This is a genomic window from Mycobacterium conspicuum, from assembly GCF_010730195.1.
Classification (GTDB): domain Bacteria; phylum Actinomycetota; class Actinomycetes; order Mycobacteriales; family Mycobacteriaceae; genus Mycobacterium; species Mycobacterium conspicuum.
In genome coordinates this window covers 3367619-3481302 of record NZ_AP022613.1, presented here as the reverse complement: position 1 = coordinate 3481302, position 113684 = coordinate 3367619, and the positions used below count along the sequence as shown (strand labels likewise).

Here is a 113684-nt window from a genome sequence, read left to right as displayed (position 1 = left end):
CTTCAGGAAATTCGCCGACTACGCGCACAACTATGACGCCTATCGCGGCCGCACGGATCGCGAGATACGGGTCTTTGAGCTGACGACGCGCTAGTGCCGCTAAAGATCGAAGATTGTCGTGCCGAGGTTCGGGGCGAATGCCCCCGGGATTCCGGGGCTACCGGCGTTGGGGCCGTTCGCGATGTAGATCGGTTGATCCATGAACGGGACGAACCCGGTATTGAAAAGATTGCTGGCCGAAGGTGTTCCGGGCGTGACCACCGGGCTTTGGGTAGCGGTCGTGGTGAATTGATAGAGCAGAGTCTGGCCGTTGCTGGTGTAAACCGAAATCTCGGTGCCGGGCGGCAACGCTTCGCCGAAGGACACCGGTAGGCCGGGCGAGGTTACCGGGACTGTGCTCGGAACCAGTGACGACGGGATGGAGCCGTACTGTCCGCCGGCGTCGATGGCCGCCGTCACGGTGGTCAGTGGCCCATCGTTAATTTGCACGTCCAGTGTGGTGATCGGCGATCCGGGAACCGAGACACCTGGGGTCAGTGGGTTGGGGCCAAACTCCAGGTAACCACCGGGCGCGTTGATGAGCACGCCCTGACTGAGTTGGCCGGGCAACGCGGTGGTGACGGGGCTACTTGGTTCTAGGCCGCTGGCGCCGACACCCAAAATTCCCTGCGCACCGGAGTCGCCCAACGGGAACGTCTTAGTAAAGGGCGGTAGATCGGGATAGGCAAGTGTCACAGGGATTTTGCTGATTTCGATGGGCGAGAGTCCGCCCGGGAGTGAAATGGTGATGGGATCAATCAGACTCACGTTCAGGTGTTCGATCGAGAAGATCGGCACATTCACTTCGGTCGGCGCGGTGACGATGCCGTTACCGAAGTTGATCGTCGTGTTGAAGCTGACCGCGAATTCGGTCAGGTTCTGCTGGGACGTGCCATAGGTGAACATGTGGAACCCGGTGGGAAAACCAAGGTGCTGTAGGCCGATGTCGTTGATGGGAATGACAAGGCCCGCGGACCGGTATCCACCGTCATCGGGACGGTCTTTCCACCGTTGACCGAGACGCTCACATGGCCCGCGATGCTTCCAAGGTTGCCGGTGCTGGTGGTCACCTGTGTCAGCGGGACGGTGGCGTTCACCGCTGACCCGACGCCGGCGGCCCCGTCTTTGCCGGCCAGCCAGCCGCCCAGGCCGCCGGCGCCACCCACTGCGCCGGCTCCGCCGGCCCCGCCGGCGCCGCCATTGCCAATCAGGCCCGCCGAACCACCGGCGCCGCCAGCTACCCCCGACGTCGTTTGGGAGAAACCGTTACCGCCGTTGCCGAACAACAGTCCACCGTCCCCGCCGTTGGGATTCGCGGCAGTGCCGTTGACCCCATTGCCGATCAGCGGACGCCCCAGCAACGCCTCGGTCGGTGCATTGATCGCACCCAGGACATCTTGTTCGAGCGTCCGCAAGGAGGAAACGTTGGCTGCCTCGGTGGCCGCATACGCGCCCGCCCCCGAGCTCAGCGCTTGCACAAACTGCTGATGAAACGCGCTGGCCTGCGTACCGAGCTTTTGGAACTCTTTGCCGTATTCAGCAAAGAGCGCCGTGACCGCGGTCGATACCTCGTCTGCACCCGCCGGAACAAGTCCCGTGGTGCTAGCGGTAACCGACGCGTGCGCCGCATCCAGCTCCGCACTCATGCTTTTCAGCTCCGCCGCCGCTGACTCGATCCACTCCGGTGCTGTGACTACATACGACATATCCGTTACCTCCGCCGGAGCTGGCCGCGAAATCCTCCGAGCCGCAATTGAATTGACTTACGAGCCGACGGCCGTCGACTCATATATGGGATGACAGTGATGTGGATATCGATGGCGATGATGTCCGCACCTTCTTTGTTCAATCGCACTGTGTGAAAACAAATTTCGCCGCAGGCTGCCCTCAGCGATACGCACCCCTCGACCCCCGTGACCGAACTCTAGGTCGATGTAACGCGCACCGCCAATCGTCTTGTGTTATGGGTTAATTGAGGCTCTTTATCGATCAGCGCCTATGAAAGCGGAGAACGTCACGGCTGCGAGCCTTATTCCCCGGGCACGGTGATCGAGTCGCTCAACGGGGGGTGGCGCATGCCCGGTTGCGCGCTGGCGGCACTATGAACGGGTGAAGCCGTTTCGTATCGATGTTGCTGATGATGTTCTCGATGATTTGCGCTCGCGGTTGGCGCGCACCCGATGGCCGGAGGCCGAATGTGTCGACGACTGGAGCCAGGGCATCCCGCTGAGCTACACGCGCGAGCTGGCCGCCTATTGGGCCAACGACTACGACTGGCGCTCGCGTGAGGCCGCGCTGAACCGGTTCGACCAGTTCACCGCCGAGATCGACGGGCTGGACATTCACTTCATCCACCAGCGGTCACCGCACGAGGACGCCTTTCCGTTGGTGCTAACGCACGGCTGGCCGGGCTCAATTGTGGAGTTCCACAAGGTGATCGAGCCGCTGACCAACCCTGTATCGGGACGCGCCGAGGACGCCTTCCACGTCGTGTGCCCGTCGCTGCCGGGATACGGCTTTTCGGGCAAGCCCACCAGCACCGGATGGGGTGTGGAAAAAATCGCCAAGGCCTGGGACACGCTCATGCTGCGCCTTGGCTACGAGCGCTACGGCGCCCAGGGCGGGGACTGGGGCTCGGCGGTCACCACACAGATCGGGCGCAACGGCGGGCACTGCGCCGCCATCCACCTGAACATGGCGATCGGCAGGCCGACGAAGGAATCGCTGGCCAACCCGACCGAGGAAGAAAAGCGGGCGTTGGCCGCGCTGGCCGAACACCGCAACACCGGCACCGGCTATTCCAAGCAGCAATCCACCCGGCCGCAGACCTTGGGATACGGCCTGGCCGATTCACCGGTGGGTCAAATGGCGTGGATCGTGGAGAAGTTCTGGGCGTGGTCGGACTGCGACGGCCACCCCGAGAAGTCGTTCAGCCGCGACGAGCTGCTGGACAACGTGATGGTCTATTGGGTGACCAACACCGGCGCGTCCTCGGCCCGCCTCTATTGGCAGAGCTTCCGGTCCTGGGGGAACATGGACCGCGTCGAATTGCCCACCGGCATAGCCAATTTCCCCGCCGAGGTGCTCAGCGCACCGCGGTCGTGGTGTGAGCCGGTCTACAACATCACGCATTGGACCGACATGCCGCGCGGCGGGCACTTCGCGGCGTTCGAGCAACCGGAATTGTTCGTCGACGACGTGCGCGCGTTCTTCGCGACGGTGCGCTGACCCGGCGCTATCCGGGCAGCGCGAAAAATTCCAGGGCGATGCCGTCGGGGTCACGGAAGCTCAGGCCCGACCCGTAAGGCGCATCGACGATGCCGCCGTGCTCGATGCCGAGCTCGTTCAGCCGGGTGACCCACGTTTCCAGCTCGGCTCGGTTCGCGCAGCCGAAGGCGATGTGGTCGAGCCCGACGCGGTGCTCGCTGAACTTCTCGTCGGGCGCAGCGCGGTCGTGCTGATGGATGCCGAATAGCGTCCCGCCGCTCAGGAGCCACACCTGGTACCGGTAGCCGGCGTCGTCGTGGTCGTCGGTAAGAGGCTCGGCGCCCAGAAGTTCGCAGTACCAGGGCCCGCTGATCTCGATGTCACGGACCGTGACGGCGACGTGGTTGAGTGCCGGGAAAGTCATGTATTCCACGTTAACCCGGTTTGCGGGACCGGCTGAGCAGGGGGCCGCTCGCAGAGTAGCCGCCGTCGACGGCCAACGCGGCGCCGGTGACGAATGAGGCTTCGTCGCTCGCGAGAAACAAAGCGGCCGCGGCCAATTCGGCGGGTTCGCCCCAGCGCGCCATCGGCGTCGGCAGGTAATCACCGGCGGGCGCCTCGTCGCCGGGTTTGCCTCCGGCCATGCCGGTGTAGGTCATGCCGGGACAAATCGCATTGATCCGCACGTTGGTTTGGGCGTAGTCCAGCGCCGCGGATTTCGTCATCTGCACCACCGCGGCTTTGGCCGCGGCGTAGCACGACAAGCCCTTCCACCCCACCAGTCCCGACGCGGAGGCGGTGTTGACGATGGCGCCGCCGCCGGCTTCCAGCATGGCCGGGATCGCGTACTTCATGCCGAGAAAGACACCCTTGAGGTTGATCGCCAGGATGGTGTCGAACACCGCCTCGTCGATGTCGGCCAAGGCGGCGTGTGGGCCGCCGAATCCGGCGTTGTTGAGCAGGATGTCGATTCGGCCGAAGCTGTCGACGGCGGTGCAGATCATGCGTTGGACGTCGGCGGCCGTGGTGACGTCGACGCGCACCGGCACGGCGGCATCGCCGAGCAGCTCGGCGGTGTCGCGTTCCTGCCCGCTGATGTCGGCGCAGACGACGCGGGCGCCTTCCTCGGCGAATCGTTTGGCGGCCGCCCACCCGATACCCGAGCCCGCGCCGGTGATGACCGCGACCTTGCCCGCGAGACGGCTCATTTAGACGATCCGCATGCCTCGTCGCGCCCGCGCCCGCATGTCCCACAGGTACAGCTGATAGCCGAAGAGCCAGGCGCGATGCGGGATCAGACGGTCGGCAAGCCGCAGGGCGGTCAGCAGCCATTCGAAGCGGCGCTGCTGGCCCTCCGACCAGTCCAGCCGCATCAGCGCGCGAAATTCCGGGGCCAAGAACCCGGTCGTCGCGAACAGGTTGAACGGGCCCGCCAGCGCCCGCAACGGCCACGGCAGAAAGACCACCGACGCCACCCCGCGCAGATGCTCGCGCACCGGCGGGTCGATGCGCAGCTCGTCGAGCGTGCGCTTCCAGTACTCGTCGAACGCCACCCGGTCCGGCGGCCACATCCGCTCGGGCACCTGCAGCGTGGTTCCCAGCCGTTTGGCGTCGTGATAGACCGCGTCGGCCTCGTCGTCACCGAGTGGGCCGTGCAGGAACTCATGTTGCTCGACGAAGTAGCGGTACAGGCACGCGGCCACCCACAGTTGCAGCTTGGGGTCAAATGCGTTGTAGGACACCGGGCTCGACGACGTGGATCGCACCTGCCGATGTGCACCGTCCACCGCGGCGCGGATCAGCAAGCGGTCGGTTTCGGTGCCGATGGTCGCGACCGCCAGGTAGGTGCCGGTGGTGCGGGCCCGCTTGAACGGATGCTTGTAGACGTTGCCGCTGTCCACCGGGCTTTCCAGCACGCCGTAGCCGACGCCCGGCAACGACAGCTGCATGATCACGTTCGCGGCCGGTAACAACGTCGCGGCCGGGTTCAATAGGTCGGCGACCCGGGTGGCGGGCCGCTTCATCGCGGATCGTGCCCCATAGGTCCGAGTGAACCACGTGTGAGACGCTGCCGAGGTGTTTGGGTCGAGAACCGTTGGCGTGCTGGCCGGCTACCTGGCCGATTTGGTGCTCGGCGACCCGCAACGGGGGCATCCCGTCGCCGTGTTCGGCCGGGCGGCGACGGGCGTGGAGCGGTTCACCTACCGCGACGGCCGCATGGCTGGGGTGTGGCACGTCTGCCTGCTGGTCGGCGCGGTCGGCTTGCTGGGTGCGGCCGTGCGGCGGTCGGCGGCGGCCACCGCGTTGGCGACCTGGATAGCGCTGGGCGGAACGACCCTGGCGCGCACGGGCGTGTCGATGGCCGAGCTGTTGGAGCGCGACGACATCGAAGCTGCCCGACGGCTACTGCCCTCGCTGTGTGGACGCGACCCCGCCCGGCTGGATAGTGCGGGCCTGGCGCGCGCGGCGCTGGAATCGATCGCGGAGAATACCTCCGACGCTCACGTGGCGCCGCTGCTGTGGGCGTCGGTTGGGGGTGTGCCCGCGGTGCTGGGCTACCGCGCCATCAACACGTTGGACGCGATGATCGGGCACCGCTCGCCGCGGTATCTCCGATTCGGCTGGGCCGCAGCGCGATTGGATGATGCGGCCAACTTTGTCCCGGCACGTGCAACGGCGGCGCTGGTGGTGCTGTGCGCGGGCGTGGTCGGCGGATCCCCGTCGGGGGCGGTGCGGGCCTGGCGCCGCGACGCGGCGGCGCATCCCAGCCCCAACGCGGGCGTCGTCGAGGCGGCCTTCGCCGGGGCGCTCGGGGTGCGACTCGGCGGGCCCACCCACTACCACCACGAGCTGCAGATCCGGCCCACGCTGGGCGACGGTCGCGAGCCCACGGTAGCCGATCTGCGGCGGGCGGTGCTGTTGTCGCGGGTGGTGCAGGCGGCGGCCGCGCTCGTGGTGATCATTGTGAACGTAGGGCTTTCAGTGTGAGGCTATGGCGGCTGGATCGGGGGAAATCGCGCCCTGGCTTCACATTGAATGCCGCGGGCCGCGCTCACGGTGATCGTTGTGAATGTAGGGCTTTCAGTGTGAGCCTATGGCGGTCAGATCGGGGAAATCGCGCCCTGGCTTCACATTGAATGCCGCGGGCCGCGCTCGCGGCGATGGTTGTGAATGTAGGGCTTTCAGTGTGAGCCTATGGCGGTCAGATCGGGGAAATCGCGCCCTGGTTTCACATTGAATGCCGCGGGCCGCGCTCGCGGCGATGGTTGTGGACGTAGGGCTTTCAGTGTGAGCCTATGGCGGTCAGATCGGGGAAAATGTCGCCCTGGCTTCACACCGAAAGCCATGGGATCACACTCAACTGCTCAGCTACTCGACCGCCCGAGCGGATTGTCGCGCGAAGGTGGACAAAAAGGTGTATGTGTCGGCGCAGAGACTGGTGTGACAGCCGTGATTAATGCGACTATCGTCGGCGCCCATAGCGGTCGGCGAGCTTCTCCTCGACGCTCATCGGGGCTTCGGTAGCAGGCGCCGGCTTCTGCTGGCGGCGCACCCGGAACTCCGAGTAGACGAAATAGCCCAACCCGATCGGGGCCAGGATGCCGAAGGTAATCCACTGGATGCCGTAAGACAGAAACGGCCCGGCGTCCAGATGCGGGATGCCGATCACACCGAGACCGCCCGGCTGATTTTCCACCAATTGCAGGTAGGACCCGGCCAGCGGAACTTTCATCAACACCGAAAGCTGTTCGGTGTTAATCGAATTCACCTGTTGAAAGCCGTCTCGGGTGATCGGATCCTTACCCATCGGCTCGGAGTCACGCAGGCGTGCGGTGATGGTGACGGCGCCGTCGGGCGGTCGGGGGATGGGCGGCACATGAGCGCCCGGCTCGGGTCGCACGTAGCCGCGGTCGACGAGGACGGTCGGCCCGTCGTCGACGACGAAGGGCGCCAGCACCTCCAACGCCTGCTCGCCCTCGACCACCCGCAGCCGGGCGAGCACCTGCACGTCGGCCAAAAAATGCCCAGTTGCCGTCACCCTGCGCCACTGCGCGCCTGGTGCGGACGAATCCTGCTGCGGCAGCAGAGTTTTCACCGGCACCGGGTCGGTGTTCAGGGAACGCTCGATTTGGTGGTTCTCCCGCGACGTCCGGCTGTTCTTCCCCAGCTGCCACGGCGCGAGCACCATGAAGCACAGGTAGGTAAACGCGATCACCACCAGCGCCAGCGCGATCCAGCCCGGCCGCAACAGGAACGACAGACGGCGCATCAGCCCCGGCCATTCTCCGCGAGCTGTTCGTCGACCCAGTCGTGCAGGCCGGGCAACGCGGCCTCGATGACGGTGAAAACTTCTTCGAAGTCATCGTGGTCACCGTAGTAGGGGTCCTCGACGTCGAGGGCATAAGCGCCCGAGCGGGGATCGAACGACCGCAACATCCGAATGCGGTCGTCATCGACCCCCAGCTGGCGCAGCAGCCGAACGTGGTTGCGCCCCAAGGCCACCAGCAGATCAGCGGACAGGTGATCGTCGTCGACCTGTCGGGCGCGGTGCTCGGTCGGGTAGCCGTGGGCATGCAGCACCCGGGCGGCGCGGACGTCGGCGCCGCTGCCCACGTGCCAGTCGCCGGTGCCCGCACTAGTCACCCGCACCGCGTCGCCGAGGCCGCGGCGCCGGATCTGGTCGGCGAACATCTTCTCGGCCATCGGCGAGCGGCAGATGTTGCCGGTGCAGACGAACGTCACGTGCAGCGGTTCAGACACCCTCAGACACCCTCAGACACCCAAAGCCTTTCGCAGCTCGTCGACGGTCGCGGCGTGCGTCACGCCGGTCATGGAAAACCCCTCGGGGAAATCGGCCCGTCCATAACCCCAACCGACCACCACGGTGTCGATGCCATGGTGGGCGGCACCGTCGACGTCGTGGCTGCGGTCACCGACCATCAGCACCCGCTCGGGCAATGGCTGCAGCTGGTCCAGCGCGTGCGCCAGCACCTCGATCTTGGTTTTGCGCGAACCGTCCGGGCTGGCGCCGGCGATGACCTCGAAATGCTGCTCGAGCCCGAAATGGGCCAGGATGCGCTGCGCCGTCGGTTCCAATTTGGAGGTGGCCACGGCCAGCCGGACCCCGGCCGCGCGCAGATCGGCCAGCAGCGGCGCGATCCCGTCGAACAAGGTGTTCATCGCCCAGCCGCGGGTGCCGTACTCGGCCCGGAATGCCGCGATCGCCGCGTCGGCGTGCTCGCCGAGCTCCATCGCGCGAAAAGTGTCATCCATCGGCGGGCCGACGATCTGGGCGGCCAGGTCGCCGGCGGGTACCGGGGCGCCGACGTGGCTGAGCGCGTGCAGGAAGCTGGCGACGATCCCCTCTGCGGAGTCGGTCAGGGTGCCGTCGAGGTCGAAGATCACCAGCTGGGGCGCTGTCACGCTCCCATTGTCGGTGATGCGGCGGCATGCTCCCGATACCGGGGCCGCGCCGCGGCGCACTAATGTTTCTCGGATGGCGAGCTTGGGCTATCACGGCGATCAGGCCGTCATGCCCGGCATGCTCGACTTCGCGGTCAACGTCCGACACCGCCAGCCGCCGGACTGGCTGGTGCAGCGGCTGAGCGCGCGGCTGCCGGATCTGGCGTCCTACCCGAGCCTCGACGACGTGCACCGGGCCCAGGACGCGGTCGCCGCACGGCACGGCCGGGCCCGCCACGAGGTGCTGGCGCTGGCCGGGGCGGCGGAAGGGTTCGCGCTGCTGCCCAACCTGCGTCCGAAGCTCGCCGCGGTCATCGCGCCGTCGTTCACCGAGCCCGTTGCCGCGCTCACCGCCGCCGGTCTGCCGGTGCGCCACGTCGTGCTCGCGCCGCCGTTCAAACTGGACGGCGCGGCGGTGCCCGACGAGGCGGACCTCGTCGTGGTGGGCAACCCCACCAACCCGACCTCCGTGCTGCACACCCGCGAGGAGCTGCTCGCGTTGCGCCGGCCGGGCCGGATTCTGGTGATCGACGAGGCCTTCGCCGATTCGGTACCCGGAGAGTCCGAGTCGCTGGCCGGGGTATCACCGCCCGACGTGCTGGTGTTGCGCAGCCTCACCAAAACCTGGTCGTTGGCCGGACTGCGGGTGGGCTACGCCCTGGGTTCGCCGGAGTTACTGGCGCGGTTGACCACTCGCCGGGCGCACTGGCCGCTGGGCACGTTGCAATTGACGGCCATCGCGGCCTGCTGCGCGCCGGCAGCCGTAGCCGACGCGGCCGCCGACGCGACGCGGCTGGTCGCGTTGCGCGCCCAGATGACGGCCGGTCTGCAAACCGTGGGCGCCGCCGTGGTCGACGGCCGGGCGCCGTTCGTGTTGTTCAGCCTGCCCGGTGCCGACACCATACGAAAGAGCTTGCAGGACAAGGGGATCGCGGTTCGTCGCTGCGACACGTTCGTCGGGCTGGACGAGCGGTATCTGCGGGCCGCGGTGCGCCCGGAGTGGCCGTTGCTGGTCGAAGCCATTGGAAGGGAGCGCCGGTGAGTGTGCGGTTGGCCGACGTCATCGAGGTGCTGGATGAGGCCTATCCGCCGCGGTTGGCCCAGTCGTGGGATTCGGTCGGCCTGGTGTGCGGGGACCCCGCCGATGCGCTCGAATCGGTGACCGTCGCGGTCGACGCGACGGCGGCGGTCGTCGACGAAGTTCCCGACAATGGCCTGCTGCTGGCGCACCATCCGTTGTTGCTGCGCGGCGTCGACACCGTCGCGGCCAGCACACCGAAAGGCGCGTTGGTGCACCGCCTGATCCGGACCGGGCGGTCACTGTTCACCGCGCACACCAACGCCGACTCCGCCGCGCCCGGGGTTTCCGACGCGTTGGCCGACGCGCTCGGCCTCACCGTCGACGCCGTGCTCGAGCCGCTGGCGGGCGGGAAGGACCTGGACAAGTGGGTCGTCTACGTCCCACCCGAGAACGCGGAAGCGGTGCGGGCGGCGATGTTTGAGGCCGGCGCGGGTCACATCGGCGACTACTCGCACTGCAGCTGGAGCGTCACCGGGATCGGACAGTTCCTGCCGCACGACGGCGCATCGCCGACGATCGGCCGTGTCGGAACCGTCGAGCGGGTGCCCGAAGACCGGGTCGAGGTCATCGCGCCCGCGCGAGCACGGGCTGCGGTGCTGGCCGCGATGCGCGCCGCCCACCCGTATGAGGAGCCGGCATTCGACATCTTCGCGCTCGTGTCACCGCCCAGCGACGCCGGGCTGGGCCGCATCGGCACGCTGGGTCACCCCGAACCGCTGTCCGCCTTCGTGTCCCGGGTCACGGCCGCGCTGCCACCGACGTCGTGGGGAGTGCGCGCGGCCGGGGATCCCGACCTGCCGGTGTCGAGGGTGGCGGTGTGCGGCGGCGCCGGGGACTCGCTGCTGGGCGTCGCCGCCGCCGCCGATGTGCAGGCCTACGTCACCGCCGATCTGCGCCACCACCCCGCCGACGAACACTGCCGGGCATCGAAGGTGGCCCTGGTCGACGTCGCGCACTGGGCCAGCGAATTCCCTTGGTGCGAGCAAGCGGCCGGCGTGCTGCGGGGACGTTTCGGGACGGAGCTGCCAGTGCGTGTGAGTACGTTGCGCACCGACCCTTGGACGATGGGGAGAAATCAGTAGTGAAAGCCGAAGTGGCACAGCAACGTTCGTTGCTTGAGCTGTCGAAGTTGGATGCCGAGCTGTCGCGGATCGCGCACCGGTCCACCCATCTGCCGCAGCGGGAGGCCTTCGAGCGGATCAAGGGCGAACACGGCGCCGCCAGTGACCGGGTGGCCACGGTTCGAATCGCGTTGGAGGACTTGGACGCCCAGGTGTCGCGCTTCGAGTCCGAGATCGAGGCGGTGCGCCAGCGCGAGGATCGCGACCGCTCGTTGCTCCGGTCGGGTGCGACGGACGCCAAGCAACTGTCGGATCTGCAGCACGAGCTGGACACGTTGGTGCGCCGCCAAACCAGCCTGGAGGACTCCCTGCTGGAGGTGATGGAACGCCGCGAGGAGCTGGAGGCGCAGCTGGCCATCGAGTCCGGGGCGATCGAGGCGCTGCAGGACGAGCTCACCGCTGCGCAGCAGGCGCTCGACGAAGCGCTTGCCGAAATCGAGCACAGCCGCGAGCTGCATTCGTCGCAGCGTGAAGTGCTCTGCGCGACAATCGATCCCGCCCTGGCGGCCCTCTACGAGCGGCAGCGTGCCGGGGGCGGGCCGGGTGCCGGGCCGTTGGAAGGGCATCGGTGCGGCGCCTGCCGGATCGAGATCGGTCGCGGCGAACTGGCCCGCATCTCGGCCGCCGCCGACGACGAGGTGGTGCGCTGTCCGGAGTGCGGCGCGATCCTGTTGCGGGTTAAGGCTTTCGAACAGTGAAGGTGATCATCGAGGCCGACGGCGGTTCCCGCGGCAACCCCGGACCCGCCGGCTACGGCGCGGTGGTGTGGGACGCGGATCGCGCCACCGTGTTGGCGGAGTCCAAGCAGGCCATCGGGCATGCGACCAACAACGTCGCCGAATACCGCGCGCTGATAGCCGGTTTGGACGACGCGGCGAAACTGGGCGCCACCGAGGCCGCGGTGTATATGGATTCCAAACTGGTGGTCGAGCAGATGACGGGTCGGTGGAAGGTCAAGCACCCCGATCTGGCGCAGCTACACACCCAGGCCCGGACGCTGGCGTCGCAATTCGCGCGAATCAACTACACCTGGGTGCCGCGGGAGCGCAACAAGCACGCCGACCGATTGGCCAACGAGGCGATGGACGCCGCGGCCGGCGTCAATGGCGAGGCCGAAAAGCCCGAAAAGCCCAAGCCCGAAACCGTTAAGCCGCAATCTGCGCCCGGTTGGACCGGTGCGCGCGGCACAGCGACCAGGCTGCTGTTGCTGCGGCACGGTCAGACCGAGTTGTCGGTGCAACGCCGCTATTCGGGGCGCGGCAACCCGGCGCTCACCGAACTCGGGCAGCGGCAGGCGGAGGCCGCGGCGCGGTATCTGGGGGAGCGCGGCGGGATCGCCGCCGTGTTTTCGTCGCCGCTGCAGCGCGCCCGAGACACGGCGGCCGCGGCGGCCGCGGCGCTCGGCCTGGATGTGACCGTCGATGACGATTTGATCGAGACCGACTTCGGCGCCTGGGAAGGGTTGACGTTCGCCGAGGCCGCCGAGCGTGATCCCGAACTGCATCGCCGTTGGCTGCGCGACACTTCCGTCGAACCGCCGGGCGGGGAAAGCTTCGATAGCGTGATGGCGCGGGTCTGCCGGGCACGCGAGCGGATCGTCGATCGATGCCAGGGCGCAACGGTCTTGGTGGTGTCACATGTCACGCCGATCAAGACCTTGCTGCGGCTGGCGCTGGACGCCGGGCCGGGCATTCTCTATCGCCTGCACCTGGATCTCGCGTCGTTGAGCATCGCCGAATTCTATTCGGATGGCGCAAGTTCGGTGCGGCTGGTGAACCAAACCGGCTATCTTTAGGCGGTTAGGGGAAACACCGATGCCGCCGTCTCAATCGCCCGATCAATCCGTGGAGGCCGCTCCCGCGGATATTCGCGCGCGGGTGATGACGGCGGTGCTGGACGAACTGTCGCTCTGGGGGGTCGAGCGGTTCAGCATCGAGGCCATGGCGGAACGCCACCACCTGGATGCCGCGACGATCTACCGGTACTGGGGCGACCGTCAGCGGCTGATCGTCGACGCGGCCCTTGCCGACATCGAAGGCTTCGGCGCCGCGACGGACACCGGCTCGCTGCGGACGGACCTGGAGGCCTTCGCTCGCTCGGTGGCCGATCGGATCAACACCGAGGTCGGGCGCACCTACCTGCGGGCGCTGGCCATCACCCGGCGTGGGCCGCACGACGAGGACACCCGAATGAAGTTCTGGGCGGCGCGCTTCGCCGTGGTGCGCACGATCATCGATCGGGCGCGGGAGCGCGGCGAATTGCGCGAGGGCGTGAACACCATGGCCGCCGTTCAGATTGTGATGGCGCCGTTGAACATTCGCGCGCTTTACTCCGACGGTGTCGTCGACGACGACTACTGCGCGGCCGTTGTCGACCTGGCGTGGCATGCGCTCAGGCGGCAGCCGGAGTGAATACGACCGGCAGCGAAGCCGGTGAACGGAAGGCCATCCCCACCACGCGCGGAGGCGGCGCGGTCGGGTCCAGCCGCAGATCCGGCAGCCGGTCCAGCAGCGCGTTGATCGCCACTACCGCCTCCATGCGCGCCAGGTGCATGCCCAGGCACAGGTGCGGGCCGCCGCCGAATGTCAGGTGCGCGATGTGCTTGCGGGTGGGGTCGAAGCGGTCCGGGTCGGGATAACGGCTGGGGTCGCGGTTGGCGGCCGCGACGCTGACGCTGACGTTGGTGCCCGCCGGGATCGCCACGCCGCCGAGCTCGCAGTCGCGCACCGCCCGGCGCACCACCGTGGTGATCGGCGGCTCCCAGCGCAACGCCTCCTCGAAGGCCCCGGGCAGCAGGCCCCGGTCGGCGCGCAGGGCGTCACATAGCGCGGGCTCGGTAAGCATCGCAACCAGCAGGTTGCCCGACGCGCGGTAGGTCGTCTCGACGCCGGCGGGCAGGATCAGCAGCAGGAACGCGAAGATCTCGTCGTCGGTCAACCGGGCGCCGTCGAGTTCGGATTCCGCCAGCATGCTGATCAGGTCGTCCTGCGGATTGCGCCGCCGCTCGGCGAGGACCTCGGTGAAATAGGTCTTCAGCGCGGCCGACGCGGCGAGCCCACGCTCCCAGTCGTAGACCACGTTGAGCAACTCGATCGACAGCCGCTGGAACCGCGGGTAGTCCCGCCGCGGCAGGCCCATGATCCGGGCGATGACCTGCACCGGAAACGCGAAGGTGAACTCGCGGTCCAACTCGGCGCGTCCCCGCGGCGCGAACCCGTCGATGAGCTCGTGGACCACCACCTCCACCAGTTGATCGCGCCAGCGCTCCAACAGGGCGGACCGGAACGACGGCGACACCAACGCCCGGCTGGCCCGGTGCTCGGCGCCCTCCAGCTCGAGCAGGGTGCGGCCCATGACCGGGCCCATGATCTGGTCGTAGATCGACGACGAAAACGTGTCCGGGTGCGTCAGCACCCGCTGGCACTCGTCGTAGCCGAGCACCGTCACCCCGAGCTCGCCGATCTGCCCGGAGCGGACCTCGTCGAACGGATTACCCCGCATCACCCGGTGCGTCTCGCGGGCCTCACGCAGCCGCTCGTGCACGTTTTCGACCTGCATGAGCAGGCCGTCCTGCGGGTCAGCCATGCGCCGACACGGTCTGGGTGTCGCGCCCGGACCGCAACACGGTGCCGGGTAGGGCACCGGTGGCGGCGCCGTCGCGGCACACCTCGACCCCGCCGACCAGCACCGAGCAGATGCCCTGGGCGTCGGCCACCAACCGCGGCGCCCCGGCGGGCAGGTCATAGCGGGTGCGCTCGGGCCCGTGGCCGATGGTCGCCGGATCGAACAACACCAGGTCGGCGTGCCAGCCGGGCGTGATCCGGCCCCGCTCGGTCAACCCGTAGAACCGGGCGGGCACGTCGGTCACCAGCCGCACGGCCTCTTCCAGCGTCACCACCTGGTGCTCGCGAACGCCGTTGCCGAGCAGCGACGTGGTGTAGATCGCGCCGCACATCATGTCGAGGTGGGCGCCGGCGTCCGAGCCGCCGATCACGGCGCCGGGGTGGCGCCACACGTCGGCGCGCAGCCGCCAGTCGGCCGCATCGTCTCCGGCCAGCGGCGGGGTGAGCCCGGTGCGCAGCTCGTCGGCGATCACGATGTCGCACAGCGTGTCGAACGGCTCACCGCCGCGGGCGGCCGCGACCTCGCCGACGGAACGGCCTGTCGCGTCGGCGTTTTCGGCGGCGAAGGTCTCGGCGATGATCAGCCGGTCCCACTGCGCCAGGCCGCGCAGCATGCCCGCCTCCTTCGAGGCGGCGCCCTCGGCGAGGCGGCGACGCACCTGCGGGTCGGCGAGGGCGGCCAGCCGCTGCGGCACCGGCAGGTGCATGGTGTCCCGCCAACCGGGCAGGCCGTCGAGCACGAAGCCGGACAAAAACGACAGCCGGATCTTCATCGGTTGCGGCAGGGTCAACGCCACCACCCGCCCGCCGCGCTGGGCGGAGGCGTCGTAGGCGCGCAGTTGCCGTTGGTGCCCATCGGGATTCGCGGCCGAAACCCCCAGCAGGTTCCAGTTCAGCGGGCGGTCGGCGGCGGCCGACATGTCGGTGAGCAGCGCGATGTCGTCGTCGGTGAAGCCCGACAGGCAGCCGGCGATGATCGCCTCGAGCGTGGTGCCGGGGTGATCGCGCACGGCGCCCGCGAGCGCGACCAGCTCGGACCGCGACGCGCTGCGCGACGGCACCGGCTGCCCCGCGGCGTCGTTGTGGGTCGGCGACTGGGACGTCGACAACCCCAGCGCGCCGGAGTCCAAGGCGTCATGAAGCAGCCCCACCATCTGCTCGATCTGCTCGGGGGTGGCCTCGGTGCCGACCGCGTCGGCGCCCATCGCGGCCAGCCGCAGCGCCGAATGACCAACCAGGAAACCGGCATTGACGGCGGTGCGACCGTCCAGGCGGGCCAGCCAGTCGCCGAAAGACGACCATTCCCAGTCCAATCCGGCTTGCAGCGCGTCGAGCGGCATCCCTTCGACCCGCGCGAGCATCTGGGTGAGGTAGTCGTGTTGGTCGGGTTTCGCCGGTGCCAGCGTGAAGCCGCAGTTGCCGCCGAAGACCGTGGTGACGCCGTGCTGCACCGACGGGCTGGCGGTGGGATCCCAGAACAACTGCGCGTCGTAGTGGGTGTGCAGGTCGACGAATCCCGGAGCCAGCGTAAGCCCTTCGGCATCAACGGTTTTCGCGGCCTGGTCGTCGATTTCACCGACCGCGACGATCCGCCCGTCGGCGACGCCGACGGCGCCGTGGCGGGCGGGCGCGCCGGTGCCGTCGACGATCTGGGAGTCGCGGATCAACAGGTCGAGCACGTGAGCCTCCTACACTGGGGCCGCCAGCCACCCGTCATCCGGCAGCGGGTGGCGAAACAGCTCTGCGGCGTTGCGGTGGGTGATGCGGGCGGCATCATCCGCCGACAGGCCAGCGACGTTGCGCGCCACCACCTCTTGCGTGTCGGGCCACGTCGAGTCGGCATGCGGGTAGTCGCTTTCGACCAGGATCCGCTCGGCCCCAATCGCATCCAACGCACCGAACGCCGACGGGTCATCGATGGAGCAGAACCAAAAGTTGCGCTTGAGCACCTCGCTGGGCAGCAGGTCGCCCTTCCACGACCCACCCTCACGGCCGCACGCGGAGTGAGCCAGGACGTAGTCGGCCCGGTCGCCGAGCATGGCCGCCCACCCGAGTCCGCCCTCGGCCAGCGTGATGTTCAGCCGCGGGAAGCGCAGCGGGATGCCCGACCACAGCATGTCCGCGCAGGCGACCAGCCCGTTGACCGGGAAGAGCGTCGTGATCGTCTCAAAAGGCGTGTCCGGGGCGGGGATTGGCGCCCACTGTGCCGAACCGGTGTGCAGGCACACCACGGTGTCGGTCTCCTCGCAGGCGGCGAAGAACGGATCCCACACCCCGCTGTGCAGGCTGCCGATGCCGCATTGCGCGGGCAATTCGGGGAAGCTGACCGCCTTGAAGCCGCGCTCGGCGTTGCGGCGGATCTCCTCGGGCGCCAGCTGCGGATCGGCGAGCCACGGCAGCTGCAACGGGATGATCCGCTCGGGGTGGCTGCCCGCCCACACGTCGAGGTGCCAGTCGTTCCAGGCGCGCAGCGTGGCCAGCCCTAGCTCGAGGTCGTCGCTCTTCCAGAACACCGTGCCCGCGAAGCCGGCGATCAGCGAGGGGAAGTTCAGCGAGGCCCAGATGCCGGCCAGGTCCATGTCGGCGATCCGGGCGTCGATATCCCAACAGCCGCGGCGCATCTCGTCGAACCGGGCGGCCTCCATGCTCCATTCCTCGTGTGGCCGTCCGATCACGGCGTTGAGCCCGATATTCGGATACTCCCGGCCCTCGTAGCGCCACACCTGGCGTCCGTCGTCGGTCTCGACGATTGCGGGCGCGCGGTCCGCCAGCGCGGCGGGAAGCCGGCCGACGAACATGTCGGGCGGCTCGATGACGTGATCGTCGACCGAGATGAGGACGTGCGCTCGCGGCCGGGGATCAGGGTCCGGCAGCAGCGCCATACCTGACGACTATCGTCGGTTTCCGGCCGGTGTCAATCATTTACTCCGCGCCAGCGGGCGCGGTTACCGATGCCCGGGTGCCGGCGCCCGCCATCGAGGTGAGCTTGATCGATCCGCCCATCGCATCGATGCGGGCCGCCAGCGATGCCAGCCCGATGTGCCCGCGGGCAACGCATCGATCCAAGATGGCCGGATCGAACCCGATTCCGTCGTCGACGACGCTCAGCTTGATGGCGTCGCCGGCGCGGGCGAGGTGGACCTGCACGGTGCTCGCCCGCGCGTGCTTGTTCACGTTGGCGAGCAATTCGCGGGCCGCGCGGTACAGCAGCGATTGGGACCGTGGCCGATCGACCTCTTCCAGATCGGCCTCGATCGCGAAGTTCCCGCGGTGTTCGTAGCCGCGGATCAGCTCACCCAGCGCGGCGGTGAGGCCCACTTCGGTCAGCACCTGCGGGTGCAGCGCGGTGACGGTGCTGCGCAGGTAAGTGGCCGTGTCCTGCACCGCCTGGTAGGCGGCGTCCAATTCCGGGTCGTCATACCGCCCGCGCAGTTCGTCCAGCTCGAGTCGCGCCGCCAACAGATCCTGCAGCGGCCCGTCGTGCAGATGTTCGGCCAGTGCTCGGGCGTTGCGCTCGTCGGCGCGCATCGCCTCGGCCACCAGCGTGCGGCGCATGTCGAGCAAAGCCGCCACGCGCGTCGCGGCGCGCGTCAGGAAGTAACACAGGGCGGTCATCGCGCCGGCCAGCCAGAGCAGCAACCCGAAATGGGTGTACACCACGGTCGGCAGCTCGACGGTGTCGTGGCGCTTGGAATAGACGATCCACACACCCAGATAGCCGATGGCGGTGCAGATTCCCACGGTGGCGGCCAGTGCCGGACGGTCCTGGAATGCCACCGAGATCGGCAGCAGGAAAAAGACGGGCAGCAAGGCCACGGTGGCGCCGCCGGACACCACGCACAGCGCCACCACCGTCACCACGTCGATTCCGGTCGAGGTCCACGCGGCCCATGCCGGCACCGGGCCGCGCAGCACGACAAACACCCACACCAGCGCCGCAATGCTGTAGGTGACGAGGATGGTCGCGTAGGCCATCGGCAGCCAGTGCTCGACCTCCCAGACCGAAACCAGCAACACGATCAAACCGATCAGCGGCAGGCGCAGAAACGCCGACAGGCGCACGGGTTCGGCCGCGACGAAGTCGATGATCCGCGCCACGGTGCGGCCCATGTCAGTCGATCAGCCCACGCCGCATCGCGGCCGCGACAGCGGCGGCGCGATCACCGACACCGAGTTTTTCGTACAGCCGCTGCACGTGGGTCTTCACCGTCGACGGCGCCAGGAAAAGTTCCGCCGCGATTTCGGGGATGCTGTGGCCCTGGGCGATGAAATTCAGCACCTGGCCCTCGCGGGGGGTGAGCACCGGCGCCTGGGCCTCGCTGCGGCGGCGGATCTCGGCCGCGAGACCGGCGGCGAGGCTGGGCGCCACCACGTCTTGGCCGTTGGCACAGTCGAGCACGCCCTGCACGATCTCGGTCTTCGTCGATTCCTTGGGCAGGAACCCGGCGGCGCCCTCGGCCAGCGCCTGGAAGACGATCGCCGATTCGTCGTACGCCGACAGCAGCAAAACCCTGGTCGGAAGGTCGTCTGCGCGTACCGCGGCGGCGACCGTCGCGCCGTCCATCCCGGGCATTCGGTAATCCAGCAACGCGACGTGGGGTAGATGCGCTTTAATCAGAGCCAAGGCAGTGACGCCGTCGTCGGCTTCAGCGACCACCTCCACTGAGCCACTCGACGTCAGCGCGCGCACCAGCCCCTCGCGGAACAGTGGGTGATCCTCGCCCACGACCACGCGGACTTTTTCGGTGGCCGCGTCGATCACGCCGAATAGTGTCGCATAGCTCCTCGGTCGTTTCCCCCAATCGGGGGACGCGCATTTCATCCCGTGCACCACCTGGTCGGTCGACTGACACCGCCGAAGCGCGCCGGAATAGTCGTCGGCAGGGGGGACCAGCCGCACAGGAGGGTCCGAGAGTTGTCCAACACGGATGCGAACATGCCCGAGATCAGCACAATCTCCGACGCGCGCACCGCGTGGGTGTTGCAGGGGTTATGCCTGACCACCGATCCCGACAAACTCTTCGTTCGCGGCGCGGCGCAGCGGAAAGCCGCCGCGATGTGCCGAAATTGCCCTGTCAAAGCCGAATGCCTGGCCGACGCGCTCGACAACGAGGTCGAGTTCGGCGTGTGGGGCGGCATGACCGAACGCCAACGGCGCGCGCTGCTCAAGCAGCACCCCGAGGTGGTGTCTTGGTCCGACTTCTTTGCCGCCCGGCGCCGGGCCGCCAGCGGAGCGAGGGGTGCCGCTAGCGGGGCGCGGGGTGCCGGACGAAAGTCCGCGGCTGGGTGAAGGCCCGGATCCCCTCGATGCCGAGTTCGCGGCCGATGCCGGACTGGCCGCAGCCGCCGAACGGCAGCCGGGGGTCCTGGGCGGCCAAGCCGTGGCAATTGACGCTGACGGTACCGGCCACCAGCTGACCGGCGACGCGGTCCGCGAGCGCGTCGTCACCGGTCCACACCGACGCGGTGAGACCGAAATCTGTTGCGTTCGCCGCGGTTACGGCGTCGTCGATGCTGTCGTAGCCGAAGATCGGCAGCACCGGGCCGAACTGCTCTTCGGTGGCCAGCGCCGAGTCGGGCGCCAGGTCGGTGACGACGGTCGGCAGCGCGAAGTATCCCCCCGCGTCGGCATCCGCGTCCCGGATCTTGCCGGCGGTCCGCACCGACGCGCCGCGCGCTTCGGCGTCGGCGACTAGCCTGGCCACCCGGTCGCGCCCGGCCTCGTTGTGCAGCGCCCCCAGCGTCGTCTCGTCGGCGAGGCCGTCGCCGATGACCTCGCGCTGACACCGCGCGAGCACCGCCTCGGCCAGCTCGCCGACCCGCTGGGCGGGCGCGTAGAGCCGTTTGATCGCCATGCAGACCTGGCCGCCCGTGGTGTAGGTCGCGGTCACCAGCCGCTCGACCAGTTCGTCGCTGACCTCGATGTCGGAGGCGATGATCGCGGCGTCGTTGCCGCCGAGCTCGAGCAACACCGGGGTGAGCCGCGGCGCGGCCGCCGCCATCACGGCGCGCCCGGTGGCCACGCCGCCGGTCAGCGAGATGAGGTCGATGCCGGGATGGGTGACCAGGGCCTGGGCCAGCTCGCTGCCCGGCCCGGCCAGCACGTTGACCACGCCGGGCGGCAGCGCGGCGGCCAGCGCCCCGGCCAGCTGCAGCGCCGCCAGCGGGCAAGTCGGCGGCACCTTGACGACGGCGGTGTTGCCCGCGGTCAGCGCCGACGTCAGCTTCGTCATCGTCAGCGCGAGCGGCCAGTTGAACGGCAGCACCAGCGCGGCAACACCGAACGGCTCGCGGTGCAGCCGTGGGTAGGCCGACTGCGGGTCGACCTGCTCGGGCGCCAGCGCCGCCTCGGCCATGGACCCCAGCAGCGCGGCCAGGCTCGGCCCGGTGCTGATCTCGAAGCTCGCCTCGCTGAGCACCTTGCCGTGCTCGCGGGTGTACAGCCGCGCGCCGTCGTGCGCGGCGAGCTGTTCGGCGGCGGTGGTGGCCGCCGCCGCTACGGCGGCGACCCGCTCGGCGACGCCCAGCGCCCGCCACGCCGGCGCGGCCCGACGCGCGGCCGCGACGGCCGCGTCGAGCTGCGCGTGGTCGGCGGTGGGCGCGTGGCCGACGATCTCGGCCGGCCGGGCCGGATTGTGCACCGGGTAGCTGCCGGCGGCGCCTGCCTGCGGCTCGCCGCCGATCGTCAGAATCGGTCGCGCCAGCGTTGTCGATTGCGTCATTACGGTCTCCCTTGACCCGGTGCGTGCGTCCCGTCATCGTAAATCGCTAGGAGGCGGAGATGAGAGCTCCATGAAAGCAGTTGTTTTGCGCGAGGTCGGGCAGCCGACGGCGGTGGAGGAGCTCGCGCTGCGGCCACTGGCCGGCCACGAGGTGCGGGTGCAACTTCGGGCCAGCGGCGTGTGCCACAGCGACCTGTCGATCCGCGACGGGGCCATACCGGTATTGCTGCCGAGCGCGCTGGGTCACGAGGGCGCCGGGATTGTCACCGAAGTGGGCGATGACGTCAGCACGGTCAAGCCGGGCCAGCACGTCGTGCTGACGTGGATCGTGTCGTGCCGCAGCTGTCCGCATTGCCTGCGCGGCGAGACCCACCTGTGCCAGCACGCCTATGACCACGCCTACGGCGCTCCGTACGCCGAGAGCGCGGCCGGCCCGGTGTGGCCCGGAATGGGTGTCGGGTCGATGGCCGAAGAGACGCTGCTCCCGGCCGCCGCGGTGGTGCCGATCGACGAGTCGCTGCCGCTGGATCACGCCGCGCTGCTGGGCTGCGGCGTCACCACCGGGGTCGGCGCGGTGATCCGCACCGCGGGCGTCCGGGCGGGGGAGACCGTGCTGGTAATCGGTTGCGGCGGTGTGGGTTTGGCCGCGATCCAAGCGGCCCGGCTGTCGGGCGCGGTGCGGATCATTGCCGCCGACCGGGTGGCGGCGCAGCTTCCCACCGCGGTGGCCAACGGCGCGACCGACACCGTCGACGCGAGCGAGGTCGACCTTGCCGCCGCCGTGCGCGACCTTACCGGCGGCGCCGGCGTCGACCACGGAATAGAGGTGGTCGGCAAGCCCGCCACCATCCGGGCGGCGTATGACGCCACCCGCAGCGGCGGCAAGGTCACCCTGGTCGGCGCCGCCGGCATCACCGACGAGGCGACGTTTCCCGCGCTGTCGCTGATGACCGACGGCAAGACCATCCAGGGCAGCGTCTACGGCGCGACCGATCCGGCGCGCGACATTCCGGTGCTGGCCGAGTTCGCCCAGCGTGGTCTGCTCGACCTCGAGGCGTTGGTGACCCGGCGCATCGGCCTCGACGGTGTCGAAGCGGCGTTCGCCGACATGGCCGCCGGGCGCGGGGCGCGCAGCGTGGTCTGCTTCGGCTAGTTAAATGTGAACCATGCTCGGGCATCTCGGCGTCAACGTCCCCGACCTGGCCGCCGCAAAAAGCTACTACGACCAGTTGATGCCGCTGGTGGGCTTCGAGCCGTTCGTCGCGGCCGAGGACGAGTTCGCGTTCCGCCCGGCCGGGGGCAAACCGGGGACATACATCTTCTTTTATCCCGCCGTCGAGGACGGCACGTATTCGCGGCATCGCGTCGGGCTGCAACACCTCGCCTTCATGTTGAAGACCCGATCGGCCGTGCGGGATGTTCATCAGTTCGTGCGGCGGCTGGGCGGCGAAGTGCTGCATGAGCCGCAACCATTCCCGCAATATCCGCCGCCGTATTACGCGACGTTCTGGCTGGATCCGTTCGGGTTGATGTTGGAAGCCGTCTGCCATTACGACCGGGATTGAACAGGCATTACCTAGCGAGTACCGTAGGTCGGCGCGGACGAGTTGGCCGGGCGGCCGCGGCTGATTCAGTCGAGGAAAGTCCGGACTTCACAGAGCAGGGTGATTGCTAACAGCAATCCGAGGTGACTCGCGGGAAAGTGCCACAGAAAACAGACCGCCACCCTCGCGGTGGTAAGGGTGAAACGGTGCGGTAAGAGCGCACCAGCATTCCGGGTGACCGGGATGGCTCGGCAAACCCCACCCGAAGCAAGGCCAAGAAGGCCGCACCACGCGTGCGGCTGCGCAGGCGTTCGAGGGCTGCTCGCCCGAGCCTGCGGGTAGGCCGCTCGAGGCACCCGGTGACGGTGTGTCCAGATGGATGGTCGCCGCCGCGCCGCCGTTGCTTACGCCGCGGCGGCGGGGAACAGAATCCGGCTTACAGGCCAGCTCGTCCGCCTTACGTGCTTGACCCACATATTCAGGCACATGGGAGCGGCAGTCGGGCGAGGTTAGCGCGACACACCGATGCGGGGCGAATAACGACGCTGGGCCGATGGACGCAGTGCTGCACCAGGCCATCTGCCAGTCAGATCGTTCCTCGCCAGGTCCTCCATGCGCAGTCGATGTACACGTTGGCCATCGGGCGGTCGAAGCCCCAGAGGTTCACCAGGTTGTAAATGAGCTGCTGGCGGGGCACCCCGTTCCGCTCGTCATTCTGGATGGCCACCCCGACGTGAACGGCTGCGGCGGCGTCGTATACGTAATAGCCGTGCTCGGTCAGGCACCCAAGGTAGCGCGCGTTGGGGTCGGCGTTCGCCTGGGGGGCCAGACCGACGGCCGCAGCCGCGGCCACCAGGGCCGCGCCAATGAAGAGGCGCTTCATCAGTAGTACTCCGGGCAGAAGTGCCACTCGGAGGAGTACACCGCGATGTGGGCAACGGCGGGCGGCAAACCCACCTCCTCGGCGTCGGCGATGACTGCGGTCTCTCCCTTACCCTGGTGCAGCCACCGGCAGATTTCGGCAGGGATCTCGTCGGGCATGGCCTGCTCCCAGGCCGCGTCGACCTGGGCTAAGTCGTAGCGGACCTCCGCGACACTGTGGTCGCCCTTGGCGCCGCTGGGGTAGAAGGTGGTGGCGTTCGCCTGCGGGGCCAGTGCCACGACTGAGGTGGCAACGGCCGCACCAATAACGATGAGTTTCATGTTGGTGTCGTCTTTTCTCGTAAGCGGGTTTACTTGCCGTCGCAGGGCGCGAGGAGGTCTAGAAGGTTCTGCGGGTAGCACCGGTTAGGCGGCCAGGCCCGTTTGCCCTGCAGCATCGCTAGGTATGCGGGCAGAAACGGTTGCCCCCCGGTTGAGACGTCCGTCGATGACGTGCCAGGGCCGGATCGGCCAGCGAAAAACGAGTGCTGCTCAGGCTGGCCGCCTGCGTCGTGGGCCAGCGGCGCCAAGGCGGCGGAGGCACCAAGCGCGGCGGCCGTGAGCGCGGCGCCCAAGTAGATCGTCCGGCGGCTCACCAGAACACCACTTCGGCGTCGTTGCCGCCGACGCACAGCGCCGCGTACTTGGTCTCACCGGTGTTGAGGTGCACCGTGCCGTTGGGGTTGCAGTGCATTAAGTAGAACTGCAGGGTGACGGGTGAGAACGCATTGATGAGGCTGCCGTTGCCACCGTTGGCTATGGTGGCGCCCCAGCTGGACCGCACGCTGTCGGCGAACTCGCATGAGGTGACGGTCGTGGCCACGCCGGTGAAGCCCGACGGGCAGCGAATGAACGCCGTGTCGGCGTGGCCCTCGGCGGCCAGGGCGATCGCGGCACTGACGGCGGCCACGCTGCCTATGATCATCTTGTTCATCGATGGTTCCTCTCCGATGTAGAGGCGCCCTTTTGTTACGGACTTCCTGTGCCGCTTGGGATTACCTCAGGTAAATCCCATCAATTGCCGTGCTGCCGAACCAGAAAGCGCGCACCACAGTTGAGGTGGTGCCTACACCACGGGGACCCTGCATGCCTGTACCAAGCGGGCGTCGGCGGACGCACGTCTATAGTCGGACGAGCCAATCAACGTGAGGCTGCGAGAGCGAAATGCGGTGAGGCTGATGGCAGACCGGAGAATTTCGGTCGTGGTCGCCGAGGACTCTTTGCTGGTCCGAGACAGCGTGTGTCGGGCGCTATCGACGGATCCCGATGTCGTCGTCGTCGGTGAGGGCGTTGATTTCGACTCCACGGTAGAACTTCTCGACCAACACAACCCAACGTTGTTGGTGACTGACGTACGCATGCCACCGACATCGACCGATGAGGGAATTCGCCTAGCACGTTGGATGCGCACCGCTTACCCCAAGACCGGGGTGATCGTCTTGTCGCAGTACGTTCAACCCGAGTATGCAGCTGGACTGCTGGGCGGAGGCACTACTGGACGCGGCTACCTGCTGAAAGAACGGATCGCGCATTTCGATCAGCTCAGCGATGCGGTCCGCGAAGTTGCATCGGGCGGGACGGTACTGGATCCGCTCGTGGTCGAGGCGTTGTTGGCAAAGCCTGGTTCGTCGGCGATGGTCAGCAGGCTGACACCTCGGGAACGAGAAGTCCTCGCCGAACTTGCCAGCGGCGGCAGCAATCGTGCGGTGGCACAACGGCTTGTGTTGTCCCAGCGTGCCGTGGAGAAGCACATCAACTCGATATTCGCCAAGCTCGGCCTGACCGGCGACGACACTGTCGATCGGCGCGTCAAGGCAGTACTTATGTTCCTTGGCGGCGACACATCGGTATAGCCAGATCCACCGAAATGGTGGTGTGTACACCCTGGCGGTCAGCGAGTCGTAGACCTGACAATGTTCAGTGTGATAGCTGAACAGGTGCCGGTCTGGGTTGTCGATGACCAGGCCAGTTTTCGGCGTGTGGCGGTTGAAATGCTCTCCGCTGCAGATGGATTCGTATTAGCAGGCGAATGCGAAACTGGTGAGTCGGCGATCGAGACGACCTGGGGTGACGGCAGCGGGATCGTCTTGATGGATGTCAATATGCCGGGGATCGGAGGCATCGAGGCCACGCGGCGGATCCGCGCTGCACGCCCAGATCTGATGATCTTGCTGATGTCAACCTATGACCTCAAAGACCTCCCCTCCGGGGTCGAGGATTGTGGTGCCGCGGGGTACCTCCGCAAGGAGAAGCTGAGTCCGGATCTGCTCATGCGGTTATGGCGGGCGCATGAATGAGTCTGATCAATGCTGTTAGGAAATAGCCGTATTCACCGCTATGCCACAGAGCGGCTTCAGCTGTTGGGTTATGACCTCGTTCACCGTTACGCGACGGAACGGTTCGAGATTTTCCTCGTGACTCTGACGGTCATGTATTTCCTTGCCGGCGTGCTGTTGCCGCTTTGGGGATACGAGTGGGTGCTGCGATCCCTCTGGGTTCTGGCCGTCGTGGCGATCTGCACTGCGCAGTGCGCTGTGTTGGTGATCGCGCTGTACCTGGTGCGACGGGATAGGCATCAGCGGTCGATCACGCTGGTCTGCGTTAGTAACTGGGTCACTGCCGTGCTCATTACGTTCATCATGCCGAGCCTGCTACCTGTGATGGTGTTGTTGGCGTTGGTGCCGGTCGTTTTTGCCGAGCATTACGTCAGACGGCAGCGCGGACTGATTCTCATGCTGATCACCGTCGGCTGCGTCCTAGCCCTAGCTGTGCTAGCTCGGTTCCAGAACATTTCACAAATAGCTGCGCATGCTCCTCCGGCCATCGAGAGCGTGTTCATCAACGTTGCTCTCCCGATCATCGCCGTGCACATACTGCTAATCGTCTGGAACAACGCCGCGGCATTGCGGGTCTCCCAGAAACTGCTTGCCGACCATGCCGCCGAACTCGCCGCATCGCGTACTCGGCTGATCACCGCCGCTGACGAGGAGCGGCGTCGCCTGGAACGCGACCTGCATGACGGGGCCCAACAGCACTTGGTCGCGCTAGCCGTTTTGCTGCAACTCGCTCGTCGAGCCGAGAAAGACCGTGCTGAAAGACTTCTCTTAGAGGCGTCCGAATTGATGGACACCGCGATTGCCGAGATTCGCAGAATTGCGCACGGCATTTACCCACCACTGTTGGTCAGCGGCGGCCTGGCCCAGGCCCTGCCAGCTGCGGCCGCGCACGCTGCGATTCCGGTCGACCTCAACCTGCAGGGCGTTGGCCGCTATCGCAGGGAGGTCGAGGCAGCCCTTTACTACTGCAGCACCGAAGCGCTTCAGAACGCCGCCAAACACGGGGGGCCGGACGCGAAGGTCGCAATCAACGCCTCCGTCGAAGACCACCAGCTCACCCTTGTAATCAGTGATAGCGGCCCCGGATTCAACCGGGCTACCACCGGCGCCGGGCTGACCAACATGAAAGACCGGTTAGCGGCCATCGGTGGGCAGCTCGAAATTGATACGGCACCTGGCCGCGGCACCCGAATAATCGCCACCGTGACTAGCGTGCCGGAGCCTAGCGCTGCCCAGTAACATGGCCGCGGACCGTTCGCGCACTCGCGCCACTCCGCCAGCTGGCGGACTTTGACGGCGCTCATCGAAAATCCCCGGCTGTGCTCGCCGAAATTCCTCACCTGTGAGCAGCGGTCAGTGTAGTTGTTGGCGGGTGCCGGTGGTGGTTCGGCGCAGGGTTTCTGCGGCGGCGTGGTGGTCACGTAGCCGGTAGGACTCTCCGTCGAGGTTGATGACCACGGAGCGGTGCAGCAGGCGGTCGAGCATGGCAGCGGCCACGGTGGTGTCGCCGAGGATCTCTCCCCAGGCTCCCACGCCGCGGTTGGTGGTGATGACGATGCTGGTCTTTAAATACCGTTGGGAGACAACCTGAAACAACGCCGAAGCGGCCTCGGCGGGCAGTGGAAGGTAGCCGAGTTCATCGATCACCAGCAGCGTCGGGCCGGCGAAGAAGCGCATGGTGGTGGCCCAGCGTCCCTCGATGGCGGCGCGGTGGCAGCGGGCGGCCAGATCGGCGGCGGTGGTGAAGTACGTCCGGTAGCCGGCATGTGCTGCGGCCCTGGCCAATCCGACCGACAGGTGTTTTTCCAGTACCCGGTGGGCCGATGAGCAGGATGTTGGTCGCTGATTCCAGATAGCGGCAGGTGCCCAGCTCGTCGATGAGCTTGCGGTCGATCCCGGCGGCAGCATCGACGTCGAAGTCGGCCAGGGTGGCTGGGGTGGGCAAGCAGGCGAACCGAAGCCGTCCGGCCAGTCGGCGGGCGGTGGAGGCTTCGACCTCGACGGCCAGCAGCCGCTCCAAGGCAACGGTCAGCGACAGCCCGTCGGCGGTGGCCTGGTCGAGCACGGCAGGTAGGGCTTCAGCGGCCGCGGCCAGTTTGAGTTCGGCCAGATGCGAGCGTAGCTGCTGATATGGCTCGCCGCCGCCGACAGCGATTCCTCGGTTGTGGTGGTGGTCTTACCGGTGCGCGGTGTGGGGTCATTGGATGGTCCTGTTCTGGGCGGCCCGCTCGTAAGCGGACAGATCGATGACGGTGGAATTGGTTGACGGAGTGGATGTTTCAATTGCGGTGACGGATGGCTGATTGATCGCAAGCAGTTGCGCGGCAGCGGCTTTGGCCGCCGGGCCGGGTGGGATGCGTTCCTTGCGGCGGTGCGCCCGTCCGGTGGTCGCGGTGGCGATCGCCGCGGCATCCAGCGCGATGACGTGGCCGTTGTCGCGCACCATGACGCCGAGCCCGTCGGCGGCCATCCGGTGCCTGGCAACCACGATCCCACTGGCGGTGGCGATGTCGCAGAACTGACCGCCGACCGGATGCGACACCACCACGTTGGCGGCGGCCAGCTCCGGGGGCACCGAGTAGCGGTTACCGCGGTAGGACACCATCGCTTGGCGCGATGCGGTGCGGGCCTCGGAAACGATCACCGGATACGCCTGCGCCGGTATTGGTTGTAGTGGCTCCGTTTCGGCCACCACGGCGACCGAGGAGCGGCCATCAGCGGTGGCCCGCAGCCTCGTGTCACCACGCACCCTGGCGAAGCGATCCAGGTTCGCCTGGGCCGCCTCGACGGTGACGTCGTCGGCCAGGGTGCGCCACCAGCGTTGCGCGGCGGTGTGATTGACCTTCTCCACCACGCCCTTGCGGTTGCCGCGCCGCGGCGGGCAGATCGCCACCGATACGCCGTAGTGCTTGGCCACCCCGGCGAACGAGGCGCTCACCCGGCCGCTACCGGGATCGCAGACCGTGGCCATCCGGTCGAACCGCCACACCCGCGAGACGCCGCCCAGACCGCGGGTGACGCGGTCCAGGCCGGCGACCAGGTGGGGTTGGTCCTCGCTCGGCGACAGATAGCCGCGCCACTTGCCCGAATGGGCCAACGAGCCGACCAGCAGGTGTGCGGTTTTGCCCCAGCCCCACGATTCCGGCGGATCGGGCAATTCCAGCCAGTCCCATTGAGTTTCATCACCCGGTGCATGGGGGATCACCGCGTTCGGGCGCTGCGTGGCCGTCCGGCACGCCTCACAGACGGGCCGCAGCTTCCGGGTCCGGATGTTGCGGGTCAGGCTCTGATACGACAGCCCGAATCCGAGGTCCTCGAGTTCGTCGAACAGGGTGCGGGCCCACAGGTGCGGGTCCTCGGTCAGCCTGGCGGTGACGTAGTCGATGAACGGGTCGAACGGGTCCGGGTCGGGCCGGGCGCGGACCCCGGGCGCGCCGTCACCGGCCAGATACTTCCGGACCGTCTTGCGGTCGAAGCCGGTGTGGCGGGCGATCGCCGAGATCGACCAACCACGTTTGCGTAGGGCATGTACTTCCACATCGTCCTCCCATGTGAGCATGAGAAAGCGGGCCTCCTTCGGTGGAGCTACTGGCGTCAGACACCAGCAGCTTCGAGGGAGGCCCGCCCTTCTCGGCGGAGCCACACGGGTGGGGAATTTCGATGAGCGTCAGTGGGGAATTTCAGTGAGCGCGGTCAACTTCAACCCAGGTGGACGCGCTTCGTTGATCGTGGCGGTCTAGTGGCCTGGCCGGGCACGGGTGAATCACGTTCGGTGTCTAGCACAAGCCATCTCCCCGCCGCAGTAGGGCTGTCGGGACACGCGCAGATAACAGTCCGGCTTACAAACTAGCTCGTCTGCCCTGAGCCGATTGGGCTAACGCGCCTTCTTCACCGCCTTGGCGAGCTTGCGCAGCGCCGCGTCCAGCTGCTGGTGGCATCTTTCGGCCAAGTCGGCCTCTTGCTGGAACAGCAGGCCGTAGGTGAAGGTGTCCTCGCCGGCGACGTGCGCGGCTTCGGTCTGCTGGATCAGATGTTCGCGGCTTACGACGCTGTCCTGGTGGTCACCCAGCAACGACTGGATCGCCTTGGCCTGTTCGGCCACCTTGTCCGCGCCGGTCGCCGATGCGGTGTACCGTAATCGCTTGGCGCGCTTGCGGATTCGGTGCAGCGCCTCGTCGGGGTCGTGGTGCTCGCCGGCCTCTTCGGTCGCGGCACCCGCCGGGTCGGCTGCCTCGGCTTCCTTCGCGGCTTTTGCCGCCTTGCGGACCTTCTTATAGGCCGTGTCGATGGTCACCGGCACCGGTTCCTCCCCGGCGGGCGGAGCGGCGGCGTCGGCCACCCACGAGTCGAGGGCGTCGAGCAGCCGGAAGTATCGCTGCGAGCGCATCGCGATCAGCGAGCGCCGCAGCCCGGTCTGATACCTGCGGTGCGCACCCTTGACCAGACGGTCCCGGATCCGTCCGCGCACCAAATCCGGTTCCAGCAGGTCCAGCTGGCGCTGGTAGCGCTCGGCGAGCACTTCGGCGTCGCGCGCCACCCCCAACACGGCGGCGAGCTCACGCAGTTCGGCCTGCACCCATTCGGTGTCGGTGGAATCGGACGCGCCAGCGGCGTCGCGCAGCAGGCTGCGGATCTTGCGGGTGGTCACCCGCATCTGGTGTACCGCGTCGGGGGCATCGGCGCGCACGGCGCGATCCCAGACCAGCAGCTGCTCGACCTGCTCGGCCACCGCGCGGTGCAGCGGGTCCACGAAATCAGCGGCCAGCTCTGTCCCGTTGGACGCCGAGGTGTCGCCGAGCACCCGCGCGAGCTTGGAACCGTGACCCGCCGGTACCGCGCCGGCGTCGAGGAGCCGGTTGCTCAGCCGGTTCAACAGCTCGGTGTCGGCACTCCCATTCTCGACCAGCTCGAGTTCCCATTCGCGCCACTGTTGTTCGGCCGGCACTGAGTCGGCGTCCCCGGGCGTCGCCGCCGACCACGCGGTGACGTGGTCGTTGCTGAACTCGGCCAGCGCGGCGCCGTCAACGCCGTAGAGCACCTGATTTTCCCGTTGGGTGGTGATCCGTGCGACCGGCTCGAGCGGGCGGTCGCGCACGATCGCGAGCACCACGTCCAGCAACTGGCTGGGCACGGTGGCCTCGTCAGAGGCGTCCAGCGGCGCCCGTACCTCGGTGCGCGCATCGGGTCCGGCCGGCAGCTTCAGGTGCCAGCCGGCGTCGGCGCCGCCGGTGCGGCGTCGCAGGGTGATCTTGTCGCGGGCCAGGTCGTGGGCGGGCGTGTCGAAGTACACCGCGTCCAGCGACTGGACCGGCGACTTCTCGACGCGGGCCACCGCCGCGATGCCCTCGAACGACGGCGACACCGTCGACTCGCCGACGTCGAACTTGCGCTCCACCTCCAGATGACGTGAGGTTTCGGGCGCGTTTCCAGGCATTCTCGCCTCCGGTGAGGGCGCGGTTAGGGGCCCTCGAAGATGGTTGTCGATGGTGGTGGGTAGGGACCCTAGCGTGCCACATCTGAGTTACGTCCGACCCAGGCGTCTGGTCGCCGTGTTCGGTTCATGCGGCGCACCGCGACGGCTTACCTTTGGATACCTGGCCCTTGCCGCCGGTCTGATAAGCGGCGCAATGCTTTTCGGTGCGACTTTCGCGGCCGGTCTAGAAGCAGTGCTCGTCGGCGGGGAAAGCCCCGCCGGCCACCTCCTCCGCGTATTGCGTTGCGGCACGGCGTAATTCGCCCGCGATGTCGGCGTACCGCTTGACGAAACGGGGGGCCTTGCCGGTGTTCAGGCCGGCCATGTCCTGCCAGACCAGGACCTGGCCGTCGCAGTTGGGGCCCGCCCCGATGCCGACGGTCGGGATGGTGAGTTTGCCGGTGATCTGGGTGGCCAATTCGGCCGGCACCATTTCCATCACGACTGCAAACGCCCCGGCCTCGGCGACGGCGATCGCGTCGTGCACGGTCTGCTCCGCGGCGTCGCCGCGACCCTGCACGCGGAAGCCGCCGAGGGTGTTGACGCTTTGCGGGGTGAAGCCGATGTGGGCCATCACCGGGATGCCGGCCGCGGTCAGGCAGGCGATCTGCTCGGCGACCCGCTCACCGCCCTCGAGCTTGACGGCGTGCGCGCCGGCCTCCTTCATGAAGCGGGTGGCGGCCGCCAGTGCGGCGGCCGGGCCGGCCTCGTAGCTGCCGAACGGCAGGTCGGCGACCACCAGGGCGTGCGGAGCACCCCGGACCACGCCGCGGACCAGCGGGATCAGCTCGTCGATGGAGACCGGCACGGTGGTGTCGTAGCCGTACACGACGTTGGCCGCCGAATCGCCGACCAGCAGCACCGGGATGCCGGCCTCGTCGAATACTCGGGCGGTCGAATAGTCGTAGGCCGTGAGCATCGCCCACTTGTGACCTTCGGCCTTCATCGTCTGCAGGTGGTGGGTGCGGATTTTGGTCCGCGGGGCCGACGGCCCAGCTGGCGCAGCTCCATAGACATTCTGCTCAGACATCGCTGTCCCTATGTGTGGTCCGGTCGATCCTCGTGGCCCTTCGGGGTCCCCGGGTTCGCTTGACCCTGCCAGTCTGCCATCCCTGGCGTGCAAAAGCACCGTCCCACCGGTGTGACAATCGCCATCGTCTGGTCTCGCGGTGGTGGTGGCCGTTAATCAGAATCTCAGGTTGGCTCTGGCAGCATAGGTGAGCATGGGCCTGCCTCGCCGCGCCAAGATCGCGCGCACGCTGCTGATCTGGACGGCGATCGGCGCGGTCGCGCTGGTGGCGGCGGGCTGCGTGCGGGTGGTCAACGGGCGCGCGCTCATGGCCGGGCCCAAGCTGGGCCAGCCGGTGCAGTGGACACCGTGCCGGTCCAGCAGCAGCTCGGTGAAAATCCCCGGCGGCGCGTTGTGCGGCAAGCTGGCCGTGCCGATCGACTACAAGCACCCCGGCAACGACGTGGCGGCGCTGGCGATGATTCGCTTTCCCGCCACCGGCGACAAGATCGGTTCGCTGGTGATCAACCCGGGCGGGCCCGGCGAGTCCGGTATCGAGGCGGCCCTGGGCGTGGTGCAGACGATGCCGAAGCGGGTGCGGGAGCGGTTCGATCTGGTCGGATTCGACCCGCGCGGGGTGGGCGCGTCGCGGCCGGCGGTCTGGTGCAACTCCGACGCCGACAACGACCGACTGCGCAAGGAGCCGAACGTCGACTACAGCCCGGCCGGTGTCGCGCACATCGAGGATGAAACCAAGCAGTTCGTCGGCCGCTGCGTCGCCAAGATGGGCAAGAACTTTCTGCGCAACATCGGGACCGTCGCTGTCGCCAGGGATCTGGACGCCATCCGCGCGGCGTTGGGCGACGACAAGTTGACCTACCTCGGCTACTCCTATGGCACGCGCATCGGCTCCGCCTACGCCGAGGCGTTCCCGCAGCACGTGCGGGCGATGATCCTCGACGGCGCCGTCGACCCCAATGCCGATCCCGTCGAGGCGGATTTGCGACAGGCCAAGGGATTTCAGGACGCGTTCAACAACTACGCCGCCGACTGCGCCAAGAAACCGAGCTGCCCGTTGGGCACCGACCCGGACAAGGCCAACACCGTCTACCACAGCCTGGTCGACCCGCTGGTCGACCCGAACAACCCGATGCTCGGTAAGCCGGTGCCCACCAACGACAAACGCGGGCTGGGCTACAGCGACGCGATCGTGGGCACCATCATGGCGCTGTATTCGCCGACGCTGTGGCATCACCTGACCGACGGCCTCACCGAGCTGGTCGGCCATCACGGCGACACGCTTCTCGCGCTGGCCGACATGTACATGCGTCGCGACTCGCACGGGCATTACAGCAACGCCACCGACGCGCGAGTGGCGATCAATTGTGTTGACCAGCCGCCTGTTACGGACCGGGCGAAGGTCATCGACGAAGACCGTCGATCCCGCGAGATCGCGCCGTTCATGAGCTGGGGGCAGTTCACCGGTGACGCGCCGCTGGGCACCTGTGCGTTCTGGCCGGTGCCGCCGACCAGCAAGCCGCACACCGTGTCGGCGCCCGGACTGGCGCCGACCGTGGTGGTGTCGACCACCCACGATCCGGCGACGCCGTACAAGGCCGGCGTCGACCTGGCGAACCAGCTGCGCGGCTCGCTGCTCACCTTCGACGGAACCCAGCACACGGTGGTTTTCCAGGGCGACCGCTGCATCGACGACTATGCGACCGACTACCTGATCGCCGGTACCACACCGCCCAACGGCGCGAAGTGCTGACACTCCGCTAATCGCCAAAGCCGCCGATACGAAACCAAGGCGTGACCTTTTCGCGCTGCCCGCGACCATTCGAAGATGCAACGATGGCAGCCATGTCGCGCCTGAGATCGTTGAGCTCGGCGCTGCTTTCGTTTGGGTTGCTGGCTCCCTTCCCGGTTGCGAGTGCCACACCGGAACCCGGTACCGGTCAGACCCAAGCGCCGCAGCCCGTCGCGGCGTCCCAACAGAACTGGGGCAGCTGCAGTCAATTCATTGACGACACCAGTGACATCCCGACCGCCAAGTGCGCCACGGTGTCGGTGCCGATCGACTACGCCAATCCCGCTGGGGCACAAGCCAAGCTGGCGGTGATCCGCGTTCCGGCGACGGGTCAGCGAATCGGATCGCTATTCGTGAACCCGGGCGGGCCGGGGGCGTCGGCGGTGGAGATGGTCGCCGGGATGGCCGCAGACCTGCAAACCACTGACATCGGACGGCATTTCGATTTAGTCGGCTTCGACCCGAGGGGCGTCGGCCACTCGACACCGGCGCTGCGGTGCCGCACCGACGCCGAGTTCGACGCCTACCGGCGCGAACCGATGGTCGACTACAGCCCGGCCGGGGTGGCGCACATCGAGCAGATCTACCAGAACCTGGCTCAGGAATGCCTCAACAAGATGGGCAAGGCGTTCCTCGCCAACGCGGGCACCACGTCCGTCGCGCACGACATGGACATGGTGCGGCGCGCGCTCGGTGACGAGCAGATCAACTACCTCGGCTACAGCTACGGCACCGCGATCGGGACCGCCTACCTCGAGGGCTTCAGCGAGCACGTGCGCACGATGGTGCTCGACGGCGCCATCGACCCGACCGAGGGCCCGATCCAGGAGAACATCGAGCAGATGGCGGGCTTCCAGACCGCCTTCAACGCGTACGCGGCCGACTGCGCGCGCTCGACCGCCTGCCCGTTGGGCACCGACCCGGCCCAATGGGTCAACCGCTACCACGCCCTGGTGGACCCGACGGCCACCAAGCCGGGCAAGACGTCGGATCCGCGGGGGCTCGGCTACGCCGACGCCACCACCGGCACCATCAACGCGCTCTACACGCCGCAGCACTGGAAGTACCTGACCAGTGGGCTGCTCGGGCTGCAAAAGGGCGGCGACGCCGGTGACCTGCTGATGCTCGCCGACGACTACGACGGCCGCGACCAGCACGGGCACTACACCAACGATCAGGACGCGTTCAACGGCGTCCGCTGCGTCGACGCGCCGGCGCCCACGGACTCCGCGAGCTGGGTGGCCGCCGATCAACAGATCCGTCAGGCTGCGCCGTTTTTGTCCTATGGGCAGTTCACCGGGAACGCGCCGCGCGACATCTGCGGCATGTGGCCGGTGCCGGCGACGATGGCGCCGCACCCGGCGCCCGCCGTGCCGTTGGGCAAGGTCGTCGTCGTCTCCACGACCCGCGACCCGGCCACCCCGTATCGCGCCGGGGTGAACCTGGCCCACCAGCTGGGCGCCCCGCTGATCACCTACGACGGCACCCAGCACACCGTGGTCTTCGACGGCAACCAGTGCGTGGACAGCGCGGTGATGGCGTATTTCGTCGATCAGACGGTGCCCCCGCCGCTGTTGCGGTGTGTCCAGCAGTAACTTGGCGCCGACGCCCGGAAACGCTTCTGGGCTGGCCTCGGTAACACAGATTTAACAGGGATTGCCTACTGTTCGGGTTATGGATCGACAGAAGGAGTTCGTCCTCCGCACGCTCGAAGAGCGAGACATTCGCTTCGTCCGGCTGTGGTTCACCGACGTGCTGGGGTACCTCAAGTCGGTCGCGATCGCGCCCGCCGAGCTGGAAGGCGCCTTCGAGGAGGGCATCGGCTTCGACGGATCCTCGATCGAGGGCTTCGCGCGGGTGTCGGAATCCGACACCGTCGCGCACCCGGACCCGTCGAGTTTCCAGGTGCTGCCCTGGGAATCCAACGGCCACCACCACTCGGCGCGGATGTTCTGCGACATCACCATGCCGGACGGTTCGCCGTCGTGGGCCGACCCGCGCCACGTGCTGCGCCGGCAGCTGCAGAAGGCCAACGACCTCGGCTTCTCCTGCTATGTGCATCCGGAGATCGAATTCTTCCTGCTCAAGCCCGGCTCGGAGGATGGCATGACGCCGCCGATCCCGGTCGACAACGCCGGCTACTTCGATCAGGCCGTGCATGACTCCGCGTCCAACTTCCGCCGGCACGCGATCGACGCCCTGGAATTCATGGGCATCTCGGTGGAGTTCAGCCACCACGAGGGCGCGCCCGGCCAGCAGGAGATCGACCTGCGCTTCGCCGACGCGCTGTCGATGGCCGACAACGTGATGACGTTCCGCTACGTCATTAAAGAAGTCGCGATCGAAAATGGCGCGCGGGCGTCGTTCATGCCCAAGCCGTTCGCGCAGCACCCCGGCTCGGCCATGCACACCCACATGAGCCTGTTCGAGGGCGACGTCAACGCCTTCCACAGCGACGACGACCCGCTGCAACTCTCGGATGTGGGCAAGTCGTTCATCGCCGGGATCCTCGAGCATGCCTCCGAGATCAGCGCGGTCACCAATCAATGGGTCAACTCCTACAAGCGGCTGGTGGTCGGTGGCGAGGCCCCCACCGCGGCATCCTGGGGCGCCGCCAACCGGTCCGCGTTGGTGCGGGTTCCGATGTACACGCCGCACAAGACGTCGTCGCGACGGGTGGAGGTGCGCAGCCCGGACTCGGCCTGCAACCCCTACCTGGCGTTCGCCGTGCTGCTGGCCGCCGGGTTGCGCGGCGTGGAGAAGGGCTACGTGCTGGGGCCGCAGGCCGAAGACAACGTGTGGGATCTCACGTCCGAAGAGCGCCGCACGATGGGCTACCGGGAGCTGCCGACCAGCCTGGACAGTGCGCTGCACGCGATGGAGGCCTCCGAGCTGGTCGCGGAAGCGTTGGGGGAGCACGTGTTTGACTTCTTCCTGCGCAACAAGCGCACGGAGTGGTCGAACTACCGCAGCCACGTCACGCCGTACGAGCTGAAGACCTACCTGTCGTTGTAATCGGATAAGGCGGCTTGCGCTACCGTCGTGGTCGTGACCAAACCCGCGACGCAGCGCCCCAAGCTGCCGAGTGTCGGCCGGCTCGGACTGGTCGATCCGCCCGCGAGCGAGCGTCTGGCACAGCTGGGTTGGTCCGAGCACGACGATTCGGCTCACGTTGATCTGTTGTGGGCGCTGTCGCGCGCGCCGGACGCCGACGCCGCGCTGCGCGCGCTGGTGCGGCTGCAGGAGAACCCCGACACCGGGTGGGACGAGCTCGCCGCGGCTCTGCTCACCGATCGCGGCCTGCGCGGGCGGCTGTTCGGCGTGCTGGGTTCGTCGTTGGCGCTCGGTGATCACCTGGTCGCCCATCCGCAATCCTGGAAGCTGTTGCGGGGCAAGGTCACACTGCCCAGCCGCGACCAGCTGCGCGAGCGGTTCGACGCGTGCGTCGACGAGTCGCTGGACGAGACGTCGGTGGTGTCGGGCTCGGTGGTGCCCCGGCTGCGCAACCTGTATCGCGATCAGCTGTTGGTGCTGGCCGGGCTGGACCTGGCCTCGACCGTCGAGGACGAGCCGGTGGTTCCGTTCGCCGTGGTCGGCGCCCAGCTCGCGGACACCGCGGACGCCGCGCTGGCGGCCGCGCTGCGGGTGGCCGAGGCCACGGTGTGCGGCGGCGACCGCACACCGCCGCGGCTGGCGGTCATCGCGATGGGCAAATGCGGTGCCCGGGAACTGAACTACGTCAGCGACGTCGACGTCATCTTCGTCGCCGAACAGGCCGATGCGCTGTCCGCCCGGGTGGCCAGCGAGATGATGCGGATCGCCTCGGACGCGTTCTTTCAGGTGGATGCGGGGCTGCGGCCGGAGGGTCGCAGCGGTGAGCTGGTCCGCACGGTCGAGTCGCATGTCGCCTACTACCAGCGCTGGGCCAAGACCTGGGAGTTCCAGGCGCTGATGAAGGCCCGGGCCGCGGTGGGCGACGCCAAGCTCGGCGAGCGGTACCTGGCGGCGGTGCTGCCGATGGTCTGGATCGCTTGCGAGCGTGAGGATTTCGTGACCGAGGTGCAGGCCATGCGGCGCCGGGTGGAGCAACTGGTGCCCGCCGACGTCCGCGATCGTGAGCTCAAGCTCGGCAGCGGCGGGCTGCGCGACGTCGAGTTCGCGGTGCAGCTGCTGCAGTTGGTGCACGGCCGCCGCGACGAATCGCTGCGCGTGGCCTCCACGGTCGACGCGCTGGCCGCGTTGGGCGAAGGCGGCTACGTCGGGCGGGAGGATGCGGCCAACATGACCGCGTCCTACGAGTTCCTGCGGCTGCTCGAACACCGGCTGCAGCTGCAGCGGCTCAAGCGCACCCATCTGCTGCCCGCGGAAAACGACGAGGAGGCGGTGCGCTGGCTGGCGCGCGCGGCCCACATCCGTCCCGACGGCCGCCACGACGCGGCGGGCGTGCTGCGCGAACAGCTCAAGCACCAGAACCTGCGGGTGTCGCGGCTGCACGCCAAGCTCTTTTACCAGCCGCTGCTGGAGTCAATCGGGCCAGCCGGGCTGGAAATCGTGCACGGCATGACGTCGGAGGCGGCGGAGCGGCAGCTGGCGGCGCTGGGCTATGAGGGACCGCAGACCGCGCTGAAGCACATGTCGGCGCTGGTAAACCAGAGCGGACGCCGCGGACGCGTGCAGTCGGTGCTGCTGCCCAGGTTGCTGGACTGGATGTCGTATGCCCCGGACCCGGACGGGGGCCTGCTGGCCTATCGGCGGCTCAGCGAGGCGGTGTCGGCGCAGACCTGGTACCTGGGCACGCTGCGGGACAAGCCGGCGGTGGCCAAGCGGCTCATGCACGTGTTGGGGACGTCGGCCTTTGTGCCGGATCTGCTGATGCGCGCGCCCGAGGTCATTCAGAGTTACAGCGACGGGCCGTCCGGGCCGAAGCTGCTCGAGACCGAGCCCGCCGGGGTGGCTCGTGCGCTGATCACGTCGGCCAACCGGCATTCCGACCCGGTGCGGGCGATCGCCGCGGCGCGGAGCATCCGCCGTCGTGAATTGGCCCGCATCGGTTCCGCGGACCTGCTGGGCTTGCTCGAGGTCACCGACGTGTGCAAGGCGCTCACGTCGGTCTGGGTGGCCGTGCTGCAGGCCGCGTTGGACGCGTTGATCCGGGCCAACCTGCCCGAGGATGGTCGGGCACCGGCGGCCATCGCGGTGATCGGGATGGGTCGGCTGGGCGGCGGCGAGCTGGGCTATGGGTCGGACGCCGACGTGATGTTCGTCTGCGAGCCGGTCGCGGGCGTCGAGGACCCGGTGGCGATCCGCTGGTCGACGTCGATCGCCGAGCAGATTCGGTCGCTGCTCGGGACCCCCAGCGTCGACCCGCCGTTGGAGGTCGACGCCAACCTGCGCCCCGAGGGCCGGGCCGGGCCGCTGGTCCGCACCCTGGCCGCCTACACCGCCTACTACGAGCAGTGGGCCCAGCCGTGGGAGATTCAGGCGCTGCTGCGCGCGCACGCGGTCGCCGGCGACGCGGAGCTGGGCCAGCGGTTCCTGCTGATGGCCGACACGACGCGGTATCCGCCCGACGGCGTGTCCGCCGAAGCGGTGCAAGAGATTCGGCGGATGAAAGCCCGCGTCGAATCCGAGCGGCTGCCGCGGGGCGCCGACCCGAACACGCACACCAAGCTGGGCCGCGGCGGCCTGGCGGACATCGAATGGACCGTGCAACTGATGCAGCTGCGCCACGCGCACGAAATCCCGGCCCTGCACAACACATCCACGCTGGAATCCCTGGATGCGATCGCCGCGGCCGGCCTGGTAGAGGCCGAGGAGGTCGACCTGCTGCGCCAAGCGTGGTTGACGGCCACCCGGGCCCGCAACGCGCTTGTCCTGGTGCGCGGTAAGCCGACCGACCAGCTGCCCGGACCCGGGCGTCAACTCAATGCGGTGGCCGTTGCCGCGGGCTGGCCAAACGATGACGGGAGCGAATTCTTGGACAACTATCTGCGCGTGACGCGGCGCGCAAAAGCGGTGGTGCGCAAGGTGTTCGGGAGTTGAGCGAACACACGGCCGGGTTCGGGGCCACATTCGAGGTGTTGAGCGCCGCCGAGCTTGATCGGGTGAAGTCGCTGTACGCGCCGCTGACCGACGCCGTTCGAGATCTCATCGATGCCACCATCTGGACCCAGGCCGACGACGATGCCGTCGCCGACGCCCAGGCGGCGATCGAGGCGGTGACTCGGTCGTTGCGCGAAAAGACCCGATCGGCGGGCATGAGCTATCTCATCGACGGTCATCCAATTCCGTTGGGCAACGCGGCCATTGGCCTGTGCAACCCGATCGCACCTCCGATGGTTGTGCACCGCGAGGACGACGGACGGTGCTGGAGCGAGTTCGTCCTCCGGTCGGCCTACGAGGGCCCGCCCACTTTGGTGCACGGCGGGGTCAGCGCGCTGCTGCTCGACCATATCCTCGGGGAGGCCGCCAGCGAGGGGATGACCAAACCGCGCTTCACCGGCACCCTGACGTTGAAATATTTGCGCGGGACCCCACTGGGACCCCTTCGCGCCGAGGCCTTCGTCGACCGCACCGAGGGTGTCAAAACCTATGCGCGCGGCTTCATTTCGGATGCCCAGGGGATCACGGTGGAAGCCGAGGGCATCTTCATCCAGCCGGCCTGGGCCCGGGATGCCGAATGAAGTTCTACGTCAGCAGCGCCTTCTTGAACACCCGCGAGATCATCGAGATCGCCAAGGCGGCCGACGAACTGGGCTACGACGGCATCGGGATCCCCGACCACGTCGTCAACCTGGAGACCCTGGACACGCCGTATCCGTACACCAAGGACGGACAGCGACGCTGGCAGCCGTTCACCGACTGGCCCGACCCGTGGGTTCTGGTGGGCGCCCTCGCGCAGGTCACCACGCGGGTCCGGTTCGTCACCACCGTCTACATCCCCGCGATGCGCAATCCCTATTCGGCGGCCAAAGCCATTGGCACGGCCGCAGTTCTGGCGTCCGGACGGGTGGAGCTCGGCGTCGGAGTCGGCTGGTGCGAAGAGGAATTCGCGTTGATGGGTGAGCAGTTCGCCGCCCGCGGCAAACGCACCGACGAGATGCTCGACCTGATGCGCGCACTGTGGGAGCCGGGCTGGACCGAATTCGGCGGCCAGTTCTACACGGCGCCGCGCCTGGAGATGCAGCCGACGCCGCCGCACATACCGATCTATGTCGGCGGGCTCAGCGACTTGGCGTTGCGCCGCGCCTCCCGCCACGACGGCTGGATCGGCGACCTGATCAAGACCGAGCGCGCCATCGACGCCGTGGGGCGGCTGCGCGAGATGCGGGCCGAAAACGGATTGTCGATGCAGGATTTCACCGTCCTGACGCCACTGACCGACGCCTTCACCGTCGCCGACTATCAGCGCGCCGCCGACGCCGGCATCACCGGCATCATCACCATGCCGTGGATGTTCTACGCCGGGCCCGAGGCGTCCCTGGACGACAAGATCGACGGGATGCAGCGCTTCCGGAAGGACCTCGCGCTCGACGGGTAGCTCGGTAAAGCAACACGCCGGGAGTGGTTTGCCCCACCCGAGTGGGGGTATTGCTGCGACGATGCGGCGGTTGGCCCCGCCGTATCGCACGTGCCGGACGAGCTATAGCCCTTGGTTCGAAATGGGGACGCGCCGAAATCTCGGCGCGTGTCCCGTGTTCGGTTCGACGCCCTTTAGTTACCCCACTGCCTGGAGGCGCAGATGTTCATTCACAACAAAGACCTGCAGTTCGAGGTGCGCGTCAGCGAGCCCGACCCACGCTTCGCCACCCTGCTGATGGAGCAGTTCGGGGGCGCCAACGGTGAACTGACCGCCGCGCTGCAGTACTTCACCCAAGCCTTCGTGCTGCGCGAGAAGAACCCGAAGATGTACGACCTGTTCATGGACATCGCCACCGAGGAACTCAGCCACCTCGAGATGGTCGGGTCCATGATCACCATGCTTCTCGACGGGTTGAACGACAACCTGAAGATCGCCAACGAGAAGTGCGACTGGATGCCGGCGATGGCCACCCGCGACGGCCGCGAACAGGTCATCCACTCGGTCGGGATCGCTCCCACCTTCCTGGCGCTCAGCGGCGGCGCGCCCGACGTCAAGGACTCCAACGGCAACAACTGGACCGGCGCGTTCATCGACGCCAACGGCGACCCGACCGTCGACCTGCGCAACAACCTCGCCGCCGAGTCGCGGGCCAAGATCGTCTACGAATATCTCAAGCAGTACACCGACGACCCGGGTGTGCAGGAGACACTCACGTTCCTGATGACCCGCGAAGTGGCGCACTACCAGCAGTTCACCGCCGCGCTCAACGAGCTTCCGGTCAACTTCCCGCCCGGTACGTTGGCCGGCGACAGCCGATTCCAGAACGTCGCGTTCAACATGTCCAAAGGTGGCGGGTCGCCGGTACGCGGCCCGTGGAACGAGGGTCAGGGCCCGTGGCCCGAGGGCGTCGAGTGGGAGTATGTCGAGAAGCCCGAACAGCAGTGGCTGGGCAGCGACATCCGCCAGAACAAGGGCGCCGAGCAGAACCCGTCGGGGTCACCGGCGGTCGAGGACGAGAAGCCGTTCACTCACGAACAACGCATTCCCACAACGTAATTCAGGCCGCTCCGCCGACCGGCACCCGGCGCCCGGGTGCCGGATCGGCGTCAGCGGTTGAGCAAACCTCACAGTAAAGGGCAAGACCTCATGGATGCATTGACATTTCTGCGCCAGGACCACAAGAGCGTGCTGGGCATGTTGGAGGTGCTCGACGGAGCCCCCTCGGGCCAGGGCAGTCAGATCAGCGGACTGAAGACGATGGTGACCAACCTGGTCGTCGCCGAGTCACAACACGAAGCCATCGAAGAGCAGTTCTTCTGGCCGGAGGTCCGCAAGGCGCTGAACGACGGCGACGAACTGGCCGACGCCGCAGTGGCGCAGGAGCAGGAGGGCAAGAAGCTGCTGCAGCAGCTCGAAGACTCCCAGCCCGGGCAACCGGAATATCACCAGGCGCTGCAAGCCTTCGTCAAGGCCGGGCGGGAACACATCGAATTCGAACAGAACGTGGTGTGGCCGAAGTTCGAAGCCGCCGTTCCTCGCGAGCAATTGGAGAAGATCGGCAACCAGCTTGAGCTGGCGAAGAAGATGGCTCCGACCCGCCCCCACCCCGCCACGCCGCCGCAGCCCCTGCTGCTCAAGACGTTGGGCATGCTGACGGCGATGCTCGACCATCTGCGTGACGTGCTGACCGGCCGCGCCGCCAAGAACCCGCCCGATCCCCAAATCCATTAGGGCGAGCAGTCGGCGTTTAAGGCAGCGTATGGCGCCTTTTTGGGTTCTCCTTCGCTGCTCAAATTTGCGGTAGTAGTTCTTTCCGCGGCGCCCTCAAGCGACGATCCCCGCCCTGGGGCTGACCGCAGCCAAGAGCGGTAATCGCCAAATGGGATTAGATGGCGAATTGGAGCGAAAACACTAGCTACACAGGCACAGGGCCGCGAAATCCGGGGTAACGGAGAATTACCGGCTGTGGAAAAATTTCGCGGTTTGGTTGATTTTACTGCGTTGCACTGGTTAGTTTTTGCTGAACCTAAGTGGCCGGAACGCGAGTCGTCGACTCGGGTGCGGTGAAAGCGAGGGGTCGTACATGAGCAAGGCGTTACGTCGTCGCGGTGTTGTTACCGGCCTCGGATTGGCCGTCGGATCCGCAATGGCCGCAGTATTCCTCGCGGTCGCTGGAGCGCCCACCAATCTGGCTGACCCGCAACCTGTTCCGGCATCTCCCGGCCCGCAACCGGCCCCGGCCCCCGCGAAGGCGGCGCCCGCGACGGCGGTCCCCGCCAAGCCAAGCGTGGCACCCGGGCCGCACAAGTCGAATCCCACCATCGACGGTCAGTCCCCTAACGCGGCAGCCGCGACCGGCGGGGGCCCCGCCGGTGGTGGCCCGGGTCCGCTAGCCGGGGGTAGCGGCCCGGGAGAGCGTCAGTCCGGCCCTCGCGGGCAGGGTGGCCGAGGTCCTGGCGGTCGGTAAGGCTCCACGCGGGCTTAGTTCGCCCGCCGCACTCGTCGGACTGCCACAGTCGTGAACGCGACGACATTAACTGTTACTACATCGCGTTGGGCAGCGCCCGGGCTTGTCGGCGAGCGCGTGGATTTGCCGTGACCAATGGGATGCTGGCGTCAACCGTCGGGTCGCGGTAATCCATGATCCGCAGCGCGGCAAGCGGGGTTGGGTGCGCTAAGGGAATGGCCCCGGGTTATCCCCGGGGCCATTACCTAGACGTCTTTACACGTCGTAGTACAGCGCGTACTCGTACGGGTGCGGCCGGATGTTGACCGGCGCGATCTCGTTCTCACGCTTGAAGCTGATCCACGTCTCGATCAGGTCGGGCGTGAAAACGCCACCCTCCGTGAGGTATTCGTGGTCTTCCTCGAGCCGGTCGATCACCGCCGACAACTGGGTGGGCGCCTGCGGGATGTTCGCGGCCTCCTCGGGCGGCAGCTCGTAGAGGTCCTTGTCGACCGGCGACTGCGGCTCGATCTTGTTCTTGATCCCGTCCAGCCCGGCCATCAGCATCGCCGAGAACGCCAGGTAGGGGTTGCCCGACGAGTCGGGGCAGCGGAACTCGAGCCGCTTGGCCTTCGGGTTGCTGCCGGTGATCGGGATACGCACGCACGCCGAGCGGTTGCGCTGGCTGTAGACCAGGTTGATCGGTGCCTCGTAGCCGGGAACCAGGCGCTTGTAGGAGTTCACCGTCGGGTTGGTGAAGGCCAGCAGCGACGGCGCGTGGTGCAGCAGGCCGCCGATGTAGTGGCGAGCGGTGTCCGACAGGCCGGCATAACCCGTCTCGTCGTACATCAGCGGGTTGCCGTCTTTCCACAGCGACTGGTGGGTGTGCATGCCCGAGCCGTTGTCACCGAACAACGGCTTGGGCATGAACGTGACGGTCTTGCCGGCCTGCCACGCGGTGTTCTTGACGATGTACTTGTACAACTGCAGGTCGTCGGCCGCGTGCAGCAGCGTGTTGAACTTGTAGTTGATCTCGGCCTGCCCGCCGGTGCCGACCTCGTGGTGACCCTTTTCCAGGCTGAAGCCGGCGTTGATCAGGTTGGTCAACATCTCGCCGCGAAGGTCGGCGTAGTGGTCGACCGGGGGGACCGGGAAGTAGCCGCCCTTGGGGCGGACCTTGTAGCCGCGGTTGGGGCTGCCGTCGGACTCGGTCGGCTCCCCGGTGTTCCACCAACCGGAGATCGCGTCGACCTCGTAGAAGGATCCGTTGGTGCGCGAGTCGAAGCTCACCGAGTCGAAGATGTAAAACTCGGCCTCGGCGCCAAAGTACGCGGTGTCCGCGACGCCGGTGCTGATCAAGTAGTTCTCCGCCTTGCGAGCGATGTTGCGCGGGTCGCGCGAGTACGGCTCGAGGGTGAAGGGGTCGTGCACGAAGAAGTTGAGGTTCAGCGTCACGGCGGTGCGGAACGGGTCGATGACCGCGGTGTCCGGGTCGGGCAGCAGCAGCATGTCGGACTCGTGAATCGACTGGAACCCGCGAATCGACGAGCCGTCGAATGCCAAACCGTCGTCGAACACGCTCTGGTCGAAGAACGAAATGGGAATGGTGAAGTGCTGCATGATGCCGGGCAGGTCACAGAACCGGACGTCGACGAACTCAACGTTTTCGTCTTTCGCCAGTTTGAAGACGTCGTCGGGCGTCTTTTCCGTCACAGAAGGCTCCTTTGCTTGGTGATCCGCGGCCTGACGCTATGAAGTTGTTGTTGCTCGGGGGTCAACGCGGTGTTGCGCCGACGTTACGTGACCCGGTCGTCCGCAACGCGACCCGGGTTACCCCGGCCTTATTGTGAGGCCATGGCCTGCAAAATCGTAACCGGCCGCGCTGTCGGTTCCACCCTGGGATTGCGACTGGGGATGCGTCGATGACGGCAGGATCACCGTCACGTTATCCCGGTGAGACGCTCGGTTTGCCGCGAAGTGGGCCCGGTTCGTTGGCCCCGATGGGACGCCGGCTGGTTGCGCTGCTGATCGACTGGCTGATCGCCGGCGGGCTGGCGGTGCTGGTGCTGGGGCCCGGCGCCCTGCTCAACCAGGCCACGTCCACGCTGCAGCTCGTCGTGTGGCTGCTGCTCGGTGTGGTTTCGGTCCGCCTGTTCGGGTTCTCACCCGGCCAATTGGCGCTGGGTCTGCAGGTCGCGGCCGTGGACGGGCGGGTGCCGGTAGGGGTCGGCCGGCTGCTGGCGCGGGGGCTGTTGATCTTTTTGGTGGTGCCGCCGCTGTTCACCGACTCCGACGGGCGCGGCCTGCAGGACCGGGTGACGGGAACCGCGGTGGTGCGGCGCTGATTTCGGCGGGCGCGCTATCGGCGGCGCACCGTGCGCTGTACGCCGCGCATCTTGCCCGCGTTGGGCAGCGGTCCCTTGGGCATCACGGCGGCCCCGGTCCGCGAACCGAGCGCGGCCAACCGCGACTCCAACGCGTCCATTTGTTTGACGCTGATGTTGGCCGGCAGGCGGGTGAGGTGACGCTCCAGCTTGGCCAGCGGCACCTCGCCGTCGCCGTTGCCGACGACGATGTCGTAGATCGGGATGTCGCCGACCAGTCGCGCTGTGCGCTTCTTCTCCTGGGCCAACAGGGGCTTGACCCGGGCCGCCGATCCCTCGGCGACGAAGATCACGCCGGGGCGGCCGATCACCCGGTGCACCGCGTCGAGGTGGCCGGTGGCGGCCACCCCCGGGCTCACCCGCCATTTGCCGCGCAGGTTGTCCAGCGCCCAGGCCGCCGCGCCGGCTTGGCCCTCGGCCTGACGGAAGATGCTCTTTTGGGTGCGGCGGGTGAAGATGGCGAACGCCACCAGCAGGCCCAACAGCACGCCCAGCGGGATCATCGTGATCGTGGTCAACCCGCCGGCCCACACCCCGACGCCCGCCGACACCCCGGCGATCAGCACGAACGCGGCGATCATGTACGGCAGCAGCCGCTTGTCCTGCTTGCGTTGCAGGTTAAACGCCTGCCACAGCTGAGTGCGCCGCTCGCGGCCGGCGGACTTGGCCGCGGCCTTCGCCTCCGCCCTGGCGGCCTTGTTCTCCGCGGTGCTTCGGGGTTTAGCCATAGTCACCAAGGATACGGTCAGCGCGATGCGGCAGCGGCGCGCGCTTGCTCGTAGAGCCGGCCGGCCCGGTACGACGACCGCACCAGCGGCCCGGCCAACACGCCCGCAAAGCCCAGCCCCTCGGCATGCTGCGCGTGCTCGACGAACTCCTCGGGCACGACCCAGCGCTCGACCGGGTGGTGGCGGGCCGACGGGCGCAGATACTGCGTGATGGTGACGATGTCGCAGCCGGCGTCGCGCAGATCGGCCAGGGCGGTGCGCACCTCGTCGGGAGTTTCGCCCAGGCCGAGGATCAGGTTGCTCTTGGTGACCAGACCGGCATCGCGCGCCGCGGTGAGCACGCCCAGGCTGCGCCGGTAGGTGAAGGCGGGCCGAATCCGCTTGAAGATCCGGGGCACCGTTTCGACGTTGTGCGCCAACACTTCCGGGCGGGAGTCAAAGACCTCGGCGAGGCGGGCCGGCTCCCCGTTGAAGTCGGGGATCAACAGCTCCACCCCGGTCGACGGGTTGAGCTCCTTGATGGCGCGCACGGTGGCGGCGTAAAGCCACGCGCCGCCGTCGGGCAGGTCGTCGCGGGCCACGCCGGTGACGGTGGCGTAGCGCAGCCCCATGGTCCGCACGCTCTCGGCCACCCGACGGGGCTCGTCGCGGTCCAACGCGGCCGGCTTTCCGGTGTCGATCTGACAGAAATCGCAACGACGGGTGCACTGGTCGCCACCGATGAGGAAGGTGGCCTCGCAGTCCTCCCAGCATTCGAAGATGTTGGGGCAGCCCGCCTCTTCGCAGACGGTGTGCAGGTCTTCGCGCCGGACCAGGCTCTTCAGGGCGGTGTACTCCGGCCCCATCCGGGCCCGGGTCTTGATCCACGGCGGCTTGCGCTCGATCGGAGTCTCGGCGTTGCGCACCTCGAGGCGCAACAGCCGCCGACCTTCCGGAGCTACCGTCACGTGCTCGATGCTACGCGGGCGGTGGTCGACAGGACGCCGTCCAGCGCGTCGCAGACGGCGTCGGCGACCGCCGAACGTACCTCGTCGACGCCGATCCTGCGTCCCAGCTCGGCGGACAGGGACGTGACACCGGCGTCGCGGATGCCGCAGGGCACGATGCCGGCGAAGGCGCCCAGGTCGCAATCGCAGTTGAGCGCAAACCCGTGCAGCGTCGTCGCCCGGGCCACCCGAACCCCGATGGCGGCCACCTTGCGTTCGGGCCGCCCGCCCCCGGCCGGCACCCACACCCCGGACCGGCCTTCGACCCGGATCGTGTCCAGGCCCAGGCCGGCGCACACGGCGATGAGCGATTGTTCAAGGCGCCGAACGTAATTGACGACGTCCAGCGGTTCGGCCAGTCCGATGATGGGATAGCCGACCAGCTGCCCGGGGCCGTGCCAGGTGATCTTGCCGCCGCGGTCGGTGTCGACGACGGGCGTTCCGCGCGCCTCGTCGGAGGGCCGCTCGTGTGGCTCGGTGCGCCGTCCCGCGGTGTACACCGGCGGGTGCTCCAGCAACAGCAGCGTGTCGGGGCCACCGGCCACCCGGGCGTCGGCCAGCTCGCGTTGCAGCTGCCAGGCGGCGAGGTAGTCGAGCGTGCCCAGCTGCCGGACGTCGATCGCGCTCGCGTTCGAGCGGATGGAACCCATCACCCTGGTTAGGCTACTCGGATCGTCCGGCGCCGGCGTCACGCTGGCGTGACGCTCGGCGGGAAGGCGGTCGCGGCTAATCGCGCTCGCGGCGCGCGGTCGCATAGCCCATCGCCTCGCCAATGGTGTTGTGGTGGAACTGGAAACCGGCGCGCTCCAGCGCGGCCGGGATGGCGCGCTGGCCGGTGAGCAGCCCCTCGTCGGCGAACTCGCCGAGCGCGGCGCGCACCGCGAAGCCGGGCAGCGCCAGCGGCGTGGGACGGTTGATCGCACGGCCGAAGGCGGTGGTGAATTCGGCATTGGTGACGGGGGCGGGCCCGGTCAGGTTCACCGGACCCGACAGCGCCGGTTGCGAAATGGCGAACAGCAGCGCCCGCACCTCGTCCTCGAGGCTGATCCACGACATGTACTGCCGCCCGCTGCCCAGCCGGGCGCCCAAACCCAGCGAGAACAGCGGCCGCATCGGACGCAGCGCACCACCGGCCGGGGCCACCACCACGCCGGTGCGAACCAACACGACGCGGGCGCCGGCCTCTTCGGCCGGCAGGGTGGCGGCCTCCCAATCCACACACAGCTGGGCCAGGAAACCCTTTCCCGCCGAGGCGGTTTCGTCGACCACACGGGACCCGGTGTCGCCGTAGTAGCCCACCGCGCTGGCATTGATCAGCGTTTCCACGCCGGCGTCGGCGACCGCGGCCGACAACACCTCGGTGGGTGTGATGCGGCTGTCCCGCAGGGCCTGCTTGAACGCGCCGGACCACCTGTGCTTGGCGACATTGACGCCGCACAGGTTGACCACGGCGTCGACCTCGGCCAGCGCGTCGGAGTCGAACTCGCCGCTCTCGGGATTCCAGTGCAGCTCTTCGGAATTCGCCGGGGTCCGGCGCACGATGCGCAGCACCCGGTGGTCGGCCGCCCGCAGCGCGGCTGCCAACGCCGAGCCGATGAGGCCGGACGAACCCGCTATTGCGACTACCGGTTTTGGCGCCATTCGGCCCCTTGGACCAGCTTGGGCCACGCCGTCACAGCCCCAGGTCCGCCTCGAACGCTCCCTCTTCGAGGCGATGTTTGATGGTGGTGAGGAAGCGTCCGGCGTCGGCGCCGTCGATCAGCCGGTGGTCGTAGGTCAAGGGCAGATAGCACACCGACCGGATCCCGACGGACTCGTTGCCGAGGGCGTCGACGACCACGCGCGGGCGCTTGACGATGGCGCCGGTGCCCAGCATGGCGGCCTGCGGCGGAACCAGGATCGGGGTGTCGAACAGCGCTCCCTGGCTGCCGATGTTGGTGATGGTGAAGGTGCCGCCGGACAACTCGTCGGGCTTCAGGTTGCCCGACCGTGCGCGGGCGGCGATGTCGGCGATCGCTCGGGCCAGGCCGCCCAGCGACAGGTCACCGGCGTTGTGGATGACGGGGGAGAGCAGGCCCTGCTCGGTATCGACGGCGAAGCCGAGGTGCTCGGCGTCGTAGTAGGTGATCTCCTTGGTGTCCTCGTTGTAGCTGGCGTTGATGTTCGGGTGGATCTTGAGCGCGTCGATCACGGCCCGGGCGATGAACGGCAGGTAGGTCAGGTTGACGCCCTCGCGCTCGGCGAACGCGGTCTTGGCCGCGGCCCGCAGCGCCACGATCTTGGTCATGTCGACCTCGTGCGTCTGGGTGAGTTGCGCTGTGGCCTGCAGGGATTCGCGGGTCTTGTTGGCGGTGATCTGACGGATCCGGCTGGCCTTCTGCGTGGTGCCCCGCAGGTGAGCCAGCGCGGGCGCCGGGGTGGGGGCCTTGGCCGGGGCCGCGGCGGCTGGCGGGGCCGCCGGCGCCGGTGCCGGCTCCGGCTTGGGTTGCTTCTTGCGCTCGGCCGCGGCAAGCACGTCCTGCTTGCGGATCCGGCCGCCGACGCCGGTGCCGGTGATCTCGGCGAGGTCAATGTTGTTCTCGTTGGCCAGTTTTCGCACCAGGGGAGTGACGTACGGCGCGCCGTCGGCGCCGGCCTCCCTGGTCTCGGCGACCGGTCGAGACGGTTCGGGCGTGGGCGCCGGCGGCGGCGGAGGAGCGGGCGCGGCCGCGGCGGGCTCCGGCTTCGGTTCCGGCTTGGGTGGCGCGGGAGCGGGCGCGGGCGGGGCGCCGGCGTCGGACGCCGCGCCGATGCGGGCCAGCTCGCCGCCGACCGGGACGGTGGCGTCTTCGTCCGCGGTGATGCTCAGCAGAACGCCCGCCACGGGCGACGGGATCTCGGTGTCCACCTTGTCGGTGGACACTTCCACCAGGGGGTCGTCGACCTGAACCGAATCCCCGACCTTCTTGAGCCAGCGGGTGACCGTGCCCTCGGTGACCGACTCACCGAGCTCGGGCATCAGCACCGGCGTCGCAGCACCGTCGCCGGAGGCCGGCTGGGCGGGCGCCGCCGGCTCGGGCTGAGCGATCGGTTCGGGCTCGGGCTCCCGCTGAGCGGGTGCCGGAGCCTGCGGCTCGGGCTCGGGCTGGCTCAACTCGCTGGGTGCCTGGGCGGGCGCCGCTGTCCCGCCTTCCGAGCCGCCCTCTGCCGCATCGCCGATGACGGCGAGGTCACCGCCAACTTCGACGGTGTCGTCCTCCTGGGCGATGATCTTGGTCAGCACGCCGGCGGCCGGCGACGGGATCTCGGTGTCGACCTTGTCGGTCGACACCTCCACGAGCGGCTCGTCGAGCTCGACCGTGTCGCCTTCTTGCTTGAGCCACCGGGTGACCGTGCCCTCGGTGACGCTCTCACCGAGTGCCGGCATCTGGACTGAGAAGGCCATCGTTTGACTCCTCGTTTCGATCGTCGGTCGGCTCGAAATCGACATCTGGCATACCACACCGTGGTGTACCGAGGTGGAATCGAACTAGATGTCTTAACTATCCTGTCATGCGACTTCGGCGGCACTCATCCAGGTCGAAGCGGTTACCGGGAGGGTCGGATGCCGGCAATACAACAGACACCCCAGTTCGTCGACAGCGCGGACGGTGTTCGCATCGCCGTCTACGAAGAAGGCAACCCCGACGGTCCGCCCATCGTGCTGGCGCACGGCTTCCCGGATTCCCACGTGTTGTGGGACGGCGTCGTTCCGCTGCTGGCCGAGCGGTTCCGGATCATCCGCTACGACAACCGCGGTGTGGGGCTGTCCTCGACGCCCAAGCCGGTATCGGCGTACGCCATGTCCCGCTTCGCCGACGACTTCGCCGCCGTCACCACCGAGCTGAGCCCCGGGCAGCCGGTGCACGTGCTGGCCCACGACTGGGGTTCGGTGGGCGTCTGGGAGTACCTCACCCGGCCCGGTGCCAGCGAGCGGGTGGCGTCGTTCACCTCGGTGTCCGGACCGAGCCAGGACATCCTGGTCGACTACATCTTCCGCGGTCTGCGTCGACCGTGGCGCCCGCGACGCTTCGCGCGGTCGGTCAGCCAGATCCTTCGGTTCAGCTACATGGCGCTGCTGTCGATTCCGGTGCTCGCGCCGCTGGTCCTTCGGTTGACGCTGTCGCGCCCGGCGCTGCGGCGCGCCGCGGCCGACAACCTCCCCGTCGATCAGATCCATCACTCCGACGACCTGGCCAAGGACGCCGCCCGCTCGGTGAAGACCTATCCGGCGAACTACTTTCGGGCGCTCAGCTCTCGCCCCCGCAAGCACGTCTTCGACGTGCCGGTACAGCTGATCGTCAACACCCAGGACAAGTTCGTGCGCCCCTACGGCTACGACGAGGCCGCGCGGTGGGTGCCGCGGCTGTGGCGCCGCGACATCAGGGCCGGTCACTTCTCGCCGATGTCGCACCCGCAGGTGATGGCGGCGGCCGTGCACGAGTTCGCCGACCTGACCGACGGCAAACCGCCGAGCCGCGCGCTGTTGCGCGCGCAGGTGGGTCGCCCGCGCGAGGCCTTCGGCGACACCCTGGTGTCGGTCACCGGCGCCGGCAGCGGGATCGGCCGGGAGACCGCGTACGCCTTCGCGCGCGAGGGCGCCGAGGTAGTGGTCAGCGACATCGACGAGGCCGCCGTCAAGGAGACCGCGGCGCAGATCACCGCGCGCGGCGGAATCGCGTACCCCTACGTGCTCGACGTGTCCGACGCCGACGCGGTCGAGGCATTCGCCGAGCGGGTCAGCGCCGAGCACGGCGTGCCCGACATCGTCGTCAACAACGCCGGTATCGGGCAGGCGGGGCGGTTCCTGGACACCCCGCGCGAGCGGTTCGACCGGGTGCTGGAGGTCAATCTCGGGGGCGTGGTCAACGGTTGTCGGGCGTTCGGGCGGCGGCTGGTCGAGCGCGGCACCGGCGGGCACATCGTCAACGTCTCGTCGATGGCCGCGTACGCCCCGCTGCAGTCGCTCAATGCGTATTGCACTTCGAAGGCCGCGACGTTCATGTTCTCCGACTGCCTGCGGGCCGAACTGGATGCGGCTGGCGTTGGGCTGACCACGATCTGCCCCGGCGTCATCGACACCAACATCGTTCACACCACCCGCTTCGACGCGCCGCAGGGCAAGGGCGTCGGTGCCGTCTCGGAGCGGCGGGGGCAGCTCGAGAAGATGTTCGCGTTGCGCCGCTACGGGCCGGACAAGGTTGCCAGCGCGATCCTGTCTTCGGTGCAGAAGAACAAGCCGATCCGGCCGGTGGCGCCGGAAGCCTATGCGTTGTACGGCGTTTCGCGCGTGCTGCCGCAGGCGTTGCGCAGCACCGCGCGCGGGCGGGTCATTTAGCGAAAAGCTGATTTCGGGATCCAATTGATTGGTCGTGACGTCCAATAAATTGGACGTAACAAAAAGTACGTCGTATTACCAAATCCACCCTTTTGCGCATCGTCAGCCTCGCGGCTTCCCCGAGGAGCGCCTCAGATCGGCTCGGGGCCTGGTGAATTCGTGTGGGGCACTCACGCGGAACAAAGCTGACCGAGCCGTATTTGGCACGAGCCTAATTTCGAGAATCCGATCCATTTGAATGCACTGTGGAACGAAGTTCACAGCTTCGTCGGTGAATTTACGTTGGCCATCGAAACTCGGCGGAATCGGATATGGTGCGTTCGTGTACCCAAACGATACTCGCAAGGACCTTGCTGCGGTCCTCTCCTACTTGGCGGGCCGACCCCTTGGCAGAGAAGAGATTTGGACCGCGATGGAGTTGCCCCGGTCCACGTTCTACGACCAGCTGGACAAGGGCACGTTGATCACCGCCGACAACTTATGCACCGCGGCACGCAACCTGGGTATCAACCGTGCCGAGCTGTTGACGCGGTACCGGTTCATCGATCCCGAAGAGATCGCCGCGCTGGCCGAAGAGATCCGAGGGCATTCGCATCGGACCTACCCGCCGCACGTGGCGCCGACATCGCCCGAGATGGCGCTGCGGACCGCCCGGAAACGACCGAGGCTCGCCGAGCTGCGCCCACGCCCCGACGCGCCTCCGCTTTAGCCTTCTTTTAGTACGTAGAGGTATCGCTGTGGCTCTGACCGCGCTCATCCTGATCACGCTGGCATCCATTTCGTGGAGCCTGTGGATACGACGCGTCACTTGGCATTGCCGATGGGAAGTGGCCGCCACACTCAACATCGCGCTGCAGGGATGCGCCGTAGCGCTGATGTCCCCGCTGGCTTCCGACAGCATCGGGGTCACCCTGCACCGCCTCACCGGCGAGTGGAACCTGCAGAACTACCTCGCCCACGACTGCTATATCGTCGCGGCCTCGGCGATCGTCTACAACGCGCTCGGCCGCCTCGGCGACGACACCACCATTCAGGCGTCGTTCAAACAGTATGTCGAGCGGCCGGCGACGCTGTGTATTCCGTTGCTGCTGGCCACTTTCTCCCTCAGCCGCGGCAGCCAGACCTATGCGCGCGATTTCTTCGAACTGCACACCGACTTCTGGCTGACCGTGTACTGGTTGCTGCTCTGCGTAACCCTGACGTATCTGCTGCTGTTTGGCGCACGCGCGCTGCTGATCCTGCGAAAGGATCCGCGGTCGAGGCGCATCGCCAGTGTGTACCTGTTCGCGACGGCCTCGGGGATCATGACGTGCGTGGTGCGTTCCGTCACCGCGCTGGTTCCGCCGTTCCAGGGGCCGATCGGTACGGCGCTGGTGTGGCTGTTCGCGTGCCTGTGTGGCGTCGTGTTCGCGGTGACGTCCGCGCACGCGTGGCGGCAGAAGGTTCGCTGGTTCCTGCGGCCCGCGTTGCGCCGCTAGCGTCAGGATCCAGCCAGGCCACCGGTCGTGGCGCCGCGGCGCCTGCCCTGCAGCTCCGGCAGCGCGGCGCCGACGACGACGACCAGTCCGATGACGGCCACCGGTATCGACCACGAGCGCCGGGTCGACAACGAAGACTGGCATTCCGAGACGTAGTCGGTGTGCGGCACCAACTGGCCGACGATCGGGATGTTCGCCCCGGTCTTGTCGTTTGCGCTGCGGGCGCTCTGCAGGTTGGACGCGAGCCCATTGCCGCATCCGATGGACCCGTTATTGCCATCGGGAACCGACACCGGGACCAGGAGTCCGATGACTCCGGCCAGCAGAAGCACCGCCCCGGCCACCATGATCAACCGTCGCACATTCACTGCTCGCGCCTTTCACGAAGGAGTTGGTCGGGCATGGGTTAGCCAATGTGTGCCGCGGCTAAACACGTGTTTGCTATACCCGCCGCGGTTCACCGCTGCCGGTCGGGGTATGCGAAGGGTTCGGTAGGCGACGGAAGACGAAGGGAAGCCCGATGACCGCGACTCGAAAGTTGGCGACGACCAGAGACGTGAACGCACCCAGACAACACGTTTGGGACGTGATGGCCAACGGATGGACCTATTCTCAGTGGGTGGTGGGCAACAGCCGCACCCGCGCCGTCGACTCGCAGTGGCCCGCGCCCGGTGCCGCCATCCGGCACTCGATCGGCATCTGGCCGATGGTGATCAACGACCAGACGACGGTCGAAAGTTGCACCCCCAAGGAAGAACTGGTGCTTCGCGCCGGCCTGGGCTGGCTTGGCGCCGCTCGGATAACGCTGCGGCTCAGTGATATTCCGCAGGGATGCCACGTCGAGATGATCGAGGTGCCGGTCGAAGGCCCGATGCGGCTGATTCCGGATCGATTGACGCTGACTGCCATTTATCCTCGGAACCGCGAGTGCTTGTTCCGGCTGGCGGCCATGGCCGAACGCTTCGAGCCCAGTCAAGTTGGTTAGAGATGGCTGCACGATGACAGAAGCCGTGGACGCCGTTGTCATCGGAGCGGGACACCACGGGTTGGTCGCGGCGGCGATGCTGGCCGATGCGGGTTGGGACGTGGTGGTCCTGGAGGCCCAGCCGGAACCCGGTGGCGCCGTGCGCAGCGCGGAATTGACGCCCGGCTACATCACCGACCTGTTCAGCTCGTACTACCCGATGACGGTGGCCTCGCCGGCGATCGCCGCACTGCACCTCGAGGACCACGGGCTGCGGTGGTCACGCGCACCGGCGGTGGTGGGTCATCCGCGCGATGCGGCGGACGACGATCCGCCCATTCTCTACCCCGACCCAGCCCGCACCGCAAGGGAATTGGCGCGTCGAGTTCCCGCCGACGGCGAGAACTGGTGGCGGGTAGTGCGGTTGTGGGACAAAATCAAGGCCCCATTGCTGGACGCAATGTTGGCGCCGTTTCCGCCGGTGCGTCCGATGATCCGACTCTTGCTGAAACTTGGTACGGCGGAATCACTTCGGTTGGCCCGGTTACTGGTGCAACCCGCCAACACGATGGTGGACCAGCTCTTCGATGGCGAGGCACCGCGAACGTTGTTGCTGGGCAACGCAATGCACGCCGATGTTCCGTTGGATGCGCCGGGCAGCGGTGTGATGGGCCTGCTGATGACGATGCTCGCGCAAGATGGTGGCTGGCCGGTCCCCGTCGGGGGTTCGGGTCGGCTGACGGCGGCATTGGTGAGCCGCGCCTGCGCGAGCGGCGCGCGAATCGAGTGCGGGCACACCGTTTCCCGCGTGCAGGTGCGCGGGGGACGGGCGGTCGGGGTGACAACCGACGCGGGGCGAACCATTCGGGCGCGGCGGGCCGTCGTGGCCGATGTGACCGCACCGCGGCTGTTTTGCGAGATGCTGCCGCCAAATGTGGTTCCCCCTGGGCTGCGTCGCGACCTCGAGCATTACATCTGGGATCCGCCGGTGGTGAAGGTCAACTACGCGCTCGACGGTCCCATCCCGTGGCGGTCGGCAGGCCTGCGCGACGTGGGCACCGTTCATCTGGGGGCCCACGGGGACGGGCTGGTCCGCTGGATGGCGGACCTGAACACCCGCGTGGTGCCCGAGCAGCCGTTCATGCTGCTCGGTCAGACCACGGTGGCTGACCCGAGCAGATCACCGGCGGGCACCGAAAGCGTCTGGGCATACACGCATTTGCCGCGCAATGTGGCCGACGACGCGTCGGCCGAGCGGCTCGCCACCTCGATGGATCGGGTCATCGAAGAACACGCTCCGGGCTTCGGTTCGCGAGTGATCCATCGGTGTGTGCAGCGCCCGTCGGACCTGGAGGCCAGTGATGCCAATTTGCGGCTCGGTGCGCTCAATGGTGGCACCGCTCAATTGCCACAGATGCTGATCTTCCGTCCCGCCTCCGGTATGGGGCGCGCCGAAACCCCGGTCGAGCGGCTGTATTTGGGCAGTGCCTCGGCTACCCCCGGAGGTTCTGTGCACGGTGCATGCGGACGCAACGCCGCCAACGCCGCACTGGCCGCCGACGGGCTGACCGGCTGGCCGCGTCGCAGGATGAACCGAGCGCTGACGTCGTTGCTGATTTCGTAGGCGGTCAGCCGTTCTCGGCGATGTCTTCCAACACGGCGAACATGGTGCGTGTCGGCACCCCGGTGGCCCCCTTGGGCGTGTAGCCCCACGGGCCGGAGGTGTTGTACGCCGGGCCGGCCACGTCGATGTGCGCCCACTGCACGCCGTCGGCGACGAACTCGCGCAGGAATACCCCGGCCACCAGCATGCCGGCGAAGCGCTGACCGCTGATGTTGGACAGGTCGGCCACCTGGGACTTGAGGTCGTCCTTGAGGTCGTCGGGCAGCGGCATGGGCCAACCGTTTTCGCCCACCTGTTGCGAGATCTCGGCGACCCGGTCGCGGAACTCGTCGCTGCCCATCACGCCGGGGATGCGGGCGCCCAGGGCCACGGTCTGGGCGCCGGTCAGCGTGGACGTCTCGATCAGGTAGTCCGGATTGTCCTCGCAGGCCCGGGCGATGGCGTCGGCCAGGATGAGCCGGCCCTCGGCGTCGGTGTTCTGCACCTCGACCGTGATTCCGCCGTACTGCGTCAGCACGTCGCCGGGCCGCTGCGCCGTGGCCGACGGCATGTTCTCGGCCATCGGCACGGTGGCGATCACGTCGATCGGCAGCTTCAGCCGCGCGGCCAAGACCACGGTGGCGATGACCGCGGCCGCCCCGCCCATGTCCGAGGTCATGTAGTGCATCGACGCCGCCGGCTTGATCGAGATGCCGCCGGTGTCGAAGGTGACGCCCTTGCCGACCAGGGCCACCGTCTTAGCCCTCTTGGGCCCCTTTCGGTTCTTGGCGAGCCGCGATCCGCGATGGATGAGTCGGACCAGCCGAGGCGGGCGCGACGAGCCCTGGCCGACACCGATCACCCCGCCGAAACCGGCTTTTTTCAGCGCCTTCTCGTCGAGCACCTCCACCTCGAGGCCCACGGATTCACCCAAAGCCTTTGCGCGATTTGCCAGTTCGGCGGGATACAGGTGGCTCGGGGGCGTGTTGACCAGGTCGCGGGCGGTGGCCACCGCGGTCGCGACGGCGACACCGTGGGCGCTCCGCTGCTTGGCGTCCTTGCCGCTCGCCAACACCGTAATCGTTTGCAGCCCAGCTTCTTTCGGTGCCGTCTTACCGCTGCGGAAGGCATCGAAGCGGTAGCCGCCCAGGATCAGCCCTTCGACCGCGGCCGAGCAGACGTCGTCGTCGAGATCCCCGGGCAGCGCGGCCAGCGTCGTGATCGCCGTCTCGGCGTTGCCCAGCGACCGGGCGGCCACGCCGGCCGCGCGACGGATCGTGTCCGCCGGCCACGCCGGCCGCGGTTTGCCGAGGCCGACGGTCAACACGCTGTCCACCGGCAGCGACGGCAGCACGAGCCGGTGTACCTGTTCGCTGCCGCCGGTGGCGCCCAGCGCCTTCAGGCCGGCCTCGATTTCGGCGACCGCACCCGGGGTCAGGAACGGCGCCGCGCCGGCGACCGCTGGCTCGGGGCGCTTGGCCGCGTCGTCGTCGCCGGTCGAGACGACCGGCACGATCAATACCGAGGAACCCGCGGCGCGCTTGGGCAGCGAGGTGGCGACGTTGACAGTGGGAACCTGGTAGCCCGATTCGGTGGTCACGGGCATTGACCCTAGTCAACGTGCAAATCAAAGGCGGCCACCGGGGCGTCAAAGCCCTTGAGCGTCAACGGGCCCTGGGCCGCCGCCGGCCAGTCGGGCAGCTCGTCGTGCAGCTCCGAGGTGGCCAGAATCTGTCCGGGTGCCGCCGCCGCCACCAGGCGGGCGGCCAGGTTGACCGGGGTGCCGAAATAGTCCCCGTTGATGGCCAGGACGGAGCCGTACGCCAGGCCGGCGCGCACCTGCAGCCCTTCCTCGCGCGCCTTCGGGTGGTCGACGAGATCGGCCGCGGCCCGCACCAGCCGCTCGGGTGATGCGCTGACCCACATCACCTCGTCGCCGATGAACTTGACCACCCGGCCGCCGTGGGCATGCACCACGTCGGAGACGGTGCCGGCGAACTGGTTGAGCAGTTCGGACAGCTCCGCGGGCGCCAGCGCCTGAGTCAGCGCCGTGAAGCTGGACAGATCGGCGAAACCGACGCCGCAGACCGCGGCCGAGGACGTGTCGCGCAGCACACCCTCGAAGTGGGTCCGGGCACTGATGATGTGGTGGCGGTGCACGGTGTCGATCAGCGCCGAGAGCCGGGGGATGAACTCGGCGATGGTGCGGTAGGCCTGGGCGGTGGCGAACTCGTTGTGGGTGTGGTCCATCTGGATGTCCGGCATCCCGACGCGGATCATGGTCGACTCGGCCTCGGCGAGGCGGGCCATCGACGCGCCCAGGACGCGCAGCAGACCGTGGGCGCCGTCCTCGCCGACCGCCACCTTGAGCGCCAGCCAGGTCGCCAGGGCGTCGACGTCCGCCTGGCTCAACACCGGAATATCGGGACCGGCGACGGTCAAGCCGAGCAGCGCCCACGCCCGGGACACCTCGTCGGCCGATATCCCGAGTTCGTCGGCGGCGGTCTGGATGGTGTAGATCGGGGGCCCCGACCACAGCACCACGTCACCGGCCAGCCCGAACAGCCGGCCACGTCGTTCGGCTTCGGCCATCTCGTCGATCGCGAAGCCAAGGTCGTCCAGGTACTTGATCAGGTCGGCGCGCCCGCGCGGATCGGCAATCCCGGCTGCCTGCAGCGCGTCGAAGTCCAAAGGATCGGGCACCTGCCCAAGTCTGCCAGTAGCGCCGCGGATTAGGGTGGGACGCCGTGCGCGCCAGCGACGACGCTGCAGCGATGCGATGAGGAGGAGTGGCGCAAATTGACTGAGCTACTGGACGGGCCGCTAAAGGAGCGCCATCGCGAATTGGGTGCCAGCTTCGCCGAGTTCAGCGGCTGGTTGATGCCGGTGTCCTACGCCGGGACCGTCAGCGAGCACAACGCCACCCGCAACACCGTCGGCCTGTTCGACGTGAGCCACCTCGGCAAGGCGTTGGTGCGCGGGCCGGGGGCCGCGCGGTTCGTCAACTCGGCGCTGACCAACGACCTGCGCCGCATCGGGCCGGGGAAGGCCCAATACACGCTGTGCTGCACCGAATCCGGCGGAGTCATCGACGACCTGATCGCCTATTACGTCGACGACGACGAGATCTTCTTGGTGCCCAACGCCGCCAACACCGCCGCGGTCGTCGACGCGCTGAAAGCCGTCGCGCCCGCGGATCTGGAGATCACCAATCTGCACCGCTCCTACGCGGTGCTGGCGGTGCAAGGGCCGCGGTCGACCGACGTGTTGAGCGCGCTGGGGCTGCCGATCGACATGGACTACATGGGTTACGCCGACGCATCGTATTCCGGTGTGCCGGTGCGGGTTTGCCGCACCGGGTACACCGGCGAGCACGGCTACGAACTGCTGCCGCCGTGGGACTCCGCGGCCGTGGTGTTCGACGCGTTGGTGGCCGCGGTCGCCGACGCCGGCGGCGAGCCGGCGGGCCTGGGCGCCCGTGACACCCTGCGCACCGAGATGGGCTACCCGCTGCACGGGCACGAACTCTCGCTCGACATCTCGCCGCTGCAGGCCCGCTGCGGCTGGGCGATCGGCTGGAAGAAGGACGCGTTCTTCGGCCGCGACGCGCTGCTGGCCGAAAAGGAGGCCGGGCCGCGGCGGGTGCTGCGGGGACTGCGCATGGTCGGCAGGGGGGTGCTGCGTCCCGGGCTGACGGTGCTCACGGGTGAAACGCCGGTCGGCGTCACCACGTCGGGCACCTTCTCCCCGACGTTGCAGGCCGGCATCGGGTTGGCACTGATCGACACCGCCGCCGGCGTCGAGGACGGCCAGCGCCTCACCGTCGACGTGCGCGGCCGCGCCGTGGAGTGCGAAGTCGTGCGTCCGCCCTTTGTCGACGTCAAGACGCGATGACGCAATCGCATGAAATTAATCCATTCGCGCGCGGGGATAGAATCGGCGCCATGACCAGCGGCTCACTCGAGTTCACGGTTACCCGCGCGCCAAATCCGGCGACGGACGCCGAACGCGCAGCGATACTTGCCGATCCGGGCTTCGGCAGATACCACACCGACCACATGGTGTCCATCGACTACGACGGGACCGTTCCCGGCCAGGGTTGGCACGACGCGCAGGTGATCCCTTACGGCCCAATACAGCTGGACCCGTCGGCGATCGTGTTGCACTACGCGCAAGAGGTGTTCGAAGGGCTCAAGGCCTACCGCTGGGCCGACGGCTCGATCGTGTCGTTTCGCGCCGAGGCGAACGCGGCCCGGCTGCGTTCGTCGGCGCGGCGCCTCGCCATCCCGGAACTGCCCGACGAGGTTTTCATCGAATCGCTGTGTCAGCTCGTCGCCGTCGACAACGCCTGGGTGCCCGCCGCCGGCGGGGAAGACGCCCTATACCTGCGGCCGTTCATTTTCGCCACCGAGCCGGGGCTGGGGGTGCGCCCGTCCAAGCAGTACCGGTACCTGCTGATCGCCTCGCCGGCCGGCGCGTACTTCAAGGGCGGCATCAACCCCGTCAACGTCTGGGTGTCCACGGAATACGTGCGGGCCTGCCCGGGCGGCACCGGCGCGGCCAAGTTCGGCGGCAACTACGCGGCGTCGCTGCTGGCTCAGGCCCAGGCCGCCGAGAACGGTTGCGATCAGGTGGTGTGGCTGGACGCCGTCGAGCGGCGCTACGTCGAAGAGATGGGCGGGATGAACCTGTTCTTCGTGCTCGGCAGCGGCGGATCGGCGCGCCTGGTGACCCCGGAGCTGTCCGGCTCACTGCTGCCCGGCATCACGCGAGACTCGTTGCTGCAGTTGGCCATTGACGGCGGGTATGCCGTCGAGGAACGCAAGATCGACATCGACGAATGGCAGAAGAAGGCCGCCGCCGGCGAGATCACCGAGGTGTTCGCCTGCGGCACCGCCGCCGTCATCACCCCGGTTGCGTGCGTCAAGTACGGCGACGCCGAATTCACCATCGCCGACGGCCAACCCGGTGAGGTGACGATGGCGCTGCGCGACACGTTGACCGGGATTCAGCGCGGCACCTTCGCCGACACGCACGGCTGGATGGGCCGGCTCGGCTAGGGAAGGCCCGCCTAGAACCCCGCCAGCACCAGGGCGCCGACCGTCGTCGTCAGCTCGATGGCGGCGCCCAGCACGTCGCCGGTGATGCCGCCGAACCGGCGCACGCAGTGCGCCATCAGGACCGCGGCGCAGCCCAGCGCCACCAGCACCGCGACCGGCCCCTGCCACGGCCGCGGGCCGGCCACCAGGGCAACCCCGAACAGCACCGCCAGCCAGCCCGCCACCACCGGCCAGGGCTGGGTGCCGGCGACTCGCACGCCCAGCGCGCTGCCGTCGGCGGCCGGCACGGACCGGCGGCACGCCAGCACGGCGGCCACCCGGCCTGCGACGACGGTGATGACGATCCCCGACACCTGAAGCCGCGAGAAGGCCAGCCCCTGCAGCACGACCGTCAGCACCACCGCCGCCACCCCGAACGGCCCGCTGGACCCGTCGCGCATCACCGCCAGCGCCCGCTGCGGCGGCCCGTAGCAGCCCAGCCCGTCGGCGGTGTCGGCGACGCCGTCGATGTGCAGGCCGCGGGTGACGAGCAGCAGGGCCGTCACGGCGAGCAGTCCGTTCAGCGGGTTCCCCGCCCCGAACGCGTGCGCCCCGGCCCACGCGACGGCCGCCGCCAGCGCGCCCAGCGCGGCGCCGACCACCGGCAGCGCGGTCATGGCGCCACGGCCCATGGCGGCGCCCCCGGGCACGGGAACGACCGTCGCGAACGCGAAAGCCGTTGCCAGCGAACGCATCACGACGAGGCTGGCCGGTCGGATACCCCGGCCTCGGTGAAGGTGGCCATCGAGGACAACGCGGCCACCGCGGCGCGCAGCAGCGGCAGCGCCACCGCGGCGCCGGTGCCCTCGCCCAGCGCCATGCGCAGATCGACAATCGGGTCCAGGCCCAGCTCCGCCAGGGCCAGCGCGTGACCGGGCTCGGTGGATTTGTGCCCGGCCTGCCACCACTGCCGCGCGCCGGGCGCCAGCCGTTCGGCGACTAGCGCGGCCGCCGTCACCGCCATGCCGTCGAGGATCAGCGGGGTGCGCCGCACCGCGGCCTGCGCGCAGAAGCCCGCCATCGCGGCCAGATCCGCGCCGCCGCCGCAGCGCAGCACGCCGACCGGGTCGGGCAACACCAGCCGGGTCCGGTACAGGGCGTCGCGCACGGCGGCGGTCTTGCGGGCCCAGCCCGCGTCGTCGATCCCGGTGCCGAAGCCGACCACCGCGACCGGCTCGGCGTTCGTCATCGCCGCCACCAAAACCGCTGCGGGCGTGGTGTTTCCGATCCCGATGTCGCCGGCGATGAGCAGGTCGGCGCCACCGTCGACCTCCTCGTCGGCGATCTGCCGCCCGGCCGCGATCGCGGCGGTGGTCTCGTCGTCGGTCAACGCGTCCGCCACGGCGATGTCGCCGCTGCCGCGCCGCACCTTGTGCGCGGCGATCCGCGGCGACAACGGCTCGGCATCCACCGCCAGATCCGCGATGCGCACCGTCGCGCCGGCGACGCCGGCCAGCGCGTTGATCGCCGCCCCGCCGGCGTCGATGTTGGCGACCATCTGGGCCGTGACTTCCGGCGGGTACGCCGACACCCCGGCGCGCGCGACGCCGTGGTCCCCGGCGAACACCACCACCCGGGCGCGCTCGAACTGGCGCGGTGGGCACTGTCCCTGGCACGACGACACCCAGACCGAGAGATCCTCGAGGCGGCCCAGCGCGCCGCGCGGCTTGGTCAGGGTGTTCTGGCGGGCGCGCGCGGCGGCGGCGGCTTCCGCATTGGGCGGCGGGACGGGCGCGAACTCCATCAGAGTCCCGACGGTTTGATCGGGACCGCCTGCCCGGCCACCACCAGCACCACGCGGTCGCACACCGCCGCGAGCTTCTGGTTGAGGGCGCCCAGTTCGTCGGCGAACCGGCGGCCGGAGGCGGTGGACGGCACCACGGTCAACCCGACCTCGGGGCTGACCACCACCAGCGCCGAGGCGAACGCGGCGACGGCGGCGAGCGTGTCTTCGATCTCACACCGGACGGCGGCCGGCACCGCTGCGCCGTCCCAGCCGTGGTGGCGGTCGAGCAGGCCGGTCAGCCAGACGCCGAGGTCGTCGACGAGCGTCGGCGTATCCGGCGAGGCTCGCAATTGTGTTGCAATTTCACAGGTTTCGACGGTGGACCAGTGCGCGGGCCGGCGATCGCGGTGCTCGGCGATCCGGCGTGCCCACGCGGCGTCGTCGGTCCCGGCCACACCCGGGGCCAGGTATCGCACCGGCTGATCGGGATCCAGCGACGCGGTGATGGCGTCCTCGGCCCATCGCGACTTACCCGACCGGATCCCGCCGAGCACCAGGGTGCGCACGAAAGTCAGACTTTGGCGCCGCGCTGGACCTGGGGCCGCGGCGCACGCATGCGGCGCATTTGCGAAGCCCGGCCCGCGGCGTACATGCCTAGCTTCCAATGGCTTTCGGTGTTGCTCGGAAACTTCGCGTCGACCAGCTTGTTGACCTTGCGGCCCAACAGAAACGCGTCGACACCCATCACGACCATCAGACCCAGCATCACCGGCGACATGTACAGCTGCAGCTGGGGCACACCCATCGAGACGAACAGCAAAAACAGCGCCGACGGCATGAACAGGCCGAGCAGATTGCGGCGGGCGTCGACCACATCGCGGATGTAGCGGCGGATCGGGCCCTGATCGCGCGGCAGCAGGTAACCCTCTTCGCCGGCCATCATCCGATTGCGCCGATCGGTCATCCGCGCACGGTTGGCAACCCGTTGGTCCCGGCGCTCTTCGCGGCTGAGCTTCGGACCGGCGAGCGTCTTGCGGCGGGCGCGGGCCTCCGAGGCGGTCCGGGGGGCGGGTGCAATCGGGCCTTTTTTCGCGCCGCGGCGGGCCGCGTCGTCGCGCTTGGGCGTGGGCCGGCCCTTGGGGCTGGTCTTGCGGGAACCGCGCGTCGGCGCCGAATCGGTCGGCGCCTCCTGGAGCGTCACCGGTGCCCCGGCGTCTTCGTCATGACCCTTCTTGCGGCCCAACAGCTTCACAGACGCCAGGTTACTTTGCGGATAACCCGGCTCGGAATGGTGTGTGAAAGGTCCTCAGAAGGCGCCCCGACCGTGCATGCTCCAGTGAGCCCCCCGGCCCTACGCTTACGTTTGATGAATGGCTGCCTGTGAACGACGACGGCTCTAAGGTCTCGGATGAGGCCGACAAAGGCCTTGGAGGCCTCGCGCCGGGCCGTCTCCAACTGCCGTCGATGCTGGTGCTGGTCGCCCCGGACAGCTTCGGCGACAGCCTGTCGGCCACCGAGGCGGCCGCCGCGATAGCGACGGGCTGGACGCGGTCACGTCCGGGCGATCGGTTCATGATCGCCCCCCAGTCCGACGGCGGCCCGGGCTTCATCGAGGTGCTGGCCGCCCAGCTGGGCGAGACGCGCCGCCTGCGGGTGTCCGGCCCGCTGGGCACTCCGGTGGAGGCCGCGTGGGTGTTCGATGGCGGGTCGAAAACCGCCTACCTGGAGTGCGCCCAGGCGTGCGGCCTGGCCCTGCTCGAGGGGCCGCCCACGCCGGAAACCGCGCTGGCGGCCAGCAGCAGGGGAGTCGGGCAGCTCATCGCCGAGGCGCTGCGGGCCGGCGCGCGCCGGATCGTGGTCGGCCTGGGAGGCAGTGCGTGCACCGACGGCGGCCGGGGAATGGTCGACGAGCTCGGCGGCCTGGAGGCCGCCCGCGAACAGCTGGCCAGAGTCGAGCTGATCGCCGCCTCCGACGTCGAATATCCGCTACTGGGCCCCTGGGGTGCGGCCCGGGTTTTCGCACCGCAGAAGGGCGCCGACACGCCGGCCGTCGCCGCACTCGAGGTCCGCCTCGAGGCGTGGGCGCTCGAACTCGAAGACGCGGCCGGACGCGACGTCAGCGGCGAGCCGGGCGCGGGCGCCGCCGGCGGTATCGGCGCCGCGCTGTTCGCGCTGGGCGGCCGCTGCGAATCCGGTGCGGCGATCATCGCCGAACGCACCCACCTGGCCGAGAACCTTGCCGTCGCGGAGCTGATCGTCACCGGTGAGGGCCAATTCGACGAGCAGTCGCTGCACGGCAAGGTGGTCGGTTCGCTGGCCGACGCGGCGCGTCCGCTGGGGATCCCGGTGGTGGTCCTGGCCGGGCAGGTTTCCCTGGACAAGTCCGCGTCGCGATTGGCGGGCATCATGGCCGCCCTGTCGATCGCGGAATACGCCGGTTCGGTGCGGTTGGCGCAGGCCGACGCGGCCAATCAGCTGATGGGTCTGGCGTCGGTTGTGGCCGAGCGACTCGGGAATAGCGGCGCTGCAGGGTACCGTTAGGGGAGTGGACTTTTCCCGGGCTGCCGGGTACACCGAGTGACGCATGTAGGAGTTGAGCAATGACGGTGCAAAACGAGTCGAGCGCCAAGACGCATGGCGTGATCTTGACCGACGCCGCCGCCACCAAGGCGAAGTCCCTGCTGGACCAGGAGGGACGCGACGACCTGGCGCTGCGGATCGCGGTTCAGCCGGGCGGGTGTGCCGGGTTGCGCTACAACCTCTTCTTCGACGACCGCACGCTGGACGGGGACCTGACCGCGGACTTTGGCGGGGTGACCCTGACGGTGGACCGGATGAGCGCGCCGTACGTCGAAGGCGCGTCGATCGACTTCGTGGACACCATCGAGAAGCAGGGTTTCACCATCGACAACCCCAACGCCACCGGTTCGTGCGCCTGCGGCGACTCGTTTAACTGACCGAATTCGCGGTCCGCAGCACATACGAGCACACCAAGATCTGGTTGCGCTGCAGCAACAGCTGCGCGATGCCCTGCACCTGCCCGCGCATCGGGCCGCCGGCGACCGGTGACACCTTCATCGTGAACAGCGCCTGAGCCTGGTCCTGCGACAGGTACACGATCTTGTCGATCGCGGTCACCTGGACCTCGGAGAACTGCTTGCGAAACGCGTCGCTGCTCAGTTTGGCCAGGGCCTGATCGGAGCGCCGGTCGCGGACGCCATCGTAGAGGCCGCAAAGGGCGTTGCGCTCGATGGTGTCGACGTCGTGGTGCGCGAGCGCATCCAGGTATTGCTGAATCGACGTCTTGACCGGGCCCTCGGAGAACGTGCCGGTGGTGTTGGCCCCGTTGGTGCGCACCCCGTACACGATGGCCACGGTTGTCGCGGCCATCAGCGCGACGGCCACCAGAACGCCGATGATCAGCCGCCTGCGCCGCGGCCTGGGGTGCGCGACGTAGTTGCCCGGATACTCCAACGGGGCGGGCTGAGGCGGCGGTCCGCCGCCGCCGACAGTAGGATTCGGCGGGTGCGGACCGGCCATCCGTGGGTTCTCCTACGTTGGTGTACGGGGCAAAGTCTGCGGTGCTGCCCACCCCAGTGATTCTGTTGGCAGGCTAGCGCACCGGGCGGCCGCGCATCGGGGGCAGCCGCCGCGACCCGATTTCCGTGGGTAAGCTAGGCGGGCTAACGAAGGAAGGGTGAAAATTTCGTGACAATCGCGGTGACCGGTTCGATTGCGACGGACAATCTGATGCGCTTTCCCGGCCGATTCTCCGAGCACCTGTTGGCCGATCACCTGCAGAAGGTGTCGCTCAGCTTCTTGGTCGACGACCTGGTGATTCACCGCGGCGGTGTGGCGGGCAACATCGCGTTCGCCATCGGTGTGCTGGGCGGCGACGTGGCGCTGGTCGGTGCGGCCGGCGACGACTTCGGCGAGTACCGCGAATGGTTGCAGAGCCACGGCGTCAACTGCGACGGCGTGCTGATCTCCGAGACCGCGCACACCGCGCGCTTCGTCTGCACCACCGACCTGGACATGGCCCAGATCGCGTCGTTCTATCCCGGCGCCATGTCGGAGGCCCGCAACATCAAGCTCGCCGACGTGGTGAACTCGGTCGGCAAGCCGGAGCTGGTCATCATCGGCGCCAACGACCCCGACGCCATGGTGGTGCACACCGACGAGTGCCGCGAGCTCGGGCTGGCGTTCGCCGCCGACCCGTCCCAGCAGCTGCCCCGGTTGTCCGGCGACGAGATCAACAAGCTGATCGACGGTGCGACGTACCTGTTCACCAACGACTACGAGTGGGAGCTGTTGCTGTCCAAGACCGGCTGGTCGGAGGCGGACGTGCTGGGCAAGGTCGACCTGCGGGTGACGACGCTGGGCGCCAAGGGCGTGGACATCGTGGAGCGCGACGGCACCACCACCCACGTCGACGTGGTGCCCGAGAACAGCCAGACCGACCCCACCGGCGTCGGCGACGCGTTTCGGGCCGGGTTTTTGACCGGGCGCAGCGCCGGGCTGAGCCTGGAGCGGTCGGCGCAGCTGGGTTCGCTGGTCGCGGTGCTGGTGCTGGAGTCGACCGGTACGCAGGAGTGGACGTGGGACCACGAGGTCGCCAAGACCCGCCTGGCCGGTGCCTACGGCGACGACGCCGCCGCCGAGATCGCCGCGGTGCTCGCCTAATTCGCCAGACCTACAGCTCGACCGGGTAGACCGGCTCGCTGATCCGCGGCACCACGGAGCGCTCGACGAAGATCGCGTGCCAGAGCATGAAGATCAGCACCGTCCACAGCCGGCGGCTGTGATCGGCGTCGCCGGTGCGGTGCTCGTCGAGCATCCGCCGCACCGCGGCCTTGTCGATCAGCCGATCCGCCTGTGACGCGTCGACCGTCGCGTACGCCCACTCCAGCAGTTCGCCGGCCCGCAGCCAATGCCGGATCGGGACCGGGAACCCGAGCTTGGGCCGGTGCAACACGTGCGGCGGGACGATGGGCTCCAGCGCCCGGCGCAGCGCGTACTTGGTGGTGGTTCGGGTGATCTTGGCGTCCACCGGAAGCCGCGACGCCACCGCGAACACCTCGGGGTCCAAAAACGGCACCCGCAGCTCCAGCGAGTTGGCCATCGTCATCTTGTCGGCCTTGACCAGGATGTCGCCGCGCAGCCAGGTGAACAGGTCGATGTGTTGCATGCGGGCCACCGGGTCCCAGGCGGCCGACTCGGTGTACAGCGGCGCCGTGACGTCGGTGTGGGTCCAATCCTCGCGGAAGGCCACCAGCACGTCGCGCAGCTGCGCGTCGGAGAAGCTGCGGGCATTGCCGTAGTAGCGCTCCTCGAGGGTCAGCGACCCGCGGTGCAGCAGGCTCTTGCCGCGCATGCCGTCGGGCAGCGGTTTGGAGAACCTGCCCATCGAGCGCCGCAGCGGCCGCGGCAGGTAGTCGAAGGGCCTCAGCGACAACGGCTCCCGGTAGATCGTGTAGCCGCCGAACAGCTCGTCGGCGCCCTCGCCGGAGAGCACCACCTTGACGTGCTTGCGCGCCTCGCGCGCGACGAAGAACAGCGGCACCAGCGCCGGGTCGGCGACCGGCTCGTCGAGGTACCAGACGATTTCGGGCAGCGCGGCGACGAACTCGTCGGCGCTGACCACCTTGGCGATGTGGCGGGCGCCGATCGCCTTGGCCGAGGCCACCGCCACGTCGATCTCGGAGAATCCCTCCCGCTCGAAGCCCGTGGTGAACGTGATCAGCCGTGGGTTGTGCCGGATGGCCAGCGCCGCGATCGCCGTCGAGTCGATGCCCCCGGACAGAAACGCCCCGACGGTGACGTCGGCGCGCATGTGCTTGGCCACCGAGTCCTCGAGAACGGCGGTGATCTCGTCGTAGCGGGCCCGTTCGGTGTCGGGGGTGATCGGCACCGCGGCGAACCGCGGCACGAAGTACCGGGTGATCTCCGGCCCAGCGCCGGGGCGGATGCGGGCGTAGCAGCCCGATTCCAGCCGGCGCACCCCGCGGTGCAGCGTCTCGGGCTCGGGCACGTATTGCAGCACGGTGTAGTGCTGCACCGCGCGCTCGTCGAGGCCGGTGTCGAACCCGATCAGGTCGGCCAGATCCAGCAGGCATTTCTTCTCGCTGGCCACCGCGGTGCCGCCGGCACCGGTCGCCATGAACAGCGGCTTGATGCCGAAAGGGTCACGGGCGCAGAACAATTCGCGGGTTGCCGTGTCCCACAGCGCGAACGCGAACATGCCGCGCAGGCGCTTCAGCACGTCGGTGCCCCAGTAGTGGTAGCCGGCGACGATGGCCTCGCCGTCGCCGTCGGTGGCGAACACGGCGCCGTGCCGGGTGCGCAATTCCTCGCGCAGTTCGAGGTAGTTGTAGATCTCGCCGTTGAACACCAGCACGTAGCGGTCGGGGGCTTGGCGCGGTCCCCACCGCAGCGGCTGGTGCGAATGCGCGATGTCGATGATGGAGAGCCGGTTGAACGCGAATACCACCTCGCCGTCCTTGCGGGGGTCGAACCAGGTGTCCGGCTCGTCCGGGCCGCGGTGGCGCATCAAGTGCGACGCGTCGGCGATGGCGCGATCGGCTCGCTCGGCCCCCCCGGTAGTGCCGGCCGGGTCAGCCACGAACGCCAGCAGTCCACACACGGCGCCCCAGTATGCCAGCACCGGGGCGTTAGTTTGGGCACGCATCGTCGCCCGGGTGAGCGTCGTGGTCTACGCTGCGTAGTATTCGAATCCGAATCAGTCGTTTTTCGCAATCGGCCCAGCTTGAGATACAGGAGGCGCCAACGTGACACCTCGCGGGCCAGCCCGTATTTCTCGTCCTTCCAGGACCTGCCGGCGTGCGGCGTTGGCCGCCACGCTGGGCGTGCTGGCCCTCACCCTGAGCGGCTGCAGCTGGCAGGAAGCGCTGGGCATGGGCTGGCCGGACGGCATCACCCCGGAGGCCCACCTCAACCGGGAGCTGTGGCTCGGGGCGGTGATCGCCTCCCTGGTGGTCGGCGTCATCGTGTGGGGTCTGATCTTCTGGTCGTCCGCCTTCCATCGGAAGAGGCAGTCCGACACCGAGTTGCCCCGCCAGTTCGGCTACAACATGCCGTTGGAGCTGGCGCTGACCGTGACGCCGTTCCTCATCATCTCGGTGCTGTTCTATTTCACCGTGGTGGTGCAGGAGAAGATGATGCACGTCGCCAAGGACCCGGAGGTCGTGGTGGACGTGACGGCCTTCCAATGGAACTGGAAGTTCGGTTATCAACGGGTCAACTTCAAAGACGGCACCCTGACCTACGAGGGCGCCGACGAGGCGCGCAAGAAGGCCATGACCTCCAAGCCGGAAGGCAAGGACGCCCACGGTGAGGAGCGGGTCGGGCCGGTGCACGGGCTCAACACCGAGGACCGGACCTATCTGAATTTCGACAAGGTCGAGACGTTGGGCACGACCGACGAGATCCCGGTGCTGGTGCTGCCGGCCGGCAAGCGCATCGAATTCCAATTGGCCGCCGCCGATGTGATCCACTCCTTCTGGGTGCCGGAGTTCTTGTTCAAGCGCGACGTGATGCCGCACCCGACGGAAAACAACTCCGTCAACGTCTTTCAGGTCGAACAGATCAACAAGACCGGCGCGTTCGTCGGGCACTGCGCCGAGATGTGCGGGACGTACCACGCGATGATGAACTTCGAGGTTCGGGTGGTCTCGCCCAACGACTTCAAGGCATACCTACAGCAACGGATCGACGGCAAGACCAACGCGCAGGCATTGCAGGCGATCAACCAGTCCCCGGTAGCGACGAGCACGCACCCATTCGACGCCCGCCGCGGTGAGTTGGTCGGAAGCCAGGCAGGTTAGGACCACCCATGCATATCGAAGCGAGGCTGTTCGAATTCATCGCCGGGTTCTTCCTCCTAGTGGCGGCGCTGTACGGGGGATTGACCGCCGCGTTCGCCACCGGCGGGGTCGAGTGGGCCGGCACGACGGCGCTGGTGCTGACCTGCGGCCTGGCGTTCATCACCGCCACCTTCTTCCGCTTCGTGGCGCGCCGGCTGGACACCCGGCCCGAGGACTACGAAGGCGCCGAGATCAGCGACGGCGCAGGCGAATTGGGTTTCTACGCCCCGCACAGCTGGTGGCCGATCCTGATCGCGTTGGCCGGCTCGACGGCTGCGGTTGGCATCGCGCTGTGGCTGCCGTGGCTGATCGTCGCCGGAGTAGCGTTCATCCTCGCCTCGGCGGCCGGGTTGGTCTTCGAGTACTACATCGGCCCCGAGAAGCACTGATCGGCCGCTTAAAGGTCACAATCAGGGCATCAGTTGATCGGTCCGGAGGTCGCCGATACATCTTTGTCCCGGTCGGTTCGGTAGGGTTTGCCCAGGCAAAAATGAGAAGCTCCCCAGCGTGCGCGCAACGAGGTAACTGCGGGGCCTTGTGCGCTGGAGATGCAGTTGGACAGGGCAGGCAAACATGAGCGGGCCGAATCCCCCGGGACCGGGGCGTGAGGATGCCGACTCCGGCAGCGGGCCCCTCCCAGAACCGCGATCGCCGGACCCCCACGCCGACAGCGGCGAGATACCGGAAATCCCCGAAATAGGGGCGCACGACCACACCAGCGAGACGGACGCATATTCGCGGGCCTATTCGGCCCCGGAGTCCGAGCACTTCAGCGCCCCCTATATGCCGGTCGACCTTGGGCTCTATGACTACGACGACTACGACGAGCCGCCCCGGGACGACGAGCGTCGGCCGCGCTGGCCTTGGGTGGTCGGGGTGGCCGCCATTGTGGCCGCGATCGCGCTGGTGGTTTCGGTGTCCCTGCTGGTGACGAACACCGAGAGCAATAGGCTCGCGGCCCCCGGCACCAGCACGACCACCACCACGACCGGACCGCCTGTGCAGGACCAGATCACGACGACCACGCCGCCGCCGCCACCTCCGCCTCCGCCCCCGCCGCCGACGGCCACCGAGACGCAAACGGTGACGGTGACACCACCGCCGCCGCCCCCGCCCCCGCCGCCGAGCAGCGCGGCGCCGCCGCCGGCGACCAGTACGGCCGCCGCGCCGCCGCCGCCGAGCACGACTCCGGCCGCCCCGCGGCAGGTCACCTACACGGTGACCGGCAGCAAGGCGCCGGGCGACATCATCACCGTGACCTACGTCGACGCCGCCGGCCGCTCCCGGACCCAACACAACGTGTACATCCCGTGGTCGATGACGGTCACCCCGATCTCGACGTCCGATGTCGGGTCCGTCCAGGCGTCCAGCCTGTTCCGCGTCAGCAGACTCAACTGCTCGATCACCACCAGCGACGGTGCGGTGCTGTCGTCCAACAACAGCGACGCACCGCAGACGAGCTGCTGATGACGAGTAGCTATGCGGCATACCGGCATGGGTCGGACACCGTTCCACCGCACGTCGTCGATCGCATCCTGGTGGGGGCGTGCGCGGCGGTCTGGCTGGTGTTGATCGGCGTGAGCGTGGCCGCGATCGTGGCCCTGGCGAACCTGGGCCACGGCTATCACAAGGCGACCGCCAGCCAGCACACTCCGTGGGTGTTGTACGTCGTCATCATCGTCTCGGCGCTGATCATCGCCGGAGCGATCCCGGTGCTGCTGCGTGCGCGACGGATGTCCCGCAACGAGCCGCCTGCTCCACTGGCGGGCGCGTCGGCGCGCGGCGCGGCCCGGCAGTTGGTCAGGACCGGGCACCCGGCCGCGCGGCCCGTGGCCGACCGGGCACGCCCCGCGCGGATCCAGCCGTCGGCGCCGACCACCGAGCCGGTGGGCTCGGCCGTGGACCGAATCTGGTTGCGCGGCACCGTCGCATTGACTGGCACGATCGGGCTCGCGCTGATCGGGGTCGCGACCGCGACCTATCTGATGGCCGTCGGCGACGACGGAGCGTCCTGGGTCGCCTACGCGCTGGCGGGGGCCGTCACCGCCGGGCTGCCGGCGATCGAGTGGCTGTACGTGCGGCAGCTGCGCCAGCTGTTGGCGCAATAATTCCCGGGTGATGTAGCACATGAAGAGCATCGGCGTCCGCGAACTACGTCAAAACGCCAGCAAGTACTTGGCGGATGTCGAGTCGGGGGAGTCGATCGAGATCACCGACCGGGGTCGACCCGTCGCGCGTCTGGTGCCGGTATCGGGCGACCCGTGGCAAGACCTAATCAATGCTGGAGACGTCGTGCCGGCGTCACGTTCATTGCAGGCTGGCGATCTCAGGCCCGAGTCTTACCCGCATAGCCGCATCGAAGCCCTTGAGGAACTGCGCGGCGACGAACGCTGATCCGGTCCGAACCGAACTGCTGCGAGCGGTCGCCGCAAACGGGCCCAAAGCCGTCGCCGCAGCGCGAGACCTGCTGCGGGGACTGAATACGGTCGTGCTTGACCCGACAACTGCTCGACGAGTCCGGCACGCTGCAGCCGTTAAGGCTTCGCAGCCTTGACGCGATTCACCTCGTCGCCGCACAGCGCGCCGGTGACGCCCTGCGTACCGTCGTCACGTACGACGCTGGAATGCTTTCAGCCGCAGCGGATCTCGGCATCGCCACCGACTCGCCGCGCTAGGGCTTGCGGCGCTTAGTGCTCGCCGTGCTCGCCGTTGGTGGAACCGTTGAGGCTTTCCTGGTAATCGCGCAGCGCGGTGAGCACACGTTCCTCGGAGGCGTGCGACGCCTCGCGCAGCGCCCTGTCCTCCGACAGCGGGTCGGCGCGCAGGAAGCCGCCCGAGCCCGGTGTGCCGGCCGAACCAAGCTTGTTCATTCGCTTGGGAACCGCGGCGCCGGCGTACTCCAGCGGGATCGCGTGGCCGTGGCTGTCGACCGGGCCCAGCGGCTGGTGCAGCTCGATGTAGGCGCCGTGCGGCAGTCGCTTGATGATGCCGGTCTCGACGCCGTGCTCGAGCACCGCGCGGTCACTGCGTTGCAGCCCAATGCACCACCGATACGTGATGAAGTAGACGAACGGCGGCAGGACCACCATGCCGATGCGCCCGATCCACGTCGTCGCGTTCAGCGAGATATGGAACTTGAACGCGAGGATGTCGTTCATCGCCATCAGGGTCAGGATCATGTAGAACGAGATCGCCATCGCCCCGATCGAGGTGCGCACCGGCACGTCGCGCGGCCGTTGCAGCAGGTTGTGGTGCGCGCGGTCGCCACTGAACCGCTTCTCCAGGAACGGGTAGATGATCAGCAGCACGAAGACCAGGCCCATGATCAGCGCGACCCACACCACGGCGGGAATCGTGTGGTGCCAGAAGTAGAACTCCCACGCCGGCCAGACACGCGCCAGGCCCTCGGTCCACATCATGTAGAAGTCCGGCTGCGAACCGGCCGACACCTGAGATGGCTTGTAGGGGCCCAGATTCCAGATCGGGTTGATCTGCAGCAGGCCGCCCATCAGACCCAGCACCCCGACGATCGCGGCCATGAAGGCGCCCGATTTGACGGCGAACACCGGCATCACCCGCACGCCGACGACGTTCTGCTCGGTGCGGCCCGGGCCGGGGAACTGGGTGTGCTTCTGGAACCACACCATCGCCAGGTGCAGCCCAATCAGCGCCAGGATGATGCCCGGAAGCAGCAGGATATGCAGCGCATACAGCCGGGGGATCAGGATGTTGCCCGGGAAGTCGCCGCCGAACAGGGCCCAGTGCAGCCAGGTCCCGATCACCGGCATGCCCAGCGTGATCGACGACAGCGCGGCGCGCAGGCCCAGACCCGAGAGCAGGTCGTCGGGCAGCGAGTAGCCGAAGTAGCCCTCGAACATGGACAGGATCAGCAACAGCGAGCCGATGACCCAGTTGGCCTCGCGGGGCCGTCGGAACGCGCCGGTGAAGAAGATGCGGGCCAGGTGCACCATGATCGATGCGGAGAACATCAGCGCGGCCCAGTGGTGTATCTGGCGGACGAACAGGCCGCCGCGGATCTCGAAGGAGATCTGCAGCGCCGATTCGTAGGCGCGCGACATCTCGACCCCGCGCAGCGGTTGGTAGATGCCGTTGTAGGTGACCTCGGTCATGGACGGGTCGAAGAACAACGTCAGGTACACGCCGGTCAGCAGCAACACCACGAAGCTGTACATCGCGATCTCGCCGAGCAAAAACGACCAGTGCGTGGGGAAGACCTTGTTGAGCTGGCGACGCACGGCCGCCGAGGGGTGATAGCGCGTATCGACGTCCTCACCCTGGCGGGCCAGGACGTCACCGATCTTCGGGGGACTCAGTCGTGGGCTCATGTTGTTGTCCGCTCCCAGAATGCCGGTCCGACGGGTTCGATGAAGTCACCGTTGGCAACGAGATACCCGTTGGAGTCGATCGTGATGGGCAGTTGCGCCAGCGCACGGGCCGCCGGGCCGAAAATCGGCTTGGCGAAATGCAACGCGTCGAACTGCGACTGGTGGCAGGGGCACAGGATTCGGTAGGACTGCTGCTCGTAAAGCGATGCGGGACAACCCAAGTGGGAGCAGACCTTGGTGTAGGCGAAGAACTCGCCCCAGTTGAAGCTCTCCTGACCCTGACGCTTGACCATCCGCGGCATGTCGCTGGGGCGAATGCGGATCAGCATCACGGGATTGCGGATGCCCATCTTGATCGCCGAGAGCTTTTCGTGCGACTCAGCGGTGGTGCCGTCGCCGTCCGACTCGCGCCACGGGAACACGGTCTCCATCCCGCCGGCGTCCATGTCCTCGGGACGCATCTTGACGAAGGGCGCGCCCTCGCTGGCGCCGGTGGCGCGCGCGAGGAAGATGGTCTCGCCGTGATAGCGCGGGGTCCAGCCCGACGTCCACAGCACGGCCTTCTTGCCGTCGGCGGTGTCCACCACCGGCTTCCACGGGTTTTTGATGAGGCCGCCAGCAAACGCCACCAGGGTGGACAGGCCGAACGCGCCCAGACCCAGGCCCAGGGAGGCGCCGACCAACTTGCGGCGCTTGATCGTCGAGGTCTCCAACGCGTCGGTCAGGTTCGCCACCACCGTCTTGCGGTCGATCTCGGCCGAAGCCCCGTCGTGGCGTTCCTGGATCGTAATCTCTTCGGGGATAAAGCGTTTCTGGTAGAGGATGGCGCCGATGGCGATCGACAGGATGGATGCCCCGAACGTCAGGCCGTACAACGGGGTCGCCAGCGTGTACAGCAAGCTACCGTCGGCGTCCTTGGGCTTGTATTCCCACGGCCAGAACAAGAAGACCAGCAGCAGCGCCAGTCCGAAGCCACCGCCCAGCAAAAGCCACAGGGCGACTCCCCGCTCGGCGCGCTTCTCGGCTTTGGTGCCCTCGATGGGCCAGCGGGGTTCCTTGTAGGCGATCTGGACGCCGTCGAGCTTGCCGCCCAGATCCAGCAGTTCCTTGTTCGACATCGTCGCCAGGGTGGCCTCGTCGGGTTCGCCGGGCGTCCGGTCCTTGTCGGTGTCGCTCATGATCGCGCCCCAATCCACAGTGCCAGCCCGATCGCGGCGACCATGCCGATGATCCACATCGCCATGCCTTCGGGCGCGGGTCCGAATCCACCCAGGCCGTAGCCGCCGGGCGCACGCTCTTCGGCGACCGTGCGCACGTAGCCGATGATGTCCCTTTTCGCCTCAAAAGACAGCTGGCGGTCGGAGAACTTCGGCATGTTCTGCGGGCCGGTCAGCATCGCGTCGAGGATTTGCTGCTCGTTGGCTTGCCCCAGGTCGGGCGCGAATTTGCCGGACGACAACGCCCCGCCCTTTCCGGTGAAGTTGTGGCAGGACGCGCAGTTGAGCCGGAACAGGTCGCCGCCGCGGCCCAGGTCGTCGCCGCGCAGCGAGTGCATCGCGACGCTGCCGTCGGGGTTGCGCTGCACGGTCGGGCCGCCGCCGTTGGCCTGCACGAACGCGCCGAGCGCGTCGATCTGCGACTCGTCGAAGATCGGGTCTTTGCGCTGAGCCTGGGCCTCGCCGCGCATCGCCGGCATCCGGCCGGTGGACACCTGGAAGTAGACGGCCGCCTCGCCGACGCCGACCAGGCTCGGCCCGTGGTCGGGCACACCCTGCAGGTTGGCGCCGTGGCAGGACACGCAGGAGGTGTCGAACAGTTGCTTGCCGGTGCGCAGCAGCGCCGAGTTGTTCTCGTCGGCGACTGCGACCTGGGGCGAGGGGGTGAGGACCGCGGCCAGCCCCCCCGAAATGGTCAGCGCTATCAGCAGCAGCATGCCGCCCGACAACCGGCGGCGAAAACGCCGCCGGGCCAGCGGGGTGCCGCGACTAGCGAATCGACTGAACCCCAGTTTCTTCAACCGCTCGCTCCTATCGAATGAAGTAGATGACGGTGAACAGCGCGATCCACACGATGTCGACGAAGTGCCAGTAGTAGGACACGACGATGCTGGCGGTGGCCTGCGCGGGCGTGAACTTGGTCATGGCGGTGCGCGCCAGCAGGAAGATGAAGGCGATCAGGCCGCCGGTGACGTGCAGCCCGTGGAAGCCGGTCGCCAGGTAGAAGACCGTGCCGTAGGCGCTGCCGGGGATCGTGGTGCCGTGCGTCACCAGGTGGAAGTACTCGTAGCCCTGCCCGAGGACGAAGAACAGCCCCATCAAAAACGTGATGACGTACCAGCGGCGCAGCCCGAAGACGTCACCGCGCTCGGCCGCGAACACGCCCATCTGGCAGGTGAACGACGAGGCGATCAAAACCAGCGTCACCGGCACGGCCTGATACAAGTTCAGCTCGGTCGGCGGCGGCGGCCACTTTCCGCCGGCCTGAGCTCGTGCCGTGAAGTACATGGCGAACAGGCCAGCAAAGAACATCAGCTCACTGGAAAGCCACACTATGGTGCCAACACTGACCATATTGGGCCGATTGAGCGAATGAACTCGCGACGTGATCGCGGTACCCGAGGTCCCTACAGCGCTCGTCACATCCGCAAGTATGACGCTTTGTAGTTGTTGAGCACTACCCGGGTCGACAATTTGTTGCGCGCGTCATTTGTCGTGGGACGATCGGCGCGTGGAACAGCTGTCATGGCCGCGGGTTCTGGCGCGGCTGACGGACGGACAGGACCTGGCGCGCGGCCAAGCGGCCTGGGCGATGGACCAGATCATGGCCGGCAGTGCGAGTCAGGCCCAGATCGCGGCGTTCGCGGTGGCGATGAGGATGAAGGTTCCCACCGCCGCCGAGGTCGGGGAGCTGGCCGACGTCATGCTCCGTCACGCCCGCCGGCTGCCCACCGCCGCCATGCCGGAGGACGCCGTCGACATCGTCGGCACCGGCGGCGACGGCGCCAACACCGTCAACCTGTCCACCATGGCCGCGATCGTGGTGGCGGCCGCGGGCGTGCCGGTGGTCAAACACGGCAACCGCGCGGCGTCGTCGCTGTCCGGCGGCGCCGACACGCTCGAGGCGCTCGGGGTGCGCATCGACCTCGGACCCGAGGAAGTCGCGCGCAGCCTCGACGAGGTCGGGATCGGGTTCTGCTTCGCGCCGACGTTTCATCCGTCGTACCGGCACGCGACGGCCGTGCGACGCGAGCTCGGCGTGCCGACGGTATTCAATATCCTTGGGCCGATTACCAATCCGGCCCAGCCGCGGGCGGGACTGATCGGCTGCGCGTTCGCCGACCTGGCCGAGGTGATGGCGGGAGTGTTCGCCGCGCGGGGGTCCAGCGTGCTCGTCGTGCACGGCGACGACGGGCTCGACGAGTTGACCACCACCACGACGAGCACCATCTGGCGGGTCCAGGCCGGCACGGTGGACAGGCTGACCTTCGACCCCGCCGGGTTCGGCTTCGCCCGCGCCGAGCTCGACGAGCTGCTGGGCGGCGACGCGCAGGCCAACGCGGCCGAGGTGCGTGCGGTGCTGGGCGGCGCCACGGGCCCGGTGCGCGACGCCGTGGTGCTCAACGCCGCCGGCGCCATCGTCGCGCACGCCGGGCTATCCAGCCGCGCTGAGTGGCTGCCCGCGTGGCAGGACGGGCTGGCGCGGGCCGGCGCGGCCATCGACTCCGGTGCGGCCGAACAGCTGCTCGCGCGATGGGTGCGGTTCGGCCAGCAGGTCTAGGCGCCGGTCCTGCGCGGGGTCCTGGTGTGCGGCCAGCCGCGCCGAGCGCGCCAGCGCGGCCCACGCCGTCCAGGCGCCCGCCGAGCGCAGCGGCGAAGACCACCCGTCCCCAGCGACCGAGACGATGCGCACCCCCGGCGCGGCCAGCCAGCGGGCGATGAGCGCGGTCTCCTCGACCAGCGCCCCCCCGAGCGGGCCGGGCGCGGGCAGGATCACCTGGGCGCCGGACGCGATGGCGTGCACCACCGGCATCGGCGGCACCCCGCGCGCGGCGGTGCCGGCGGCGGCGAGTTGGCCGTGCCGGATGACGGCCAGGTGGTAGCCGCCGTCGGGGTCGGGCGCCGCCGCGATCAGCTCGGGCAGCGCGGCCAGCGCGCGCAGCCGCTGGGCCCGCCACAGCGCCTCGACGGCGGTGGCGATGCGGTCGCGCAGGCGCGCGGCACTCTCGTATTGGCCCCGGTCGGCCAGCGCGCTCACCTGGCGCACGGCCGCGGCCAGCGCGCCGTTGTCCAGCCCGTCGATCAGGGCGGCGGCGCGGGCTACCGCCGCGGCGTACTGGGTGGCGGTCACGTCGCGGGCGGCGGGGCAGGGTGCCACCTCCAGCGGGGGGCAGGCCGGTCCGTGCAGCGCCGAGCGCGCCAGGCGCGCGGTGCAGGTGCGCACACCGGTGAACCGAGCCAGCAGCGCCGCCGTCTCGGCCGCGTCGGCGCGGGACCGAAACGGGCCGACGACGCGGTCGTGGCGCGGCGCGCGCTGCGCCGTAAGGCGCGGGAACGCCTCGTCGGACAGGGCCACCCACCACCAGCGCTGCGGGAACTTCGACCGCCGGTTGTACGGCGGGGCATGGGCGGCCAGCATCCGCAGTTCCCGCACACCGGCCTCCAGCGCGTGCGCGCACTCGACGTGATCGACGCCGACGGCCAACGTGACCATCTCCTTCATCCGGCCGCGAGGATCGGCGCCGGTGAAGTACTGGCCGACCCGGCGCCGCAGGTCGACGGCGGTGCCGACATAGAGCACCTCGCCCGACGGCCCGCGGAACAGATAGACGCCCGGCCGGTGCGGTAGCCCCTGGGCGAGCACCTTTTTCCGGCGCTGGGTCGGTGTCACGTTCGGCAGGTAGGCGCGCAGGTCGGCGTAGGTGTGCACGCCCTGGTTGCCGACTCGCTCGATCAGGGCGTGCAACACGTCGACGGTGGCGCGGGCGTCGTCGAGGGCACGGTGGGTGGGCTCGGACGCGGTGGCGAACAGCCGCGCCAACGCGGCCAGCCGCACGCTGGGGGCCTCCTCGCGGCTGAGCACCCGGCGGGCCAGCCGGACCGTGCACAGCACCGGCGGCCGGGGCCAGGCGATGTGGCACCGCTGCGCGGCGGCGCGCAGGAATCCGATGTCGAAGCCGGCGTTGTGCGCGACCCACACCGAATTTGCGGCGAATTCCATGAACATCGGCAGCACGGCGTCGATGGTGGGGGCGTCGCAGACCATCGCCGACGTGATCCCGGTCAGCTGCACGATCTGCGGCGGGATGCTGCGCTGCGGGTCCACCAGGGTGGCGAACTCGCCGAGCACGGTGCCGCCGCGGACCTTGACCGCGCCGATCTCGGTGATGGCATCCGCTCCTACGGCGGTGTTCTCGGTGCCCCTCGCGCGTCCGCCCGTCGTTTCGAGGTCCACCACGACGAAGGTGGTCTGGCGTAACGACAACTCCTCCGCGGCATCAAGCTCGGCGAAACTCAGCTGATGTGAGCCGGTCTCACCCATGGCGGTGACCCTAGGCAGCCGCACCGACAAACCCGCGCTGCGGACGGGGCGCCGTTAGTTGTCGGTGCCCGCGGTTAGCGTTCGGGTAGCCCGGACGTGAGCGCGATCGAGAGGACCGACCTATGGCACACATCAGCGGACCGGTGGTCATCGACTGTGACGACTGCGCGGTGCGCGGCGCGGCGTGCCGTGATTGCGTCGTCAGCGTGCTGCTCGGGGTGCCGGAAACGTTGTCCCAGGACGAGCGCACCGCTCTCGAAGTGCTGGCCGAGGCGGGGCTGGCGCCCCGGTTGCGGTTGGTGCCGATCCACCGCGACCCCGGATCGCGAGGAACGGGTGTAGCTTAATTCCCTTGTGCCCCAACGAAAGACGGATAGGACCCATTCGGTCGCGCCAATCGCGTTTCTCAAGCTTTTGACAGAATTCTTCCCATTTTCTTAACCGCCCCCTTTGGACAAACGCGTATATCGTTTCGTAACCTGTTTGAGACCTAAACCGGCTCGATGGCAAAACCACGTACACCGTTTTTGGCAGCTTTAAGGAAACTTTCTCTTGAGACTTGGCTCTAAGCATCCGATTTCGCGTGTTTTGACGCGCTTCTGCATCGGAACGCTTGCCGGCTTCACGGTGCTATCCGGTGCCTTGGCCGCACACGTGGCGGCCGACCCCGCAAGCGACGCACTCGCGAAACTCAACCAATTGTCGCGGCAGGCCGAGCAGACCACCGAGGCGATGCACAGCGCTCAGCTCGACCTGAACGCCAAGCTGGCCGCCCAGCGCGCGGCGGACAAGAAGCTCGCGGATGACCAGGCCGCGGCCGCGGCCGCGAAGGCGCGCCTGGCCACGTTCCAGGCGGCGGTCAACAAACTGGCGGCCGCGACATACATGGGCGGTCGCACCGACGGCATGAACGCCTTCATGACGGCCGATTCGCCGCAGCAGCTCATCGACAGGGTGGCCCTGCAGCGGGTGCTGGGTCGACAGATATCCACCGAGATGACCAGCTATCGGGCCGCTGGCGAGCAGGCCGCCAAGGCCGAGCAGGCGTCGCTCAAGTCGGCCGCCGAGGCCAAGCACGCGGCCGAACAGGCCGCCGCCGTGCGGGCGGGCCTGCAGAAGAAGCAGAGCGAGTTGCAGGTCCAGATCGCCGTCGTCAAGTCGCAGTACGCCGCGTTGACGCCGCAGCAACAGACGGCGCTCGCCGACCCCGGCGCGGTGCCGGCGGTGGCGGTGCTGCCCAATGGGCCGGCGCCGCAGGCCGCACCGCCCGGTGCGCCACCGCCCGACGCGGCGGCGATGGCACCGGGCCCAGGTGCTCCGCAGCCCGCGGGGCTGCCCGGGCCGGGCATGCCCGGATTCCCCGGACCAGCTCCGTCCGGCGACCGCGCGACCGTCGTGCAGGCGGCGCTGACCCAGGTCGGCTCGTCCTACGTGTGGGGCGGCGCCTCACCGGGCGCATTTGACTGCTCCGGGCTGGTGATGTGGGCGTTCCAGCAGGCCGGCATCTCGCTGCCGCACTCCAGCCAGGCCCAAGCGGAGGGCGGGCAGCCGGTGGCGCTGTCGGACCTGCAGCCCGGCGACGTGCTGACCTTCTATTCCGACGCTTCCCACAGCGGCATCTACGTCGGTGACGGCATGGTGATCCACTCCTCCACCTACGGCGTGCCGGTGCGGGTGGTGCCGATGGATGCCGCCGGGCCGATCCACGACGCGCGTCGCTACTAACCGCTCCGGCGCGCGGCGCCGATGGCCGCCGATCCTGCTGGCCTGGGTACTGATTGTCGAGCTGATCACCGCCGCGGCGGTGCCGCTGCGCGCCGAACAGGCCGCCCGGCACGCGCAGGTGGTGACTCCCGCGCGCGCGCCCGCGAGCCCGGTGACGCGCGAATTCCGGGTCGGCGACCGCCAGGTCCGGTTGGTCGGTTCGACGGTGCCGGCCGTGGCGCGGATGATGTCGCAAATCGAAGCCGACATCGGCGGCGCGGTGGATGCGGTGCAGGCGTTCTGGGGAACGGATTGGACCCGCGAAATCTCGATTGTGGTCGCCGGCACCGACGAAGAGTTCCGCGTCGCCGCCGGCGGCGGGCCGGCCTCACGCTGGGCAGATATCGCGGCGGTGACCGTCGCCAACCGCGTCGATCCCGCCCGGCGGCTGGCGGCCGGCGAACAAATTGTGTTCGCGCCGGGCGCGGCCGGCATGCGCGCGGGATCGTTGCGAATTGTGTTGACGCACGAGCTTTTTCACTACGCGGCGCGTGCCGACACCGCGCTGAACGCGCCCCGGTGGCTGACCGAAGGGGTTGCAGACTTCGTCGCGCGGCCACCCGCCCCGGTGCCGGTCGATGCGCTGCCGGTGCCGTTGGCGTTGCCGTCGGACGCCGACCTGGACACCCCGCAGCGCTCGTCGGCCTACGACCGCGCCTGGTGGTTCGCTCGTTTCGTGGCCGACACCTACGGGGCGGCGAAGTTGCGCGACCTGTACGCGGCCACTTGCGGTGCCACCCCCGTCGACGTACCCGTCGCTCTGCACGACGTGCTGGGCGACGACGTGGCGGTCGTGCTCGTGCGCTGGCATCAGTGGGCTTCGCACTAGTCTGACGCAGGTGAGTCGGGTCCTGCTGGTAACCAACGACTTTCCGCCCCGACGCGGCGGCATCCAGTCGTACTTGGGGGAGTTCGTCTCCCGGCTGGTCGGGACCGGGTCGCACGACATCACGGTGTACGCGCCGAAGTGGAAGGGCGCCGAGGCCTTTGATGGGGAGGCCGGCTATCGGGTGGTGCGTCATCCCGGCACGCTGATGCTGCCGGTCCCCACGGTCGATCGCCGGATGCAACGGCTCATCGCCGAGCACGACATCGACACCGTGTGGTTCGGCGCCGCGGCCCCGCTGGCGCTGCTGGCCCAGCGCGCCCGGCGGGCCGGTGCGTCGCGGGTGCTGGCCAGCACGCACGGGCACGAAGTCGGCTGGTCGATGCTTCCGCTGGCCCGGTCCGTGCTGCGCCGCATCGGCGAGGACACCGACGTCGTCACCTTCGTCAGCCGCTACACCCGGTCGCGGTTCGCGTCGGCCTTCGGACCCGGGGCATCGCTGGAGTACCTGCCGCCCGGCGTGGACACCGACCGATTCCGGCCCGACCCGGCCGCGCGCGCCGCACTGCGGGACCGCTACGCGCTGGGCGAGCGGCCCGCCGTGGTGTGCCTGTCCCGGCTGGTGCCGCGCAAGGGGCAGGACGTGCTGATCAAGGCGCTGCCGGCGATCCGGCGCCGCGTCGAGGACGCGGCGCTGGTGATCGTCGGGGGTGGCCCGTATCTTGAGACGCTGCGTCGCCTGGCCGACGCCTGCGGCGTGGCCGAGCACGTGACGTTCACCGGCGCCGTGCCCGGCGATGAGCTGCCCGCGCACCACGCGATGGCCGACGTGTTCGCGATGCCGTGCCGCACCCGCGGTGGGGGCATGGACGTCGAGGGCCTGGGCATCGTGTTCCTGGAGGCCTCGGCGACCGGGGTGCCGGTGATCGCCGGCGACTCGGGCGGAGCCCCAGAAGCCGTGCGGCACAACGAGACTGGGTTGGTGATCGACGGGGGATCGGTAGACGAGGTCGCCGAGGCCGTCACCGAATTGCTGACCGACCGCGACCGCGCCGCCGCGATGGGTGCGGCCGGGCGGCGGTGGGTGACGTCGCAGTGGCGCTGGGACACGCTGGCCGCGCGGCTGGCAGGGTTACTGGGCGGCTAGTCCTTGGTGTAGATCGCCTCGATCTCGGAGGCGAACTTCTCGGCCACCACGTTGCGCTTGACCTTCATCGTCGGTGTCAGCTCACCGGTGTCCTCGGTGAAGTCCACCGGCAGAATACGGAACTTGCGGATCGACTCGGCATGCGACACCGACTGGTTGGCCTTCTTGACGGCGGCCTCCACCTCGGCGACCAGATCGGGGTCGGTGGCCAGATCGCCGACCGAGGCGCCGGATGCCTTGTGGTGCTGGCCCTTCCAGCCGTCGAACGCCTCGGGGTCGATGGTGATCAGCGCCCCGATGAACGGCTTGGCGTCCCCGACCACCATCGCCTGGCTGATCAGCGGGTGCGCCCGCAGCTGGTCTTCCAGCACGGCCGGGGCGACGTTCTTGCCGCCCGCGGTGACGATGATCTCCTTCTTGCGGCCGGTGATGGTCAGAAAGCCGTCGTCGTCGACCGCGCCGAGGTCCCCGGTCCGAAACCAGCCGTCGACGAAGGCCTCGTCGGTGGCCTGCTCGTTGCGCCAGTAGCCGCTGAACACCACGGGGCCGCGCACCAACAGCTCGCCGTCCTCGGCGATGCGCATGCTGTTGCCGGGCACCAGCTTTCCCACGGTCCCGATCTTCAGGGCGCCGATCTGGTTGACCGTGATCGCGGCGCTGGTCTCGGTCAGGCCGTAGCCCTCGTAGACGGTCACCCCCACACCGCGGTAGAAGTGGCCCAGCCGCGCACCCAGCGGCGCCCCGCCGGAGACGGACGCGCTGCAGTTGCCGCCCAGCGCCGCGCGCAGCTTGCCGTAGACCAGCCGGTCGAACAGCGCGTGCTTGGCACGCAGCACCAACCCGGGGCCGCCGCTGTCCTGGGCGCGGCTCCAGTCGACCGCGGTCTGCGCCGCCGCCTTGAAGATCGGCCCCCGGCCGCTGTTGGCGGCGTTCTGCTCGGCGGTGTTGTACACCTTCTCGAACACCCGCGGCACCGACACCACGACGGTCGGTTTGAACACGGCCAACATCGGCAGCAGGTTTTTGATGTCGCTGGTGAATCCGACGGTCACCTTGTTGGCGCACGCCGAGAGCGTCAGCGCCCGCGCCAGCACGTGCGCCAGCGGCAGGAACACCAGCAGCCGCTGACCCTCGCACAGCAGCGTGGGCAGGCACTCCTTGGTGCCGCGGATCTCGTTCAGCAGGTTGGCGTGGGTGAGCTGGCAGCCCTTCGGGCGCCCGGTGGTGCCCGAGGTGTAGATGAGGGTGGCCGCGTCCGTCGCACGCAGCCCGTCCAGCCGCGCGGTCAGCTCGGCCTTGTCGACCGATGCGCCCTCGGCCACCAGCTGGTCGAGCGCCTTGGGGCCCGAACCGTCGATGTGCAGGACCCGGCGCAGGGCGGGCAGCTCGCCGCTGAGCTCGGTGACCATCCCCGCGTGCGCGTCGGTCTGGGCGAACGCCACCACGGCTTCGGAGTCCTGCAGCACCCAGCGCACCTGCTCGGCCGACGACGTCTCATAGATCGGCACGGTGACCCCGCCCACCGCAAGGATCGCCAGGTCGAGGATCGCCCACTCGTAGCAGGTGGCCGAGAAGATGGACACCCGGTCCCCGGGCTGTACGCCCAGGGAGATCAAACCCAGTGCGGCAGAACGGATTTGGTCCGCCGCCTGCGCGCACGTCACGTCGGTCCAGTTGCCGTCGATCAGGTCTTGGTAGATGACGAAGTCGGGATCGTCGCGCTCGTGCTGGAAGACCATCGCCGCGACGCTTTCGCCCTCCGCCACGGTGAAGCGGGCAGGGACACTCAACTCACGCACTGGTATTACCTCGTGTTCCTCCGGTGCCGGCTTGTTATCGCCCATCTCCGCCCAGCCTAATCGGCGTGTGCAAAGCTGAAACCGTGAACAGCATCCAGGTCGCCGACGAGATGTTCGTCGCCGCCGACGGCGCGCAGGTAGGCGCCGCAATCGCCGACCGGGCGAGCTGGCGCCGGTGGTGGCCCGACCTGAACCTGCAGGTCGTCGAGGACCGTGCCGAAAAGGGGATCAGATGGGCCGTCACCGGCGCCCTGACCGGCACCATGGAGATCTGGCTGGAACCCACGCTGGACGGGGTGCTGCTGCACTATTTCCTGCACGCCGAGCCGTCCGGAGTCGCGGCCTGGCAGCTGGCCAAGATGAATTTGGCCAAAATGACGCACCGCCGCCGGGTGGCCGGCAAAAAAATGGCCTTCGAAGTGAAAACCACCCTCGAACGATCGCGTCCGGTGGGTGTTTCTCCGGTAGTTTAGCCGGATCAGGGTTGGCCCGAAGAGTACCGTTTTCGCTGCCGCGGCTTGCAGGGGCTCCAGCGGGCTCCAGCCGCGGCGCACTCCCGCGGCGGAGGCCGGCCGCTCGCAGGAGTACGGCTCGGGGGGAGAGAGGGACGTAGCCACGTGGCGGACAAGACGACGCAGACGATTCACATCGACGCGGACCCGCGCGAGGTAATGAAGGCGATCGCCGACCTCGAGGCGTATCCGGAATGGATCTCGGAGTACAAGCAAGTCGAGGTCCTCGAAGCCGACAACGAGGGCTACCCGAAGCGGGCGCGGATGTTGATGGACGCCACCATCTTCAAAGACACCTTGGTCATGTCCTACACCTGGCCCGCCGACCGCCAATCGCTGAGCTGGACGCTGGAATCCAGCTCGCTCCTCAAGGCCCTTGAGGGCTCATATCGCTTGGTGCCCAAGGGATCTGGCACCGACGTGACCTATGAGCTGTCGGTCGATCTTGCCATCCCGGTGATCGGAATGATTAAGCGCAAGGCGGAACGCCGGCTCATTGACGGCGCGTTGAAGGACCTGAAGAAACGAGTCGAGGCTGAGTGAGTCGGGTGTGCCCACCCCGGCCCGGATCAGTCTCTTCGTTGGCAAGGGCGGGGTAGGAAAATCCACCCTGGCATGCGCCACAGCGGTCTGTGACGCGAGCCAGGGGAGCCGAGTGCTGGTCGTGTCCACCGATCAGGCGCATTCGCTGGGCGACGTGCTGGCCGTGGCGGTCCCGCCCACCGGCGCCGCCGAACCCGTGCGGGTGTTCGCCGAACTCGAGACCGCGGCGGTGCCCGACGGCGGTGGCTTTCTCGACGCCCTCGCGCTGGACACCCTGGCCCTGCTCGAGGCCCGCTGGCGCGAGGTGGTGGACACGCTGGACCGGCGGCTGCCCAACTCGGAGTTGAGCACCATTGCCCCAGAAGAACTTTCGGCGTTGCCGGGTGTGCAAGAGGTGCTCGGCCTGTATGCGGTCGGCGAGCTCGCGGCGACGGGTCGATGGGACCGCATCGTGGTCGACTGCGCCTCCACCGCGGACGCATTGCGAATGTTGACCCTGCCCGCCACCTTCGCGCTGTATGTCGAGCGCGCCTGGCCGCGTCATCGCCGGCTTTCCGTCGTCGCCGAAGACACCCGCTCGGCGGCGATCGTCGAACTGCTCGAGCGCATCAGCGCCAGCGTCGAAAGGCTCGGCGCACTGCTCACCGACGGGGATCAGGTCAGCGCGCACCTGGTGCTGACCCCCGAGCGGGTGGTTGCGGCCGAGGCGACCCGGACGCTGGGCGCACTGTCGTTGATGGGGGTGCGCGTCGCGGAACTGATCGTCAATCAGGTTCTGCTGCAAGACGAGTCGTACGAGTACCACAGCCTGCCCGCCCACCCGGCCTTCTTTTGGTATTCCGAACGCATCGCTGAGCAGCGCGCGGTCCTCGACGAACTCGATGCCTCCGTCGGCGACGTGGCGCTGATCCTGACCCCGCACCTGTCCGGCGAGCCGATCGGCCCCAAGGCGTTGGCCGGCCTGCTGGACAGCGCCCGCCGCCGCGGCGGGGCGCCGCCACCGGGCCCGTTGCGGCCCATCGTGGATCTGGAATCGGGCTCGGGACTGGAGTCGGTCTATCGGCTACGGCTGGCGTTGCCCCAACTCGATGCCGGAACGCTGACGCTCGGCCGCGTCGACGACGACCTGATCGTCAGCATCGGCGGACTTCGACGCCGTGTCCGGCTAGCGTCCGTACTGCGGCGGTGTACCGTGCTGGACGCGCATCTGCGCGGCAGCGAGCTGACGGTTCGTTTCCGACCCAACCCGGAGGTGTGGCCGACATGAACAAGCCTCATCCCGAGCTCGGTCCCGAGCTGCGCAAGCTGGCCCAGCTGATCCTCGATGGCATCGACCCCGCGGTGCGGTCGGCGGCCGCGCTGGCGGCCGGCGCCGGTGCCGGGACCGGCAAGTGCCAGCAGGTGTGGTGCCCGGTGTGCGCGCTGGCGGCGCTGGCCACCGGCGATCAGCATCCGCTGCTCACCGTCGTCGCCGACCACAGCGTGGCGCTGCTCGAGGCCATCCGCGCGATGGTCGACGACATCGACCGGTCCGACAAACCGGTACCGCCCACGCCTTCGGGGGGCGGCGCAAGCACCGATGCCCCGCCCGCCGCCAACGGCGAGAACGGGGCCGCCAAGACCCGCTATGAGGCGATTCCGGTCACGGTCGAAGAGTGAGCCTCGGCGCGCGAGGTGGTCCCGCGCGTTCCTGATCGGTACAGTTGGCGCAAACACCTTCCTATGCGGGCGAGAGGCGTGCCATGTGGTACTGGCTGTTCAAGTACGTCTTCATGGGTTGGCTGTTCACTCTGCTCGGCCGGCCCAAAGTCGAAGGGCTGGAACACATCCCAAGTTCGGGCCCGGCGATTTTGGCCAGCAATCACTTGGCGGTGGCCGACAGTTTCTATCTCCCGCTGGTGGTGCGCCGCCGGATCACCTTCCTCGCGAAGGCCGAGTACTTCACCGGCACCGGGCTCAAGGGCTGGATCCTGCGCTGGTTCTACAGCTCGGCCGGTCAGGTGCCGATCGACCGCACCAATGCCGACGCCGCCCAGGCCGCCTTGGAAACCGCTCAGCGGTTGCTGGAGAAAGGCAAACTGCTCGGGATGTACCCGGAGGGCACCCGGTCGCCGGACGGCCGGCTGTACAAGGGCAAGACCGGGCTGGCGCGACTCGCGCTGGAGACCGGCGTTCCGGTGATTCCGGTCGCGATGATCGGGACCAACGTGGTCAACCCGCCCGGCAAGAAGATGCTGCGGTTCGGCCGCGTCACCGTCCGGTTCGGTGCGCCGATGGAGTTCTCGCGCTTCGAGGGATTGGCCGGCAACCGCTTCATCGAACGGGCCGTCATCGACGAAGTGATGTATGAGCTGATGGGCCTGTCCGGTCAGGAGTACGTCGACATCTACGCGGCGACTGCTAAAGAAGCGAAAGAAGCCAACGACGCCGGCGGCGCCGACGTCGTGCGCATCCCCGAGACCGCGGTCAGCTGACCGCCGGCACCGGCACCGGGGCCCGAGCCGTCGAGACCTGCGCTCCGCCGCGGGCGGTCACGGCCAGTCCGGCGGTGACAATCACCGCCAGCGCCCACCACACGTAAGACATCCCGACCAGTTGGTGCCACCAGTTCGCGGTCTCCTCGTGGTGCTTGGGCAGCAGGTCGATCGGGGTCCACCGCATCAGCGCCACGCCCACCCCGGCGACCACCGCCACCGCGAGGTTGCGGCGGCGCCAGGCCAACACCGCCAGCACCAGGATCGTCGGCAGCACCCACACCCAATGGTGTGACCACGACACCGGCGAAACCACCAGGCCGAACAGCGCAACGCAGATCACCGCCAGCGCCGGCTCACCGGCGCGCAGCACCCGTCGCATCGCCCAGATCGTCAGCGCCAGCACCGCCAGGCAGGCCGCGGCCCACAACAGGAACCGCAGCTGCTCGCTAAGCCCGATGCGGGCCAGCGCGCCCGCGATGTTCTGGTCGGTGTTCAGTGACGCCGAGCCGATCCGATCGGTGTGGTGCACGGTGTGGGTCCAGTACTCCCACGAGTCGCTGAACGCCAGCACGAACCCGACCAGAGTGGCGACCGCGAACGACGCCAACGCGGTAAGGGCCGCCCGACCGTCGCGGCGCAGCAGGAAGTACACCAGAAACACCGCCGGGGTGAGTTTGAGCGCCATTCCCACGCCCAGCAGCAGCCCGCGGGGCCACGGTGTGCGCCGCGGCAGGCAATCGGCGATCACCAGCGTCATCAGCACGACGTTGATCTGGCCGAATGCGAAGTTCGATGCGATGGGCTCCATCCAGATCGAGGCCGGCGCCACGATGACGACGGACAACCACAGCCGGCGCAGCCAGGCCGGCCCGGGCAGCAGCGTGGAGCTGCTCCAGACGTCGAGGCTGCCCAACACCAGCACCGTCGAGACGATCAGCAGCACCAGCGTCAACGCCGTGATCGCGACGCTGGCGGCGGGCATGTGCAGCCAGGCGAACGGGCAGAACGCGATGGCGGCCAGCGGCGGGTAGGTGAACGGCAGGTCCAGGCCGATGGGTGTGTGGAACTTCACGTCGCCGCTATACAGCGGGCGTCCGTCCAGCCAGGTCCGACCGCCCATCTGGTAGACGTCGATGTCGATCCGGTAGGGGAGATGGCCGAATAGCTGCCAGGCCGTGTTGACCAGCGCCGCGGTTGCCAACAGCCATAGCAGGCCCCACACCAACAGCCGCTGCCATCTACTCATGTCGAAAAACAGCGTAATGGGTTTCTCAGGTGCGCCTCGCGCCGCGCAGCGCGGCGTCGGCCGTGTCGGGGGCTGCGAGCGTAGGTTTTTTGGAGTGCTGCATTGGTTCGTGCCGAGGATGGCCCAGTGGTTCGCGCACGACATTCACGAGGGTGGCCGCCTCCCGTTGTTGTGCTGTCTGGTCGCCTTCATCCTGACGTTTTTCGTCACCCGAACGTTCGTGCGCTTCATCCGCCATCGCGCCAAAGCCGGTCGCCCGGCCCGATGGTGGCATCCGCGCAATGTCTACGTCGGCGGGGTGCACATCCACCACGTGACGTTCGGTGTGGTCCTGGTGCTGTTGTCCGGGCTGACGTTGGTGACGCTGTCGATCGACGGTCAGGAAATCGAATTCACCCTGGCGGCGACGCTGTTCGGGATCGGGGCCGCGTTGGTGCTCGACGAATACGCGCTGATTCTGCACCTGTCGGATGTCTATTGGGAGGAAGACGGGCGGACGTCGGTCGACGCGGTCTTCGCCGCGGTGGCGGTGGCGGGACTGCTGATCCTGGGCCTGCACCCGCTGATGTTCTTCCTGCCGATCTGGCATGGTGCCGATTCGGTGGCGCTGCGCATCGGGGTGGGCGGCGCGCTGGCGCTGACGTTGCCGCTGGCGGTGGTGGTGCTGCTGAAGGGCAAGCTGTGGACCGGCCTGCTCGGCATGTTCATCGTCGTGTTGCTGGTCGTCGGCGCCGTCCGGTTGTCGCGTCCGCACGCGCCGTGGGCGCGCTGGCGCTACACCGTGCAGCCCGACAAGATGCGCCGCGCGCTGCAACGCGAACGGACCTGGCGGCGACCCGTGGTGCGGGCCAAATTGTGGCTGCAAGGCGCGATCGCCGGAACGCCGCGGCGCCTCGACGAGCGGGCCATCGACGCCGAGCTGAACCGCGAGGTCCGTCCCGCGCCGCCGCCCGAGGGAACCGAACCCATCCTGATCAGCCGATAGCCTGCTTTAGGCTTCCCGGGTGCGGTACTTCTATGACACCGAGTTCATCGAGGACGGCCGCACCATCGAGCTGATCTCGATCGGGGTGGCCGCCGAGGACGGTCGCGAGTATTACGCGGTGTCCACCGAATTCGACCCCGAGCGCGCCGGCAGCTGGGTGCGCGCCAACGTGCTGCCCAAGCTGCCACCGCCGGCGTCGCAGCTGTGGCGCACGCGCAGCCGGATCCGGACGGACCTAGAAGAGTTCTTCGCGATCGACGGAACCGAGCCGATCGAGCTATGGGCCTGGGTGGCGGCGTACGACCACGTGGCCCTGTGCCAGCTGTGGGGCCCGATGACGGCCCTGCCACCGGCAATACCGCGGTTCACCCGGGAACTGCGCCAGTTGTGGGAGGACCGCGGACGGCCCCGGATGCCACCGCGGCCGCGCGACGCCCACGACGCGCTGGTGGATGCGCGCGATCAGTTGCGCCGGTTTCGTCTCATCACGTCCGGGGACGAGGCGACCCGCTGACGAGACGGACAATCCGATCCGGCTGACGGTGAGCGTTCGCCCTGATCGGGCCTGATCAGGTCAAGCTGGCGCCCGGTTACGATAGACCGATGAACTGGACCGTCGATATCCCGATCGACCAGCTGCCGGCGCTGCCGCCGCTGCCGGCCGATCTGCGGGCCCGGTTGGACGCCGCCCTGGCCAAGCCGGCCGCTCAGCAACCCAGCTGGCCCGCTGACCAGGCCGCGGCGATGCGCACGGTTCTCGAGAGCGTTCCACCGGTGACCGTGCCCTCCGAGATCGTCAGGCTGCAGGAGCAGCTGGCTCAGGTCGCCCGGGGTGAAGCGTTCTTGCTGCAGGGCGGCGACTGCGCCGAGACCTTCACCGACAACACCGAACCCCACATCCGGGGCAACATCCGCACGTTGCTGCAGATGGCCGTGGTGTTGACCTACGGCTCCAGCCTGCCGGTGGTCAAGGTGGCCCGGATCGCCGGTCAGTACGCCAAACCCCGCTCGGCCGACCTCGACGCGCTGGGCCTGCGCTCCTACCGCGGCGACATGATCAACGGTTTCGCCCCCGACCCCGCGGCGCGCGAGCACGACCCGTCTCGGCTGGTGCGCGCCTACGCCAACGCCAGCGCCGCGATGAACCTGGTGCGCGCGCTCACGTCGTCGGGCTTTTCTTCGCTGCACCTGGTGCACGACTGGAACCGGGAATTCGTCCGGACCTCGCCGGCCGGGGCGCGCTATGAGGCGCTGGCCACCGAGATCGACCGCGGGCTGCGCTTCATGAGCGCCTGCGGGGTGGCCGACCGCAACCTGCAGACCGCCGAGATCTACGCCAGCCACGAGGCGTTGGTGCTCGACTACGAGCGCGCCATGCTGCGGCTGTCCGACGTCGAGGAGGGCGAGCCGCAGCTCTACGATCTGTCGGCGCACACCGTGTGGATCGGCGAGCGGACCCGCCAGCTCGACGGTGCCCACATCGCGTTCGCCGAGGTGATCGCCAACCCGATCGGCGTCAAGATCGGCCCCACGATGACCCCCGAGCTCGCCGTCGAGTACGTCGAGCGGCTCGACCCGCACAACAAGCCGGGCCGGCTGACGTTGGTGAGCAGGCTGGGCAACAACAAGGTGCGCGACGTGCTGCCGCCGATCATCGAGAAGGTGCAGGGGACCGGTCACCAGGTGATCTGGCAGTGCGACCCGATGCACGGCAACACTCACGAGTCGTCCAACGGTTACAAGACCCGCCACTTCGACCGCATCGTCGACGAGGTGCAGGGCTTCTTCGAGGTGCACCGCGCGCTCGGTACGCATCCCGGCGGCATCCACGTCGAGATCACCGGCGAGGACGTCACCGAATGTCTCGGTGGCGCGCAAGACATTTCGGACACCGACCTGGTCGGCCGCTACGAGACGGCGTGCGACCCGCGGCTCAACACCCAGCAGTCGCTGGAGTTGGCGTTTCTGGTCGCGGAGATGCTGCGCGACTGACTTCGCCGCGTCGCTTGCGCGCGAACTTGGCACGTAGGTTGCCCCACAGGATGCGCGGTAGCAGGCCGGGATCCCGGAGCCGTGACGGCGGGTCGACGAAGTTGGTGATGCGAAAGAAGCGTTCGGTCAGGACGGTGTCATGGGCCGCCGCGGTCAATGCCGCGCTGACCAGCCACCGTGCGAGTCGCTGCCGAACAGGACTTTGGTCGCGAGCCGGGGAAGTGGCCCGCGACCTGGCTTGATTGGCGGCCCAGGTCTCGCCGATGAGCTGTGCGGTGGCACGGAAATAGCGTTGCGCCAGGCCAAAATTGCCCACGCGCGGGCAGTCGCGCAGGATCAGCGCCTCCAGCGCGGCAACCGTCATGCCCTGGCCGTGGGTCGGGTCGAAGCTGCACAATGCATCCCCGATCACCACCAAACCGGAAGGGAATAGCGGCATCTGGTCGTAGCGCCGCCAGATCGCCGCGGTGTGTTGATGCGTCACGGCTTCCCCGATGGGTTGCGCGCGGCGCAGACCCTCGACGATGGCCGGCGGCAGGCCCGGCTCGGCCAGCGCCAGCATCGCGGTGTAATCGGTTGGCGGGTAACCGGTGTCAGCTGGCTGCCCGATCGCCAGCATCCAGGTGTCGTGCTCGTTGGCGAGCAGCAGGCCCAGGGGTCTGCCGTCCCGCGGGTTGAACATCACCAATCTCTGGTCGATGAATCCCCTGGGCATGCTCAGCTGTTGGCTCGCGTAGGCGAACCGGGCTTCCGCCCGCTTTTCGGTTGGCCGCTGGTATCCGAGGCGCTCCAACCACGCCGGGGTGCGCGCGCCGCGCCCCATGGCGTCGACCACCAGATCGGCGTCCAGCGTGGTAAGAACGCCGTTGTAGCGCCGAACGATTCGCACGCCGTTGACGATGCCCGCGGTGGTGAGAAGTTCCGCTACGTCGTGCCCGTCGAGGAAGGTCACATTGGGCAGCGCCTTGACCCGTCGGCGCAGGTGAAACTCCATGAACGGCCGGCTGGCCATATGGAGCGTCAACGCGGCCGGATCGGCGAACCTGCCCGATTGCTTTAACTCGTGCGGCCCGACGCGCACGTAGAAATTCGACAGTTCCCCGTCGTCGACGACGACCGCCCCGGCCCTGGCCAACTCCTCGAGCAGGCCGGGAAACAGTTCCTCGAGCACCTGCAGGCCGCGGCTGTGGAAGTTGTGCGCGTGCCGGCCCTGCGGGATGCCCCGGCGGTGGCACGGATAGTCGGGCAATCGGTCCCGCTCCACCACGCTGACCGAATCGTAGAACTCCGAAAGTACGCGCGCGGCAAGCAAACCCGCCATCCCGGCACCCAGTACGACCGCGTGCTCGCCGCGCCGGTTCGGCGAGTCCACGCCCTGCCTTGTCCAGCCCATGCAGCAGTACGGTACACCAAAATTAAGAAAAGTAAGAGAACTTTGTGATTACGTTAAGACGCGTGTCGCCGGCTCGGCGCTATAACAGCCCGCTCAGGTGGCTGCCGATCGTCCACGCGGCCGTCGCGACCAACCCGGTGAACGCCACCACGATCGCCACCCAGATCAGCACCATGCGCCGAGACCGCTCCCGTGCCCACGCGAATTCGCTCAGAGCGATCCCGGCGAACTCGCCGGACACCGGCTCGTATTCGTAGTCGTCCTCGGCCCCGTCGTCGCCGGGCTCGCGGATCATCTGGCGGGTGGGGTGGTGAACCTTCGGGGGCGGCTGCGGTGCCGGTGGCTGGGGCGCGCGCTGCTCGATCCGCTGGCTGCGCTGCAGCACGGCCGAGCGGTGCTGCGCCGAATTGCGTGGCGCCGGAACCCGAAACGGCGGGAGCGCGAGTTCCTCGGCGATCGCGTCCACGGCGTCGGCCATCTCGATCGCGTCGGCATAGCGGTCGGCCGGGTCGCGGGCGGCCGCGCGTGCCACCAATTCGTCGAATTGTGTTGGCACGCCGTCGATCTCGGCGCTGGGCCGTGGCACGTCGTGATCCAGCCGTTGGTAGGCGACCGACAGCGGGGTGTCGCCGGTGAATGGTGTGCGCCCGGTCAGCAGTTCGTAGGTGAGGATCCCGGCGGAGTACACGTCGCTGCGCGGACCCGCGTTACCGTCGCTGACCTGCTCGGGCGACAGGTACGCCGCGGTGCCGAGAATGACGCTGGTGGAAGTGATTCCGGCGGCGGCGACGGCGCGCACCAGCCCGAAATCGGCGATCTTGACGTCACCGTCGTCGGAGATCAGCACGTTCTCGGGCTTGACGTCGCGGTGCACCAGGCCCGCCCGGTGCGCGGCGGCCAGCCCGCCCAGCACCGGACGCAGCACCGCCGCCACGGCGTGCGGTGGCATCGGGCCCCGCTCGGCCAGCAGCTCGCGCAGCGTGCCGCCCTCGATGAGCTCCATGACCAGAAACGGGTGCCGGCCGTCCAGGCCCTGGTCGTAGACCGCGACCAGCCCGGGGTCCTTGAGCCGCGCGACGGTGCGGGCCTCGAGCTGGAAGCGGGTCAGGAATTGGTCATCGCCGGCGTAGCGGGAGTCCATCACCTTCACCGCGACGGGGCGATCGAGGCGCACGTCGACGCCGCGATAGACCGTGGAGGTCCCGCCGCTGGCGATCGCGGTCTGGACCAGGTAGCGGCCCTCCAGCAGCGTGTTGACCAACGGGTCCCCGGTGCCAGGTGTAGCCATCCGGCCATCGTAGGTGCGGCGCCGCAATTGGGCGCGAAAGCTGGGCTCAACCCCGCCGACCAGGTTCTACACTGGCGAAGTGAGCAGTATTCCGGCTGGCGACGACGTTTTGGACCCCGACGAACCGACCTACGACCTGCCCCGGGTTGCCGAACTGCTTGGAGTCCCCGTCACCAGAGTTCATCAACAAATCCGCGAAGGCCATCTGCTCGCGGTGCGCCGCGGCGACGGGGTGGTGGTGCCGCAGGTCTTCTTCACCAATTCCGGCGAGGTGGTCAAGAGCCTGCCCGGCCTGCTGACGATCCTGCACGACGGTGGCTACCACGAGACCGAGATCGCCCGCTGGTTGTTCACCCCGGATCCGTCGCTGACCGTCACCCGGGACGGCACGCGCGATGCGATCAACAACGCCCGGCCCGTCGACGCGCTGCACGCCCACCAAGCGCGGGAAGTCGTGCGCCGGGCGCAGGCTATGGCGTACTAGCGACCCGCGCCGGCGCGCGATACAGCGCGTACCAGGCCGCCAGCGCGCACGCCGTCGCCAGCGAGAAGTGCAGCCACGAGTACATGCCGTGGGATCCGTCGGGCTTGAAGATCACCATGACCCAAGTCGAGAGGCCGGCGATGGCGGCGATTGCCCGCTGCGACTGGGCCAGTGGGGCCGCCACCGCCAGCGGCCAGGAGTAGTACCACGGCAGGGCGGCGGGGACGAAGAGCACCACGATCAGCATCGACCACGCGATGCCGGTCAGCGCCGCGCGATCATCGCGCCGGAACCGCCACCACAACACCGGCAGCGTCACCGCGATGACCCCGATCCCGATGAGCCGGGTCACCCGCAGCAGCGCGTAGAAGTCGACGTGGACGAACGGGCTGGCCAGCGCGTGGAGCAGGTTCGCCGCCGCGGTCGGCACGGTGAGCCAGTTGATGATCTTCACCGAACCGCCCAGCGCGGTCAGCCATCCCAGCCCCACGCCGGCCACGGCCGACGTCGCGGCGAACACCACCACGAAGATCGCCAGACTCAAGGCGGTGGCCACTCCGAAGGCCACCACGGGCCGGTATCCCCGTCGCTCCCGCAGATGGCGCATCCACACCCAGACCAGAAACGGCAGCGCGATCCCGGCGGTGGCCTTGACCGCGATCCCCAGCGTCAGCACCGTGACGCCTGCGACATTGCGACCGCCGAAGGTCAGTGCGATGCCGGCGGCCATCAACCCCACCATCAGCATCTCGTTGTGCACGCCGCCCATCAGGTGGATGAGCACCAGCGGGTTGAGCACGCAGATCCACAGGGCGCGAGCACCATCGGCGCCGTCGGTGTCGAGATGCGCGGCCAGGCGCGGGGTGGCCCAGATCAGCAGCGCGAGCCCCGGCAGCATGCACAGCCGCAGCAGCATGGTGCCGGCGATCACGTGGTTGCCGATCGCCATCGTGACCAGCTTGGCGACCAGGATGAACACCGGGCCATACGGCGCGGTGGTGATGGTCCATATCGGACTTACGTTGTCCAGCAACACGTTCGGATTGGCCACCGGACCGACGGCGTACGGGTCGAACCCGTCGCGCAGCAGCGCCCCCTGGGCCAGATACGAGTAGGTGTCGCGGCTGAACACGGGCACCGACAGCAGCAGCGGCGCCAGCCAGAACGCGGTCGTGGCCCGCATCGTGTACTGGTCCACGTCACCGGCGAGCACGTGCCTGCCCAGGCGCAGCCACGCGATCAGCATCAGGCCCACGCCGGCCCACAACAGGATCGACGACAGCACCAGGCCGTGGCCGAATCGCATCCAGGACAGGTGTAGCGCTTCCAGCAGTGGGTCGTGCGGCTTGGTGCTGCCCGCGCCCAGCCCGCCGATGGTGATCAGTACGGACCCGAGGAAGCCGAGCTTCGCCGGGCCGGCCTCCGGGGTGGCCGCGAACGCACGCAGCCTCGAAAGATGTTGAGTGGCAAGGGTTGTCATAGGCTTACGACGACCGATTGGTGGCCAGTGTGACCAGTCCGGACAGGGCGGATTTGGCCGTCGCATCGATCGGCGCGGCCGCCAGGGTGTCCAGCGCCCGTTGAGTGAGCGCCGCGATACGGTCCTCGGCCGCGGCGAGCGCGCCCACCGACTCGATGATGTCGCGCAGCTGACGCACCTGCGCATCGGTCAGCGGGCTACCGATGGAAGTTCGTAACACGTTGGCCGCCAATGGATCTGATCTATCCGCCAGCTCCATCGCCTCAGCGACCAGCACGGTGCGCTTGCCGGACCTCAGGTCGTCGCCGGACGGTTTCCCGGTCACCGCCGGGTCGCCGAACACGCCGAGCACGTCGTCGCGGAGCTGGAACGCGACCCCGACGTCGTGCCCGAATTCGCCGAAGATCTCGTGGACGTCGGGCCGGTCGGCGGCGGCGGCCGCCCCCAGCTGCAGCGGACGGGTCACGGTGTAGCACGCGGTTTTGAAGGTGGCGACGGACATCGCCGGGGCGATCGATTCGGCGCCACTGGCCTCGGCGACGATGTCGAGGTACTGCCCGCCCAGCACCTCGGTGCGGATGTCGGCCCACACGCGACGGACTCGGCGGTGCGCATCGGGCGGTAAGTCCGTGCGGTAGACGATGTCATCGGCCCAGGCCTGCGCCAAGTCGCCGGCCAGGATCGCGGCGGAAATCCCGAACTGGTCCGGTGATCCGCGCCAATGCCGCTCGCGGTGCAGCGCCGCGAAATGCTGGTGGATGGTGGGCTTGCCGCGCCGGGTTGAGGATTCGTCGATGACGTCGTCGTGCATCAGGGCGAATGCGTGCAGCAGTTCCAGCGCGGAAAACAGCAGCAGCACACCGGGTTCGGGATCCCGGGTGGTCACGGCCCGCCAGCCCCAGTAGGCGAATACCGGCCGCAGGCGCTTGCCGCCCCCGAGTACGAAATCTTCCAGGCCGGCGATCAATTCGCCGATGCCGATGTGGGCGGCCTGGTTTCGACGGTCGTGCAAGTACTGCCGAAGTTGGTCGGTGACGGCGTCGGCCAATTCGGCGGTTGCCGCTGCTTGCACGCTCAGTGCGGCGCCCCTTCTGCTCGGTTGGCCCGCCGGTGTTTGGCAGGCCCGACCAGTGTATTCGGCGCACCGGCCCGCCCCTATGCTGTCGTGGTGCCCAACCTCAACACCATCGCACTCGAGCTGGTGCCGCCCAACGTCGATGACGGCAGTGAGCGGGCACTCGATGACGCCCGCAAGGTGGTGCAGTACGCCGGTGAATACGGACTCGACGGCAAGATTCGGCACGTCATGATTCCGGGGATGATCGCCGAGGACGACGATCGGCCGATCGCGATGAAGCCGAAGCTGGACGTGCTGGACTTCTGGTCGATCATCAAGCCGAAGTTGCCCGAGTGCAACGGCTTGTGCACGCAGGTCACCGCATTCATGGATGAGTCGTCCCTGCGCGGACGGCTCACCGAGCTGCGCGACGCCGGGATGGAGGGGGTGGTCTTCGTCGGCGTGCCGCGCACCATGAACGACGGCGAGGGCTCCGGTGTCGCCCCGACCGACGCGCTGTCGATCTACCGCGAGCTGGTGCCCAACCGCGGCGTGATTCTGATTCCGACGCGCGACGGCGAGCAAGGGCGGCTGAACTTCAAGTGCAATCAGGGCGCGACCTACGCCATGACCCAATTGCTGTACTCCGACGCGATCGTGGGTTTCCTCGCCGAGTTCGCCAAGAACACCGATCATCGCCCCGAAGTGCTGCTGTCGTTTGGCTTCGTTCCCAAGGTGGAGGCCAAGACCGGCCTGATCAACTGGCTGATCCAGGACCCGGGGAACGCGGCGGTGGCCGAGGAGCAGGCGTTCGTCAAACGCCTGGCGGCCAGCGAACCGCCGCAAAAGCGCCAGCTCATGGTCGACCTGTACAAGCGGGTGATCGACGGCGTCGCCGACTTAGGTTTTCCGCTGAGCATCCATCTCGAGGCGACGTACGGTGTTTCCGGACCGGCGTTTGCCACCTTCGCCGAGATGCTCGCCTACTGGTCGCCCGGCTGATTGCGCGGCGCGGTGAACCGCTCGGACCGGTCCCGGCTGAGCCAGGCCAGCACCGCCACCACGGCGGCGGCCGCGAACGAGGCGATGCCCAGCCACACCCCCGCGCCGGTAAACGACCGGGTATTGGGATCGGTGTAGCGCGCTTGGGCGGTCAGGGTGCTCACCACGCCGGGTTTGAGCTTCCACTGGACCGTCTCGGACTCGATGCGGTCACCGTTGGTGGAGGTCACGACGCCGGGAAAGGTCACCGTCAACTGTACGTCGGCGTCGTTGTCGGTGACCGAGGTGAGATCCGCGCGGCCTTCCAGGATCACCAGGTTGCCGTTGCGGCGTAGGGACAAATTGACCCCCGCAGCGTCGGAGTTCATGTGGGCGAGCTGCGGCACCTCGGCGAAGGTCAGATCGGAGAACACGGCCTGCGAGCCGACATAGCCGTCGCTGTCGTAGTTCGACACCGCCACCTTCTGGCTGAACGGCAGATCGCCGCCGAGCTGCGGGCCGGGATCCTTGGGGCTCTTCGGCTTCGCCGCCGCGATGATCTCCCCGGACACGGTGTCGTCGGGTGAGATGGTCAGCGACGCCCTGACCCGCAGGCAGCCGGTGGCCAACGGGACGATCAGCAGCAGCATGGCGACGGCCAGCAGCCGGCGCCGCCGGCGGGCGGGATGGGGGAACGAGCTGGCGCGCACCAGGTCATCGTGCCAGACCCGGACGGCCGCGTCGGCGCGCCGGGCCAGTACAGGGGCGTCTACAAGGGAAGCGTGCGGCCGAGGATCGCGAACGGGCGCGGGTCGCCGGCGAAGTGGTAGCCGCGGATGACGTCCTTGAAGCCCAGTCGGCGGTACAACCGCCAGGCGCGGTTGGCCTCGCCGTCGGTCTCCGGAGTTGAAAGCAGGACGTTGCGTTCGTTGCGTCCGGCCAGCAGCCGGCGGGCCAATGCCTCGCCGAGGCCGCGGCCCTGCGCGCGGGGGTGAATGTGCAGTTCGGTCAGCTCGAAGTAGCTGGTCATCAGTTGAGCGATCTCCTGCGGTGGTGAGCCGCCGCGTTGTAACCCCAGCACCACCTGCTGCTGCCACCATTGACCGGGTGCCCCCGGGTAGCCGTAGGCGACGCCGAGTAGCGGGGGGTCGTTCGACTTGGGCCGGGTCGACACCGTCGGCGTCTCTTTTTTCGGATCGGCTTCTTCGGATGTCTCTATGGCGGCCACGCCCTGCCAGCCGCGTCGGCGGATGTGCTCCAACCACATGGCGGCGCGCTGGTTCACCGTGCCCCGTGGGTAGCGCATCGCGTCAACGTAGACACTTAGGGCATCGCTGAGACGGCGCTCCATCTCGTTCGGCGGCAAATCGATGAGGAGTATCGCCAACTCGCGGTGTCCTCCTCGTCCGATGCGCCGTTCACTGCCATGGGGGTGCGTCCTTTCGCCATTATCGGACTCGGGGGCCGGGGTCGCCGAGGGGAGGGCTTTGATGTGACGCCGCGCGAGCGTTCCCGTCCGCGTCCGCGCCGCGATATGGCCGGGATAGAATCGCTCCCGAACCAGTGGTACGGCGCAGATTCTGCTCGTATCATCTGAGTTAGTTGCCCGCACACCGGGCATTCAAGTTCTGTCGAAAGCCAGCCCGTCGGCAAGGAGGGACGAATGCCACTCTCCGATCATGAGCAGCGGATGCTCGATCAGATCGAGAGCGCTCTCTATGCCGAGGACCCGAAATTCGCCTCGAGTGTGCGTGGCGGAGGGTTCCGGGCGCCGACCGCGCGTCGGCGCCTCCAGGGCGTGGCGTTGTTCGTCGTGGGTCTGGCGATGTTGGTGTCGGGCGTGGCTTTTCACGCCACCTGGATCGGAACCCTGCCGATTCTCAGCGTTTTCGGCTTCATCGTGATGTTCGGCGGCGTGGTGTTTGCTATCACCGGTCCGCGGCTGTCCGGTCGGGGCGATCGTCCCGGGTCGGGCCCCGGAATGTCGCGCCAGCGTCGCGCCCGGGGCGGCGGGGGATCATTCACCAATCGCATGGAGGATCGGTTCCGCCGCCGTTTCGAGGACTAGCGGGACCTAAAGGGGACTAACGGGTTCAACGGGGCAGCCATCGGCTGCCCCGTTGTCGTGTGGCCGGACCCCGTTTCGACTCCAAACAGCGGCCAAATCGAGTCCTGCCGACGCCGATCGGCGCCCCACTGCGCCCCACCGACGCTGCAGCCGCCCATTTTGGTCCTCTGAAATGCGGTTTTCCGACTAGGCAAACGGCCCGTGCGCGGACGTCCAGGCGCCCGGACGCCGGGTAGGTGGCAGATGCACGGGAAAACCGCGACGTGTCGCCCTAGATATGGGGCAAAGTGGGGGATTGTGGGGTATGGTGGCTGAAGTGTTTGGGCGAGCCAGGAGCCGGTTCGGACGGGAGGTGAGCTGGTGTTTCTCGGCACCTACACGCCCAAGCTCGACGACAAGGGGCGACTGACATTGCCCGCCAAGTTCCGCGACGCACTGGCAGGAGGGTTGATGGTCACCAAGAGCCAAGACCACAGCCTGGCTGTCTATCCGCGAACGGAGTTCGAGCAGCTCGCGCGCCGGGCCAGCCAAACGTCGCGGAGCAACCCCGAAGCCAGGGCGTTCCTGCGCAACCTGGCCGCCGGCACCGACGAGCAGCACCCCGACGCCCAGGGCCGGATCACGCTGTCGGCCGACCACCGCCGCTACGCCAACCTGTCCAAGGATTGCGTGGTGATCGGGGCGGTCGACTTCCTCGAGATCTGGGACGCGCAGGCCTGGCAGGACTACCAGCAGACCCACGAAGAGAACTTCTCCGCAGCCAGCGATGAAGCACTCGGCGACATTATCTAATGCGTGGCGACCCGCTACGCCCGGCTCCGCCGCGCTTGCGATCACCACGAGATCTGAGGCGCGTGCCCGTGCACCGTGGCCTCTGCCCGAACCGACCCTGGCGTACTTCCCCAACGCCAGGTTCGTGCCTTCGGACAGGGACCTCGGTGCAGGGGCTCCTACCCTGCAAGCTCCGGTAGGCCGCACGATGCCCGATGGCTCAAGCGATTTCGGGCACCTGCCCGTACTGCTGGACCGTTGCGTCGCCTTGCTTGCCCCGGCACTGACCCGGCACCACTCGGACGGCTCCGGAGCAATCCTCGTCGACGCCACCCTCGGCGCGGGCGGGCACGCCGAGCGCTTCCTGACCGAGTTTCCGGGCCTGCGACTGATCGGACTCGACCGCGACCCGAGCGCGCTCGACATCGCGCGCGGCCGGCTGGCGCGCTTCGCCGACCGGATCACGCTGGTGCACACCCGCTACGACGGCTTGCCCACGGCGCTGACCGAATCCGGTTATGCCGCAACCGAATCGGTCGACGGAGTGCTGTTCGACCTCGGGGTTTCGTCGATGCAGCTGGATCGCGCCGAACGGGGCTTCGCCTACGCCCAGGACGCGCCGCTGGACATGCGGATGGACCCGGAGTCGCCGCTGTCGGCGGCCGACATCCTCAACGAGTACGACGAGAAGGCGCTGGCCGGCATCCTGCACCGCTACGGCGAGGAACGCTTCGCCCGCCGCATCGCGTCGCACATCGTCCGGCGCCGGGCCCAGGCCCCGTTCACCTCCACCGCCGAGCTGGTCGAGCTGCTCTACCAGGCGATTCCGGCCGCTGCCCGACGCACCGGCGGGCACCCGGCCAAGCGCACGTTCCAGGCGCTGCGGATCGCGGTCAACGACGAGCTGAACTCGTTGTCGGGTGCTCTTCCCGCCGCGCTCGACGCGCTCACCGGGTTGGGGCGCATCGTGGTGATGGCGTATCAGTCGCTGGAGGACCGCATCGTCAAGCGGGTGTTCGCCGACGCCGCCGCCTCGCGCACACCGCCGGGCCTTCCGGTCGAACTTCCCGGCCACGAGCCGCGATTCCAGTTGTTGACCCACGGCGCCGAACGGGCCGACGCCGCAGAAATCGAACGCAACCCCCGCAGCGCCCCGGTGCGACTGCGGGCCCTGCAACGCGTCGGAAAGGGCGAGTCATGAAGGGCAAGCGCGAGGCTCAGGTGTCAAAGAACCGCCGCAACGTCGACCGTTCGGGCGGACGCGACACCCGCCGGCGGGCAAGCGGCACGACCGAGGCGGCGCCCCCACGTCGTACCCGGTCCCGTAATGCGACGAACTCGGCCCGCACCCGCGAGGCCAGGACATCCGGTCCGCAAACCAGCCCCATCGCCCGGCCCGTCGAGCGGCCGTCCCGCGCCAAGAGCACAAGCCAGGCCAAGGCGCGGGCCAAAGCGCGGAAAGCCAAGGCGCCCAAGGTTGTTCGGCCCCGCCTGACCGAGCGCCTGGCCATCAGGCTGGCGTCGATCGATCTGCGGCCCCGCACGCTGTTGAGCAGGGTGCCGTTCGTCGTGCTGGTGATCGGTGCGTTGGCCGTCGGCCTGGGCCTGACCCTGTGGTTGTCCACCGACTCCGCCGAGCGGTCCTACCGGCTCAGCGACGCCCGCCAGCGGACCAAGGTGCTGCGCGAGCAAAAGGAGTCGCTGGAACGCGATGTGCGCGAGGCGCAGTCGGCGCCGGCACTGGCCGAGTCGGCCCGCAAGGAGGGCATGATCCCGACGCGGGACACCGCCCATCTGGTCCAGGACCCCGCGGGGAACTGGGTGGTGGTCGGCACGCCCAAGCCGGCCGACGGTGTTCCGCCGCCCCCGCTGAACGCCCCGATTCCCGAGCCCGGCCCGCCGCCGCCCCCGCCGCCGCCGGCCGTTCCGTTGGAGGTGCCGGTGCGCGTGGAGCCCGGCGCCGGCGCCCCGCCCGCGCCGGTCAGGACCGGGCCCGAGGCGCTGCTGCGCGCTCCCGACGGCTCCTCCACCGTCGGCGGCCAGCACCTGCCGCAGGCCGCCCCGCGCCTGCCCGGGACGCCCGGGTCGGCCCCGCTGCCGGGGCTGCCCGCTCCGAGCGCACCGTCGCCGGCTGCGGGACCGGCCGAGGTACCGGTGCCGGTGGGTGGATTGCCCGCTCCGGTGGCCACCCCGCCCGTTCCCGCCGTGCCGTTGGTGCCGGGCGCCGCCTCGGTGCACGCGCCGTCGCCGCTCCCGGGGGCGACGGCGCCGGCACCCGGAAACGGTGAGCAGTTCGGCCCCGTCGCGGTGACGGCTCCGGGCGCCCCACGGTGAGGGGCGCCAAACGGAGCGGCCGGTCGCAGCCCAAGCCGGCGCCGCGCGTTAAGCCGCAGGGTCATTCGGCCACCGCTCGGCGCACCCGGCAGGTGGTGGAGGTGGGTACCCGCGGCGCGTCGTTCGTGTTCCGGCACCGGGCCGGCAATGCCGTCATCCTGGTCCTGATCGTGGTGGCCGCGGTGCAGTTGTTCATCCTGCAGGTGGCGGACGCGCCGACCCTGCGGGCCCAGGCCGCCGGGCAGCTCAAGGTCACCGACGTCGCGAGGGCGGTGCGCGGCAGCATCGTCGACCGCAACAACGACCAGCTGGCCTTCACCATCGAATCGCGCGCATTGACGTTCCAGCCCAAGCGAATCCGCGCGCAGCTGGAGGAGGCCAAGAAGAAGAACCCGGCCGCCCCCGATCCGCAACAGCGGCTGGCCGACATCGCCAAGGAGGTCTCCAGCCGGCTGAACAACAAGCCGGACTATCAGACCGTGCTGAAGAAGCTGCAGGGCAACGACACCTTCGTCTACCTGGCGCGTGCCGTCGACCCGGCCATCGCCAGCACGATCTCCGAAAAATACCCCGAGGTCGGTTCCGAGCGGCAGGACCTGCGCCAGTATCCCGGTGGGGCGCTCGCGGCCAACATCGTCGGCGGCATCGACTGGGACGGGCACGGGTTGCTGGGTCTCGAGGACTCGTTGGACTCCGTGCTGTCCGGGACCGACGGCTCGATCACCTATGACCGCGGATCCGACGGCGTGGTCATCCCCGGCAGCTACCGCAACCGCCACCGGGCGGTGAACGGTTCGACCGTCCAGCTCACCATCGACGACGACATCCAGTTCTACGTGCAGCAGCAGGTGCAGCAGGCCAAGAACCTGTCCGGGGCCCGCAACGCCTCGGCCGTCGTGCTGGACGCCAAGACCGGCGAGGTGCTGGCCATGGCCAACGACAACACCTTCGACCCGTCGCAGGACATCGGGAAACAGGGCGACCGGCAGCTGGGCAACCTGGTGGTGTCCTCGCCGTTCGAACCGGGCTCGGTGAACAAGGTCATCACGGCGTCCTCGGTGATCGAGTACGGGTTGAGCAACCCCGACGAGGTGCTGCAGGTGCCCGGCTCGATCAACATGGGCGGCGTCAACATCCATGACGCGTGGGAACACGGCGTGATGCCCTACACCACCACCGGCATCTTCGGAAAGTCGTCGAACGTCGGCACGCTGATGCTGGCCCAGCGGGTCGGCCCGGAACGCTTCTACGACATGGTCCGCAAGTTCGGCCTGGGTCAGCGCACCAACGTCGGGCTGCCCGGCGAGAGCGCCGGGCTGGTGCCCCCGATCGACCAGTGGTCGGGCAGCACCTTCTCCAACCTGCCTATCGGCCAAGGCCTTTCGATGACCCTGCTGCAGATGGCGGGCATGTACCAGACCATCGCCAACGACGGCGTGCGGATGCCACCGCGGATCATCAAGGCCACCATCGCCCCCGATGGCACCCGGACCGAGGAGCCGCGTCCCGACGGTGTTCGCGTGGTGTCGCCGCAGACCGCGCAGACGGTGCGCCAGATGCTGCGCGCCGTCGTGCAGCGCGACCCGATGGGCTATCAGCAGGGCACCGGTTCGGCGGCCGCGGTTCCGGGCTACCAGATGGCGGGCAAGACGGGCACGGCCCAGCAGATCAACCCCGGCTGCGGCTGCTACTTCGACGACGTCTACTGGATCACCTTCGCCGGCATGGCCACCGTCGACAATCCCCGCTATGTCATCGGCCTGATGATGGACAACCCGCAGCGCAACGCCGACGGCTCGCCGGGACACTCGGCGGCGCCGCTGTTCCACAACATCGCCGGCTGGCTGATGCAGCGCGAAAACGTCCCGCTGTCACCGGATCCCGGTCCGCCGCTGGTGCTGCAGGCTACCTAGGTTCTCCCGGTAGGGCCGCGGGGCACCGCGGATATCGAGTGTGAATCTACGGCGGCGACACGCCGATGCGCGCCGCCATGAGTTCACACTCGAATCCGTCAGCGCACACTCGATGACCCGGTTGGGGCGCTGCTCCTGGGTAGGGTGGCATGGCCGATCATGGCTGACGGAGGTGGTAGGAGTGTCGGTGCCCACTGAGCTGCGGCCTCGCGCCGTCGCCCGTGTGCGGTTGCCGGCGCTGGCGGCACAGGTCGGCGCGGTGGCGGCCGACGGCACGAATGTCCCGGACCTCGCCATCACCGGCGTGACGCTGCGCGGTCAGGACGTGCGCCCCGGTGACCTGTTTGCGGCCCTGCCCGGCGCGACCACGCACGGCGCGCGCTACGCCGGCGAGGCGATCGAACGCGGCGCGGTCGCGGTGCTCACCGACGCCGCCGGCGCCGCGGAGATAGCCGCTTCGGTGCCGGTCCTGCTGCACCCCGAACCGCGCAGCGTCCTCGGTGGCCTGGCCGCCACCGTGTACGGGGACCCGTCGGACCGGCTGACGGTCGTCGGGATCACCGGAACGTCGGGCAAGACCACCACCACCTACCTGGTCGAGGCCGGTCTGCGTGCCGCCGGGCGAACCGCCGGACTGATCGGCACCATCGGAATCCGCATCGACGGCGCGGACATCCCGGGCACGCTGACCACCCCGGAGGCCCCGGCGCTGCAGGCGATGTTCGCCGCCATGGCCGAGCGCGGGGTGGACACCGCCGTGATGGAGGTGTCCAGTCACGCCCTGACGCTGGGCCGCGTGGACGGCACCCATTTCGCCGTGGGCGGCTTCACCAACCTGTCGCGTGACCACCTCGACTTTCACCCCACCATGGCGGACTACTTCGAGGCCAAGGCCTTGCTTTTCGATCCTCGCTCGCCGCTGCGCGCGGCCACCGCCGTGGTGTGCATCGACGACGACCCTGGGCGCGCGATGGCCGTGCGGGCCAAGCAGGGTGGGGCCACGATCACCGTCAGCGCCACCGGGCAACCCGCGCACTGGCGCGCCCTGGACGTGACGACGATCGGCGCCGGGGGACAGGAGTTCACCTCCGTCGACCCGGCCGGCGCGCAGCACCGCGTCGGCATCCGGCTGCCGGGGAACTACAACGTCGCGAATTGCCTTCTCGCGCTGGCGATTCTGGACGCGTGCGGAGTCTCCCCGGAACAGGCGGCACCGGGGCTGGCCGAAGCGAGCGTGCCCGGCCGGCTGGAACACATCGATGCCGGCCAGGACTTTCTTGCGCTGGTCGACTACGCCCATAAGCCCGGCGCGCTGCGGGCGGTGCTGACCACCCTGCGGGCGCCGGGCCGTCGGCTGGCGGTGGTGTTCGGCGCCGGGGGGGATCGCGACCCGGGCAAGCGCGCGGAGATGGGCGAGGTCGCCGCCGAACTCGCCGACCTCGTCGTCGTCACCGACGACAACCCGCGCAGCGAGGACCCGGCGGCGATCCGCCGCGAGATCCTCACTGGGACAAGCGGATCCGGCTCTTCGACCGAGGTGGTCGAGATCGGCGATCGGCGCGAGGCGATCCGGCACGCGGTCGCCTGGGCGCGGGCCGGTGACGTGGTGGTGATCGCCGGCAAGGGCCACGAAACGGGGCAGCGCAGCGGCACCGAGGTCCGCCCGTTCGACGACCGGGTCGAGCTCGCCGCGGCGCTGGAAGACCTGCGGGCGCGCCGATGATCGACCTGACCGTCGCAAGGATCGCCGAGATCGTCGGCGGCACGCTGGCCGACATCTCGCCGGAGGACGCCGCGCAGCGCCGCGTCACCGGGACCGTCGAATTCGACTCGCGGGCCATCGGTTTGGGCGGGCTGTTCCTGGCGCTGCCCGGGGCACGCTCCGACGGGCATGACCACGCGGCGTCGGCGGTCGCCGCCGGTGCTGCCGCGGTACTGGCCGCCCGGCCGGTCGGGGTGCCCGCGATCGTCGTCAAGCCGGAACCGGGCGAGAGCCGCGCCAGCGTGCTCGAGCATGACCCCGACGGGTCGGGCGCGGCGGTGCTGGCCGCGCTGGCCAAGCTGGCCGCGGCGGTGGCCGCCGAGCTGGTCGCCGGCGGCCTGCGGATCATCGGGATCACCGGCTCGTCGGGCAAGACCTCCACCAAGGACCTGGTGAAAGCCGTGCTCGAGCCTCTGGGCGAGGTGGTCGCCCCGCCCGGGTCGTTCAACAACGAGCTGGGCCATCCCTGGACGGTGCTGCGGGCCACCCGCGGCACCGACTTCCTGGTGCTGGAGATGTCGGCGCGCCATCCCGGCAACATCGCCGAGCTGGCGGCCATCGCGCCGCCCGCGATCGGGGTGGTCCTCAACGTCGGCACCGCGCACCTGGGCGAATTCGGCTCCCGCGAGGCCATCGCGCGCACCAAAGCCGAACTGCCGCAAGCGGTTCCACCATCGGGGGTGGTGGTGCTCAACGCCGACGACCCGGCGGTGGCGGCGATGGCCGAGGTGACGCAGGCGCGGGTGGTCCGGGTCAGCCGCAGCGCGGGAGACGTCTGGGCGGGCCCGGTGACGCTGGACGAACTGGCCCGGCCCCGGTTCACGCTGCACGCGCGAGCGACGAGCGCGGAGGTCACCCTCGGCGTCTACGGCGACCACCAGGTGAGCAACGCCCTGTGCGCGGCGGCCGTCGCGCTGGAATGCGGCGCCGGCATCGAGCAGGTGGCCGCGGCGCTGGCCGCGGCGGGTCCGGTGTCGCGGCACCGGATGCAGGTGACCACCCGCGCCGACGGTGTGACGGTGATCGACGACGCCTACAACGCCAACCCCGACTCGATGCGCGCCGGGCTGCAGGCCCTGGCCTGGATCGCCCACGGTAACCAGGCGAGTCCCACCGAGAAACGCCGAAGCTGGGCGGTGCTGGGCGAGATGGCCGAGCTCGGCGAGGATGCGATAACCGAGCATGATCGCATCGGCCGGCTGGCGGTGCGCTTAGATGTCTCTCGACTCGTTGTCGTGGGAAGTGGGAGGTCGATGAGCGCCATGCACCACGCAGCGGTCATGGAGGGCTCGTTTGGAGCCGAGGCGGTGAACGTCGCCGACGGCGACGCCGCCCTGGCATTGCTGCGAGCCGAACTGCGCCCCGGCGACGTGGTTTTGGTCAAGGCGTCCAACGCCGCGGGCCTGGGTGCGCTGGCCGACGCGCTAACCCGTGACGATCGCGACGATCGCGAGCTCCCATGAGACAGATCCTCATCGCCGTCGCGATCGCGGTGACCGTGTCGATCCTGTTGACCCCCGCGCTGATTCGGCTGTACACCAAGCAGGGTTTCGGCCATCAGATCCGCGAGGACGGGCCACCGAGCCACCACACCAAGCGCGGCACGCCGTCGATGGGCGGAGTGGCGATCCTGGCCGGCATCTGGACGGGATACCTCGGCACCCACCTGGCCGGGCTGGCGTTCAACGGCGAAGGGGTGTCCGCGTCGGGTCTGCTGGTGCTGGGTCTGGCCACGGTGCTGGGCGGGGTCGGCTTCCTCGACGACCTGATCAAGATCCGCCGGTCGCGCAACCTCGGGCTGAACAAGACGGCCAAGACCGTCGGGCAGATCGTCGCCGGCGTGCTGTTCGGGGTGTTGGTGCTGCAGTTCCGCAACAACGCGGGCCTGACCCCGGCCAGCGCGAACCTGTCCTACGTCCGAGAGATCGCCACCGTCACGCTGGCGCCCGCGCTGTTTGTGCTGTTCTGCGTGGTCGTCGTCAGCGCGTGGTCCAACGCGGTCAACTTCACCGACGGCCTGGACGGGCTGGCCGCCGGCTGCATGGCGATGGTGACCGCCGCCTACGTGCTGATCACCTTCTGGCAATACGAAAAGGCCTGCGTCAGCACGCCGGGCCTGGGCTGCTACAACGTGCGCGACCCGTTGGACCTGGCGCTCGTCGCCGCCTCGACCGCGGGCGCGTGCATCGGCTTTCTGTGGTGGAACGCCGCCCCGGCCAAGATCTTCATGGGCGACACCGGGTCGCTGGCGCTGGGCGGCATCATCGCGGGGTTGTCGGTGACCAGCCGGACCGAGATCCTCGCGATCGTGCTGGGTTCGCTGTTCGTCGCCGAGATCGTGTCGGTGGTGCTGCAGATCCTGGCGTTCCGCACCACCGGGCGCCGGGTGTTCCG

The 113684-nt window shown here is 68.4% G+C and carries 105 protein-coding genes, 1 other RNA gene and 4 pseudogenes (1 of these 110 cut by a window edge); 62 read left to right on the top strand and 48 right to left on the bottom strand.

What is annotated here, in order from left to right; all coding sequences use genetic code 11:
• Positions 1 to 99: 99 nt before the first annotated feature.
• Positions 100 to 1745, bottom strand: a pseudogene (locus tag G6N66_RS29590) (PecA family PE domain-processing aspartic protease).
• A gap of 403 nt (positions 1746 to 2148) precedes the next feature.
• On the opposite strand from G6N66_RS29590, the gene G6N66_RS16055 reads away from it, so the two are divergent.
• Positions 2149 to 3267: an epoxide hydrolase family protein gene (locus G6N66_RS16055; protein ID WP_085231090.1), complete on the top strand. Its 1119-nt coding sequence runs from the start codon at positions 2149 to 2151 to the stop codon at positions 3265 to 3267.
• Positions 3268 to 3274: 7 nt separating this feature from the next.
• Here the strand turns inward: G6N66_RS16055 and G6N66_RS16050 are convergent, their stop codons facing one another.
• The 3 genes from G6N66_RS16050 to G6N66_RS16040 are packed head-to-tail and all read right to left on the bottom strand — an operon-like array spanning position 3275 to position 5270.
• Positions 3275 to 3670, bottom strand: coding sequence for a VOC family protein (locus G6N66_RS16050; RefSeq protein ID WP_085231258.1), 396 nt, complete (start codon positions 3668 to 3670; stop codon positions 3275 to 3277).
• A 10-nt stretch (positions 3671 to 3680) separates the two neighbouring features.
• Positions 3681 to 4454, bottom strand: a complete 774-nt coding sequence (locus tag G6N66_RS16045) for an SDR family NAD(P)-dependent oxidoreductase (protein ID WP_085231089.1) — start codon at positions 4452 to 4454, stop codon at positions 3681 to 3683.
• Positions 4455 to 5270, bottom strand: coding sequence for an oxygenase MpaB family protein (locus tag G6N66_RS16040; protein WP_085231088.1), 816 nt, complete (start codon positions 5268 to 5270; stop codon positions 4455 to 4457).
• A 52-nt stretch (positions 5271 to 5322) separates the two neighbouring features.
• On the opposite strand from G6N66_RS16040, the gene G6N66_RS16035 reads away from it, so the two are divergent.
• Positions 5323 to 6234, top strand: a complete 912-nt coding sequence (locus G6N66_RS16035) for a cobalamin biosynthesis protein (RefSeq protein ID WP_085231087.1) — start codon at positions 5323 to 5325, stop codon at positions 6232 to 6234.
• A gap of 475 nt (positions 6235 to 6709) precedes the next feature.
• Here the strand turns inward: G6N66_RS16035 and G6N66_RS16030 are convergent, their stop codons facing one another.
• From G6N66_RS16030 to G6N66_RS16020, 3 genes are read right to left on the bottom strand one after another with little or no spacing between them, the layout of a single operon-like run.
• A complete protein-coding gene (locus tag G6N66_RS16030; protein ID WP_085231086.1) occupies positions 6710 to 7516 on the bottom strand; it encodes an SURF1 family cytochrome oxidase biogenesis protein in 807 nt (268 codons plus the stop codon).
• Complete coding sequence (locus G6N66_RS16025) at positions 7516 to 8007, bottom strand: low molecular weight protein-tyrosine-phosphatase (RefSeq protein ID WP_085231085.1); 492 nt, start codon at positions 8005 to 8007, stop codon at positions 7516 to 7518. Before G6N66_RS16025 ends, G6N66_RS16030 begins: the two co-directional genes overlap by 1 nt.
• A gap of 12 nt (positions 8008 to 8019) precedes the next feature.
• Positions 8020 to 8652, bottom strand: a complete 633-nt coding sequence (locus tag G6N66_RS16020; RefSeq protein ID WP_085231084.1) for an HAD-IA family hydrolase — start codon at positions 8650 to 8652, stop codon at positions 8020 to 8022.
• 91 nt (positions 8653 to 8743) lie between these two features.
• Between G6N66_RS16020 and cobC the strand changes: the two genes are divergently transcribed.
• Genes cobC through G6N66_RS15995 form a run of 5 tightly spaced genes read left to right on the top strand, consistent with a single transcriptional unit; the run spans position 8744 to position 13322 of the window.
• A complete protein-coding gene (gene cobC, locus G6N66_RS16015; RefSeq protein ID WP_232079321.1) occupies positions 8744 to 9751 on the top strand; it encodes an Rv2231c family pyridoxal phosphate-dependent protein CobC in 1008 nt (335 codons plus the stop codon).
• On the top strand, positions 9748 to 10872 hold the full coding sequence (locus G6N66_RS16010) for a Nif3-like dinuclear metal center hexameric protein (RefSeq protein ID WP_085231082.1): 1125 nt from the start codon (positions 9748 to 9750) through the stop codon (positions 10870 to 10872). Before cobC ends, G6N66_RS16010 begins: the two co-directional genes overlap by 4 nt.
• A complete protein-coding gene (locus G6N66_RS16005; protein ID WP_085231081.1) occupies positions 10872 to 11609 on the top strand; it encodes a zinc ribbon domain-containing protein in 738 nt (245 codons plus the stop codon). The genes G6N66_RS16010 and G6N66_RS16005 overlap by 1 nt, the downstream gene beginning before the upstream one ends.
• Positions 11606 to 12706, top strand: coding sequence for a bifunctional RNase H/acid phosphatase (locus G6N66_RS16000; RefSeq protein WP_085231080.1), 1101 nt, complete (start codon positions 11606 to 11608; stop codon positions 12704 to 12706). The genes G6N66_RS16005 and G6N66_RS16000 overlap by 4 nt, the downstream gene beginning before the upstream one ends.
• 19 nt (positions 12707 to 12725) lie before the next feature.
• Entirely contained in the window at positions 12726 to 13322 is a 597-nt protein-coding gene (locus tag G6N66_RS15995) for a TetR-like C-terminal domain-containing protein (protein ID WP_085231079.1), read from the top strand.
• Here the strand turns inward: G6N66_RS15995 and G6N66_RS15990 are convergent.
• From G6N66_RS15990 to G6N66_RS15970, 5 genes are read right to left on the bottom strand one after another with little or no spacing between them, the layout of a single operon-like run.
• A complete protein-coding gene (locus tag G6N66_RS15990) occupies positions 13303 to 14496 on the bottom strand; it encodes a cytochrome P450 (protein WP_085231078.1) in 1194 nt (397 codons plus the stop codon). The two genes, G6N66_RS15995 and G6N66_RS15990, sit on opposite strands and share 20 nt — an antisense overlap.
• The gene (locus G6N66_RS15985; protein ID WP_085231077.1) at positions 14489 to 16213 is read right to left on the bottom strand and encodes an N-acyl-D-amino-acid deacylase family protein; all 1725 of its coding nucleotides are present in this window, start codon (positions 16211 to 16213) and stop codon (positions 14489 to 14491) included. Before G6N66_RS15985 ends, G6N66_RS15990 begins: the two co-directional genes overlap by 8 nt.
• A 9-nt stretch (positions 16214 to 16222) precedes the next feature.
• Entirely contained in the window at positions 16223 to 17416 is a 1194-nt protein-coding gene (locus G6N66_RS15980) for an amidohydrolase family protein (RefSeq protein WP_085231076.1), read from the bottom strand.
• A 40-nt stretch (positions 17417 to 17456) separates the two neighbouring features.
• Positions 17457 to 18644, bottom strand: a complete 1188-nt coding sequence (locus tag G6N66_RS15975; protein WP_085231075.1) for a sensor histidine kinase — start codon at positions 18642 to 18644, stop codon at positions 17457 to 17459.
• Between the two features lies 1 nt (position 18645).
• Positions 18646 to 19296, bottom strand: coding sequence for a response regulator (locus tag G6N66_RS15970; protein WP_085231074.1), 651 nt, complete (start codon positions 19294 to 19296; stop codon positions 18646 to 18648).
• A gap of 204 nt (positions 19297 to 19500) precedes the next feature.
• On the opposite strand from G6N66_RS15970, the pseudogene G6N66_RS15965 reads away from it, so the two are divergent.
• Positions 19501 to 19824, top strand: a pseudogene (locus tag G6N66_RS15965) (WhiB family transcriptional regulator); the annotation flags it as partial.
• On the opposite strand, the gene G6N66_RS15960 reads toward G6N66_RS15965, so the two are convergent.
• Entirely contained in the window at positions 19781 to 21256 is a 1476-nt protein-coding gene (locus G6N66_RS15960) for an aldehyde dehydrogenase family protein (protein ID WP_085231073.1), read from the bottom strand. The pseudogene G6N66_RS15965 and the gene G6N66_RS15960 sit on opposite strands and share 44 nt — an antisense overlap.
• 70 nt (positions 21257 to 21326) lie before the next feature.
• Here G6N66_RS15960 and G6N66_RS15955 point away from each other — a divergent pair, with 70 nt between their 5' ends.
• From G6N66_RS15955 to rnpB, 3 genes are all read left to right on the top strand, one after another.
• A complete protein-coding gene (locus G6N66_RS15955; RefSeq protein ID WP_085231072.1) occupies positions 21327 to 22409 on the top strand; it encodes a Zn-dependent alcohol dehydrogenase in 1083 nt (360 codons plus the stop codon).
• 13 nt (positions 22410 to 22422) lie between these two features.
• A complete protein-coding gene (locus G6N66_RS15950) occupies positions 22423 to 22821 on the top strand; it encodes a VOC family protein (RefSeq protein ID WP_085231071.1) in 399 nt (132 codons plus the stop codon).
• Positions 22822 to 22859: 38 nt separating this feature from the next.
• An RNA gene (rnpB, locus tag G6N66_RS15945) (RNase P RNA component class A) lies at positions 22860 to 23255 on the top strand.
• Between the two features lie 131 nt (positions 23256 to 23386).
• Here the strand turns inward: rnpB and G6N66_RS15940 are convergent.
• From G6N66_RS15940 to G6N66_RS15930, 3 genes are all read right to left on the bottom strand, one after another.
• Entirely contained in the window at positions 23387 to 23683 is a 297-nt protein-coding gene (locus G6N66_RS15940; RefSeq protein ID WP_085231070.1) for a DUF732 domain-containing protein, read from the bottom strand.
• Positions 23683 to 24003: a hypothetical protein gene (locus tag G6N66_RS15935; RefSeq protein ID WP_139825018.1), complete on the bottom strand. Its 321-nt coding sequence runs from the start codon at positions 24001 to 24003 to the stop codon at positions 23683 to 23685. The genes G6N66_RS15940 and G6N66_RS15935 overlap by 1 nt, the downstream gene beginning before the upstream one ends.
• A 310-nt stretch (positions 24004 to 24313) precedes the next feature.
• Positions 24314 to 24655: a hypothetical protein gene (locus tag G6N66_RS15930; RefSeq protein WP_085231067.1), complete on the bottom strand. Its 342-nt coding sequence runs from the start codon at positions 24653 to 24655 to the stop codon at positions 24314 to 24316.
• A gap of 268 nt (positions 24656 to 24923) precedes the next feature.
• Here G6N66_RS15930 and G6N66_RS15925 point away from each other — a divergent pair, with 268 nt between their 5' ends.
• The 3 genes from G6N66_RS15925 to G6N66_RS15915 all read left to right on the top strand — a co-directional run bounded on the left by G6N66_RS15925 (position 24924) and on the right by G6N66_RS15915 (position 27296).
• A complete protein-coding gene (locus tag G6N66_RS15925) occupies positions 24924 to 25574 on the top strand; it encodes a response regulator transcription factor (protein ID WP_232079320.1) in 651 nt (216 codons plus the stop codon).
• Between the two features lie 69 nt (positions 25575 to 25643).
• Positions 25644 to 26018: a response regulator gene (locus G6N66_RS15920; protein ID WP_232079319.1), complete on the top strand. Its 375-nt coding sequence runs from the start codon at positions 25644 to 25646 to the stop codon at positions 26016 to 26018.
• Positions 26019 to 26027: 9 nt separating this feature from the next.
• The gene (locus G6N66_RS15915) at positions 26028 to 27296 is read left to right on the top strand and encodes a sensor histidine kinase (RefSeq protein ID WP_085231064.1); all 1269 of its coding nucleotides are present in this window, start codon (positions 26028 to 26030) and stop codon (positions 27294 to 27296) included.
• 114 nt (positions 27297 to 27410) lie between these two features.
• On the opposite strand, the pseudogene istB reads toward G6N66_RS15915, so the two are convergent.
• The 4 genes and pseudogenes from istB to panB form a co-directional block, all read right to left on the bottom strand.
• A pseudogene (gene istB / locus G6N66_RS15910) lies at positions 27411 to 28208 on the bottom strand (IS21-like element helper ATPase IstB).
• Between the two features lie 46 nt (positions 28209 to 28254).
• On the bottom strand, positions 28255 to 29616 hold the full coding sequence (locus tag G6N66_RS15905) for a Mu transposase domain-containing protein (RefSeq protein WP_163645859.1): 1362 nt from the start codon (positions 29614 to 29616) through the stop codon (positions 28255 to 28257).
• A gap of 315 nt (positions 29617 to 29931) precedes the next feature.
• A complete protein-coding gene (locus G6N66_RS15900) occupies positions 29932 to 31491 on the bottom strand; it encodes a CYTH and CHAD domain-containing protein (RefSeq protein ID WP_085233003.1) in 1560 nt (519 codons plus the stop codon).
• A 223-nt stretch (positions 31492 to 31714) separates the two neighbouring features.
• Positions 31715 to 32560: a 3-methyl-2-oxobutanoate hydroxymethyltransferase gene (gene panB, locus G6N66_RS15895; RefSeq protein WP_085233002.1), complete on the bottom strand. Its 846-nt coding sequence runs from the start codon at positions 32558 to 32560 to the stop codon at positions 31715 to 31717.
• 187 nt (positions 32561 to 32747) lie between these two features.
• Between panB and G6N66_RS15890 the strand changes: the two genes are divergently transcribed.
• From G6N66_RS15890 to G6N66_RS15855, 8 genes are all read left to right on the top strand, one after another.
• Positions 32748 to 34310, top strand: a complete 1563-nt coding sequence (locus tag G6N66_RS15890; RefSeq protein ID WP_139825210.1) for an alpha/beta hydrolase — start codon at positions 32748 to 32750, stop codon at positions 34308 to 34310.
• Positions 34311 to 34393: 83 nt separating this feature from the next.
• Positions 34394 to 35944, top strand: coding sequence for an alpha/beta hydrolase (locus tag G6N66_RS15885; RefSeq protein WP_085233000.1), 1551 nt, complete (start codon positions 34394 to 34396; stop codon positions 35942 to 35944).
• Between the two features lie 79 nt (positions 35945 to 36023).
• Complete coding sequence (gene glnA, locus G6N66_RS15880; RefSeq protein WP_085232999.1) at positions 36024 to 37364, top strand: type I glutamate--ammonia ligase; 1341 nt, start codon at positions 36024 to 36026, stop codon at positions 37362 to 37364.
• A gap of 27 nt (positions 37365 to 37391) precedes the next feature.
• Positions 37392 to 40391 carry a bifunctional [glutamine synthetase] adenylyltransferase/[glutamine synthetase]-adenylyl-L-tyrosine phosphorylase gene (locus G6N66_RS15875; protein WP_085232998.1) on the top strand — a complete coding sequence of 1000 codons (3000 nt, stop codon included), beginning with the start codon at positions 37392 to 37394 and terminating at the stop codon, positions 40389 to 40391.
• On the top strand, positions 40388 to 41032 hold the full coding sequence (locus G6N66_RS15870; protein ID WP_139825209.1) for a PaaI family thioesterase: 645 nt from the start codon (positions 40388 to 40390) through the stop codon (positions 41030 to 41032). Before G6N66_RS15875 ends, G6N66_RS15870 begins: the two co-directional genes overlap by 4 nt.
• Entirely contained in the window at positions 41029 to 41889 is an 861-nt protein-coding gene (locus G6N66_RS15865) for a TIGR03619 family F420-dependent LLM class oxidoreductase (protein WP_085232997.1), read from the top strand. Before G6N66_RS15870 ends, G6N66_RS15865 begins: the two co-directional genes overlap by 4 nt.
• A gap of 201 nt (positions 41890 to 42090) precedes the next feature.
• Positions 42091 to 42987 (top strand): manganese catalase family protein, encoded by an 897-nt coding sequence (locus tag G6N66_RS15860; protein ID WP_085232996.1) that lies wholly within the window; start codon positions 42091 to 42093, stop codon positions 42985 to 42987.
• Between the two features lie 90 nt (positions 42988 to 43077).
• Entirely contained in the window at positions 43078 to 43662 is a 585-nt protein-coding gene (locus G6N66_RS15855) for a hemerythrin domain-containing protein (RefSeq protein ID WP_085232995.1), read from the top strand.
• A 991-nt stretch (positions 43663 to 44653) separates the two neighbouring features.
• On the opposite strand, the gene glnA (G6N66_RS15850) is transcribed toward G6N66_RS15855, so the two are convergent.
• Positions 44654 to 46090 carry a type I glutamate--ammonia ligase gene (gene glnA / locus G6N66_RS15850; protein WP_085232994.1) on the bottom strand — a complete coding sequence of 479 codons (1437 nt, stop codon included), beginning with the start codon at positions 46088 to 46090 and terminating at the stop codon, positions 44654 to 44656.
• Positions 46091 to 46299: 209 nt separating this feature from the next.
• On the opposite strand from glnA (G6N66_RS15850), the gene G6N66_RS15845 reads away from it, so the two are divergent.
• Positions 46300 to 46722: an RDD family protein gene (locus G6N66_RS15845; RefSeq protein ID WP_085232993.1), complete on the top strand. Its 423-nt coding sequence runs from the start codon at positions 46300 to 46302 to the stop codon at positions 46720 to 46722.
• Between the two features lie 14 nt (positions 46723 to 46736).
• Here the strand turns inward: G6N66_RS15845 and G6N66_RS15840 are convergent, their stop codons facing one another.
• The 5 genes from G6N66_RS15840 to sucB form a co-directional block, all read right to left on the bottom strand.
• Positions 46737 to 47489, bottom strand: a complete 753-nt coding sequence (locus G6N66_RS15840; RefSeq protein WP_085232992.1) for a DUF4191 domain-containing protein — start codon at positions 47487 to 47489, stop codon at positions 46737 to 46739.
• Positions 47490 to 47506: 17 nt separating this feature from the next.
• Entirely contained in the window at positions 47507 to 48436 is a 930-nt protein-coding gene (gene lipA / locus G6N66_RS15835) for a lipoyl synthase (protein ID WP_085232991.1), read from the bottom strand.
• Positions 48433 to 49128, bottom strand: a complete 696-nt coding sequence (lipB, locus tag G6N66_RS15830; protein WP_163645858.1) for a lipoyl(octanoyl) transferase LipB — start codon at positions 49126 to 49128, stop codon at positions 48433 to 48435. The genes lipA and lipB overlap by 4 nt, the downstream gene beginning before the upstream one ends.
• A gap of 73 nt (positions 49129 to 49201) precedes the next feature.
• Entirely contained in the window at positions 49202 to 50116 is a 915-nt protein-coding gene (locus tag G6N66_RS15825) for a TIGR01777 family oxidoreductase (protein ID WP_085232990.1), read from the bottom strand.
• 31 nt (positions 50117 to 50147) lie between these two features.
• Positions 50148 to 51899, bottom strand: a complete 1752-nt coding sequence (sucB, locus tag G6N66_RS15820; RefSeq protein WP_085232989.1) for a 2-oxoglutarate dehydrogenase, E2 component, dihydrolipoamide succinyltransferase — start codon at positions 51897 to 51899, stop codon at positions 50148 to 50150.
• A gap of 159 nt (positions 51900 to 52058) precedes the next feature.
• Here sucB and G6N66_RS15815 point away from each other — a divergent pair, with 159 nt between their 5' ends.
• The 3 genes from G6N66_RS15815 to G6N66_RS15805 all read left to right on the top strand — a co-directional run bounded on the left by G6N66_RS15815 (position 52059) and on the right by G6N66_RS15805 (position 55309).
• Positions 52059 to 53831, top strand: coding sequence for an SDR family oxidoreductase (locus G6N66_RS15815; protein WP_085232988.1), 1773 nt, complete (start codon positions 52059 to 52061; stop codon positions 53829 to 53831).
• Positions 53832 to 54153: 322 nt separating this feature from the next.
• Positions 54154 to 54540 carry a hypothetical protein gene (locus G6N66_RS15810; protein ID WP_139825208.1) on the top strand — a complete coding sequence of 129 codons (387 nt, stop codon included), beginning with the start codon at positions 54154 to 54156 and terminating at the stop codon, positions 54538 to 54540.
• A gap of 28 nt (positions 54541 to 54568) precedes the next feature.
• Positions 54569 to 55309: a hypothetical protein gene (locus tag G6N66_RS15805; RefSeq protein ID WP_085232986.1), complete on the top strand. Its 741-nt coding sequence runs from the start codon at positions 54569 to 54571 to the stop codon at positions 55307 to 55309.
• Between the two features lie 2 nt (positions 55310 to 55311).
• On the opposite strand, the gene G6N66_RS15800 is transcribed toward G6N66_RS15805, so the two are convergent.
• Complete coding sequence (locus tag G6N66_RS15800; protein WP_085232985.1) at positions 55312 to 55677, bottom strand: aminopeptidase; 366 nt, start codon at positions 55675 to 55677, stop codon at positions 55312 to 55314.
• A gap of 152 nt (positions 55678 to 55829) precedes the next feature.
• On the opposite strand from G6N66_RS15800, the gene G6N66_RS15795 reads away from it, so the two are divergent.
• Both G6N66_RS15795 and G6N66_RS15790 read left to right on the top strand, forming a co-directional pair.
• Positions 55830 to 56294, top strand: a complete 465-nt coding sequence (locus G6N66_RS15795; protein ID WP_085232984.1) for an SRPBCC family protein — start codon at positions 55830 to 55832, stop codon at positions 56292 to 56294.
• Positions 56295 to 56307: 13 nt separating this feature from the next.
• Positions 56308 to 57897, top strand: coding sequence for a phytoene desaturase family protein (locus G6N66_RS15790; RefSeq protein ID WP_085232983.1), 1590 nt, complete (start codon positions 56308 to 56310; stop codon positions 57895 to 57897).
• A 4-nt stretch (positions 57898 to 57901) separates the two neighbouring features.
• Here G6N66_RS15790 and G6N66_RS15785 read toward each other — a convergent pair whose 3' ends face one another.
• Together G6N66_RS15785 and G6N66_RS15780 are read right to left on the bottom strand one after the other, a co-directional pair.
• Complete coding sequence (locus tag G6N66_RS15785; protein ID WP_139825207.1) at positions 57902 to 59476, bottom strand: leucyl aminopeptidase; 1575 nt, start codon at positions 59474 to 59476, stop codon at positions 57902 to 57904.
• Between the two features lie 11 nt (positions 59477 to 59487).
• Positions 59488 to 60579 (bottom strand): adenylate/guanylate cyclase domain-containing protein, encoded by a 1092-nt coding sequence (locus G6N66_RS15780; RefSeq protein ID WP_085232981.1) that lies wholly within the window; start codon positions 60577 to 60579, stop codon positions 59488 to 59490.
• 96 nt (positions 60580 to 60675) lie between these two features.
• Between G6N66_RS15780 and gcvT the strand changes: the two genes are divergently transcribed.
• Positions 60676 to 61770, top strand: a complete 1095-nt coding sequence (gene gcvT, locus G6N66_RS15775; protein WP_085232980.1) for a glycine cleavage system aminomethyltransferase GcvT — start codon at positions 60676 to 60678, stop codon at positions 61768 to 61770.
• 50 nt (positions 61771 to 61820) lie between these two features.
• Entirely contained in the window at positions 61821 to 62936 is a 1116-nt protein-coding gene (locus tag G6N66_RS15770; RefSeq protein WP_085232979.1) for a branched-chain amino acid aminotransferase, read from the top strand.
• Positions 62937 to 62947: 11 nt separating this feature from the next.
• On the opposite strand, the gene G6N66_RS15765 is transcribed toward G6N66_RS15770, so the two are convergent.
• Genes G6N66_RS15765 through G6N66_RS15750 form a run of 4 tightly spaced genes read right to left on the bottom strand, consistent with a single transcriptional unit; the run spans position 62948 to position 65953 of the window.
• Positions 62948 to 63673, bottom strand: coding sequence for an adenosylcobinamide-GDP ribazoletransferase (locus G6N66_RS15765; RefSeq protein ID WP_085232978.1), 726 nt, complete (start codon positions 63671 to 63673; stop codon positions 62948 to 62950).
• The gene (gene cobT / locus G6N66_RS15760) at positions 63670 to 64722 is read right to left on the bottom strand and encodes a nicotinate-nucleotide--dimethylbenzimidazole phosphoribosyltransferase (protein ID WP_163645958.1); all 1053 of its coding nucleotides are present in this window, start codon (positions 64720 to 64722) and stop codon (positions 63670 to 63672) included. The genes G6N66_RS15765 and cobT overlap by 4 nt, the downstream gene beginning before the upstream one ends.
• Positions 64719 to 65267, bottom strand: a complete 549-nt coding sequence (locus G6N66_RS15755) for a bifunctional adenosylcobinamide kinase/adenosylcobinamide-phosphate guanylyltransferase (RefSeq protein WP_085232976.1) — start codon at positions 65265 to 65267, stop codon at positions 64719 to 64721. The genes cobT and G6N66_RS15755 overlap by 4 nt, the downstream gene beginning before the upstream one ends.
• Before the next feature lie 5 nt (positions 65268 to 65272).
• Positions 65273 to 65953 carry a DUF3043 domain-containing protein gene (locus tag G6N66_RS15750; protein ID WP_085232975.1) on the bottom strand — a complete coding sequence of 227 codons (681 nt, stop codon included), beginning with the start codon at positions 65951 to 65953 and terminating at the stop codon, positions 65273 to 65275.
• Between the two features lie 212 nt (positions 65954 to 66165).
• On the opposite strand from G6N66_RS15750, the gene G6N66_RS15745 reads away from it, so the two are divergent.
• Both G6N66_RS15745 and G6N66_RS15740 read left to right on the top strand, forming a co-directional pair.
• Complete coding sequence (locus G6N66_RS15745) at positions 66166 to 67242, top strand: glycerate kinase family protein (protein ID WP_085233047.1); 1077 nt, start codon at positions 66166 to 66168, stop codon at positions 67240 to 67242.
• Between the two features lie 59 nt (positions 67243 to 67301).
• Positions 67302 to 67658 (top strand): HesB/IscA family protein, encoded by a 357-nt coding sequence (locus G6N66_RS15740; RefSeq protein WP_085232974.1) that lies wholly within the window; start codon positions 67302 to 67304, stop codon positions 67656 to 67658.
• On the opposite strand, the gene G6N66_RS15735 is transcribed toward G6N66_RS15740, so the two are convergent.
• A complete protein-coding gene (locus G6N66_RS15735; protein ID WP_085232973.1) occupies positions 67651 to 68241 on the bottom strand; it encodes an Rv0361 family membrane protein in 591 nt (196 codons plus the stop codon). The two genes, G6N66_RS15740 and G6N66_RS15735, sit on opposite strands and share 8 nt — an antisense overlap.
• Before the next feature lie 168 nt (positions 68242 to 68409).
• On the opposite strand from G6N66_RS15735, the gene G6N66_RS15730 reads away from it, so the two are divergent.
• The gene (locus G6N66_RS15730) at positions 68410 to 69384 is read left to right on the top strand and encodes a carbohydrate kinase family protein (protein WP_085232972.1); all 975 of its coding nucleotides are present in this window, start codon (positions 68410 to 68412) and stop codon (positions 69382 to 69384) included.
• A 10-nt stretch (positions 69385 to 69394) separates the two neighbouring features.
• Here G6N66_RS15730 and asnB read toward each other — a convergent pair whose 3' ends face one another.
• On the bottom strand, positions 69395 to 71344 hold the full coding sequence (gene asnB, locus G6N66_RS15725) for an asparagine synthase (glutamine-hydrolyzing) (RefSeq protein WP_085233046.1): 1950 nt from the start codon (positions 71342 to 71344) through the stop codon (positions 69395 to 69397).
• Between the two features lie 145 nt (positions 71345 to 71489).
• Here asnB and ctaC point away from each other — a divergent pair, with 145 nt between their 5' ends.
• The 6 genes from ctaC to G6N66_RS15695 all read left to right on the top strand — a co-directional run bounded on the left by ctaC (position 71490) and on the right by G6N66_RS15695 (position 75259).
• Positions 71490 to 72545 (top strand): aa3-type cytochrome oxidase subunit II, encoded by a 1056-nt coding sequence (gene ctaC, locus G6N66_RS15720; RefSeq protein WP_085232971.1) that lies wholly within the window; start codon positions 71490 to 71492, stop codon positions 72543 to 72545.
• 8 nt (positions 72546 to 72553) lie between these two features.
• On the top strand, positions 72554 to 72973 hold the full coding sequence (locus tag G6N66_RS15715; RefSeq protein ID WP_085232970.1) for a cytochrome c oxidase subunit 4: 420 nt from the start codon (positions 72554 to 72556) through the stop codon (positions 72971 to 72973).
• A gap of 184 nt (positions 72974 to 73157) precedes the next feature.
• Positions 73158 to 74051 carry an MmpS family transport accessory protein gene (locus G6N66_RS15710; RefSeq protein WP_163645857.1) on the top strand — a complete coding sequence of 298 codons (894 nt, stop codon included), beginning with the start codon at positions 73158 to 73160 and terminating at the stop codon, positions 74049 to 74051.
• On the top strand, positions 74051 to 74692 hold the full coding sequence (locus tag G6N66_RS15705) for a DUF2561 family protein (protein WP_085232478.1): 642 nt from the start codon (positions 74051 to 74053) through the stop codon (positions 74690 to 74692). Before G6N66_RS15710 ends, G6N66_RS15705 begins: the two co-directional genes overlap by 1 nt.
• Before the next feature lie 19 nt (positions 74693 to 74711).
• Entirely contained in the window at positions 74712 to 74978 is a 267-nt protein-coding gene (locus tag G6N66_RS15700; protein ID WP_085232477.1) for a type II toxin-antitoxin system Phd/YefM family antitoxin, read from the top strand.
• Between the two features lie 98 nt (positions 74979 to 75076).
• Positions 75077 to 75259, top strand: a complete 183-nt coding sequence (locus tag G6N66_RS15695) for a PIN domain-containing protein (protein ID WP_085232476.1) — start codon at positions 75077 to 75079, stop codon at positions 75257 to 75259.
• A 12-nt stretch (positions 75260 to 75271) separates the two neighbouring features.
• Here the strand turns inward: G6N66_RS15695 and qcrB are convergent, their stop codons facing one another.
• The 4 genes from qcrB to ctaE are packed head-to-tail and all read right to left on the bottom strand — an operon-like array spanning position 75272 to position 79569.
• On the bottom strand, positions 75272 to 76930 hold the full coding sequence (qcrB, locus tag G6N66_RS15690) for a cytochrome bc1 complex cytochrome b subunit (protein WP_085232475.1): 1659 nt from the start codon (positions 76928 to 76930) through the stop codon (positions 75272 to 75274).
• The gene (qcrA, locus tag G6N66_RS15685) at positions 76927 to 78108 is read right to left on the bottom strand and encodes a cytochrome bc1 complex Rieske iron-sulfur subunit (protein ID WP_085232487.1); all 1182 of its coding nucleotides are present in this window, start codon (positions 78106 to 78108) and stop codon (positions 76927 to 76929) included. Before qcrA ends, qcrB begins: the two co-directional genes overlap by 4 nt.
• Entirely contained in the window at positions 78105 to 78947 is an 843-nt protein-coding gene (gene qcrC / locus G6N66_RS15680) for a cytochrome bc1 complex diheme cytochrome c subunit (RefSeq protein WP_085232474.1), read from the bottom strand. The genes qcrA and qcrC overlap by 4 nt, the downstream gene beginning before the upstream one ends.
• Before the next feature lie 10 nt (positions 78948 to 78957).
• Positions 78958 to 79569, bottom strand: coding sequence for an aa3-type cytochrome oxidase subunit III (ctaE, locus tag G6N66_RS15675; protein WP_085232473.1), 612 nt, complete (start codon positions 79567 to 79569; stop codon positions 78958 to 78960).
• Positions 79570 to 79657: 88 nt separating this feature from the next.
• Here ctaE and trpD point away from each other — a divergent pair, with 88 nt between their 5' ends.
• On the top strand, positions 79658 to 80707 hold the full coding sequence (gene trpD / locus G6N66_RS29585; protein ID WP_139825150.1) for an anthranilate phosphoribosyltransferase: 1050 nt from the start codon (positions 79658 to 79660) through the stop codon (positions 80705 to 80707).
• On the opposite strand, the pseudogene G6N66_RS15665 reads toward trpD, so the two are convergent.
• A pseudogene (locus G6N66_RS15665) lies at positions 80645 to 82468 on the bottom strand (DEDD exonuclease domain-containing protein); the annotation flags it as partial. The gene trpD and the pseudogene G6N66_RS15665 sit on opposite strands and share 63 nt — an antisense overlap.
• A 122-nt stretch (positions 82469 to 82590) precedes the next feature.
• Here G6N66_RS15665 and G6N66_RS15660 point away from each other — a divergent pair.
• The 4 genes from G6N66_RS15660 (at position 82591) to pimB (ending at position 86205) form a co-directional block, all read left to right on the top strand.
• Entirely contained in the window at positions 82591 to 82815 is a 225-nt protein-coding gene (locus tag G6N66_RS15660; RefSeq protein WP_085232471.1) for a hypothetical protein, read from the top strand.
• Between the two features lie 205 nt (positions 82816 to 83020).
• A complete protein-coding gene (gene ripC / locus G6N66_RS15655; protein WP_085232470.1) occupies positions 83021 to 84193 on the top strand; it encodes a peptidoglycan hydrolase RipC in 1173 nt (390 codons plus the stop codon).
• Between the two features lie 34 nt (positions 84194 to 84227).
• Positions 84228 to 85061 carry a hypothetical protein gene (locus tag G6N66_RS15650; RefSeq protein ID WP_232079519.1) on the top strand — a complete coding sequence of 278 codons (834 nt, stop codon included), beginning with the start codon at positions 84228 to 84230 and terminating at the stop codon, positions 85059 to 85061.
• A 10-nt stretch (positions 85062 to 85071) separates the two neighbouring features.
• Entirely contained in the window at positions 85072 to 86205 is a 1134-nt protein-coding gene (pimB, locus tag G6N66_RS15645; RefSeq protein ID WP_085232469.1) for a GDP-mannose-dependent alpha-(1-6)-phosphatidylinositol monomannoside mannosyltransferase, read from the top strand.
• Here the strand turns inward: pimB and G6N66_RS15640 are convergent.
• Positions 86202 to 88004 carry an AMP-dependent synthetase/ligase gene (locus tag G6N66_RS15640; RefSeq protein WP_085232485.1) on the bottom strand — a complete coding sequence of 601 codons (1803 nt, stop codon included), beginning with the start codon at positions 88002 to 88004 and terminating at the stop codon, positions 86202 to 86204. The two genes, pimB and G6N66_RS15640, sit on opposite strands and share 4 nt — an antisense overlap.
• Positions 88005 to 88087: 83 nt before the next feature.
• Here G6N66_RS15640 and G6N66_RS15635 point away from each other — a divergent pair, with 83 nt between their 5' ends.
• From G6N66_RS15635 to G6N66_RS15615, 5 genes are all read left to right on the top strand, one after another.
• Entirely contained in the window at positions 88088 to 88477 is a 390-nt protein-coding gene (locus G6N66_RS15635; protein ID WP_085232468.1) for a polyketide cyclase / dehydrase and lipid transport, read from the top strand.
• A gap of 144 nt (positions 88478 to 88621) precedes the next feature.
• On the top strand, positions 88622 to 89059 hold the full coding sequence (locus G6N66_RS15630) for an SRPBCC family protein (protein ID WP_085232467.1): 438 nt from the start codon (positions 88622 to 88624) through the stop codon (positions 89057 to 89059).
• Entirely contained in the window at positions 89052 to 90326 is a 1275-nt protein-coding gene (locus G6N66_RS15625; RefSeq protein WP_197747061.1) for an ArsA family ATPase, read from the top strand. Before G6N66_RS15630 ends, G6N66_RS15625 begins: the two co-directional genes overlap by 8 nt.
• The gene (locus tag G6N66_RS15620) at positions 90323 to 90718 is read left to right on the top strand and encodes a hypothetical protein (RefSeq protein ID WP_085232484.1); all 396 of its coding nucleotides are present in this window, start codon (positions 90323 to 90325) and stop codon (positions 90716 to 90718) included. The genes G6N66_RS15625 and G6N66_RS15620 overlap by 4 nt, the downstream gene beginning before the upstream one ends.
• Positions 90719 to 90801: 83 nt before the next feature.
• Complete coding sequence (locus tag G6N66_RS15615) at positions 90802 to 91533, top strand: lysophospholipid acyltransferase family protein (RefSeq protein ID WP_085232465.1); 732 nt, start codon at positions 90802 to 90804, stop codon at positions 91531 to 91533.
• Here G6N66_RS15615 and G6N66_RS15610 read toward each other — a convergent pair.
• The gene (locus G6N66_RS15610; RefSeq protein ID WP_085232464.1) at positions 91526 to 92782 is read right to left on the bottom strand and encodes a glycosyltransferase 87 family protein; all 1257 of its coding nucleotides are present in this window, start codon (positions 92780 to 92782) and stop codon (positions 91526 to 91528) included. The two genes, G6N66_RS15615 and G6N66_RS15610, sit on opposite strands and share 8 nt — an antisense overlap.
• A 118-nt stretch (positions 92783 to 92900) precedes the next feature.
• Between G6N66_RS15610 and G6N66_RS15605 the strand changes: the two genes are divergently transcribed.
• The 3 genes from G6N66_RS15605 (at position 92901) to G6N66_RS15595 (ending at position 95759) form a co-directional block, all read left to right on the top strand.
• Positions 92901 to 93767: a hypothetical protein gene (locus G6N66_RS15605; RefSeq protein ID WP_139825152.1), complete on the top strand. Its 867-nt coding sequence runs from the start codon at positions 92901 to 92903 to the stop codon at positions 93765 to 93767.
• A gap of 19 nt (positions 93768 to 93786) precedes the next feature.
• Positions 93787 to 94281, top strand: a complete 495-nt coding sequence (locus G6N66_RS15600) for a polyadenylate-specific 3'-exoribonuclease AS (RefSeq protein WP_085232462.1) — start codon at positions 93787 to 93789, stop codon at positions 94279 to 94281.
• An 89-nt stretch (positions 94282 to 94370) separates the two neighbouring features.
• Positions 94371 to 95759: a class II 3-deoxy-7-phosphoheptulonate synthase gene (locus tag G6N66_RS15595; RefSeq protein WP_085232461.1), complete on the top strand. Its 1389-nt coding sequence runs from the start codon at positions 94371 to 94373 to the stop codon at positions 95757 to 95759.
• Here the strand turns inward: G6N66_RS15595 and G6N66_RS15590 are convergent.
• Both G6N66_RS15590 and G6N66_RS15585 read right to left on the bottom strand, forming a co-directional pair.
• Positions 95701 to 97152 carry an FAD-dependent oxidoreductase gene (locus tag G6N66_RS15590; RefSeq protein WP_085232460.1) on the bottom strand — a complete coding sequence of 484 codons (1452 nt, stop codon included), beginning with the start codon at positions 97150 to 97152 and terminating at the stop codon, positions 95701 to 95703. The two genes, G6N66_RS15595 and G6N66_RS15590, sit on opposite strands and share 59 nt — an antisense overlap.
• 79 nt (positions 97153 to 97231) lie before the next feature.
• Positions 97232 to 98440 carry a protein kinase domain-containing protein gene (locus tag G6N66_RS15585; protein ID WP_085232483.1) on the bottom strand — a complete coding sequence of 403 codons (1209 nt, stop codon included), beginning with the start codon at positions 98438 to 98440 and terminating at the stop codon, positions 97232 to 97234.
• A 79-nt stretch (positions 98441 to 98519) separates the two neighbouring features.
• On the opposite strand from G6N66_RS15585, the gene G6N66_RS15580 reads away from it, so the two are divergent.
• Positions 98520 to 98924, top strand: coding sequence for an Rv2175c family DNA-binding protein (locus G6N66_RS15580; protein WP_085232482.1), 405 nt, complete (start codon positions 98520 to 98522; stop codon positions 98922 to 98924).
• Here G6N66_RS15580 and G6N66_RS15575 read toward each other — a convergent pair.
• Both G6N66_RS15575 and idsA2 read right to left on the bottom strand, forming a co-directional pair.
• Positions 98911 to 100404: an alpha-(1->6)-mannopyranosyltransferase A gene (locus tag G6N66_RS15575; protein ID WP_085232459.1), complete on the bottom strand. Its 1494-nt coding sequence runs from the start codon at positions 100402 to 100404 to the stop codon at positions 98911 to 98913. The genes G6N66_RS15580 and G6N66_RS15575 overlap by 14 nt on opposite strands.
• 4 nt (positions 100405 to 100408) lie before the next feature.
• A complete protein-coding gene (gene idsA2 / locus G6N66_RS15570; RefSeq protein ID WP_139825151.1) occupies positions 100409 to 101452 on the bottom strand; it encodes a bifunctional (2E,6E)-farnesyl/geranyl diphosphate synthase in 1044 nt (347 codons plus the stop codon).
• A 120-nt stretch (positions 101453 to 101572) separates the two neighbouring features.
• Between idsA2 and G6N66_RS15565 the strand changes: the two genes are divergently transcribed.
• Entirely contained in the window at positions 101573 to 102463 is an 891-nt protein-coding gene (locus tag G6N66_RS15565) for a mycobacterial-type methylenetetrahydrofolate reductase (protein WP_085232479.1), read from the top strand.
• On the opposite strand, the gene lppM is transcribed toward G6N66_RS15565, so the two are convergent.
• Positions 102445 to 103092, bottom strand: a complete 648-nt coding sequence (lppM, locus tag G6N66_RS15560) for a lipoprotein LppM (protein ID WP_085232480.1) — start codon at positions 103090 to 103092, stop codon at positions 102445 to 102447. The two genes, G6N66_RS15565 and lppM, sit on opposite strands and share 19 nt — an antisense overlap.
• A 119-nt stretch (positions 103093 to 103211) precedes the next feature.
• Positions 103212 to 103829 (bottom strand): GNAT family N-acetyltransferase, encoded by a 618-nt coding sequence (locus G6N66_RS15555; protein WP_085232458.1) that lies wholly within the window; start codon positions 103827 to 103829, stop codon positions 103212 to 103214.
• Positions 103830 to 104105: 276 nt separating this feature from the next.
• On the opposite strand from G6N66_RS15555, the gene G6N66_RS15550 reads away from it, so the two are divergent.
• From G6N66_RS15550 to mraY, 8 genes are all read left to right on the top strand, one after another.
• The gene (locus G6N66_RS15550; RefSeq protein WP_085232457.1) at positions 104106 to 104510 is read left to right on the top strand and encodes a DUF3040 domain-containing protein; all 405 of its coding nucleotides are present in this window, start codon (positions 104106 to 104108) and stop codon (positions 104508 to 104510) included.
• A 360-nt stretch (positions 104511 to 104870) separates the two neighbouring features.
• Positions 104871 to 105302: a division/cell wall cluster transcriptional repressor MraZ gene (gene mraZ / locus G6N66_RS15545; RefSeq protein ID WP_085232456.1), complete on the top strand. Its 432-nt coding sequence runs from the start codon at positions 104871 to 104873 to the stop codon at positions 105300 to 105302.
• 187 nt (positions 105303 to 105489) lie between these two features.
• The gene (gene rsmH / locus G6N66_RS15540) at positions 105490 to 106482 is read left to right on the top strand and encodes a 16S rRNA (cytosine(1402)-N(4))-methyltransferase RsmH (protein WP_085232455.1); all 993 of its coding nucleotides are present in this window, start codon (positions 105490 to 105492) and stop codon (positions 106480 to 106482) included.
• A complete protein-coding gene (locus G6N66_RS15535) occupies positions 106479 to 107615 on the top strand; it encodes a hypothetical protein (RefSeq protein ID WP_163645854.1) in 1137 nt (378 codons plus the stop codon). The genes rsmH and G6N66_RS15535 overlap by 4 nt, the downstream gene beginning before the upstream one ends.
• Complete coding sequence (locus tag G6N66_RS15530; RefSeq protein WP_085232968.1) at positions 107612 to 109528, top strand: peptidoglycan D,D-transpeptidase FtsI family protein; 1917 nt, start codon at positions 107612 to 107614, stop codon at positions 109526 to 109528. The genes G6N66_RS15535 and G6N66_RS15530 overlap by 4 nt, the downstream gene beginning before the upstream one ends.
• Before the next feature lie 163 nt (positions 109529 to 109691).
• Positions 109692 to 111251: a UDP-N-acetylmuramoyl-L-alanyl-D-glutamate--2,6-diaminopimelate ligase gene (locus G6N66_RS15525; RefSeq protein ID WP_372515934.1), complete on the top strand. Its 1560-nt coding sequence runs from the start codon at positions 109692 to 109694 to the stop codon at positions 111249 to 111251.
• A complete protein-coding gene (locus G6N66_RS15520; protein WP_085232966.1) occupies positions 111248 to 112753 on the top strand; it encodes a UDP-N-acetylmuramoyl-tripeptide--D-alanyl-D-alanine ligase in 1506 nt (501 codons plus the stop codon). Before G6N66_RS15525 ends, G6N66_RS15520 begins: the two co-directional genes overlap by 4 nt.
• A protein-coding gene (gene mraY / locus G6N66_RS15515; protein ID WP_085232965.1) for a phospho-N-acetylmuramoyl-pentapeptide-transferase crosses the window boundary here: on the top strand, positions 112750 to 113684 show its 5' portion. Its footprint extends 145 nt past the window's final position; only the first 935 of its 1080 coding nucleotides appear in the window; its start codon is at positions 112750 to 112752; its stop codon lies beyond the right edge, outside the window. Before G6N66_RS15520 ends, mraY begins: the two co-directional genes overlap by 4 nt.

What these genes read in the sequence shown, in the direction of transcription:
- G6N66_RS15815 (WP_085232988.1), top strand. Translation starts at nt 52,059, where the DNA reads ATGCCGGCAATACAACAGACACCCCAGTTCGTCGACAGCGCGGACGGT.
- G6N66_RS15735 (WP_085232973.1), bottom strand. Translation starts at nt 68,241, where the DNA reads ATGGCCGGTCCGCACCCGCCGAATCCTACTGTCGGCGGCGGCGGACCG.
- panB (WP_085233002.1), bottom strand. Translation starts at nt 32,560, where the DNA reads ATGTCTGAGCAGAATGTCTATGGAGCTGCGCCAGCTGGGCCGTCGGCC.
- G6N66_RS15860 (WP_085232996.1), top strand. Translation starts at nt 42,091, where the DNA reads ATGTTCATTCACAACAAAGACCTGCAGTTCGAGGTGCGCGTCAGCGAG.
- glnA (WP_085232999.1), top strand. Translation starts at nt 36,024, where the DNA reads ATGGATCGACAGAAGGAGTTCGTCCTCCGCACGCTCGAAGAGCGAGAC.
- G6N66_RS15840 (WP_085232992.1), bottom strand. Translation starts at nt 47,489, where the DNA reads ATGGCTAAACCCCGAAGCACCGCGGAGAACAAGGCCGCCAGGGCGGAG.
- G6N66_RS15865 (WP_085232997.1), top strand. Translation starts at nt 41,029, where the DNA reads ATGAAGTTCTACGTCAGCAGCGCCTTCTTGAACACCCGCGAGATCATC.
- G6N66_RS15900 (WP_085233003.1), bottom strand. Translation starts at nt 31,491, where the DNA reads ATGCCTGGAAACGCGCCCGAAACCTCACGTCATCTGGAGGTGGAGCGC.
- G6N66_RS15620 (WP_085232484.1), top strand. Translation starts at nt 90,323, where the DNA reads ATGAACAAGCCTCATCCCGAGCTCGGTCCCGAGCTGCGCAAGCTGGCC.
- G6N66_RS15710 (WP_163645857.1), top strand. Translation starts at nt 73,158, where the DNA reads ATGAGCGGGCCGAATCCCCCGGGACCGGGGCGTGAGGATGCCGACTCC.
- G6N66_RS16045 (WP_085231089.1), bottom strand. Translation starts at nt 4,454, where the DNA reads ATGAGCCGTCTCGCGGGCAAGGTCGCGGTCATCACCGGCGCGGGCTCG.
- G6N66_RS15955 (WP_085231072.1), top strand. Translation starts at nt 21,327, where the DNA reads ATGAAAGCAGTTGTTTTGCGCGAGGTCGGGCAGCCGACGGCGGTGGAG.
- G6N66_RS15845 (WP_085232993.1), top strand. Translation starts at nt 46,300, where the DNA reads ATGACGGCAGGATCACCGTCACGTTATCCCGGTGAGACGCTCGGTTTG.
- G6N66_RS16050 (WP_085231258.1), bottom strand. Translation starts at nt 3,670, where the DNA reads ATGACTTTCCCGGCACTCAACCACGTCGCCGTCACGGTCCGTGACATC.
- G6N66_RS15915 (WP_085231064.1), top strand. Translation starts at nt 26,028, where the DNA reads ATGCTGTTAGGAAATAGCCGTATTCACCGCTATGCCACAGAGCGGCTT.
- G6N66_RS15585 (WP_085232483.1), bottom strand. Translation starts at nt 98,440, where the DNA reads ATGGCTACACCTGGCACCGGGGACCCGTTGGTCAACACGCTGCTGGAG.
- G6N66_RS15935 (WP_139825018.1), bottom strand. Translation starts at nt 24,003, where the DNA reads ATGAAACTCATCGTTATTGGTGCGGCCGTTGCCACCTCAGTCGTGGCA.
- G6N66_RS15590 (WP_085232460.1), bottom strand. Translation starts at nt 97,152, where the DNA reads ATGGGCTGGACAAGGCAGGGCGTGGACTCGCCGAACCGGCGCGGCGAG.
- rsmH (WP_085232455.1), top strand. Translation starts at nt 105,490, where the DNA reads ATGCCCGATGGCTCAAGCGATTTCGGGCACCTGCCCGTACTGCTGGAC.
- qcrA (WP_085232487.1), bottom strand. Translation starts at nt 78,108, where the DNA reads ATGAGCGACACCGACAAGGACCGGACGCCCGGCGAACCCGACGAGGCC.
- G6N66_RS15745 (WP_085233047.1), top strand. Translation starts at nt 66,166, where the DNA reads ATGCTGGTGCTGGTCGCCCCGGACAGCTTCGGCGACAGCCTGTCGGCC.
- G6N66_RS15950 (WP_085231071.1), top strand. Translation starts at nt 22,423, where the DNA reads ATGCTCGGGCATCTCGGCGTCAACGTCCCCGACCTGGCCGCCGCAAAA.
- G6N66_RS15705 (WP_085232478.1), top strand. Translation starts at nt 74,051, where the DNA reads ATGACGAGTAGCTATGCGGCATACCGGCATGGGTCGGACACCGTTCCA.
- G6N66_RS16040 (WP_085231088.1), bottom strand. Translation starts at nt 5,270, where the DNA reads ATGAAGCGGCCCGCCACCCGGGTCGCCGACCTATTGAACCCGGCCGCG.
- G6N66_RS15940 (WP_085231070.1), bottom strand. Translation starts at nt 23,683, where the DNA reads ATGAAGCGCCTCTTCATTGGCGCGGCCCTGGTGGCCGCGGCTGCGGCC.
- G6N66_RS15960 (WP_085231073.1), bottom strand. Translation starts at nt 21,256, where the DNA reads ATGACGCAATCGACAACGCTGGCGCGACCGATTCTGACGATCGGCGGC.
- G6N66_RS15975 (WP_085231075.1), bottom strand. Translation starts at nt 18,644, where the DNA reads ATGGGCCGCACCGTGGCGCGGATCATCGACTTCGTCGCGGCCGAACCC.
- G6N66_RS15770 (WP_085232979.1), top strand. Translation starts at nt 61,821, where the DNA reads ATGACCAGCGGCTCACTCGAGTTCACGGTTACCCGCGCGCCAAATCCG.
- G6N66_RS15980 (WP_085231076.1), bottom strand. Translation starts at nt 17,416, where the DNA reads ATGGCGCTGCTGCCGGACCCTGATCCCCGGCCGCGAGCGCACGTCCTC.
- G6N66_RS15520 (WP_085232966.1), top strand. Translation starts at nt 111,248, where the DNA reads ATGATCGACCTGACCGTCGCAAGGATCGCCGAGATCGTCGGCGGCACG.
- cobC (WP_232079321.1), top strand. Translation starts at nt 8,744, where the DNA reads ATGGCGAGCTTGGGCTATCACGGCGATCAGGCCGTCATGCCCGGCATG.
- G6N66_RS15660 (WP_085232471.1), top strand. Translation starts at nt 82,591, where the DNA reads ATGGCACACATCAGCGGACCGGTGGTCATCGACTGTGACGACTGCGCG.
- G6N66_RS15700 (WP_085232477.1), top strand. Translation starts at nt 74,712, where the DNA reads ATGAAGAGCATCGGCGTCCGCGAACTACGTCAAAACGCCAGCAAGTAC.
- G6N66_RS15930 (WP_085231067.1), bottom strand. Translation starts at nt 24,655, where the DNA reads ATGAACAAGATGATCATAGGCAGCGTGGCCGCCGTCAGTGCCGCGATC.
- G6N66_RS15825 (WP_085232990.1), bottom strand. Translation starts at nt 50,116, where the DNA reads ATGGCGCCAAAACCGGTAGTCGCAATAGCGGGTTCGTCCGGCCTCATC.
- lppM (WP_085232480.1), bottom strand. Translation starts at nt 103,092, where the DNA reads ATGCTGCTGCTGATCGTCCCGTTGGCCACCGGCTGCCTGCGGGTCAGG.
- G6N66_RS15715 (WP_085232970.1), top strand. Translation starts at nt 72,554, where the DNA reads ATGCATATCGAAGCGAGGCTGTTCGAATTCATCGCCGGGTTCTTCCTC.
- G6N66_RS15795 (WP_085232984.1), top strand. Translation starts at nt 55,830, where the DNA reads ATGACCGCGACTCGAAAGTTGGCGACGACCAGAGACGTGAACGCACCC.
- G6N66_RS15595 (WP_085232461.1), top strand. Translation starts at nt 94,371, where the DNA reads ATGAACTGGACCGTCGATATCCCGATCGACCAGCTGCCGGCGCTGCCG.
- G6N66_RS15615 (WP_085232465.1), top strand. Translation starts at nt 90,802, where the DNA reads ATGTGGTACTGGCTGTTCAAGTACGTCTTCATGGGTTGGCTGTTCACT.
- G6N66_RS15550 (WP_085232457.1), top strand. Translation starts at nt 104,106, where the DNA reads ATGCCACTCTCCGATCATGAGCAGCGGATGCTCGATCAGATCGAGAGC.
- sucB (WP_085232989.1), bottom strand. Translation starts at nt 51,899, where the DNA reads ATGGCCTTCTCAGTCCAGATGCCGGCACTCGGTGAGAGCGTCACCGAG.
- G6N66_RS15885 (WP_085233000.1), top strand. Translation starts at nt 34,394, where the DNA reads ATGGCAGCCATGTCGCGCCTGAGATCGTTGAGCTCGGCGCTGCTTTCG.
- G6N66_RS15995 (WP_085231079.1), top strand. Translation starts at nt 12,726, where the DNA reads ATGCCGCCGTCTCAATCGCCCGATCAATCCGTGGAGGCCGCTCCCGCG.
- G6N66_RS15575 (WP_085232459.1), bottom strand. Translation starts at nt 100,404, where the DNA reads ATGACAACCCTTGCCACTCAACATCTTTCGAGGCTGCGTGCGTTCGCG.
- G6N66_RS15740 (WP_085232974.1), top strand. Translation starts at nt 67,302, where the DNA reads ATGACGGTGCAAAACGAGTCGAGCGCCAAGACGCATGGCGTGATCTTG.
- G6N66_RS15605 (WP_139825152.1), top strand. Translation starts at nt 92,901, where the DNA reads ATGGCCCAGTGGTTCGCGCACGACATTCACGAGGGTGGCCGCCTCCCG.
- G6N66_RS15535 (WP_163645854.1), top strand. Translation starts at nt 106,479, where the DNA reads ATGAAGGGCAAGCGCGAGGCTCAGGTGTCAAAGAACCGCCGCAACGTC.
- G6N66_RS15905 (WP_163645859.1), bottom strand. Translation starts at nt 29,616, where the DNA reads ATGCTCACATGGGAGGACGATGTGGAAGTACATGCCCTACGCAAACGT.
- qcrB (WP_085232475.1), bottom strand. Translation starts at nt 76,930, where the DNA reads ATGAGCCCACGACTGAGTCCCCCGAAGATCGGTGACGTCCTGGCCCGC.
- G6N66_RS15855 (WP_085232995.1), top strand. Translation starts at nt 43,078, where the DNA reads ATGGATGCATTGACATTTCTGCGCCAGGACCACAAGAGCGTGCTGGGC.
- G6N66_RS15610 (WP_085232464.1), bottom strand. Translation starts at nt 92,782, where the DNA reads ATGAGTAGATGGCAGCGGCTGTTGGTGTGGGGCCTGCTATGGCTGTTG.
- G6N66_RS15790 (WP_085232983.1), top strand. Translation starts at nt 56,308, where the DNA reads ATGACAGAAGCCGTGGACGCCGTTGTCATCGGAGCGGGACACCACGGG.
- G6N66_RS16030 (WP_085231086.1), bottom strand. Translation starts at nt 7,516, where the DNA reads ATGCGCCGTCTGTCGTTCCTGTTGCGGCCGGGCTGGATCGCGCTGGCG.
- G6N66_RS15990 (WP_085231078.1), bottom strand. Translation starts at nt 14,496, where the DNA reads ATGGCTGACCCGCAGGACGGCCTGCTCATGCAGGTCGAAAACGTGCAC.